The 115,343-nt window shown below is 75.0% G+C and carries 64 protein-coding genes and 1 pseudogene (1 of these 65 only partly in view); 17 read left to right on the forward strand and 48 right to left on the reverse strand.

The window, feature by feature from the left end:
* Window positions 1-458: 458 nt before the first annotated feature.
* Window positions 459-4,043, forward strand: coding sequence for a BTAD domain-containing putative transcriptional regulator (locus tag EKG83_RS31950; protein WP_037330888.1), 3,585 nt, complete (start codon window positions 459-461; stop codon window positions 4,041-4,043).
* A 296-nt stretch (window positions 4,044-4,339) separates the two neighbouring features.
* Here EKG83_RS31950 and EKG83_RS31955 read toward each other — a convergent pair whose 3' ends face one another.
* From EKG83_RS31955 to EKG83_RS32035, 18 genes and pseudogenes are all read right to left on the reverse strand, one after another.
* Window positions 4,340-4,492: a hypothetical protein gene (locus EKG83_RS31955; protein WP_153278582.1), complete on the reverse strand. Its 153-nt coding sequence runs from the start codon at window positions 4,490-4,492 to the stop codon at window positions 4,340-4,342.
* Window positions 4,493-4,582: 90 nt separating this feature from the next.
* On the reverse strand, window positions 4,583-4,753 hold the full coding sequence (locus EKG83_RS31960; RefSeq protein WP_153278583.1) for a hypothetical protein: 171 nt from the start codon (window positions 4,751-4,753) through the stop codon (window positions 4,583-4,585).
* 1 nt (window position 4,754) lies between these two features.
* The gene (locus tag EKG83_RS31965) at window positions 4,755-5,330 is read right to left on the reverse strand and encodes a helix-turn-helix transcriptional regulator (RefSeq protein WP_211269336.1); all 576 of its coding nucleotides are present in this window, start codon (window positions 5,328-5,330) and stop codon (window positions 4,755-4,757) included.
* A 267-nt stretch (window positions 5,331-5,597) separates the two neighbouring features.
* Window positions 5,598-6,665 carry an NAD-dependent epimerase/dehydratase family protein gene (locus tag EKG83_RS31970; RefSeq protein WP_033435993.1) on the reverse strand — a complete coding sequence of 356 codons (1,068 nt, stop codon included), beginning with the start codon at window positions 6,663-6,665 and terminating at the stop codon, window positions 5,598-5,600.
* A gap of 29 nt (window positions 6,666-6,694) precedes the next feature.
* Window positions 6,695-7,480, reverse strand: a complete 786-nt coding sequence (locus EKG83_RS31975; protein ID WP_194283103.1) for a zinc ribbon domain-containing protein — start codon at window positions 7,478-7,480, stop codon at window positions 6,695-6,697.
* A gap of 717 nt (window positions 7,481-8,197) precedes the next feature.
* Window positions 8,198-8,269 (reverse strand): annotated as a pseudogene (locus tag EKG83_RS31980) (zinc ribbon domain-containing protein); the annotation flags it as partial.
* On the reverse strand, window positions 8,266-8,820 hold the full coding sequence (locus EKG83_RS31985; protein WP_033435983.1) for a phage tail protein: 555 nt from the start codon (window positions 8,818-8,820) through the stop codon (window positions 8,266-8,268). The pseudogene EKG83_RS31980 and the gene EKG83_RS31985, both read right to left, overlap by 4 nt.
* The gene (locus EKG83_RS31990; RefSeq protein ID WP_033435984.1) at window positions 8,817-10,751 is read right to left on the reverse strand and encodes a putative baseplate assembly protein; all 1,935 of its coding nucleotides are present in this window, start codon (window positions 10,749-10,751) and stop codon (window positions 8,817-8,819) included. Before EKG83_RS31990 ends, EKG83_RS31985 begins: the two co-directional genes overlap by 4 nt.
* Window positions 10,751-11,161, reverse strand: coding sequence for a GPW/gp25 family protein (locus tag EKG83_RS31995; protein ID WP_033435985.1), 411 nt, complete (start codon window positions 11,159-11,161; stop codon window positions 10,751-10,753). The genes EKG83_RS31990 and EKG83_RS31995 overlap by 1 nt, the downstream gene beginning before the upstream one ends.
* Entirely contained in the window at window positions 11,158-11,472 is a 315-nt protein-coding gene (locus tag EKG83_RS32000; RefSeq protein ID WP_033435986.1) for a PAAR domain-containing protein, read from the reverse strand. Before EKG83_RS32000 ends, EKG83_RS31995 begins: the two co-directional genes overlap by 4 nt.
* 14 nt (window positions 11,473-11,486) lie before the next feature.
* Window positions 11,487-13,184 carry a VgrG-related protein gene (locus EKG83_RS32005; RefSeq protein ID WP_033435987.1) on the reverse strand — a complete coding sequence of 566 codons (1,698 nt, stop codon included), beginning with the start codon at window positions 13,182-13,184 and terminating at the stop codon, window positions 11,487-11,489.
* The gene (locus tag EKG83_RS32010; RefSeq protein ID WP_228122298.1) at window positions 13,181-13,945 is read right to left on the reverse strand and encodes a CIS tube protein; all 765 of its coding nucleotides are present in this window, start codon (window positions 13,943-13,945) and stop codon (window positions 13,181-13,183) included. Before EKG83_RS32010 ends, EKG83_RS32005 begins: the two co-directional genes overlap by 4 nt.
* A 19-nt stretch (window positions 13,946-13,964) precedes the next feature.
* Complete coding sequence (locus tag EKG83_RS32015; protein WP_033435988.1) at window positions 13,965-14,399, reverse strand: phage tail protein; 435 nt, start codon at window positions 14,397-14,399, stop codon at window positions 13,965-13,967.
* Between the two features lie 26 nt (window positions 14,400-14,425).
* Window positions 14,426-14,722 carry a hypothetical protein gene (locus tag EKG83_RS32020; protein ID WP_153278584.1) on the reverse strand — a complete coding sequence of 99 codons (297 nt, stop codon included), beginning with the start codon at window positions 14,720-14,722 and terminating at the stop codon, window positions 14,426-14,428.
* Window positions 14,723-17,075: 2,353 nt separating this feature from the next.
* Window positions 17,076-17,234: a DUF6760 family protein gene (locus EKG83_RS47180; RefSeq protein WP_170191991.1), complete on the reverse strand. Its 159-nt coding sequence runs from the start codon at window positions 17,232-17,234 to the stop codon at window positions 17,076-17,078.
* Window positions 17,231-17,692, reverse strand: coding sequence for a hypothetical protein (locus EKG83_RS32025; protein ID WP_033435974.1), 462 nt, complete (start codon window positions 17,690-17,692; stop codon window positions 17,231-17,233). Before EKG83_RS32025 ends, EKG83_RS47180 begins: the two co-directional genes overlap by 4 nt.
* Window positions 17,689-18,129 carry a phage tail protein gene (locus EKG83_RS32030; RefSeq protein ID WP_033435975.1) on the reverse strand — a complete coding sequence of 147 codons (441 nt, stop codon included), beginning with the start codon at window positions 18,127-18,129 and terminating at the stop codon, window positions 17,689-17,691. The genes EKG83_RS32025 and EKG83_RS32030 overlap by 4 nt, the downstream gene beginning before the upstream one ends.
* A 40-nt stretch (window positions 18,130-18,169) precedes the next feature.
* Window positions 18,170-19,693 (reverse strand): phage tail sheath family protein, encoded by a 1,524-nt coding sequence (locus EKG83_RS32035; protein ID WP_033435976.1) that lies wholly within the window; start codon window positions 19,691-19,693, stop codon window positions 18,170-18,172.
* A 303-nt stretch (window positions 19,694-19,996) separates the two neighbouring features.
* Here EKG83_RS32035 and EKG83_RS32040 point away from each other — a divergent pair, with 303 nt between their 5' ends.
* On the forward strand, window positions 19,997-21,715 hold the full coding sequence (locus EKG83_RS32040; RefSeq protein WP_153278585.1) for an eCIS core domain-containing protein: 1,719 nt from the start codon (window positions 19,997-19,999) through the stop codon (window positions 21,713-21,715).
* 57 nt (window positions 21,716-21,772) lie between these two features.
* On the opposite strand, the gene EKG83_RS47185 is transcribed toward EKG83_RS32040, so the two are convergent.
* The 5 genes from EKG83_RS47185 to EKG83_RS32065 all read right to left on the reverse strand — a co-directional run bounded on the left by EKG83_RS47185 (window position 21,773) and on the right by EKG83_RS32065 (window position 31,049).
* Window positions 21,773-23,761, reverse strand: a complete 1,989-nt coding sequence (locus EKG83_RS47185) for an eCIS core domain-containing protein (protein WP_063741591.1) — start codon at window positions 23,759-23,761, stop codon at window positions 21,773-21,775.
* Window positions 23,762-23,788: 27 nt separating this feature from the next.
* Window positions 23,789-26,047, reverse strand: a complete 2,259-nt coding sequence (locus tag EKG83_RS32050) for an ATP-binding protein (protein WP_407690798.1) — start codon at window positions 26,045-26,047, stop codon at window positions 23,789-23,791.
* A gap of 175 nt (window positions 26,048-26,222) precedes the next feature.
* A complete protein-coding gene (locus EKG83_RS32055) occupies window positions 26,223-26,912 on the reverse strand; it encodes a DUF4255 domain-containing protein (RefSeq protein ID WP_033435977.1) in 690 nt (229 codons plus the stop codon).
* Between the two features lie 19 nt (window positions 26,913-26,931).
* Window positions 26,932-29,967, reverse strand: a complete 3,036-nt coding sequence (locus EKG83_RS32060; protein WP_051767088.1) for a DUF11 domain-containing protein — start codon at window positions 29,965-29,967, stop codon at window positions 26,932-26,934.
* A 407-nt stretch (window positions 29,968-30,374) separates the two neighbouring features.
* On the reverse strand, window positions 30,375-31,049 hold the full coding sequence (locus EKG83_RS32065) for a helix-turn-helix transcriptional regulator (protein ID WP_051767014.1): 675 nt from the start codon (window positions 31,047-31,049) through the stop codon (window positions 30,375-30,377).
* Between the two features lie 116 nt (window positions 31,050-31,165).
* On the opposite strand from EKG83_RS32065, the gene EKG83_RS32070 reads away from it, so the two are divergent.
* Window positions 31,166-32,518, forward strand: a complete 1,353-nt coding sequence (locus EKG83_RS32070; RefSeq protein WP_033435635.1) for a COG1470 family protein — start codon at window positions 31,166-31,168, stop codon at window positions 32,516-32,518.
* A 190-nt stretch (window positions 32,519-32,708) separates the two neighbouring features.
* On the opposite strand, the gene EKG83_RS32075 is transcribed toward EKG83_RS32070, so the two are convergent.
* From EKG83_RS32075 to EKG83_RS32100, 6 genes are all read right to left on the reverse strand, one after another.
* The gene (locus EKG83_RS32075) at window positions 32,709-32,867 is read right to left on the reverse strand and encodes a hypothetical protein (RefSeq protein WP_153278586.1); all 159 of its coding nucleotides are present in this window, start codon (window positions 32,865-32,867) and stop codon (window positions 32,709-32,711) included.
* Window positions 32,868-33,171: 304 nt separating this feature from the next.
* Window positions 33,172-33,996, reverse strand: coding sequence for a carbohydrate ABC transporter permease (locus EKG83_RS32080; protein WP_033435636.1), 825 nt, complete (start codon window positions 33,994-33,996; stop codon window positions 33,172-33,174).
* A complete protein-coding gene (locus EKG83_RS32085) occupies window positions 33,993-34,886 on the reverse strand; it encodes a carbohydrate ABC transporter permease (protein ID WP_033435637.1) in 894 nt (297 codons plus the stop codon). The genes EKG83_RS32080 and EKG83_RS32085 overlap by 4 nt, the downstream gene beginning before the upstream one ends.
* 4 nt (window positions 34,887-34,890) lie before the next feature.
* Window positions 34,891-36,141 (reverse strand): ABC transporter substrate-binding protein, encoded by a 1,251-nt coding sequence (locus tag EKG83_RS32090; RefSeq protein ID WP_033435638.1) that lies wholly within the window; start codon window positions 36,139-36,141, stop codon window positions 34,891-34,893.
* A gap of 127 nt (window positions 36,142-36,268) precedes the next feature.
* Window positions 36,269-36,532, reverse strand: coding sequence for a hypothetical protein (locus EKG83_RS32095; protein ID WP_033435639.1), 264 nt, complete (start codon window positions 36,530-36,532; stop codon window positions 36,269-36,271).
* Window positions 36,529-36,903, reverse strand: a complete 375-nt coding sequence (locus EKG83_RS32100) for a hypothetical protein (protein WP_063741562.1) — start codon at window positions 36,901-36,903, stop codon at window positions 36,529-36,531. The genes EKG83_RS32095 and EKG83_RS32100 overlap by 4 nt, the downstream gene beginning before the upstream one ends.
* A gap of 275 nt (window positions 36,904-37,178) precedes the next feature.
* Here EKG83_RS32100 and EKG83_RS32105 point away from each other — a divergent pair, with 275 nt between their 5' ends.
* Complete coding sequence (locus tag EKG83_RS32105; RefSeq protein WP_037330832.1) at window positions 37,179-41,084, forward strand: BTAD domain-containing putative transcriptional regulator; 3,906 nt, start codon at window positions 37,179-37,181, stop codon at window positions 41,082-41,084.
* 132 nt (window positions 41,085-41,216) lie between these two features.
* Here the strand turns inward: EKG83_RS32105 and EKG83_RS32110 are convergent, their stop codons facing one another.
* Together EKG83_RS32110 and EKG83_RS32115 are read right to left on the reverse strand one after the other, a co-directional pair.
* Window positions 41,217-41,579 (reverse strand): DMT family transporter, encoded by a 363-nt coding sequence (locus EKG83_RS32110; protein ID WP_033435640.1) that lies wholly within the window; start codon window positions 41,577-41,579, stop codon window positions 41,217-41,219.
* On the reverse strand, window positions 41,579-41,977 hold the full coding sequence (locus tag EKG83_RS32115) for a DMT family transporter (protein WP_322746611.1): 399 nt from the start codon (window positions 41,975-41,977) through the stop codon (window positions 41,579-41,581). The genes EKG83_RS32110 and EKG83_RS32115 overlap by 1 nt, the downstream gene beginning before the upstream one ends.
* A 37-nt stretch (window positions 41,978-42,014) precedes the next feature.
* On the opposite strand from EKG83_RS32115, the gene EKG83_RS48525 reads away from it, so the two are divergent.
* Window positions 42,015-42,584: a TetR/AcrR family transcriptional regulator gene (locus tag EKG83_RS48525; protein WP_033435641.1), complete on the forward strand. Its 570-nt coding sequence runs from the start codon at window positions 42,015-42,017 to the stop codon at window positions 42,582-42,584.
* Window positions 42,585-42,888: 304 nt separating this feature from the next.
* Here the strand turns inward: EKG83_RS48525 and EKG83_RS32125 are convergent, their stop codons facing one another.
* On the reverse strand, window positions 42,889-43,569 hold the full coding sequence (locus EKG83_RS32125; protein ID WP_033435642.1) for an SDR family NAD(P)-dependent oxidoreductase: 681 nt from the start codon (window positions 43,567-43,569) through the stop codon (window positions 42,889-42,891).
* Window positions 43,566-43,982: a VOC family protein gene (locus EKG83_RS32130; protein ID WP_033435643.1), complete on the reverse strand. Its 417-nt coding sequence runs from the start codon at window positions 43,980-43,982 to the stop codon at window positions 43,566-43,568. Before EKG83_RS32130 ends, EKG83_RS32125 begins: the two co-directional genes overlap by 4 nt.
* 686 nt (window positions 43,983-44,668) lie before the next feature.
* On the opposite strand from EKG83_RS32130, the gene EKG83_RS32135 reads away from it, so the two are divergent.
* Complete coding sequence (locus EKG83_RS32135; RefSeq protein ID WP_322746612.1) at window positions 44,669-45,334, forward strand: GntR family transcriptional regulator; 666 nt, start codon at window positions 44,669-44,671, stop codon at window positions 45,332-45,334.
* Between the two features lie 120 nt (window positions 45,335-45,454).
* Here the strand turns inward: EKG83_RS32135 and EKG83_RS32140 are convergent, their stop codons facing one another.
* From EKG83_RS32140 to EKG83_RS32150, 3 genes are all read right to left on the reverse strand, one after another.
* Window positions 45,455-46,138: an energy-coupling factor ABC transporter ATP-binding protein gene (locus EKG83_RS32140; protein ID WP_051767015.1), complete on the reverse strand. Its 684-nt coding sequence runs from the start codon at window positions 46,136-46,138 to the stop codon at window positions 45,455-45,457.
* The gene (locus EKG83_RS32145; RefSeq protein ID WP_033435645.1) at window positions 46,135-46,689 is read right to left on the reverse strand and encodes a biotin transporter BioY; all 555 of its coding nucleotides are present in this window, start codon (window positions 46,687-46,689) and stop codon (window positions 46,135-46,137) included. Before EKG83_RS32145 ends, EKG83_RS32140 begins: the two co-directional genes overlap by 4 nt.
* Window positions 46,690-46,775: 86 nt before the next feature.
* Window positions 46,776-47,396 (reverse strand): energy-coupling factor transporter transmembrane component T family protein, encoded by a 621-nt coding sequence (locus EKG83_RS32150; RefSeq protein WP_033435646.1) that lies wholly within the window; start codon window positions 47,394-47,396, stop codon window positions 46,776-46,778.
* A gap of 403 nt (window positions 47,397-47,799) precedes the next feature.
* Here EKG83_RS32150 and EKG83_RS32155 point away from each other — a divergent pair, with 403 nt between their 5' ends.
* Both EKG83_RS32155 and EKG83_RS32160 read left to right on the forward strand, forming a co-directional pair.
* Entirely contained in the window at window positions 47,800-52,689 is a 4,890-nt protein-coding gene (locus EKG83_RS32155) for an RHS repeat-associated core domain-containing protein (protein WP_033435647.1), read from the forward strand.
* A 31-nt stretch (window positions 52,690-52,720) separates the two neighbouring features.
* The gene (locus tag EKG83_RS32160) at window positions 52,721-53,815 is read left to right on the forward strand and encodes a hypothetical protein (RefSeq protein WP_153278587.1); all 1,095 of its coding nucleotides are present in this window, start codon (window positions 52,721-52,723) and stop codon (window positions 53,813-53,815) included.
* 13 nt (window positions 53,816-53,828) lie between these two features.
* Here EKG83_RS32160 and EKG83_RS32165 read toward each other — a convergent pair whose 3' ends face one another.
* The 4 genes from EKG83_RS32165 to EKG83_RS32180 all read right to left on the reverse strand — a co-directional run bounded on the left by EKG83_RS32165 (window position 53,829) and on the right by EKG83_RS32180 (window position 90,294).
* Window positions 53,829-55,043 (reverse strand): MFS transporter, encoded by a 1,215-nt coding sequence (locus EKG83_RS32165; protein WP_033435649.1) that lies wholly within the window; start codon window positions 55,041-55,043, stop codon window positions 53,829-53,831.
* The gene (locus EKG83_RS32170) at window positions 55,040-74,845 is read right to left on the reverse strand and encodes a non-ribosomal peptide synthase/polyketide synthase (protein ID WP_153278588.1); all 19,806 of its coding nucleotides are present in this window, start codon (window positions 74,843-74,845) and stop codon (window positions 55,040-55,042) included. Before EKG83_RS32170 ends, EKG83_RS32165 begins: the two co-directional genes overlap by 4 nt.
* A gap of 14 nt (window positions 74,846-74,859) precedes the next feature.
* Window positions 74,860-88,878, reverse strand: coding sequence for a non-ribosomal peptide synthase/polyketide synthase (locus EKG83_RS32175; protein ID WP_153278589.1), 14,019 nt, complete (start codon window positions 88,876-88,878; stop codon window positions 74,860-74,862).
* Between the two features lie 93 nt (window positions 88,879-88,971).
* Window positions 88,972-90,294, reverse strand: a complete 1,323-nt coding sequence (locus EKG83_RS32180) for a serine hydrolase domain-containing protein (RefSeq protein ID WP_170191981.1) — start codon at window positions 90,292-90,294, stop codon at window positions 88,972-88,974.
* Window positions 90,295-90,907: 613 nt separating this feature from the next.
* On the opposite strand from EKG83_RS32180, the gene EKG83_RS32185 reads away from it, so the two are divergent.
* Entirely contained in the window at window positions 90,908-91,678 is a 771-nt protein-coding gene (locus EKG83_RS32185; protein ID WP_153278590.1) for a universal stress protein, read from the forward strand.
* Window positions 91,679-92,187: 509 nt separating this feature from the next.
* Here the strand turns inward: EKG83_RS32185 and EKG83_RS32190 are convergent.
* The 5 genes from EKG83_RS32190 to EKG83_RS32210 all read right to left on the reverse strand — a co-directional run bounded on the left by EKG83_RS32190 (window position 92,188) and on the right by EKG83_RS32210 (window position 98,244).
* On the reverse strand, window positions 92,188-93,147 hold the full coding sequence (locus EKG83_RS32190; RefSeq protein ID WP_228122300.1) for an alcohol dehydrogenase catalytic domain-containing protein: 960 nt from the start codon (window positions 93,145-93,147) through the stop codon (window positions 92,188-92,190).
* 36 nt (window positions 93,148-93,183) lie between these two features.
* Window positions 93,184-93,561 carry a MerR family transcriptional regulator gene (locus EKG83_RS32195; RefSeq protein ID WP_033435652.1) on the reverse strand — a complete coding sequence of 126 codons (378 nt, stop codon included), beginning with the start codon at window positions 93,559-93,561 and terminating at the stop codon, window positions 93,184-93,186.
* A gap of 13 nt (window positions 93,562-93,574) precedes the next feature.
* Window positions 93,575-93,793: a hypothetical protein gene (locus EKG83_RS32200; protein ID WP_170191982.1), complete on the reverse strand. Its 219-nt coding sequence runs from the start codon at window positions 93,791-93,793 to the stop codon at window positions 93,575-93,577.
* On the reverse strand, window positions 93,790-95,346 hold the full coding sequence (locus EKG83_RS32205) for a hypothetical protein (protein ID WP_033435654.1): 1,557 nt from the start codon (window positions 95,344-95,346) through the stop codon (window positions 93,790-93,792). Before EKG83_RS32205 ends, EKG83_RS32200 begins: the two co-directional genes overlap by 4 nt.
* A gap of 126 nt (window positions 95,347-95,472) precedes the next feature.
* Complete coding sequence (locus EKG83_RS32210; protein WP_033435655.1) at window positions 95,473-98,244, reverse strand: AfsR/SARP family transcriptional regulator; 2,772 nt, start codon at window positions 98,242-98,244, stop codon at window positions 95,473-95,475.
* A 110-nt stretch (window positions 98,245-98,354) separates the two neighbouring features.
* Here EKG83_RS32210 and EKG83_RS32215 point away from each other — a divergent pair, with 110 nt between their 5' ends.
* The 3 genes from EKG83_RS32215 (at window position 98,355) to EKG83_RS32225 (ending at window position 102,824) form a co-directional block, all read left to right on the forward strand.
* Complete coding sequence (locus EKG83_RS32215; protein ID WP_153278592.1) at window positions 98,355-98,681, forward strand: hypothetical protein; 327 nt, start codon at window positions 98,355-98,357, stop codon at window positions 98,679-98,681.
* A gap of 18 nt (window positions 98,682-98,699) precedes the next feature.
* Window positions 98,700-99,488: a hypothetical protein gene (locus EKG83_RS32220; RefSeq protein ID WP_033435657.1), complete on the forward strand. Its 789-nt coding sequence runs from the start codon at window positions 98,700-98,702 to the stop codon at window positions 99,486-99,488.
* 273 nt (window positions 99,489-99,761) lie between these two features.
* Complete coding sequence (locus tag EKG83_RS32225) at window positions 99,762-102,824, forward strand: discoidin domain-containing protein (RefSeq protein WP_051767017.1); 3,063 nt, start codon at window positions 99,762-99,764, stop codon at window positions 102,822-102,824.
* A 51-nt stretch (window positions 102,825-102,875) separates the two neighbouring features.
* Here EKG83_RS32225 and EKG83_RS32230 read toward each other — a convergent pair whose 3' ends face one another.
* The 3 genes from EKG83_RS32230 to EKG83_RS32240 form a co-directional block, all read right to left on the reverse strand.
* A complete protein-coding gene (locus tag EKG83_RS32230; RefSeq protein ID WP_051767018.1) occupies window positions 102,876-105,812 on the reverse strand; it encodes an AfsR/SARP family transcriptional regulator in 2,937 nt (978 codons plus the stop codon).
* A gap of 493 nt (window positions 105,813-106,305) precedes the next feature.
* A complete protein-coding gene (locus tag EKG83_RS32235) occupies window positions 106,306-107,541 on the reverse strand; it encodes a cytochrome P450 (protein WP_033435658.1) in 1,236 nt (411 codons plus the stop codon).
* A 263-nt stretch (window positions 107,542-107,804) separates the two neighbouring features.
* On the reverse strand, window positions 107,805-108,701 hold the full coding sequence (locus tag EKG83_RS32240) for a LysR family transcriptional regulator (protein ID WP_033435659.1): 897 nt from the start codon (window positions 108,699-108,701) through the stop codon (window positions 107,805-107,807).
* 71 nt (window positions 108,702-108,772) lie between these two features.
* Between EKG83_RS32240 and EKG83_RS32245 the strand changes: the two genes are divergently transcribed.
* The 5 genes from EKG83_RS32245 to EKG83_RS32265 all read left to right on the forward strand — a co-directional run.
* The gene (locus EKG83_RS32245; RefSeq protein ID WP_033435660.1) at window positions 108,773-109,648 is read left to right on the forward strand and encodes a dihydrodipicolinate synthase family protein; all 876 of its coding nucleotides are present in this window, start codon (window positions 108,773-108,775) and stop codon (window positions 109,646-109,648) included.
* A 135-nt stretch (window positions 109,649-109,783) separates the two neighbouring features.
* The gene (rhaI, locus tag EKG83_RS32250; RefSeq protein ID WP_153278593.1) at window positions 109,784-110,950 is read left to right on the forward strand and encodes an L-rhamnose isomerase; all 1,167 of its coding nucleotides are present in this window, start codon (window positions 109,784-109,786) and stop codon (window positions 110,948-110,950) included.
* Window positions 110,938-112,980 carry a bifunctional aldolase/short-chain dehydrogenase gene (locus tag EKG83_RS32255; protein WP_407690737.1) on the forward strand — a complete coding sequence of 681 codons (2,043 nt, stop codon included), beginning with the start codon at window positions 110,938-110,940 and terminating at the stop codon, window positions 112,978-112,980. Before rhaI ends, EKG83_RS32255 begins: the two co-directional genes overlap by 13 nt.
* Window positions 112,977-114,383, forward strand: coding sequence for a rhamnulokinase (locus tag EKG83_RS32260; protein WP_033436026.1), 1,407 nt, complete (start codon window positions 112,977-112,979; stop codon window positions 114,381-114,383). Before EKG83_RS32255 ends, EKG83_RS32260 begins: the two co-directional genes overlap by 4 nt.
* A gap of 537 nt (window positions 114,384-114,920) precedes the next feature.
* On the forward strand, window positions 114,921-115,343 hold the 5' portion of the coding sequence (locus tag EKG83_RS32265; RefSeq protein ID WP_033436028.1) for an NAD(P)/FAD-dependent oxidoreductase. It continues 600 nt past the right edge of the window; 423 of the gene's 1,023 nt are visible here — the first part of the coding sequence; it begins with the start codon at window positions 114,921-114,923; the stop codon falls past the right edge of the window.

The raw sequence follows: 115,343 nt of genomic DNA on the forward strand, positions 1-115,343 counted from the left end.
GTTGAGTCGGGCTGAGCCAGGCTGGGCTGGGTTTAGTTGGGCGGGGCTGGGCTGGGACTGGGTGAAGGCGAGCGGGGGTTGGGCGGGGCCAGAGCGGGCCGACCAGAGGCGGGGTCGGTGAAGGTGGTCCTGCCGGGTCGACGGCCCGGAATCCCGCATTCCTGCGGCAGGCGCAGGCCCCGGCTATTTGTTTTACATTCGCGAGCAACACTCGCACCGCGTCACCCGGTCGTCCTACCGATTCCCCTCCAGGGGGAATTAACGAAACTTTTTCGCGCCCCCTCCAACCCCCGCCGGACCTGGACCGATCAGTGTTAGCTTTTACCCGACCAGCAAAAACACCGGACCACCCGGCGTTTTATGAGCATTCTCAGGGTATGGATACCGTGATAGCGTGACCGAATACCGAGGGCCAAAGCACGCCGTTCGGATTCGGTTACCACATGAGGGGTGTCTCGATGTCGACGAGCACCGTCGCTTCGCCGGTGGTCCGGCTGCTCGGCCCGGTGCGGGTGTGGCGGGACGGCGTCGAGGTCGACATCGGCACCGCGCGCCGCCGTGCGGTGTTCACGCTCCTGGCTTTGCGCGCCAACGAGGCGGTCTCCCGGGACGAGCTGGTCGACGGCGTGTGGGGCGACGCACCGCCCGCGAGCGCCGGGGCGAGCCTCTACACCTACGTCTCCGGCCTGCGGCAGGTGCTGGAGCCGGGGCGGTCGAAGCGGGCCGCCGGGGGGCTGCTGGTCTCCACCGGGGCCGGTTACGCGCTCCGGCTGGACCCCGACTCCCTCGACGTCCACCGCTTCGACGCCCACCGCGAGCGGGCCGAGGTGTTGGCGCGGCGCGATCCGGCGCGTGCGGTGGAGGAGTTGGACGCGGCGCTGGCGCTGTGGGCCGGTGAGGCGCTGGCGGGGGTGCCGGGGCCGTTCGCCGAGGCGCAGCGGGCGCGGTTGCACGAGTTGCGGCTGGTGGCCGTGGAGCGGCGGGCCGAGCTGGCGTTGGCGCTGGGCGGGTACGCCGACGTGGTGGCCGAGCTGGCTGGGCTGGTGGTCGAGCACCCGTTGCGGGAGGGGTTGCGGGCGCTGCTGATGACCGCGCTGCACCAGGCGGGTCGGCAGGCCGAGGCGTTGGAGGTGTTCCGCGACGCCCGGCACGTGCTGGCGACCGAATTGGGCATCGAGCCCGGTCACGTGCTGCGCGAGGTCCACCGCCGGGTGCTGGCCGGGGAGCCGACCACGCCTGCCGGGTCCGCGAACGGGTCGCCCTGGGCCAACGGGGCGCCTTGGGCCAACGCGACGCCCCGGTCCGGGGGCAGGCCCGGGGTCGATGCGGCACCCGGGTTCAACGCCCGACCCCCGTCCACCGCCCGACCCGCGCCCACCAGCCAGTCCGCGCCTACCGACCGATTCGCCTCCACCGACCACCCCAGGCCCACCGACCACCCCAGGCCCACCGACCGGCTCGCACCCACCGACCACGCCGCGCCCACCGACCACCCCGCACCCAGCGACCACCTCGCACCCACCGACCAGCCGCAGTTCACCGCACCACCCGACTTCCCCACCGCCGCGATGGCCTTCGTCGGCCGGCGCGAAGAACTCGCCCTGCTGCGCGACGCCGTGCGCGAGCTGGCCGGCGGTCAGGGCGGCAGCGTGTGGCTGGAGGGCGAGCCCGGCATCGGCAAGTCGACGCTGCTGGCCGCCGGCCTCGAAGGCGCCGAGGCCGCGGGCTGCCGCGTCGCCCGGGCGTCGGCCGACGAGCTGGGCGGGCGCTTCCCCCTCCAGGTGGTGTTCGACGCCCTCGACGTGTCGCTGTCCTCGCCCGACCAGCGCCGCGTCGGCCCGGCCCGGGCGCTGGCGGTCCCCGCCGACTCCCCCACCGCCCTCGACCCCGTGCTCGCGGCCATCGACGAGCTGCTGGAGCTGGTCTTCGAGCTGTGCGCGGAGGCTCCGCTGGTCCTCGCGCTGGACGACTTCCACTGGGCCGACGAGGCGAGCGTGCTGCTGTGGCACCGCCTGCTGCGCCTGTCGCACCGCCTGCCGCTGCTGCTGGTCGCGGCGGCGTGCCCGGTGCCGCACCGGTTGGACCTGACGCGGGTGCGGCGCGCGGTCGTGGAGGCCGGGACCCTGGTGTCGCTGGGGCCGCTGGTGGAGCACGAGGTCAGCGCGCTGGTGACCGAGCTGGTGGGCGCCGTGCCGGGGGCGAGCCTGGTCAGCGTGAGCGAGTGCGCGGGCGGCAACCCGCTCTACGTCCGGGAAGTGGTCGACGCGCTGCTGCGCGAGAACGCCGTCGAGTTCCGCGACGGCGTGGCCGAGGCCGACCTGACCGACGGCGACGTGCTGCCGTCGCTGGTGACCGCGCTGAGCAGGCGGTTGGCGTTCCTGTCCGCGGAGACGCTGGACCTGCTGCGCCGGGCGGCGCTGCTGGGCGGCGGGTTCGCGCCCGGTGACGCGGCGGTGGTGGCGGGTCGCCCGGTGTCGGAGCTGGTGGTGGCCGTGGAGGAGGCGACGGCCGCCGGGGTGCTGGTCGAGGACGGCGCCGAGTTCGCCTTCCGGCACCCGCTGGTGCACCAGGCCCTCTACCACGGCATCCCGGCCGCGGTGCGGGCCGCGCTGCACCGGCAGGCCGCCCGGTCCCTGGCCGCGGCGGGGTCGCCGGTCGAGCTGGTGGCGCGGCAGCTCGCCGCCGGGCCGGCCTCGCCCGGGCCGTGGGTGGTGGACTGGCTGGTGGCCAACGCCGAGGGCGTCGCGGTGCGCGAACCCGACCTGGCGGTGGCGCTGCTGCGGACCGCGATCGGGCAGCCGGACCTGCCCGCGGACGACCGGGCGCGGCTCGCCGCCCGCCTGGCCCGCCTGGTGTTCCGGCTCGGTCGCCCGGCCGAGGCCGACGCCCGGTACGCGCTGGCCCGGGTCGACGACCCCGAACCGGTGGCGGAGCTGCGCTGGGTCCTCGCGGCCACCTACCACCAGGGGGGCCGCGCGGCCGAGGCCGCGGAGGTGCTGCGGGCGGCGGTCGCGGACGGCGGCACGCCCCCGGTGTGGCGGGCGCGGCTGGCGGCGTTGTCGGCGACCGTGCTGAGCGGGGACGAGGCCGAGGAGGCCGGGCGGGACGCGCTGCGGCGGGCGGAGGAGGTGCGCGACGACTTCGCCAGGGCGCAGGCCCGGCGCGGCCTGTGGCGGGCGGCCACCGCGCGCCGCGACCACCGCCGGGCCCTGTGGCAGGTCGAGCAGGCCCTGACCACGGCGGTCGGCCCCGAGGTGCAGGCGGACCTGGTGGGCGACCGGGTGACCACGCTCCAGCACCTCGACCGCCTGGACGAGGCCGACGGCCTGCTGCGCCTGGCGGGACCCCACCCGGCCGCCGCGGCGCAGGACTACTGGCGGGGTCGGTGGGCGGCCGTGCTCGACCGGGTGGGCGCCCACCGGGAGCAGGTGCCGTCCGCTTGGCCGCGCGACCGCGGGCCGACACCGCCCGCGCACGACGTCGCCGCGCTCGTCGCGGCCCGCCAGGACCGGGTGGAGGTGGCGCTGCGGCACGTCCGCGCCGCGACCGGGCCGTCCGACTTCCTCGCCGCGGCCGAGGCCGTGCTGGCCGAACGCGCCGGGCGGCTGCCGGAGGCGCTCGCCGCGCTGGGCCGGGTGCTCGCGCCCGACCCGGTGGTGCCCGGTCACCGGTGGCTGCCCGCGTTGACGCGGTTGGCGCTGCTGGTGGGCGACGAGGACGTGGTGGGGCGCGCGGTCGGGCTGGCCGAGGCGGAGGCGCGGCGGGAACGGGTGCCCGCCGGGGCGGGCGCGGCGGCGCTGCGGTGCCGGGGGCTGGTGGAGCGCGACCCGGGACCGGTGCTCGACGCGGCGGCGCGGTACCGGGAGGTCGGCAGGCCCGTGGAGCTGGCGGAGGCGTTGGAGGACGCCGTCGCGCTGCTGACCGGGAGGGGTGAGTGCGGCGCGGCCGACGTGGCGGCGCGGGAGGCGTTGGCGGTCTACCGGGGCCTCGGCGCGGCGTGGGACGCGCGGCGGGTCGGGACGCGGTACTGCCAGGTGGCTTGAGAGCTCGGAGTGGTCGAGCGGAGCGGCACGCGCGGTGGGGTGACCCCGGTTGTTCCGGCGGAGCGGCACGCGCGGCGGGATGACCCCGGTTGTTCCGGCGGAGCGGCACGCGCGGCGGGATGACCCCGGCTGTTCCGGCGGAGCGGCACGCGCGGCGGGATGACCCCGGCTGTTCCGGCGGAGCGGCACGCGCGGCGGGATGACCCCGGCTGTTCCGGCGGAGCGGCACGCGCGGCGGTCGAAACCCCCGCTGGTCCGAGCGAGTGGAAACCCGGGTGTTCGAAGCGGTCCGAACCTCAGGTGGCCCGAGCGGTCCGGAACGCGGGTGGCTTGAGCGGGTCGGGCGGGGTGGCCCCCCTGGCCGGCCGGTACTCGAACGCCTCGCCCACGGCCCGGCTGTCCCGGTCGCCCTCGCCGGTACCCCCAGCACCGACGACCACAGCGCCCACCGAACCCACGTTCGCCACCGACTTCACTACCGGCCCGACATCACCGCTCGCACCCCGGCCGCCGTCCCGTCCCCGGACGGCCACCGGGCACTACTCCTCGCCCGCGCCGGGCGCGCCGATCACACCGTCGGCCGACATCACCCAGCCCGACTCCGACCGGCGACCGACCGCCCCCGCCCGACCGCGCAACCCGCGCCGCGCCAGGTCGACCACGCGCCTCAACCGGGCGCGGTCCCGGGCGGCCACCGCTGTCTCGTCCACGTCAGATCATCCCCTTCCTCAGGGCGTACGCGACCGCGTGCGGCCGGTTGCGCAGGTTGAGCCGGGTGGTCAACCCGTAGAAGACGTTCTTGATCGTGCGCTCGGAGTAGCACAGCCGGCTGGCGATCTCGGCGGTGTCCAGACCGTCCGCCATCAACCGCAGCACGTCCGCCTCGCGCGGGGTCAGCTTGGGCACGCCCGCGTTCGGCGACACCAGCTCCCGCTGCAACCGCTCCACGTGCTTGAGCAGTTCCGCCACCAGGCTCGGCGGCATCACGCCACCGCCCGAGGCGGCGGCCAGGACGCTGCGCAGCACCCGTTCGCCGGTCGCCGCGGAGCGGGGCAGGATGGCCACCACCCGGCACTCCACCGCGGCCAGCACGTCCTTCTCCCCGACCTCGTCGAGCACCAGCACCACCGGTGCCCCGATCTCCCCCGCGATGCGCCGCAGGGCGTTGAGCACCTCCGGGCCGATCCGGTCGACGGCCACCACGACCACGTCCGCCCGCGCCCGCTGCTCCCAGTCCAGGAGCACCGCCTCGGCCTTCGAACTGAGGTAGCTGGTCAGGCCGGCCATGCTCAGGTGATCCGTAGCCTGGACCACGACCCGAACTCGTTCCACCACTGCCTCCCACAGATCCGGTTCCCCGAATCCGAGTCTGGGAGGGGCGACTTCACGGGCTCTCAAACCCGTCTACAAAACCTCTCCACGGCGCGTGGAGGCGTGTAGAGGTCCGGGGAGGCGGCGTCGGCCAGCACTCAACACCGAGGCAGATCGCCTGGTCAAGGGCTCCGACCGTAGTTGACCACACTTCGGCCCGCCGCGCACGCCGGAACGTCCCGATCAGGCAGCGACCTCCACGCCGCCCCAGTGGCGGTGCAGCGCCAGCAGGACGTCGTCGAGGTCGTGGGCGGGCGACCAGCCCGGGTGGTCGCGGCGGAACGCGCGGGTGTCGCTGATCCACCACCGGGGGTCGGCGAACCGCGCCCGCGGCGAGTAGTCGAACACCACCTCCCGGCCGGTCAGGTGCTCGTAGCGGGCGATCAGCTCCAGCACCGACGCGCTGCGCGCCCGCCCGCCGCCCAGGTGGTAGACCGCGCCGGGCTTCGGGGCCAGGTAGAAGTGCCACAGGGCCTCCACGAGGTCGCGCGCGTCCAGCACGTCGCGCACCTGCTTGCCGCCGTGCCCGAGGATCCGGTAGGGCGCGCCGCGCACGGCGGTGCGCACGAGGTGCGACACGAACCCGTGCGCCTGCACGCCCGCCTGCCCGGTGCCGGTGACGCTGCCGCACCGGAACACGCCGACCTTCATGCCCAACTGGCGGCCGTGCTCCTGCGCGGCCAGGTCGGCGGCCAGCTTCGACACCCCGAGGAACGTGCGGTCGGCCCGGTCCAGCCGGATCGACTCGTCCACGCCGTGCTCGTGGAACGGGTGGGCCGGGTCCAGCTCCCACCGGGTCGCGGTCTCCACCAGGGGCAGCGCGTCGGGCACGTCCCCGTAGACCTTGGCCGTGGAGACCAGCGCGAACACCGCGTCGCGGCAGTGCCGCCGGACCGAGTCCAGCACGGTGACCGCGCCCAGGGCGTTGACGCCGAAGTCGGTCAGCGGCTGCCCCTCGGCCCACACGCGGCTCGGCTGCCCGGCCGCGTGCACCACCAGTCGGACGTCCGGGCCCCAGGTGCGCAGCACCGCGTCCACCGCGCCCTGGTCGCGCACGTCCACCCGGTGGTGGCGGTAGTTGGGGACGCGCTCGGCCTCGGCCAGGCCGCGGGCCACCGACCCGGCCGGGCCGAAGAACTCCTGCCTCATCCCGTTGTCGATGCCGACGACCAGGTCGAACGACGGTGCGAACCGCCGCACGGCCGCGCCCCCGATCAGCCCGGCCGAGCCGGTCACCACTGCGATGTCCACGTGCACTCCCCTCTCGACGCCGCCACGCGTCACGGGCGGCGGAAGAACTCGACCTCTCCGAGCGCGATGTACCTGCCGGGCCCCAGCCCCGCGGCCGCCTTGACCACGAGGCGCACGCGCACGACGTCGCTGACGCCGGTGTCGGTGCGCTGGGGCCCGGGCTGGTCGGCCAAGGTGATCGGGATCGTGCGGGTGGTGCCGTCGGCGCTGGTCACCACCATGTCCAGGGCCGTCGGCCTGGCCTCGGCGGCGAACTCCTCGGGCTGCGCCGACGCGCCCGCGTGCACGATCACCGACAGCAGCCGCACCGGGGTGGCGAAGGTGAACTCCACCGCGTCGCCCACGGCCGGCGCGCCCCAGTACCGGTTCGACAACCCGTCCGCGGCCGCGGCGGCGGGGTGGTCCGGTGCCTCGGCGGTGGCCGCGGTGGTCGCGGGTGCGACGGGCGCGGGGGTGGCCAGGCGGTCGCGCAGGTCCTCGAACAGCTCCAGGGCCTTCGGGTGGAACAGGATGCCCGCGACCACCAGCGCGACGACCACGAGCAGCGCGGCCAGCCGGCGCAGCCACCGGGAGGTGTCGCCGCGGCGGCGGAACCGGTGAGGGCGCGCGGTGGCGGGGCCCGGGGTGGTGGGGGCCAGCGGGGTGGCGCAGCGGCGGCAGAACCGGCGGCCCGGCGGGTTGGTGGTGCCGCAGTTGGGGCAGGGCGGGCCGACCACGCTCAGGTCGGCGGCGGTGGTGGGCAGCGGGCGCCTGGCCTCCGGGCGGCCGGGTGGCACCGGGCCCAGCACGACCTCCGAGGCGCCCGGGGCGACCACCGCGGTCGAGCCGGCGGCGGAGCGGGCCTTTGCCGCCTCGCCGCTGCCGGTGGTCGTGGGGTGGGTGGGTGACGGGGGTGGGGTGGTCTCGGGCTTGCCGAAGCGGGACCTGACCCAGGCCCGCCACCTCGCCCACAGGCCCGGTGGGGTGGTGGCCCTTACTTGGGGGGCCGGGTCTGGGTCCGCGGCGGGGGCTGCGGTGGGGTCCGCGGCGGCGTTGGGAGCCGGGGTGGGGGCGGTGTCGAGAGCGGGGTCCGGGCCGGAGTCCGGCTCTGGCCCGAGGCCGCCGCCCGGCTCCCGGCCCGCGCTGGAGCCAAGGCCGGCGCCGGCGGCTGGGCCGGGGCCGGGGCCTTGGCTCTGACCCCGGCCCGGGCCCGGGCCGGTGCTGGGAGCCGGGCCGAGGCCGAGGGCTGGGCCAGAACTGGAGCCGCGGCTTTGGCCCGGGGTGGGGGCGGGGCTTTGGCCCAGGGCGGAGGCGGAGCCAGAACCGGAGCCAGGGCTTTGGCCCGGGGCGGAGCCGGGACTTTGACCCAGGGCGGAGGCGGAGCCAGAACCGGAGCCAGGGCTTTGGCCCGGGGCAGAGCCGGGGCTTTGCCCCAGGGCGGGGCTGGAGCCTGCGCCGGGGCTGGAGCCGGGGGTATCCGTGATCCGCGCATCGGCCGTCCGCGCACCAGCCCCCTTCCCCGCTCCCGCCGCCGCGGCCCACCCCAGGTAAGTCCCGCAGTTGCCGCAAAAGTCATCGTCATCCCGAACGGACGCACCACACTGCGGACAAGTGCGCACGGTCATCCCCCTTCACGCGCGGGCGGCCCGTCCAGCACCTCGACCACGCACCTCACGTGCACCGGGCACAACGCCTCGACCAGCAGCTCGACCCGCTCCCGCTCGACCTCCCCCGACCACACCCGCACCACGACCACGTCACCACCGCCCCCGGGCAGCGGGCTGTCGGGCGACCCAGACCAGCTCACCCCGCCCCCGTCGACCACCTCCGCCCGCACCCCCAGCGCCAGCTCCAGCCGCTCCACCAACCCCCGCACCGTCCCGCGCCGGCGGTGCAGCTCGACGGCCCGCCGCACCAGGGCCCGGCGCAGGCCCTCCGGCCACGCCGGGTCCACGTCGGCCGCCACCCACGACGACAGCCACGCCAAGAAGTCCTCCGGCGCCAGCAGCGGGTCCAGGTACGCCGGCAGGTTGTCCAAAGTGGACAACACCACCGACAGCACCGCGTCCAACCCCGAGGTGAACCGCTGCGCGAAGTCGTCCGCCGCGTACAGGGCGGGCAGCATCCCGCCCAGCGGGTGCCTGCTGGGCAGCTCCGGCACCGCCACCCGGCTCACGGGGCACCCACCGCGACCTGGTGCTGGTGCGAGAACACCAGCGCGTTGGGGGCGACCTCCAACCGGTCCACGGGCGCGCCGCGGGCCCCGGTGATGGGGTTGGCCGGGAACATCCGGATCTCGTCGACCAGCAGCACCCCGGGCACCGCCTGGAGCACCGAGAACACCTCGCCGAACTGCACCGGCCTGCCGAACCCCCAGCCGTCGCCCGCCGGGCCGCCGCGCAGCGGGTTGAGGTACCGGTACAGCGCGTCCAGCGCGTCCTCGCGCACCCGGTTGGCGTCGGCCGCGGTCAGCCTGGCCACCACGGTGATGCCCTGGTAGCGCGGCGGCTCCACGACCAGGCGGGTGCCGAGCAGGCGGCGCGCGTCCAACCTCTCGGCGACCGCGGCCAGCACCTCCTCGCCCGGCACGAGCTGCTCGAACCGCAGCCGGTCGCCCTCGTCGGCCACCGCGTCGGGCACCACCAGCACCCGCGCCGCGCCCACCTCGCCGTCCACCGGCAGGCAGCGCACCCTGGCCAGCGACGGCGCGGCCTGCCGGGCGATCAGCTCGTGGTCCTCGGCGGTGACCGCGCGGTCCTGCACGCGCAGCTGGTTGGGGGCGCGCAGCTTGGCCTCGGCCACCGTCTCCGCGTCCACGCCGCCGGTCGCGGCCTCGCGGTTCTCCACCGACGACACGTACGGCACGGAGCTGCGCAGCACCGAGATGGCGCCGCGCGCCACGTTGCCCGCCCGGCCGCCGCCGGTGCGGTAGCGCGGCACCCGCAGCACCGCGCCCTTGGGCGGCACGGCGCCGTAGCGGCGCAGCGTGCCGTCCGCCTCGCGCACCGCCGGCGGGAACAGGAACTCGCCGCTCGCGGCGTCCAGCACCACGTGCCGGTCGTCGGGGCCGGACGCGCCGAAGTCGTCGACCACGCGCCAGTCCTCCCAGCCCTCGCCCGCGGAGACCTGCACGACCACCGGGTCACCGTCGAGCAGCACCGGCGCCACGGGCACGGTGAACCGCTGGCCCGGCACCCCGGCGGACTCGCCCAGCGGCACGTCCACCTCGGTCTCGGCGTGCTCGGCGGTGGTGGTGCCGCCGATGGTGTAAGCCTCGGCCTCGCGGACGGTCGGCGACTCGGCGTAGAACGGCTGGCCGGGCACCGGCTCGGTGACCCGGCAGCGCAGCCAGCCCGCCCGGTGGCCGGCGACCACGGACGCGGTGTGCCCGCCCGGGACGTGCAGCACGACCTCGCCGGGCCGGTTGAGCCCGCCGGTGCCGTCCTCGTCGACCTCGCAGGCGACCCAGTCCGCGCCGGTCCACGCCTCCCACACCAGCGGCGGCTGCCGGGGGTCCACGCCGACGCCCTCGACGCGGCTCTCCAGCCGCAGCACGACCACGCAGTCCGGCACGGCGTTGGTCAGGCCGAACAGGGTCGCGTCACCGACCGCGGGCGTCGCCTGGAAGCACGGCACGTCCTTGCCCGACTCCAGGTCGCGGGTGCGGTCGGCGTGCTCGCCCGGTGCGGACCGGGTGACCAGCCGCGCCAGCTCGCAGGGCACGATCGGCAGCTCGCGGCTGGTCGCGAACACCGCGGGCTCGACCGACTCGGCGGCCGGCGTCGCGACCTCGGTGCCCGCGGGCAGCGGCACGGTCTCCGCCTGCGGCGCGGACAGCCAGAACGTCACCCGCGCGCGGGCCGCCGAGGGCGGGAACAGGCGCACGCCCAGCAGGTCCAGGAACGCCAGGTAGTTCTTCTCCGGCACCCGGTTCAACCGGTACACGAGCTGGTCGACCATGTGCGCGAAGGTCTCGATGAGGGTGACGCCGGGGTCGGACACGTTGTGGTCCGTCCACTCCGGGCAGCTCTGCTGGACGTAGCGCTTGGCCTCGTCCACGAACTGCTGGAAGCGCCGGTCGTCCAGGTTGGGCGCGGGTATCGCCATCAGTCGGCCTCCCCTTCCTCCGACGGGATCGTGTAGAACGGGAAGACCAGGTTGCGCTGGTCGTTGGTGGTCTTGAGGGTGTAGCGGACGTCGATGTAGAGGGTGCCGACGTCGACCGAGTCGAACGCCACGACCACGTCGGTGACCTCGATGCGCGGCTCCCACCGGTCCAGCGCGGCGCGCACCTCGCGCGCCACGTGCCCGGCGGTGGCACCGTCCGCGGAGGCGAACACCAGGTCGTGGATGCCGCAGCCGAACTCCGGGCGCATCGGCCGCTCACCGGGCGCGGTGCCCAGGATGAGCCGGATGGCCTCCTGGACCTCCCGGTCGCGGTCGACCATGCCGATGCCGCCGGTGGGGCCGGTGCGCAGCGGGAAGCCCCAGCCGCGGCCGATGAAGTCGACGCTCACACCGGCCCCCCGATGAGCACGGTGCCCGGCAGTGGCACCAGCTTGGCCTTGCAGCTGGTCTCGTCCATGACGGTGGCGGCGGGCAGGCCGCCGATGAGCACGCCCCGGCGCGCGATGGCGGGCGTGACCAGGATGATGTTGGGCACCACGTTGTGCGGCACCACCGCGCACACGTGCACGCAGTTGATCGTCGCGGCGGGTTTGCCCTGGATCAGCACGGTGGCCACCCGGGCCGCCGACAGCGGGTTCAGCGGTGGGCCGATGACGCCGCCGTGGAGCGTCTTGTCACCTTGTCGCGCAGCGGGTGGCATGTCGCGTCCTCCTGTCAGTTGAGCTTGATGAGGGTGCCCTTGAGCGTGAGCACGCCCCTGCCGGCGTCGATGGTGATGCCGGACTGGCTCAGCGACACCGAGCTGAGCACGCCCCTGCCCTGCGGCCCGCGCACGAACAGGTCGATCTTGTTGCGCTTCTCGTCGAGCACGACCTCCAGCCGCTCGTCGCCCGAGGCCAGCCGGACGCCCGAGCGGGCCGTGCCGTCCAGCAGCTCCAGCCGGTTGCCCGAGCGCGAGACCAGCGAGCGGCGGTTGACCTTGCCGCGCCTGCCGTCCACCAGCGGCAGGTCGTGCGCCGACGGCTTGTCCACGCCGTTGTAGAGGCCGCCGATCACGTAGGGGCGGTCCAGGCTGCCCTGCTCGAACCCGACCAGCACCTCGTCGTCGACCTCGGGGCTGAACACCCCTCCGCCGCCCGCGCCGCCCCACTGCACGGTGCGCACCCAGTCGGTGACGTACTTGTCGTCCAGCCACGGGAACTTCAGCCGCACCCAGCCGCGCTGGCCGCCGACCTCCTTGATGTCGGTGACGATGCCGGTGGCCAGGCCGGGCATCCGGGGGCTGCGGGCGGGCGCGCTGCCGCCGGCGACCAGGCCCGCCAGCGAGCGGTCGTAGGACGCGCTGATGGTCAGCGTGGTGTAGTAGCCGGTCTCGGGCTCCAGCACGTGGCGCGCCCCGGTCACGGTGTACTTGCCGTCGAAGTCCCGGCCGGAGTTGGTCAGCGTCACCGGGTCGCCCGCGCGCAGCGTGGGGTTGCCGTTGGCCACCGCCTCCAGCTCGCCGAAGCCCGCGCTGGTGGACGCCTCCAGCGACCGCGCCGCGCGGGTCGCCTCGGCCTGCGTGGCGTACGGCGTGTCGGTGACCAGCAGGGGCGCCTTGGTGGGGAAGGCGCCGTTGGCCCGGCTCGCGGCCAGCCCCGGCCGGACGGTCTTGCTCGGGGTGTTGGCCTGCACCGCCACCAGCGCCTTCTTGGTGGCCACGTCCCAGCTGCGCACCTCGACGCCGTTGGCCTGGTCCGCGGTGGTCAGCACGGCGCGCAGGGCGACGGTGTTCTCCCCGAACTCCAGCACGTGCGGGTCGTCCGCGGCCTTCGGGGCGGGTGCCTTGCTCGCGGGCGTGAGCTTGACGAACTCCAGCCGGCCCCGCTCGTCGACCCGGACCACGGCGTCGTGCTCCAGGGCCAGCGACTGGAGGAAGTCCCAGTCCGACACGCCCGCCTGGCTCAGGTGCCGGTAGGTGACGCCGGAGACGTCGAGCCGGCCCACGGTCAGCCCGGCGCCCGCCGCGACCTTGCGCACGACGGCGGCGGCGCCCATGTTCCGGAACGCCTGCACCTTGCGGCCCCGCATCAGCCGGTGCGCCCGGCTCGTCGCCCGGACCACGGTGTACGAGCCGGTGCCGTCGCGGTCCAGCTCCAGGGCGGTGACCTCGCCGGTGAACACCGTCTCGGTGGCGGTCACGCCCGACGCGGCCAGCGCCACCTCCACCCTGCTGCCGATCGTGGTGCCGGTGTCCTCCAGCAGCTCGTTGTACTCGTCGGAGTAGACCAGCACGGCGCTGTCGGGCAGGCCGACGTTCTCGTCCACCACGCAGCGCACGAGCTGGTCGGCCTGCTTGACCAGCTCGACGTCGTTGATCTTGATCACCGCACCGGCGGCGGTGTTGTCGCCCGTCGCGCCCACCTGGGTCATCGGTCCCCTCCCGGTTCCACCGCCACGCCCGGCACCAGCAGCTCCGTGCCGGGCACCAGGACCATGGGGTCGTCGATGTCGTTGGCCTCGGCGATGACCCGCCACGCGGTGGCGTCGCCGTACTCCCGCCACGCGAGCTGCGGCAGGCTGTCCCCGGCGACCACGCGGTGCGTGCGCCGGGCCTCGCGCGAACCGGAGGTCGGGTTCTGGCCGGGCGTGCCGACCCCCGCCTCCTCGATGGACAGCGAGCAGGTGGCGCGCAGCGGCTTGCCGTCCACGTCGAACAGCGAGTAGTCCACCGACAGGCTGGACAGCACGCCGTCGAAGGACACCGACTTGGCGGTGCCCCACTCGAAGCGCACCCACGGGCTCGCGGGCTTCTTCTTCGCCAGGCTGGCCTTCGTGGGCACGCACGCGGTCATCAGCTTCTCCACCCGCTGCTCCACGGAGTTGTCGTGCTCGGAGGTCGCGTCCAGGAACACGTCCACGCTCAGCGACCGCGGGCCGCTGCCGACGAACTCCGGCAGCGACGCCTGACCCGCCATCCGCGCCGGCTTGCGCCGCCACTCCACGCTCTTGCTCAGCGCGAGCCGGTTGGGGTTGAACTGGAACTTGACCGTGGCCAGCCGCCCGCCCGGCTTGGCGCCGCTCCTGGCGGGCGGTTCCATGATCACCAGCTGCGCCTTGACGAGGCCGGAGCCGAAGTACGACGCCGCGGCCTTGCCCGCCTTGGCCGCACCGGCCTGGAACTTCGATGCCACGGTCCTCTCCTCGGGCCGCTCAGTCGTCGTCCGACGCCTGGAGGCCCTCGTGGGCGAACTCCAGCGTCTCCACGGCGGCCTGGGACTGGTTGGGGTCGAAGCTGGGGCCCTGCCAGCGGATCGGGATGATGCCCATCACCTGCCAGCTCACGATCGGGGTCAGGTCCGGGGCAAGGGCGACGATCTCGCCGTCCTCCCGGTCGGCCTCCTTGATGACCTCGTTGAACCACTTGAGGACCTTGGCCGAGTCGCCGGTCACCGGGCGGGTCATGGTGATGTTGGACCAGGTGATGCGGGAGGGCAGGCTCCAGGTGAACCCGTTGTTGCCGCCCTCGGCGTACTGCTCGACCTCCACCTGCGCGCCGAGGCCCTCGCAGGTGTGGAACGTGCCGAGGTCGTCGTCGGCGATGGTGAGCCGGAAGAAGACGCTGCTGGCGAAGACGTCGTCGCTCATGGGTGCTCCTCGTTCGGGCCGGCCGGCTAGCGGCGGCGGTCGTGCAGTCGGCCGGTGCGCTCACGGCCCTGGCGCAGCTCGGCGCGCAGCAGCCTGCCGAGGGGGTCGAGCAGCCTGCGGGCCAGTTCTTCGAGGTCTGGCTGGGAGGTGGGGTGAGGGGTGGGCTGGGCCGGCCGGGTGGGCTGGGCGGGTTCGGCCGGTTCGGCCGGTTCGCTGGTCCGGGGTGGGGTGGGGCGGCGTGGGGGTGTGCCCCGGGAGGTGGCTGTTGCGGGGGGCTGCGGTGGGGGCGGGGTCGAACCCAGGTTCTCCCGCCTCTGGACCACTGTCGCGTCGGCCCTCCAGCGCACCACCGGGACCGGGCCGGTCGGCTGCGGCGCTCTGGTCGACCGCTGGACCCAGGTGGGGGTTTCCGGTGCGCCGTCGGGGTTCGGGTGCGCGATCGGGGGGAGCTTCGGGCCGCTGTCCAGGGGGCGTGGTGGGGTTGGCCGGACTACCGGGGTCGCGCTGGTGGCCGGGGTTGCGGGTGGGCTGTTGGTGGCTGCCGGGTTGGGTGGGGCGTCGGTGTACCGCTGGATGGGCGGGTGGGCGGGCGAGTGGACAGGCGGGTGGGCGGGCGAGTGGGCACGCGGGTGGGAGCGCTTGGGGATGCGTTTGTCGAGGCGTGCGGTCGAGGCCGGTTCGAGAGCGATCGCCCGCTGCACGGCCATCGACGACGACACCGGTACTGCTGCTGCCGCGGCCGGTGTGGTGGCTTCCGGTGCCGGGTCCGAGCGGCGGAACCACCGCGCTCTCGGGGACGCCTCGCGCGAGCGGGCCGGCTCCGGGAGGTCGTCCGCCGGCGAAGGACCGGGGGCGGTACCCGGGGTGGCGGGCTCCCGCCGGGAACCCGGCCACTGCGGGCGCACCACGGGTCGCGTCGTTGCGCGCTGTACCGGCTGGGGCAGGCTCGTGCCGGTGTTGGTGCCGGTGTTGGTGGTGAGGGGTCGTTGGGGGATCAGGGGGAGCACTCGCGGGCGAGGTGCCTCGCTCTGCGGCGCGATCCTCGCCACGGTGACGGGGGGTGTGTCGAGGGCGGGCGTTTTGAGGACAGGTTCCCCGGGGACCGCCGTTCGGGGAGCAGGCCCAGGTGTGTGAGGGGTAGCCGATCGTTGGATGGTGGCCTGTTCCGACGACGGCAGGCGGGTCACCGGAACCACCGGCAGCCGCTCTCGGGGCGGTCGGGCAGGCGCGCGGTTGGGCTTGGCCACATGGCTGGAACGTTCCGCTGTCGGTGCCGTGCCGGCCGCAGCGGGCTGCACCAGGGGGGTTGCCACTGGTGTTGTGCCGGCGGTCGGGGCTACCGGCTGCGGCGCGTCCGCGTGGACCACCGGAGTCGCCTGCCGCTGGACAGCTACATCACGCGCCGGAGTCGCCGGAGTTGTCGACTGGCGCACCTTCGCTGGGACTGCCTTCGCCGGGGCTGCTTTTGCTGAGGCTGCTTTTGCCGGGGCCGTCTTCGCCGGGGTTGCCGTCGCCGGTAGCTCCGTCAGGGGCTCACCGATCCCGGTACCTCGGCGGGGGCGAACCGTCGCCTCGGGTTTCGCCACCGCGGCGCGCTGCACCACCGGAGCCGGTCCGGCATCCTTGGGCGGAGTCGACCGCGACACCGGTGTCCCGCCCTCCGCGCCGGACGGCGCACCGGCGGTCGGCGGCATCGCCGTCAGCGGCTCCCCGAGCACCGGCGCGGACCGCTTGGCAGCCGACGCGCTCGATCCCGAGGGCCGCTCCCGGGCGATCGTCTTCGGCGGTACGGCGCCGACCACGGGCAGGGACCGGACCGGCGTCGCCGGCCGCTTGGCGACCGTCAGCGGCGGGCGGACCGGTCGGAGCTGGACAGGCGAGGGCTGGACAGGCTGAAGCCGGACCGCCTCGGTGGTCCCGGGGTCCGACGACACCGGATCGGCCACCGCGCCGCCGGCGGTCGCGCTCCTCTGCACCGCCGGCATCCCGCTGGCACCGGAGGACTTGGCCGCAGGGCTCTTCGCAGCAACAACTTCCGTCCTGGAGACCTTCGGAGAAGTCTTCGCCGCAGGAGTCTGCGCCCCGACCGCCCCGCTCCCCCCACCGGACCGCACCGGCCCCGCGTCCGGTCCAGCCTTCGGCCCCTCCTCCGCTCCCGGCCTCGCCCCTGCTCCCGGCCTCGCTCCCGCATCCGGCCTCGCTCCTGCTCCCGGCCTCGCCCCCGCTCCCGGCCTCGCCCCCGCTCCCGAACCCGCCCCTGTCCCTGTCCCCGAACCCGCCCCGGGCTTGGGCCCCGGCCCGACATCCGACTCCCCCTCCCGGCGCCAAGCCACCAGCAGCGGCCCGCCGCCCCAGTACCGGGACCGCTCCCCCACCCCCGCCCCGATCACCCCGCCGATCACCCCGGACGGTGCGCCGGCACTCACCGAGTGCCCCAGCTCACCACCCAACCGGTTGTCCTGCCACGAGGCCAGCCCGTCCCGGAACCGCAGCCCGTCGCCCACCGCCACGCCACCGCCCCGCACCACCCCGCCCAGCGGCGGCAGCGCGCGCCACCCGCCGTCCCACGCGGCACGCGCCGGGGCGGCGGCCCGTGGCGCTCCCCCCGCCGGTTCCCCCGCCTGCTTCCCCTCCACGGGCGTGCTCCGCCGCAACCGGTCCCAGAACCCCACCGGGTCACCTCCCCTCGTTCACCCTCGTGTTGATGCGCGCGATCTCGCGGACCCAGCTCTGGCGCTCGTGGTGCTCCAGCCCCAGGACCTCCTCGCGCGGCCAGTGGAAGTGGTAGGCCACGTACGCGACCTCTTCGAGCAGCCGGTCGGCCGCGTACGTCACGATTCCCCCAGGCGACCACCGGCGAGGTCGACCTCGAACGCGGTGCCGCAGGACGGGCAGGACACGCCCGCCCTGGTGTGGCCCTCGCTGTTGATCCGCCGGTAGAAGTCCTGCAAAAAGGCGATGTCCGTGGCGTACATCTGCTCGACCACCCCGGCGTGGACCTCGCGGACCGTGCCCAGCCGGGTGATGACCTGGCTGAGCAGCACCACGCTGAGGTAGCCGGGGTTCTCCTTGACCCGCAGGTCGATCTGGGGCCGCAGCTCGTCGCGCGCCGTGGCCAGGCGCATCCGGCCGTGCCGGTGCACCACGCCCTCGGGGTCCACGTAGCCCCGCGGCAGCTCGAAGTCGAACTCCGTGCGCAGGCCGCCCGTCGGGGCCGCCGCCGGGCGCTCCGGTTCCTCCCGGTGCTCGACCAGCTCGTCGAGCTGGTCGAGCGCGATCGTCCGCCGCCTCATTCGACCGTGATCTCCTCGAACACGAGGGTCACCTTCTCGGTGGCCGCGGTGGACTCGCCCGCCTTGAACGAGGGGCCCTCCCACTTGCTGGCCCACGCGCGGTAGAGCGTCATGCGGCGGACCGTGTTGCCCTCGGTGTCCTTGACCTCGATGGTGATGTCCTGCCGCGCCGCGGCGACCGCGCCCTTCTCCAGGGTCTCCTTGAGCCAGGTGGTGAACGTGACGCTCTGGTCCAGGCCCCTGGTCAGGGTCACCTCGCCGCCCTTCTGCGCGCCGGGCTGCTTGCGCAGCACCGGCTTCCCGGTCTCGGTGACCTGGGAGACCTCGACGACGTCCTCCTCCACGGTCAGCCCGCTGACCTCCTGGAGGGATTCGACGGTGTACCCGCCGAGCTGGACGCCGAAGATGTGGGTGGAAAGAGCATCGCCCTCTGCCATGGGTGCCGCCTTTCTTGTTCACGCGCCCGCGCGGGGCGGTTCATTCGCTGACGAGGCTGGTGCTGTCGGAGAACTGGGCCAGCTGGAAGATCACGAACTCGGCGGGCTTGACCGGCGCCACGCCGATCTCGCACACCACCTGGCCGAGGTCGATCGACTCCCGCGGGTTGTTCTCCCGGTCGCACTTGACGTAGAAGGCTTCCGCGGGGGTGCGGCCGAACAGCGCGCCCCGCCGCCACTGCTCGGTGAGGAACCCGGTGATGTTGCGCCGGATGCTGGCCCACAGGCGGTCGTCGTTGGGCTCGAACACCACCCACTGCGTGCCCAGCAGGATCGACTCCTCCAGGTAGTTGAACAGCCGGCGCACGTTGAGGTAGCGCCACGCCGGGTCGGAGGACAGCGTGCGGGCGCCCCAGACCCGGATGCCGCGGCCGGGGAAGGTGCGCACGCAGTTGACGCCGATCGGGTTCAGCAGGTCCTGCTCGGCCTTGCTGATGGTGATCTCCAGGTCCACCGCGCCGCGGATGACCTCGTTGGCGGGTGCCTTGTGCACGCCGCGCTCGTTGTCGTTGCGGCTCCACACGCCCGCGATGTGCCCGGAGGGCGGCACGAGGGTGTTGCGGCCGTTGGCCGGGTCGAAGACCTTGATCCACGGGTAGTACAGCACGGCGTACTTGGAGTCGTAGTTCGCCTCGTCCATGCGCCAGGTGCGGACCTTCTGCGCGTTGAGCCCGGGCGGCGCGTCGAGCAGCGCGACCCGGTCGCCCATCTGCTCGCAGTGCGCGATCATCGCGAGCTGGACGGTCTTGACGCCCTCCAGGTCGATCAGGCCGCGCCGGTAGGCGCTCATCAGGTCCGGCGCCACCACCATGGTGACCTCGTCGACGCTCTCCAGGCCGCCGACGCCGGTGCGCGCGTCCGGGTCGCCCAGGTACTCGTTGGCGTCCAGCCTGGCCGGCGCCTTCGACGGCGCGGGCGTGTCGGGCAGCGCGACCTGCTGCTTGTCCGGGCGCGCCAGGGTCCCGCCGGACCGCTCGGTGACGCGGATGAGCTTGGAGCGCTCCGACACCTGCGTCACGACGTAGTTCTTGACGTTCTTCTTCGTGGAGACGTCGTGGGTCTCCACGACCTTCCCGCCCTGCTTGACCACCAGCTTGAAGCGGTCGTCCGGCGGGTTCTCGCCGTCGGCGTCGGCCACCTCGACCGCGAGGTCCGCGCCCGCGCCGGGCAGCGCCGCGACGTGCAGGCCGCCCAGCTCGGCCGGCGCGGGCGCGGGCGGTTCGGCGTCGGCACCCGCCTGGGCGCCGCCGACGCGCACCACGTACGCCGCGCCGCCGCCGTTGGCGAAGTAGCCGTAGACGGCGTGCGGCAGGTAGGCGTCCTCGGTGAAAGCGCCGAAGATCTGCACGTACTGGTTCCAGTTCGACACGAGGGTCGGCCGGTGGAAGGGCCCCTGCTCGGCGAAGCCGACGAAGGCGGCCACCGCGGTGCCGACGCCCTCGATCGGCCGTGCCCCGGACTGGACCTCCTCCACGTAGACGCCCGGTGAGAGGTACTGCGGCATGGTCGCTCCTCCGTCTTCGGCTCTGGCTGTCTTCCCGCTCTGGCTGTCTTCCCGCTCTGGCACCTCCCAGCCTGCTGCGGCCGGCTGCCCCGGGGCAGGGCCGGCGGACCCCTGCCGGGGGCAGTGCCGCTGCCCGAAAGCGCACCCCTTGGTCGGGCACCGGACCAGCGCCGTCGCGCATCGCGGACCGCCGGGCGGGGCACGGGTCTGCCCTCGCGGTGCCCTCCGCGACCTGCCACCGCCGACCGGCCCTCGGTAGACGAGGAGTGGTCGCAATTCCCAGTGACGTGAACGGAGGTGGCGATGCGAGCACACGACGCACCGGACCGGGAGGAGCTGCCCGATCCCCGCTCGCGGCACCGGGCCGACGACGCCGGGGTCTCTTCCCCGCTGCCGCACGCGTTGTCACCGGACGCGCTGGTCCGCTTGCAGCGCAGCGCGGGCAACGCCGCCGTGGCCGACCTGGTGACCCGCCGGCAGGCGGTCCAGCGGTCGGCGCTGGACGCGGTGCTGAGCAGTCCGGGACGCCCGCTCGACGAGCACACCCGCACCGACATGGAGCACCGGCTGGACGCGGACTTCTCCGAGGTGCGGGTGCACGACGACGCCGCCGCGCGCGACTCGGCCGCCCAGTTCAGGGCGCGGGCCTACACGGCGGGCAACCACGTGGTCATCGGCGAAGACGGCGACGACCCGCACACGCTCGCCCACGAGCTGGCCCACGTGGTCCAGCAGCGCAGCGGTCCCGTCGCGGGCACCGACACCGGGCACGGCTACCAGGTCTCCGACCCGTCCGACCGCTTCGAGCGCGAGGCCGAGGCGGTCGCCACCCGCGCCATGGCCGGCCCGGCACCGGCACCCGGACCGCACCGGCACGCACCGGGGGACGGGCACGCGCACACCGGCGTCGAGGTCCAACGCGCCTCGGACGTCGAGATGGCGGACGACGACATGTTCGACCAGCTCGACGACCCGTTCAGCGGGATGAGCGGCGAGCAGATCGCGGCGGTCGAGGAGCAGGCGCGGCAGTCGCACGCGGAACGGGCGTCGAGCCAGGCGTCCGCCTCCGCGCACGCCGGTGAGACCGAGGTGCGGAACTACAACAGGTTCATCGACGCGCTCGTCCTGGAGCTGCGCCGGCAGGACCCGCCGTGGTCGGTCAACTACGGCAAGACGGACCGCAACGGCCGCAAGGAGTTCAAGGCGACGCTGCCGGTGCGGACCGAGCAGGGTGCCGTGCAGCACCGGCACGCCGCACCGCGCACGTTCGAGGAGCAGCCGGCGACGCAGGCGCTCAGGTGGATCTCCAGCGTGGTCAAGGTGTACCTCCAGAACGGCGACACCACGCGCGGGCTGCCCAGGTCCAACCCGGTCGAGGTGCAGGCGGGCGTCACCGGCGCGCGGATGGTCCTCTCCGCCAACGACCGCCCCTCGGCCGAGAACCTGAACCGCCTGGTGCGCCGCGAGGGTGGCGACATGACCGGGTTGCTCGCGGCGATGGCGAAGAAGAACCGCGACCAGGTCTGGCCCAGGACGGGCGTGCCCGCGGCCCAGGAGCCGGTCGACAACCGGCTCGAACGGCACCACCGGCAGCTCACCGAGGCGATCGCGAACGGTGTCGAGCACTACGGGCAGGTCCTGAGGGCCATCCGGAACGTGGAGGTGGCGGACAGGGGCGTGCCGGGCCTGCACGCCGAGCGCCGCATCCACATGCACCTCGACAACAGCCTGCCGGAGGTCATGGCCGGGACGAAGCGGCCGTGCGCGACCTGCTACATGCTGCTCTACCCGAACAACCCCGACATCCGCCCTGGTGTCTTCTACGGGAACTACGCCTCCAACGCCAACGTCCCGGAGTTCACGTCGAAGGACGCGGACGTCGAGGCCAGGGCCCGCGGCATGGTCGCGAAGCTGAAGGCCGCCGGCATCACGGCCACCTGGGACTCACAGCTGCTCAAGTCCGACGCGCCCGGCTTCGTCAACGTCGAAGAGGTCGGCTCCGACTCCGAGCCCGGGGGGTGAGGCCCGGCTCCCGGGCCGTTCCGGGGAACGGCCCGGGAGCCCGAGGACCGCGCCGGGCTACGAAGTCTGCTGGACGGCCCGGCTGTTCAGGTCCTCCCGCAGCTCCCTGGCGCCCCGCTGCATGTACGACAGGGCGCGCATCGCCCGCATGAGCACGCGTCGCCGTTCGTTGTCGTCCGCGGCCCGCTCGAAGTCGCCGACGAAGCTCTCGACCGCCGCCAGCGCCTCCTCGTACCTCCTGCTGAAGGCGTCGACGTCCGGGTCGTCCTCGTCGAGGCCCGCCACCAGCGCGCTCAGGTGCTCCTCCAGCTGCCCGATCCGCGCCTCCAGGTCGTCGCGGATCGAGGCGTGCTCGGCCGCCACGTCCTCGTGGTCCAGCCCCTCGTACCGGTTGAGCGGGTCGTAGGGCACCCCGAAGTTCCGGGCCATGTCCATGACCTCGTGCAGGGTGTGCGGGGCCATCGTCGACGTGTGGTCGTACAGCAGGCGCCAGAACGCGAAGATGCCGTGCGCCACCGCGGTCATCTCCTCCACCGAGGCGCCCGCCCAGCGCGCCAGGTTCAGCAGGTGGACCGTGGTGTGCGACGAGCCGGACCACACCGGGAGGTTGTGCTGCCGGGCGAACCTGGTGCTGTCCTCCTGCTCGTCCCGGGTGCTCGCGAAGCCCGCCACCCGGCCGCGGTGGGTGGTGGTGGTCCGGACCCCGCCCACGATGCCCGTGGTGGCCAGGGACGCCCCCGCTCCCGGGTCGGGCAGCAGGCCGGTGCCCGCCCCGGGCGGGTTCCAGGGCCGCTGCTCGCCGAAGTACTCCATCAGGTCGTGCAGGACCACCACCTTGTCCAGGAAGGTGTACTCCTCCGGGTTCTCCAGGACGTGGTGGACGCCCTGGTTGATGCCGGGCAGGGTGTTGAGGTAGTCGTCCCGCTCCCTGCCCCGCGAGGTGAGGTAGTACTGGTACCAGCCCCGGGGCCGCTGGGTCGGCACGCTGTAGTCGCCCCCGTGCGGTCCCGTGGTCGTGCCCTCCCGGAGTTCGGCCAGGATGGCATCCCGCTTGGCGGCCAGCCCCTCGCCGCCGCTCTCGGCCAGCTCGTCGATCTTCTGGGCGACGCGGTACAGGACGCTGTTGAGCCGCAGGTCCACCTCGGGGTCCTGGACGATGACCTCGGCGTACTCCTTCTCCTCGTGGCGCTCCGGCTTCGCGGCCACCCAGCCGTGCAGGGCGGCCTCCAGGTCCTCCACCCGCTCGTACGAGCGGCGCTGCTTCTTGTGCCCCCAGACCGACGGGCTGGGGTTCTGCCCGGGCGCGGGTTGATCGGTCACCCACTTGCGGAACTGCCGCATCATCGCGCCCTTGTCGTCATCGCTGCGGGCCTGGAACGCGGGCAGGGCGATGACCTGCTGCCACACCTGCATCGCCGACTGCGTGTTGCCGCCCTGCCCCGGGGTGAGGTCCTGCCCGCCGACCAGGAGCGTCCGCTGCACGGCCGGGGTGGCGGGCGCATCACCGGCGTGGGTCGTGGCCGCGTCGCCCCGGGTCGTGGCGGTGTCGCCGCGCATGACGCGGGTGGCGTTCTCCTCGGCCGCGCGCTCGAACCGGTCCGACGGGTCGCTGACCCGCACCCCGTCGCCGCGGTCGGTGCCCGCGACCGGGCCCTGCCGCTGCTGGAGCACGTGCGTCAGCTCGTGGATGAGCGTGTGCCGGTCCACGTCGTCCTCCCCGACCACGACGTGGTCGCCCGACGTGTAGGCGCGGGCGCCGAACTCACCGGCCGACTCCCGCGCGTCCGGCCCGGTGTGCAGCCGCACGCCGGAGAAGTCCGCGCCCAGCTCGCCCTCCACCTCCCGCCGCAGCGCCGCGTCGAGCGGTTTCCCGCCGCCCGGCACGCCGCCGACCCCCGAGCCGCGCCGGATCGCGCCGGTGACGGCGGTGTTGCCGATCAGGCGCTGCAACCTCACCACCTCGCCGGCCGCGGTCCCGACCCGCTCCTCGGTGACGGGCGGCCGGTCGCGGCGCCCGCGGTCCTCGTCGTGCTCGTGGTCGTGCATTGCTGCCTCCTGTGCGGCGACGGCCGGTCACTGCTGCGGTAGCCACGGGCCGAACTCGCTCGCCAGCACGAGCCGCCCGAGCTTGCGGTACTCCTGGTACACCGACGTCACCACGTCGGCCATCGTCACCGGGCGGTCGTCGGCGGCGGCCCGGTACGCCGCGGTCACCGCGCACGCGCGGATCGAGCCGCCCGCCAGCTCGAAGCGCTCCGCGCAGAACGCCAGGTCCACGTCCTCGGCCCGGGGCAGGGCCGGGCCGAGGCAGCGGTCCCACAGCGCCAGGCGCTGCTCGGCGTCGGGCACCGGGAAGTCCGCGATCACGTCGATCCGGCGGGTGAAAGCCTCGTCCACGTTGGACCGGAGGTTGGTGGTGAGCACCGCGATGCCGTCGAAGGACTCCATGCGCTGCAGCAGGTAGGCGGACTCGACGTTGGCGTACCGGTCGTGCGCGCTCTGCACCTCCGACCGCTTGCCGAACACGGCGTCGGCCTCGTCGAACAGCAGCACCCCGTGCACGCCGGCCGCCTCGGTGAAGATCCGCTCCAGGTTCTTCTCCGTCTCGCCGACGTACTTGTCCACCACCGTCGACAGGTCCACCACGTACAGGTCCATGCCGACCTCGGCCGCGACGACCTCCGCGGACATGGTCTTGCCGGTGCCCGACTCGCCCGCGAACAACGCCACCACACCGCGCCCGCGCCCGCCGCCGGGGCGCATCCGCCACTCGCCCAGCACCCGTTCGCGGTGCCGGGCCCGCACCACCAGCTCGGCGAGCTGGTCCCTGGTCTGCTCGGGCAGCACCACGTCGTCCCAGCCGACGGCCGGCACGATCCGCCGGGCCAGGCGGTCCAGCCCGGCCCCGTTGCGCGCCCGCACCCCGGCCCGCACGTGCGCCAGCCCCACCGGCCGCCCCTCCACCGCGGCCAGGCGGGTGGCGACGGTCACCGCCCGGTCGACCTCCTCGGCGCCCAGCCGGTAGCCGGCCAGGTCCGGCAGGAAGGCCGGTTCGCCGCCCAGGGCCCGGGTCCACCACGCGGCCCGCTCGGCGGGCAGCGGCGCGTGGACCGGCAGGGAGAGGACGGGGTGCGCGGTCCACCTCGGGTCCCAGTGCCGGGTGCCGTGCAGGATCGTCGGCAGGTCGGCGGTGAGGGCGACGAGTTCGCGCAGCAGCCGGGTGCGGGCGGGGGGCAGGGTTTCCAGCGGGCCGAGGACGACGCCCGCGCCGCGCAGGCGTGCTTCGCGCACCACCGCGGACAGGTCGGGGTGCTCCTGGTCGACCAGGGCCGCCACGTCGATCACCAGGGCGTCCCGGCCGGCGGCGGTGAGCGCGGCGAGGGCCGTCGAGGCCGCGTCGCCGCCGGTGTCGCCTCCGGTGTCGCGGAGGTGGATCGGGCCCAGGCCGGCCCGGAGGGCCGCGCCGAGGCGTTCGGGGAGGGGGAGGTCGGGGTGTCCGGGCAGGCCGGCGCCGAGGGGGTCGGGCGGTGCGGCGCCGAGGGGGGCGGGCAGGCCGGCGCCGGGTTGTTCGGGCCGACGCGCGCCGGGCTGTTCGGGCCGACGCGCGCCGGGCTGTTCGGGCCCGCGCACGTCGAGTCGTCCGGGCGGTTCCGCCACCGGGGTGCCGTTCCCGGGCACGAGGCGCGCGAATCCCCCGATCGCCGGATCGAGGGCGTCGTCGCCGAGCAGGTGCGCCACCACCCGGTCGGGCACGCGCAGCGGCCGCGACAGCGCGGGCGCCTCCGGTTCCCGCACCTCCACCAGCCCACCCGCCACCAGGGGCGCGCTCGCCGCGAACCGGAACCGCCCCGGCCCGGCCACCGGCTCACCGCACAGCCGCAGCGCCAGGCCGACCGTCGCCCGGCGGCGCGTGACGTCGTCGTTGAGGTAGCCGTAGAGCCGTTCGAAGCGCGCGTCCACGTCGGGTGCCATCGCCACGAGCAGGAACTCCAGGTCGACCGGCGCCAGGCCGAAGTCGGCGGCCAGCCGGAGGAGCCGGGGCCCGGGGTCGGGCACGAGCGCGGCCAGGGCGTCCAGCTCGGGGTCGGGTTCGGGGACCTGGAGCGGCGGTTGCCGCGGCGCGGCCAGCACGTCCCGGACCGCCTCGGGGGTGAGGTAGAGGCCGCGGTAGGGGTCCTCGGGCGACGGGTCGGCGGCTCGGCGCTCGTCGACCGCCCGCCGCACCCGCCACTCGACGGCGCTCAACCGCGCCCACAGGTAGACCAGGTCGGTGGTCCTCGGCGCGGACACGGTCTCCCGCGCCGGCCCGACGGCCACCCCGGACACCGACACCCCGGTCACCCCAGCCCCCCGGTCGTCCCGATCACCGCGACCACCCCGGACACCCCGACCAGCCCCGCCGGCCTGACCAGCTCAGCCGGCCCGGCCGGCCCGGCCCGCCGAATCAGCCCCGCCGGCCCGACCAGCCCCGCCATTCCGGCCATTCCAGCCCTCTCGACCACCCCGGTCACCGGATCGCCCCACCACGTCGTCGCCGAGGCCCCGGCGCGGGCCGGGCCCTGGGCGGCGCGAACCCGTCGCCCTCCGCGGTCGTCGGGCCCTCGTACCGCAGCCGCCGGGCGCGTTCGCCCGCCTGGCCCGCCGCCTCCAGCACCACGCCCTCGGTGACCGGCGGCCCGGCCGGCGTCCACTCGCCCGCCAGCGGCGCGATGACCTTGAGGTCGATGGACGGCTTCAGCTCACCGCCCAGCGCCGACCACATCTCCGAGGTCGCCCGCCCGTCCGGCGGCTGGGCCGAGTTCAGCACGACCCCGAGCCCCAGCTCCGCCAGCGTCCCGGTCAGCCACTCGTTGGCCATCCGCTCCACCCGCACCAGGCACGCCAGCACCTCCGCCAGCAACCGGTGCTCGTCCTGCGGCCGGTTGGTCCACGCGGTCACCAGGTAGGCCAGCTCGAACCACCGCGCCGGGCCGCGCCACCCGGTCATCACGCCCTCGTCGTCGTAGACCTCCGCGCCGCCCGCGTGGCGCCGCATCACGTCCTCGCGGATGTCGTGCAGGAACACGTTGACCGTGGGCGCGTTGCGCCGCGCGGACCAGTCCTTGGTCGGCGCCTCGAACGACAGCTCACCACCGCCGCCCGGCACGCCCGCGGCGGTCAGCATCCGCCGGATCGCCTCGTCCACCTCGTGGATCACGGCTGCCTCCTCGTCGTGGTCATCGGCGGGCCACCATGTCGGGCGGCCCGATCGAACCGGGCACCACCAGGAACGGCGTGGACACCGGGCCGAACCCGGGGCCGCTCGCGGTGATCTCGCGCGGGCCGGTCTGGTCCTTGGCCAGGATCAGCAGCTGCGCGGTGAACCGGCCGTCCGCGCGCGGGACGGTCGGCGCGGCGGCCGCGGTGATGCCGGGGTCCCAGGTCAGCACGACCGGGGCGCCGGGCGGGAAGTCCTGGCCGCGCACCGAGGTGACGAACCCGGGCTTGCCGATCGGCGGCACGGCCACGATCCTCGGCTGGAGCACGGTCATCGGCGCGGTCGCGGCGTTGTCGTTCGGGTTGGCGTCGGTGCCGGTGGTGCGCAGCGCGCCGCGCACCTCGGTCCGCACGGCCGCGTTCGGCGCGAACACCACCTGCACGACCTGCGTGGCGCCCACCGCGAGGTCGGGCAGCGCGCAGCCGGTCGCCGCGCAGCCCGCCGGCAGGCTCGTCACGGGCACCCGCGCGGGCAGCTGGAGGTCCAGGCGCAGGCCGGTGGCCAACGCGCCGCCGCCGTTGCGCACGGTGTAGGTCGCGACCGCCCGGCCGCCCACGTAGGACGGGTTGGGCTGGACCACGACGGTCAGCGCCGGGCCCGCCGACGGCGGGGCGGGTGGCGGCGGGGGTTCGGGGGTCGTGGTGGTCGGCGGCGTCGTGGTCACGGGCGGTTCGCCGACGGTGACCGCGGTGTCGTCCGCGTTGTCCGACGGCAGCGCGTCGAGCACCGCGCCGGTGACCGACCACTCCAGCCGGTGCTCACCCGGCACCACGCCCACCACGTCGGCCACCACCTCGACCGGCACGGCGGGCGGCAGCACGCCGAGGTCGCAGCGCGGCTCCCCGGCCGCGCACCCGGTGCCGCGCAGCCCGACCAGCCGCAGCCCGGCGGGCACGGCCACGGTCAGCGCGGTGCCCGGCGAGGCCGCCGGACCGCGGTTGACCACCGTGGCGGTCACCGAGGTGGTCGCGCCCTCGACGACCGACGCGGTCGGCGGCGCGGTCACCGCGAGGTCCACCGACTGCTGCCAGGCGGGTTCCTTCTGCCTGCCGGGCAGGCGGGTGGCGATCCGGGTCAGGCCCCCGCCCGCCGGGTCGAGCACGGCCAGCTCCTCCGGCGACCGGGCGTCGCCCTGCCGCCGCGTGGTCAGCACCAGCCGGCCGTCCGGGGCGAACGCGGCGTCACGGGGCTGGAACGGCCCCTGCGGCGGCGCGATGACGGGTGCCGCGCACGAACCGCCGCCCAGCAGGACCTCGCACCGCGAGTCGGGCAGGGACACGCGCAGCAGGCCGTCGTTCTCCCGGTTGAACACCAGCTCGCGCCCGTCCGGGCTGAACGCCGCGCTGTCGTCGGTCACCGCGCAGTCGAAGCCGCACACCAGCGCGCTCAGGTCGCGCTGCCGGTCGAGGCCGTCGGCCCGCGCGGTCCAGATGTGGTTGTCGCGGACCTCGCCGGTCGGCCCGTCGGTGATGATCCCGCGGGTGAACACGAGCGTGGTCCCGTCGGGCGACCAGGCCGGCTGGGTGTCCTCCTGGTCGGCGAACTCCGGCGGCGGGCGCAGCACACCGGCCACGGCGCCGGTGTCGGCCTCGATCACCACGACCCGGCTGTCGCTGCCCGCGGGCCGCACCCCGCCGGGCGAGCGGCGCGCGAAGGCGATGAACCGCCCGTCGGGCGAGAAGCCCGCGTCGAACTCCCAGTCGCCGGGCTGCCGGTCGGCCACCGGCACCAGCCGCGGGTTGCCGCCGTCGGCGTCCACCAGCCACAGCCGCTGCACCCGCAGGCCGGCCTCGTCCTCGAACCGGCTCAGCAGGATCTGCCGCCCGTCCGGCGAGTAGGACTGGCGGTGCGCCCACGGGTCGTAGCCGGGCCTGGGGTGGAACAGCAGGGTGGGGTCGTTGATCGCCTCGGGGTCCTCGCGCAGCACGGTCACGCCCAGGTCGCGCGGGTCGGACCCGTCGGGGCGGATGTCCTGGAGGGTGGCGGTGGACCGGGTGGGCGCGCTGGTGCGGGACACCAGCAGCCGCGGCCCGGTCGTCTGCCAGGTCGGCGACCCGAGCCGGCGGTCCTCGGCCAGCAGCAGGTCGGGCGCGGCGGTGACCGGCACGCCCGGCGCGGTGTCGGCCCGGTAGACCTTGTCCGCGTTCGGGTCGGCCGTGCAGCCGCAGACCTGGTCGGTGCTCAGGAACAGCAGGTTCGAGCCGTCGGGCAGCCAGGCGGGCCAGCGCCCCCGCCACCCGGCCTGGCCGCCGCCCAGCAGTGGGGTGCCGACCCCGGTGCCGGTCAGCACGCGCACCTGCGGCACGTCACCCACCCGGAGCGTGTAGGCGATGCGGCCGTCGCGCGGGTTCCACGCCGGTTCGGTCGCGGCGCCGTCCGGCTCGTCGGTCACCCGCGTCTCCGGGCCGCCCGCCACGGGCCGCCGGTAGATCTCGCGGTCCCCGCCGCGGTCGGCCGAGTAGGCGACCTCGGTGCCGTCCGGGGAGAACGTCGGCCACGACTCGTCCTCGGCGGTGTCGGTGAGCCGCCGCGGACCGGTGCCGTCGACGCCGACCACCCACAGGTCGCCGCGCGAGTCGAACACCGCGGTCCGCAGGTCCGGCGAGAGCTGAGGGTGCCCCGCGTCCTGGCCCTCGGTCAGCCTGCGCACCGCGCCGTCCGCGCCGCGCACGTACACCTGGGGGGTCGGTTCGTCGCGCAGGCTGGTGAACACCACCAGGTCGCCCCGCGCGGACGCGTCGTCGTCGAAGTGGGCCGGGCCCTCGTCGAGGGGTGCGCTCGGCACGAGGACGTCGGGTTGCGGGTCGGTGACGAAGCCGATGCCGCGGTGCTCGGTGCCCGCGTAGGCGATGCGGCCGACCGGTGGTGGTGCGCCCGGCTGACCGGCCGCCGCCGGCGGGTCGGTGAGGCCGCGCAGCACCGCGGTTCCGCCGCACGCCACCAGGACCGCGGCGAGCGCGGCCAGGGTGCGGCGGGTACGCGCCGTTCTGGACAAGGTTCCACCTCCGGTCACGGGCCTGTCGCAGGGGATCGTCGCGGCGGGCGGCGGGGGCCCGGGAGGTCCGGTGGGGCAGGGCTCGGGAAGGTTCGAGGGCTGTTCGGGCAATGGGGTTGGCCGCGCGGGGTGGACTACGCGGGTTGGTCGCGGCGGGTCTGCCCTGCCCTGCCCTGCCCTGCCCTGCTCGGGCGGGGCAGGGCAGGGCGGGATGGGGCGGGGCGGGCAGGACAGGGCGGGCAGGGCAGGGCAGGGCGGCGCAGGGCAGGGCGGCGCAGGGCGGAGCGGCAGGGCAGGGCGGGCAGGGCGGAGCGGAGCGGGACAGGGCGGAGCAGGGGCAGGGGCAGGGGCAGCGGAGCAGGGGCGAACTCAGGGCAGGGCAGGGCCGGGTGGCGCGGGCGGCGGGATCAGATCAGCCCGTGGCGCATCACGTAACCAACGGCGTGGGCGCGGTTGCGCAGTTGGAGCCGCGTGGTGACCTCGTGCAGCACGTTCTTCACGGTGCGCTCGGAGAACGACATCCTCACCGCGATCTCCGAGGTGTCGAACCCCTCCGCCACCAACCGCAGCATGTCCGCCTCGCGAACGGTCAAAGTGGACAGCGTCGGCCCGTTCGGGTCGAGCACGCTGCGCTGCAACCGGCCCACGTGGTCCAGCAGCCTGCCCAGCAGATCCCCCGGCAGCACCGCCTCCCCGCGGTCCAGCGCCACCACGGTGGCCACCAACCGGTCCTGGTCGGCCTCCCCCCGGCGCACCACGGCGGCCACCCCGCAGTCGATCGTCGTCTGCAGCGCGTCCTGGTCGAACCGGCCGACCACGACCCCGGTGCGCGTGCCCGTCGAGCGCTGCAACCGGCGCAGCAGCCGCGCCGCGGCCTGGTCGACCTCGTCCACGACCACCAGCGACACCGCGGCCCGCTCGTGCTCGCGCGGGTCCAGCACCTCCACCTCCGGGCGCGGCCGGAGCTGGTGCGTGACACCCGTGCGGAGCACCGGGTCCTCGGCGTACACGGCGACCGGAATCCTCGTCATGGCGACCTCCTCGATGCCGATCGGGCCGCCCCAGCGGTCCGGTGCCGTCATCGTGCGCCCGTGGCGGGCGCGGCGGTCGGCGCGGGGGTCGTCGGTGCACTTGTTTGCCCCCGGTGTGCCCTTTTCTCCCTGCCGCAACGCCTTCGGCCGTCCCTACCGTTCGACCGGTGACCACGACGACCGAATTCGGCCTCCGCACCGTGCTCGTCACGCCCGGCTCGGAGGCCAGTGCCATGCTGACGGTGCGCAACGACAGCGACATTGTCGAGGCGTACGAGTTCGAGGTGGTGGGCGAGTGCGCACCGTGGACCTCGGTCGAGCCCGCGCGGCTCTCGCTGTACCCCGGGACCTCCGAGGAGGTGACCGTCGTGCTGCGGCCGCCCCGGTCGGCCGCGGTGCGGGCGGGCGAGGTGCCGCTGGGGGTGCGGGTCCTGCCCGCGGAGCGGCCGGACACGGCGGTGGTGGCCGAGACGACGGTCGTCGTGGAGCCGTTCCTCCAGTCGCGCGTCGAGCTGGTGCCCGAGCGCCGGCGGGCCTGGCGCAGCGCGCGTTTCCACGTCGAGGTGGACAACGAGGGCAACGCACCGGTCGCGGTGTCCCTGGTCGCGGCGGAGGCCGACGACCAGTTGCGCACCACCGTCGCCGACGGGCCGGTGGTCGTCGAGCCCGGGGTCCGGGCCGAGGTGCCGGTGCGGGTGCGGATCGCCAAGGTGCTGTGGTTCGGCGCGCCGGTGAGCTGGCCGGTGCGGCTGACCTCGAACACCGCCATCCGCGAAGCCGCCCCGACCACCGCACCGATCACCGCCGGGACCGCCGTGGGTACCGCCGCGACCGAGGCCGTGGAGACCGAGGAGCTGGACGGGGAACTGGTCCAGCTCCCGGTGTTCCCCAAGTGGCTGCTCGCCCTGCTGGCGCTGCTGCTGGCGTTGCTGCTGCTGTGGCTGACGCTGGTGCGCCCGGCCGTGCAGAGCGCCGCGCGCGAGGCCGCCGACGAGCGGGCCGAGGAGATCGTGCAGGCGCAGGAGGGGATCACGCCCCAGGAGCCGCCTGCCCAGGAACCGGGTGGCGGTCAGCAGACCGGCGGGCAGCAGCCGGGCGGCCAGCAGCCGCAGGGGCAGCCGGGACAGGGGCAGCCGGGGCAGGGCAACGCGGTGGGCGGCGGCGAGCAGAGCTCCAGCACGATCGAGGTCCGCACCAACACCGGCGACCAGGGCACCGGCAGCTACGTCGTGCCCGCCGGGAAGGTCTTCCGCATCACCGACCTCGTGCTGGCCAACCACCAGGGGGACGAGGGCGTGCTGACCATCGCCTTCGGCGAGCGCACCATCACCACCATCGCGCTGGAGACCTTCCGCAACCAGGACTACCACTGGGTGACGCCGATCGACGTCCCCGAGAACGCCACGGTCAGCGCGACCGTCGACTGCGCCCGGCCGGGCACGCCGGCCAGCGGCAGGCAGGCACCGAACTGCCTGCAACTGCTCAACGTCAGCGGTGCGCTGGCGGACCTGCCGCGATGACCGCCTGAGGAGGGGCCCGCCCCGGCGGAACGGGCCCCCGCGCTCGTGGCGCTCGCGGCGCTCGCGGCGCTCGTGGCACCGACCGGCAGCCTGATCAGCGCCCCGGTCGGCGCCAGTGCGGCGCCCACCCCGATGACCTTCTTCGTGCGCATGGCGTTCTTCCCCTCTGCGGTGTTGCCGCGCGGCCGGATCAGCCGACGGGTTCGGGCAGCAGGTCGTCGGCCTGCGCCCGGGTGTCCCTGCCCTGAACCGCCCACAGCCCCGCGAAGACCTCGGCGTGCGCCGCCGGGCGTTCGAACCCGCCCTGCTGGATGACGTCGGCGGACAGCGGCTGTCGCACGAGCCGCACGTGGTAGGCCCCAGCGGGACATCGCGAAGTGCACCGCCGTGCTGCCCGCGCTGTCGCAGGCCGCCGGTGGGCGCCGGCCGCCGTCGCCGGCCGTGACGCCGGCCCGCGCGCGTGCCTGTGGTGCGCCGGAGGCGGAGTGGGAGCGGCGGGCGACGACGCGGCGGTGCTGTGGCGCCTGCCCGACCGCCGCCCGGACCCGCTCGCCCCCGACCTGCCCGCGGCCGGGTGTGCGAGGCGGGGCGGTGTGGGCGTCCTGCTTCCCGGGCTCGATCGCCCTGCGCCCGACCACAGCGCCCCACCACCGTCACCCCGTGACCGCGCCCCGCATGATGCCCCCCACCACCCCGCGCGCCACCACCGCGAACAGCACCACCACCGGCAACGTCCCCAGCACCGCACCGGTCAGCACCAGCGGATAATCGGTGTAATACCCCCCGGCCAGCCGGGACAACGCCACCTGCACGGTCGGCGCCTCGTTCGGGTCGAGCACCACCAGCGGCCAGAAGAAGTCGTTCCACGAAGCCACGAACGTCAGCATCGCCAGCACCGTCGCGTGGGGCCGCAGAGCCGGCAGCACCACGTGCCGGTAGACGCGCACCAGCGAGCACCCGTCCACCCGCGCGGCGTCCACCAGCGCCGCGGGCACCGCCTCGCGGCATGCCTGCCGCATCCAGAACACGCTGAACGCGCTCACCAGCCCCGGCACCACCACCGCCTCCAACCGCCCGTACCAGCCCAGCTCGCCCACCAGCACGAACAGCGGCACCACGCCCAGCTGCACCGGCACCGCGGCCGACGCCACGACCACGGCGAACAGCGCGTCACGGCCCCGGAAGCGCAGGTGGGCGAAGGCGAACCCGGCCGCGGTCGACAGCAGCACGTTGGCCGCGGTGACGGTGACCGCCACGACCGCGGAGTTGCGCAGCGCCGCGAGGAAGTCCACCGCCGCGAAGACCTCGCGCACGTGGCCGGGCAGCTCGCCGCCGGGCAGCAGGGGCGGCACGCGGCCGGCGACGTCGGCGTTGTCGTGCGAGGCCACGACCACCGACCAGTACAGCGGGAACAGCGAGGCCAGCACGACGACCAGCAGCACCGCCGTGGCCAACCCACCGCGCAGCCGCACGGTCACCCTCCCCGGACCGCACGGCGCAGCAGCGCGGCGTTGACCAGCGCGAGCACCGCGCACAGCGCGAACAGCACCCACGACACCGCGGCCGCGTAACCCGCGTCGAAGCGCTCGAACCCGGCCTCGTACAGGTACATCACCAGTGTCTGGAACTGCCGGTCGGCACCGCCGTCCGCGCCGCCGAACAGCGTCGGCTCGGTGAACAGCTGGAAGCCGCCGATGGTGGCCACCACCGCGGTGAACAGCAGCGTCGGCCGGATCGACGGCAGGGTCACCGACCGGAAGGCGCGCCACCGGGACGCGCCGTCCAGCTCGGCCGCCTCGTGCAGCTCGCGCGGCACGGCCCGCATCGCGGCCAGGTAGAGCAGCGCGTTGTACCCGGTCCACCGCCAGGCCACCATCACAGCCACGCCCAGGTGCGCCGACCAGGCGTGCGCCCGCCAGTCCACCGGGTCCGCGCCGAACCCGGACAGCACCCAGTTGACCAGGCCCTGGTCCCGGCCGAACAGCTGGGCGAACACCAGCGCGACCGCCACCACCGGCACCACGTTGGGCAGCAGCACCACCGCGCGCCACACCGCGCTGCCGCGCAGCGGCCGGTCCAGCAGCGCGGCCACGCCCAGCGCGCACAGCAGCTGCGGGACGGTGGCGGCGACGAAGATGCTCGCGGTGTTGGCCAGCGCCCGGTAGAAGCCGGGGTCGGCGAACAGCGCCGCGTAGTTGGCCCACCCGGTGAACGCGACCGGGCCGTCGAGCAGGTCCCAGTCGTACAGCGACATCCAGGCGGTGCGCGCGGCCGGGTAGAGCCCGAACGCGCCGAAGAGCACGAAGAACGGCGCGACGAGCAGGTACGGGGTGACCCGGCGGTCCAGCCGGGCGAGCAGCACGGCCACGGCGCTAGTCCACGATCCGCCGGGCCTCGTCGACCGCCTCGGCCCACGCCTGCCCGACGGTCCGCTGCCCGTTCTCCACCCGGCCCAGCGCCCGGCCGAACACCGGCCGCACGTCGGCGTCGCGCAGCCCGCGGTAGTTGGGCCGCACGGTGTCCGAGGAGGCCGCGAACAGCCGGCCGACCGGCGCGTCGGCGAAGTACGGGTTGGTGTGCCCGAGCACGGCCGGGTCCCGGTAGACCGCGGGCTGGCTGGGCAGGATGCCGCTGTCCACGAACAGCCTGCGCTGCTGCTCGGGCGCGGTCAGCCACTCCGCGAGCCGGTATGCCTCGCGCTGGTGGGCGCCCTGCGCGGGCACCACCAGGTAGGAGCCGCCCCAGTTGCCGCCGCCGCCGGGCACGGTGGTGACGTCCCACCGGCCGGCCCCGGCGGCCCCGCCGATCTCCTCGATCTGGGTGAGCATCCACGCCGGGCAGGTGATGGTGGCGAAGCTGCCCTGGTTGATCGCGGCGTTCCAGTCGGGGGTGAAGGTGGTGACCCGCGCGGTCTGCCCCTTGGCCCCGATGCGGCCCGCGATCTCGAACGCCCGCCGCACGTTCGGGTTGGTGTCGCCGATGAACGAGTCGTCGGCCTTGGCGAAGTAGTTCTCCTCCGCCTGGTTGAGCACGGCGGTGTAGATGGTGCCGGCGGAGTCGGCGAACCGCGCGTCGGCGACGTGCTCGGCGAACCGGTCGGCCACCTCGGCGTAGCGCTCCCAGGTCGGCCACAGCGCGGCCACCTCGTCGCGGTCGGTGGGCAGGCCGGCGCGCTGGAACAGGTCCCGCCGGTAGCACATGGCCAGGCCGCCCATGTCGGTGCCGAGCCCGATGACGGAGCCGTCGTCGGCGACGCCCTGCTGCCACTTCCACGGCGCCCAGCGGTCGTGCAGCCCGCCCGCGCCGAACGCGGCCAGGTCGGCGACCTTGTCCTTCGAGCGGCGGACGCGCGGCATGTACTGCTCCTCCACCGCGACCACGTCGGCGGCGCCGCGACCGGCGGCCAGCGCGGTGATCAGCCCCTTGTGGTGCGACTCGAAGTCGGTGACCCGGCCGACCACGTCGATGCCCGGGTTCAGCCGCTCGTACTCGGCGAACAGCGGCTCGTAGCCGAACTCGCCGAAGGTCGCCACGGTGATCCGCAGCTCCCCGCCCGCGCCGCCGCACGCGGTCGCGGTGAGCGCCAGCACCACCGGTAGCCAGGCCAATGAACGTCTGCGCATGCCCCACCCCTGATTGCCGTATCGGTCTCGTCACCCATCGTGTTCGACCGAGGGCGGCAGGGTGAGGAACAGAGGGGGCCCAGGACCCGTTCTTACTGACATGACTGCCCGGAATTACTCCACGGAGTCATACCAGGGGATGACGACGGTTCCACTCGTCCAGGAGGGTGTCGATCCAGGCGCCCAGCAGCTCGGCCATCTCGCCGTCGCCGCGCGCCCGGTAGTCGCGCAGCTCGGAACCCGCGACCGCCAGCTCGGAGCACAGGTCGATGCGCGCGAGGTCCACCCGCCCGAGGTCCACCCGGCCCGGCTCGGGCCCGGGGGCCGCGGCACCGGGGATGGCGGGGTCCGGGGCGGCGGGCTCGGGGACCGGGGGCTCGGGGATGGTCACCGCCGCCTCGCCGAGTTCCGCGAGGCGATCCGCATGGCCTCGATGTACTTGGGCAGCTCGACCAGGGCGCGTTCCCAGCTGTCGGAGTTGAGCTGCCCGGCGAACACCGCGTCGACCACCAGCCGGTCCACGTCGGGCGCGACGTCGTCCCCGGACGCGTCGCGCAGCCTGCGCGACAGCTCCAGCCGGCGCAGCCGCGACCGCACCTCGTCCAGGGTGTGCTCCAGCTCGATGATCACGCGGCGGGCCTGGGCGGGTTCCAGCACCAGCCACCCCCGCCGGGCCAGCTGGAGGAACAGGTCGCCCGCGAACCGCTCCGGAGGGGAGACCCGATCCGGGCCACCGGTCTCGCCGTCGGATCGCACGTCCATCGCAGCCTCCGCGCGGGACCGGGCGCACGCGGCCCCGACCCCCAGGTTCGCCCCCCGTACCGGGGATTCCTGTCGACCACACCACGGGCGCGCGTCGGGGAGAAGCCCGCACGGCGCGATTTGCCCGTCTTTACCCCGATCACTGCCCCGGAGCGACAGCCGACGCGGCGGTTCCCCTCTGCCGGACGGGTGAACCGAACCTTGAAATTTGAACCAAAACGCGTCTGCCACCGTGCAAGGGGCTGACGGTGGAGCGGGCAGGAGCGGGGATCGGGATGTCGACCTCTTCTGGTGACGGGGTGCGGGTGAGCGTGCTGGGACCGGTGCGCGCCTGGCTCGGCGAGGACGAGCGGCCGCTGGGCCCGGCCCGCCAACGGGCGGTGTTCGCCCTGCTCGCGGCCCGGGCGAACCGCGTGGTCTCCCGGCACGAGCTGATCGACGGGCTGTGGGGCGACGCGCCGCCGGCCAGCGCGGTCGGCAGCGTGCACACCTACGTGTCGGGGTTGCGGCGCGCGTTGGGACCCGCCCGGGACGCCCTGGTGTCGTCGCACACCTCCGGCTACTCGTTGCGGTTGGCCGAAGGCGCGGTGGACGCGGTGGTGTTCGACCGGGGCCGGGCCCGCGCGCGGCTGCTGCTGGACGCGGGCGACCACCGGGCCGCGCGGGACGCGCTGGACGAGGCGCTGGACCTGTGGCGGGGTGAGGCGTACTCGGGCGTGCCGGGGCCGTTCGCCGAGGTGGAGCGGCGGCGGCTGGACGAGCTGCGGCTGAGCGCCGTGGAGATGCGGGCCCGCGCGGCGCTGGAGCTGGGTGCCCACCGGGAGGTGGTGGCCGAGCTGACCGCGCTGGTGGGCGAGCACCCGTGGCACGAGTCGCTGTGGGAGGTGCTGATGCTGGCGCTGGACCGGTCCGGGCGCCACGCCGAGGCGCTGGAGGCGTTCCGGGACGCGCGCCGGGCGCTGGTGGCCGAGCAGGGGGTGGAGCCGGGGCCCGCGCTGCGGGAGCTCCACCAGCGGATCGTCAGCGGCACGTCCGAGCCCCGGCGGGCGCCTGAGGCGCGGCACGCGGTCGGTTCCCGGCAGGCGGCACGACCAGGGGCCGAGGCTCGCCGCGTGGGTGAAGAGCGGCACGCGGCCGAGCCCTCGTACGCGGCTGGAACGCGGCACGCGGCCGAGTCCCCGTACGCGGCCGGAGCACGGCACGCGGCCGGTCCCCGGCACGAGTCCTCCCCGCGAGGGGCGGCAGGAGTGGACTTGCGGGGCGCGTCCCGAGGGGTGGACGCGCCCCGCCGCCTGCTCTCGGCGCCGCCGCACGTGGCGCGGGTGCTGCGCCAGGGTGCCGCGCCGGGCTCGATCGTCGGCCGCGCCGAGGAGGTCGCGCTGCTGCGCGACCTGGTGACCGACGCGCTGGCCGGGCGGGGCGCGTCGGTGTGGGTCGAGGGCGAGGCGGGCATCGGCAAGTCCGAGCTGCTGACCGTGGCGTTCGCGGACGTGGCGGCGCGCGGCTGCCAGGTGGGCTGGGCGGTCGCCGACGAGCCGGGCAGGCGGTTCCCGCTCCAGGTGATCATGGACTGCCTGGACGTGAGCCCCGCCTCGCCGGACCGGCACCGCGCCGAACCGGCCGTGGAGCTGCGCACCGAGCCCGCGCACGGCGGGTGGGGCCCGGCCGACCCGGTCCCGGTCGCGGTCGACCGGCTGCTGGCCCTGGTGGACCGGGTCTGCGCGGCCGGGCCGCTGCTGCTGGTGATCGACGACCTGCACTGGGCCGACGAGGCGAGCGTGCTGATGTGGCACCGGCTGGCCGCGGCCACCCGCCAGCTGCCGCTGCTGCTGGTGGCCGCCACCCGGCCCGACCCGGGTCGGCGGGAGCTGGCCCAGCTGCGGCGCGGCGTGGAGGCGCGGCGCGGGCACGTGGTGGTGCTGGAGCCGCTGGCCGCGCCGGACGTGGAGGAGCTGATCGGCCGCGTGGTGGGCGCGCGGCCGGACGAGGTGCTGCGCGAGGTGGCCCGCCGCACCGCGGGGAACCCGCTCTACACCCGCGAGGTCGCGCACGCCCTGGTGCGCAACCGGGCCGTGCGCGTGGTGGACGGCGTGGCCGCGGTGGACCGGGACGCCATCGACGAGGTGCCGTCGTCGCTGCTGGCCGCGGTGGACCGCACGCTGGAGTCGGTGTCGCGGGCGACCCGGGAGGTGCTGCGGTCGGCGGCGCTGCTGGGCGTGGCGTTCGGGGTGGACGCGCTGTGCGCGGTCACCGGCCGGTCGGCGCTGGACCTGGTGGGCGCGTTGGACGAGGCGGTGCGGGCCACCGTGCTGGTCGAGGCCGGTGACGAGCTGGCGTTCCGCCACCCGTACCTGCGGCAGGCGCTGTACGAGGGGATCGCCCGGCCGGTGCGGGCCGCGCTGCACCGGCACGCGGCCGAGGCGCTGGCGGGCGTCGGCGCGCCGGTCGAGCGGGTCGCCGAGCACCTGGCGGCCGAGCCCGTGGCACCGGACGAGTGGGTCGCGGGCTGGCTGGTGCGGCACCACGCCACAGTGGCCAACCGGGCGCCGCTGATCGCCGTCGACCTGCTGCGCACCGCGGTGGACAGCCCGCTGCCCACCGGGCCGCAGCGGGCGACCCTGCTGGCCGCGCTGGTGAAGGTGCTGTTCCGGTTGGAGCGCCACCCGGAGCGCGAGGCCGAGCTGGCCGTGGCGCAGACCGCCGACCCGGAGGAGCTGGCGGAGATGCGGCACCTGCTGGCCGCCATGCGGCACCGGCGCGGCGACGCGGAGGCGGCGATCGCGGTGCTGCGCGACAGCCTCGCGCACCCGGACCTGCCCGCGATCTGGCGCACCAGGCACCTGTCCCTGCTGGCCAACTTCCGCCGGGGCGACCTGGAGGACCTGGACGCCACCGAGCGGACCGCCCGCCGGGTGCGCGCCGAGTCGGTGGCCGAGGGCGAGCCGTACCCGATCGCGCACGCGACGCAGACGCTGTGGCTGGTCGACTCGATCCGGCGCGACCACGAGGGCGCGCTGCGGCACGTCAACGAGGCGCTGGCCACCGTCGACGACCGCACCGACCTCGTCGAGCTGCGCCTGGACCTGCTGGACAACAAGGTGTTCACGCTCCAGAACCTGGACCGGCTGGACGAGGCGGGCGAGGCGTTGCGCACGGCCCGCGCGGTGGCCGCCCGCCACGGCCTGACCTCGGGCCTCCAGGTGTCCACCGCGGTGCACCACTACTGGACGGGGCACTGGGACGAGGCCCTGGTGGAGCTGGACACGGTGACCGAGGACGGGCCGGCCATCACGTTCTTCGGGATGCGCGAGCCGGGCCCGGCCGCGCTGCTGCTGCACGGCGTGGCCGCGCTGATCGCGGGCCACCGGGACGACCGGGGCGCGGCGGCCGCCCACCTGCGCGCGGGCGAGGCGCACGTGCCGTCGACCAGCGCCGAGCGGGAGAGCTGCGACTTCTACCTGGCGGCCGCCGCGCTGGCCGCCGAGCAGCGCGGCGACCCCGAGGAGGCGCTGCGGCTGCTGGCGCCGGTGCTGCGGCCGGAGTTCGCGCGGATGATGCTGCGCCACCAGTGGCTGCCCCACGTCGCCCGGCTGGCGCTGGACGTCGGTGACGGTGAGCTGGCCCGCAGGGCGCTCGCGGTGTGCGAGGAGGAGGCGGCCAGGGAGGTGCGACCGGCCCGCGCGCACGCCGCCGCCGCGCACTGCCGCGGCCTCGTGCACGGTGCCCCGGAAGGCGTCCTGACCGCGGCCGCGCACCACCGCGCGGTGGGCCGTCGGCTGGAACTGGCCACGGCGCTCGTCGACGGCGGCACCCTGCTGGCCCGCGCGGGGCGGCCGGAGCGGGCGGCGGCGGTGTTCGGCGAGGCGCTGGAGCTGTTCGACGGTTTGTCGGCGCGGTGGGACGTGCGGCGCGCGGAACGGCTCATGCGGGCGCACGGGGTGCGGGGGGACGCGCCGGCCGGTCGGCCGCGGTCGGGGTGGCAGGCGCTGTCGCCGTTGGAGGTGCGCATCGCGCGGCTGGTGGCGGAGGGGTTGTCCAACCCGGACATCGCGGGTGAGCTGGCGATGCCGCGGCGGACCGTGCAGTCGCACGTGTCCCGGGTGCTGGACAAGCTGCGGTCGCCTTCCCGCACGTCGGTCGCCGAACACGTGCGGGCGAATCGGCCGTCGATGTCTTGTTGAGGTGCCTGGTCGAGGTGGGGGTGGGGTGCCTGCGGGTGGGCGGTGCCCTGCTGCGGTCTTCCGGTGCCGTGACGTGCGCCTACGCGTAGCGCGCCGCCGGTCCCGGCCGCGCGCCGGTCCCGGCGGCCGGCGTCACCGGAGCCGTCCGGGCGCGGCAGGCGTCTTCCCGGCCGGCTCGGGTGCCTTGACGAGCTTGAGCCCCACCACGCCGGCGACGATGCCCGCGAGCAGCAGCACGCGCGCGGTGGTGACGGCCTCCTCGCCGGTGAGCATCGCCCAGGTCACGGTCAGCGCGGCGCCGGTGCCGGTCCAGACCGCGTAGGCCGTGCTGATCGGGATGTGCCGGGCGGCGTGGCCGAGGCCCAGCATGCTCAGCACCAACCCGACCGCGAACACGACGACGGGCACGGGCCGGGTGAACCCCTCGCTCTGCCCCAGCGCCGTGGCCCAGACCGCTTCCAGGACGGCGCTCACCAGCAGCACGACCCACGGCATCAGCCGACCGCCTTCAGCCCGGCGACGCACCCGACGAGGAGCAGCAGCAGCGCGGCGCGCGCGACCGTGAGCCGTTCCCGGTGGCGGGCGACCGCGAGGACCGCGGTGAGCACCGCGCCGATGCCGACCCAGACGGCGTATGCGGTGCCGGTGGGCAGTTCGGTCATGGCGTAGGCGAGGCCGACCATGCTGAGGACCATCGCGACGGCGAACACGACCGTGGGGCCTTTCCGCCGGAAGCCGTGCGAGGCGCCGAGCGCGGTGGCCCACACCGCTTCGAGCACCCCGGAGGCGATCAGCACCGCCCAGGCCATCGTCCACTCCGCCCTGTTGTAGTCGCCCTGCGGTCGTTCCGCCTTGGTCGACCCGCCGTAGTCGTACGACTGTGCGAATACCACGGTACCCGTTTTCGCACGATCGTGCGAGAATGGGGCGGTGCCCAGGAGGATGAACGCGGACGAACGCGACCGGGCAGTGGTCGAAGCGGCGTGGCGGGTCCTGGTGCGCGATGGTCTGGCCGCGCTGTCGGTGCGCAACGTCGCCGCCGAGGCCGGGTTGGCGCCCAGTTCGCTGCGCTACACCTTCCCCACGCAGGCCAGCGTGCGCGAACGCGCCGTCGAGGTCGTCCTGGACCGGTTGCGCGAACGCATCGCCGCCATCCCCGACGACCTCGACGGCAGCGCCTGGGCACGCGCCGCGCTGCGGGAGCTGCTCCCCCTGGACGCCGAGCGCCGAACCGAGATGGAGGTGACCCTGGCCCTGGGCACCGCCGCCCTCACCGACCCCGCGCTCCACCCGGCCCACCACGCCATGAACGAGACGGTCCGCGAGATCTGCGCCCGCGCCGCCACCACCCTCGGCCGAATGTCGAATGTTGACATTGACCACTTACACGCCCTGGTCGACGGCCTGGCCCTGCACATCGTCCGCCGGAACCGCGGGGAGGAGACCGAGTGGGCGGTCCGGGTGCTCGACGCGCACCTGGAGGCTTTGGCGGGCTCCTGAAGCGCCAGAAGCGCCTACCGCACGCTTGCGGCCCACTCCTGGCTCCGCAGCCTCACCGGCCCGCCCTCACCGGCCGCCCTCACCGGCCGCCCTCACCGGCCGCCCTCACCGGCCGCCCTCACCGGCCGCCCTCACCGGCCGCCCTCACCGGCCACCTTCCCCAGCCGCCCTCACCGGCCCGATCTCGCCCGCCCAACCTCGCCGGTCCATCCTCACCAGCCCACCCCTGCGCCCGTCCTCGCGTTCCCCTTGCACCTCCCCCATGCGTCCCGACCGCAAAGAACCTGCCTGCCCAGGGACGTCCCTAAGTCCGCAGGTATGAGGCGCCGTTGAGGTCGAGGACCGCGCCGGATGCCCACTCGGCGGCCGGGGAGGCCAGGTAGACCACAGCGGCGGCTACTTCTTCCGGTTTCGCGACCCTCCCGAAGGGGCTTTGCCTGCGCACGTCGTCGGTCACCATGTCGGCCACCCGGTCGGTCGCCACGAAGCCGGGGGCCACCGAGGCCACCGCGATGCCGTGCGGGGCGAGGGCCACCGCCAGCGACTGGCCCATGGAGTGCAGCGCCGCCTTGCTCGCGCCGTAGGCCGGCATGTCCGGTTCGCCGCGGAACGCGCCGCGGGAGCCGACGTTGACGATTCGGCCGCGCACGTTCCGCTCGACCATGTGCCGGGCGACGCAGTAGGTCATGTTGGCGGCACCGAAGACGTTGACGTCGAAGGTGCGGCGCCACAGCGCTTGCCAGTCCTCGTAGGACTTGTCGTCGAACGAACCGAGTTCCACCAGGCCCGCGTTGTTGACCAGGACGTCGATGGTGCCCAGGCGGGCCGCGGCCGAGTCGACCACGCGGGCGATGGCGGTGGGGTCGGCGAGGTCGACGTCCGCCGAGGACAGTGCCACCACCTCGTCACCGAGGTCGCGGAACGCGTCGGCGATCGCCGCACCGATACCGCGGTTGCCGCCGGTTACCAGGACGCCGCGGGTCACTTGGCGAACACCTGCGACTCGTCCTTGAACGCCTTGAACTCCAGCGCGTTGCCGGCCGGGTCGCGGAAAAACATTGTCCACTGCTCCCCCGGCTCGCCGGCGAACCGCAGGTACGGCTCGATCACGAACTCCGTCCCGGCCGCGCGGAGCCGGTCGGCCAGGGTGTGGAACTCCGGGATCGGCAGGATCAGGCCGAAGTGCGGCACCGGCACCTCGTGGCCGTCGACGGGGTTGCGGCCGGACTCGGCACGCGCGCCGGGCACGACGTGGGTCACGACCTGGTGGCCGTAGAAGTTCCAGTCGACCCACGCCTCGGCCGAGCGCCCCTCCTCCAGGCCGAGTACGCCGCCGTAGAACTCGCGGGCCCTGGTCAGGTCGTCTACGGGGATGGCGAGGTGGAAGCCGGGTCTCATGCCTCTACCTTCACCAGCGATGTGGGCAATGTCAACATTCGACATTGGGATGACCGGCGGTCTGACGGCGCTGCTCCCCTGCCGGCGCAAGCCCGAACGGGACGGAACAGGCCGAGCCAGGGCGGGGTGGGGCGGGGTGGGGCGGACTGGGCCGAGCTGGACTGGGCGAGGCAGGCCGGGGCGGGCCGGGGCGAGGCGAGGCGGGCCGGGCCGGGGCGAGGCGAGGCGAGGCGAGGCGAGGCGGGGCGAGGCGGGACGAAGCGAGGCAGGCCGGGCCGGAGCGAGGCAGGCCGAGGCGAGACGGCGCGGAGCAAGGCAGCGCGAGGCGGGGCAGGGCGGGATAGGGCAGGCCGGGGCGAGGCGGGGCAGGACGGCAGCGCCATCCTGACAAAGCAGGACCGAGGAAGACCGGACCGATGGCGCAGGACCGACCACACCGGGCAGGCCGCACCAGACCGGGCAGATCCCGACCGGGCAGATCCCGACCGGGCAGGTTTTGACAGCCCGTCTCCAACAGCACCGCCTCCGGGAGCGCCGAACCCTGACAGCACCGGCTCCGATGATGCCGGTTTCGGTCCGACGCTCCCGATGCTCCCGATGGTGCAGGTGTGGTGCCACCGGGTCTGGAATGTCAACATTCGACATTAAGTTGACCGCCATGTCCAGGGATGTCAACATTTGACATTGTGGAGCTGCAGAAGGCCGATCGACGTGGACTCGCCGGAGAAGCGGCCGAGTTGATCCGGGAGGCGATCCTCAGCGGTACGTTCCCGCCGGGTGCGCCGTTGCGAGAAGTCGAACTGGCCGCCTCACTGGACGTCAGCCGCGGCTCGGTCCGGGAGGGTTTGGCCGTCCTGGAGCGGGAAGGGCTGGTGCGCAGCGCCTGGCACCGCGGCACCAGGGTGATCGACCTGACTCCCCGGGACGCCGAGGAAGTCTATTCAGTGCGGGCCGTCCTGGAGGGGCTGGCCAGTCGCACCGCGGTCGGTCGCGTCGACCTCGACGCCCTCGGCCAACTCGTCGAAGCCATGACCGAAGGGGTGGCCTCAGGCGCCCCCAGCGCGGACCTGCTGGCCCTGGACATCGCCTTCCACGACACGATCTACCTGGCCTCGGACAACCGCCGCCTGATCGAGTCCTGGCACGCCCTGCGCTCCCAGGTGCACCTGTTCCAGCTCACCCGCATCCGACTCGGGCACGACGACTACCGGGCCGTCGTCGTCGACGAGCACCGGGAAATCCTCCGACTGCTCCGCGCCGGGAACCCCAAAACGGTCGCCCGCTACGCCGAGGAGCACGTCCACACCGCGCTGCGGGCACTGCTCCTCCGACTCCCGGAGGCCCCGGCCTAGAAGCCGACCCCGACGACTCGACACCCGATACCCGCAGGTCAGGAGCACAACCAAGCCCCACGCCCGCCGGCAAGTACGCGAACACCCCTCGGCAAACGCCAACACGAACCGCCACCCGGCCTAAAGCGGCGGGTGCATCGCCACATAGGTCGCGATGGTCTCCGCCGCCGGGCCGTCGGCCACCACCCGGCCACCCTCAAAGAGGATCACCCGGTCGAAGTCCGCGACCAGTTCCAGGTCGTGCGACACCACCACGACCCGCTGCGGCAAGTCCTGGATCAGCCTGGTCACCAGGCGTCGGTTGCGCAGGTCCAACAGCGTGGTCGGCTCGTCGAACACCACGTGCGCGGGCTCCAGCACCAGCACCGCCGCGATCGCCAGCAACTGCTTCTGCCCACCGCTGAGCAGGTGCGCCGGGTGGTCCCGGAACTCCTCCAAACCGTAGGCCGCGAGGGTGGCCGTCACCCTCTCCGCCACCTCGTCGCGCGCCACGCCGCGGTGCTTGAGGCCGAACGCGACGTCCTCGGCGACGGTCGGCATGATGATCTGCACGTCCGGGTCCTGGAACACGAACCCGACCCGGCGGCGGACCGCCTTGCCCTGCTCGCGGGTGTCCAGCCCGTCGACCTCCACCCGGCCCTCGGTCGGCACCAGCAAACCGTTGAGCAGGCGCGCGAAGGTGCTCTTGCCCGAGCCGTTGGAGCCGATGACCGCCACCCGGTGCTCCTCCAGGGTGAGGTCGACCCCGTTGAGCACCCGCCGGTCGCCGAAGCGGTGGCTGACGCCCGTGACCTCGATGGTCACGCCTCGACCCGGGGTTCGACGAGCGGGTACGCGCGGCGCACCGCGACGGCGGCCAGCGAGCCGATCACGACCTTGATCGCGTCGCCCGGCAGGAACACCACCGAGCCGGTGATCGCGTCGGCCAGCGGCATCCCCGACACCACCGACATCCACGGGATGCCGATGGCGTAGAGCACGAGGGCGCCGCCGATCGCGTTGCACAGCAGCGCGACGCCGAGGTTGTAGCGGCGCCAGAGCCGTTCGGTCAGCAGCCCGACCACGAACGCGCCCACCGGGTAGGCCAGCACGAACCCGCCGGTCGGCCCGAGGATCACGCCCAGGCCCCCGCGACCGCCGGGCAGCACGGGCAGGCCCACCAGCACCAGCAGGACGAACAGCAGGATCGCCAGGCCGCCCCGGCGGGCGCCGAGGATCGAGCCGGCGAGCATCACGCCGAGCGTCTGCGACGTGAACGGCGCCGGGACCAGGGGCAGCTCGATCAGCGGGAAGAAGCCGAGCACGACCATGATCGCCGCGAACAGGGCGACCAGGGCGATGTCCTTGGTGCGCACAGCCGTCCCCCTACCTCGAAGCCGTTCCGGCGCACCATCATAGGGGCGGTCCCACCGGTCGCCGGGCCGTTCCCACGTGGTGGCGGTCACCGCGAGGTCCGGTGTGGACGTTCACCCGCCTCGAAGCCGCGGGCGTCCAGCGCCTCGCCCAGGCCGTCGGCCAGGCGCAGGGTCTTGATCAGCAGCGGGGTGAGGAACGCGGAGCTCCGCTCGACGCCGCGGGCCCGCTGCGCCGCCCGGACCTGCTCGGCCTGCTCCCGGATCACCGGGATGAACCGGATGGTCAGCGCCACCAGCAGGCCGACCCGCTCCGGTCGCACGCCCAGCGGCCGCAGGGGGCGCAGCGCGGCCTCGACCGCCGCGATCATCGCCGACGTCCGGGTGGTGAGCGTCACCAGGTTGGCCAGCAGCACCAGGGCGAGGATGCGCTCGCCCACCAGCACCGCGGTCGCCCAGTCGGTCAGCACGACCTGCGCCGCGACGATCAGCGCGGTGAACGGCAGCACCGGCCGCGCCTGCCGCCACGCGGTGCGCCACGGGACCCGCGCCACGGGGTGGCAGAGCACGACCGCGGCCAGCGCGACGGCCAGGCCGGGTATCGAGCGCACGAAGAACAGCCCGGTGCCGGCGCCGAACAGCACGAGCAGCTTCGCCCCGGCGGGCAGGGCGTGCACGGGGGTGTCGGCGTCGTGGTACAGGCTGAGCATGGGCCCGTTCTACCCCACCGGCGGCACGGCGGGGCGACAGGCCCGTGAAAAACACTCGAAGTGAACAGGGCTCATAAATACTCGCCCACTATTCCGGGCATCCCCTCCGCGGGGAATGCGTTGCGCGGAACGCCCCACCCCGTCACCGGACCAGACCACGCGCACATCGGTGCGTAATCACCGCGCACGGCCGTGCTCGTATCAACGGGGACGAGGCAACTCCACTGGCGGCTTGCCGATTCCCCCGCCGGCTTGGCACCCTCGAACCAGGCGCTTGGTGAAGCCCGTCCGAAATCCCCACCGGACCGGCGGGTCGCGCAGCCCGTGAACACTTCTCCGCGCATTACCGGGTCCGCAGCAATGACCTCGTTCGCTCGAAACCGCCGGCCGGGGGGCGTCCGCCATGAATTCGTTCTTCACGCAGGCCACCAACTTCGGCAGCGCGGTGTCCGGCGGTGTCGACCCCCGCACGGGGCTGTTCAACGCCCGGCTCGCGCTGGGCGAGATCGTCGGCAACCGCAACCTCGGCCCGTCGCTGCCGCTGGTCCTGGGCTACTCGCCGCTCACCTCGGCCGACGTCGGCTTCGGGCGGGGCGTCTCACCCGGGCTGACCACCTACGACACCGACGACCGGCTGCTGGTGCTGTCCACCGGCGAGCAGTACAAGATCCAGGAGACCGCCACGAACGTGGTGCTGCGGCAGCACAAGCTGGACACCGTCCACGTCACCAAGGACCGGGACTCCTACCGGATCGCCCACAAGTCCGGCGACGTGGAGGTCCTGACCGGCCCCCGGAACGCGGTCAAGCTCAAGGTGCCGACCGCCCTGCTCACCCCCTCCGGCCACGGCCTGACCCTGACGTGGGACTTCAGCGGTCCGCAGCCGCGCCTCCAACAAATCCGGGACGAGAACGACGTCCTGCTGAGCGTGGACCACACCGCCACGAGCAAGACCACCCTGCACGTCCTGCCCGGCCAACCCGAGGGTTACGACGTCGAACTGCGATTCCGCAACGGCCTGCTCGACAGCGCGCACCACCTCGGGCTCGGCGCGGGGACACCGCTGGTGTGGAATTTCACCTACACCCCGATGGGGCAGCGCGGTGAATGGGGTTCCTGGCTCACCGGCGTGACCATGCCGGGCGGCATGTCCGAGACCGCCTACTACCGCAACGACGGTCGCGGGCACCAGTTCCCGGTTTCCGCCGGGCTGCCCGCGCTGCCGTTCGTGGAGCGGTTCACCCAGTCACCGGGCGGCGGGCAGCCGACGGTCGAAACGACCTACAGCTACACCGACAACAACTTCCTCGGCGGCCATTCCGGGGTGGGCTGGGATTCCGGCCGGGACAACCTGTACGAGGTCCTGTCCGACTATTCCTACGGCTCCACCGAATCCCTGGTCTGCGCCGGGCGGACCACGACCACCGTCCGCGAGTACGACCGGTACCACCTGCAAACGGCCGAGACGACGCGGCGGAACGGCTGCTCCCGCGGCGTCGCGATCGACTACCACGCGGTGGTCGGCCGGCCGTTCGACCAGCAGCCCGCCCAGTTCCAGCTCCCGAAGAAGCGCACGGTCACCTGGACCGACGACCGGCGGCAGACGCGCGACGAGGTCACGCTGACCGGCTTCGACGCGGCGGGCAACCCGCAGAGCAGGACCGAGCCCGACGGCACCGCGACCGCGTGGGAGTACTACCCGGCGGGCGGCAGCGGCGACGACTGCCCGCCCGAGCCCAACGGGTTCACCCGCCTGCTCGCCGCCGTCACCCGGACACCGCCGCCCACCGACTTCGACGCGCCCGTCCACCGCACGTCCTACCGCTACGCGGCGCACCGGGGCACGCCGGACTCCCGGGTGGGCACCGCCGTGCTGAAGTCCGCGGAGCTGCACCACGCCGACGACGAGCCGCTGCACCGGAAGGACTTCACCTACGGCACCTCGGGCCCGGAGTTCGGCCGCGTCACCGGCGTGGTCGAGACCGAGTACGCGGGCGACGGCACGCCCTACGCCGCGACGCACGCCTTCGGCTTCTCGGTGCGCGGGGACGCGCTGCTCCAGACCCACTCGGTGACGACGCACGACCGGCTCACCACGACCCGGTCGGAGACGCGCTCGCGGTTCACCGGGCGCCTGCGGTCCACCACCGACCCGCAGGCCAACGTCACCACCGCGACCTACGACGGCCTGGGCCGCCTGCTGACGCGCACCCTGAACCCGGACACCCCCTACCAGGCCGTGGAGAGCCGCGCCTACGCGATGGGCGGCGACGCGCCGTTCGTCGTGACGACCGCGGACGCGCTGGGCAACCAGCTGCGCGAGAGCCTCGACGGCGCCGGCCGGCCGATCCGGCGGGAGCGCCGGGACGTCGACGGCGACGGCGCCTGGTACACCGTCCAGGAACTCGGCTACGACGAGCAGGGCCGCGTGTCGTCGATCTCGGACCGGGACCACGTGCGCGGCGGCGGCGCGATCGGGCTGGTCCGGACCTTCGCCTACGACGACTGGGGCCTGCTGTCGACCACGACCGGCGACGACGGCACCGGCGAGCTCACCCGGCACGACCCGGTCCGGCGGACGACCACGACCCAGCTGCTCGGCGGCGGCACGCCGGTGTCGGGCACGGAGGTCACGACCCACGACACCCGGGGCGAGCCGGTGAGCGTGGAGCGGTTCGACCTGGCGGGGGCCTCCGCGGGCAGGCGCCTGCTGGAGCGCGACGGCTGGGGCAGGCCGCGCCGCGAGACCGACGAGCTCGGGCACGTGACGAGCCACGACTACGACGCGCGCGACCGGCTCGTCCGGACCACCCTGCCGGATGGCACGCTGATCTCCCGCGAGCACGCGCCCTTCTCCCCCGACGTGCTGATCACCGGCCTCGCCGTGGACGGGACGCCCTACGGCGCGCAGCGGTTCGACGGCCTGGGCCGGCTGACCGGCACCACCTCCGGCGGGCGGACCTGGTCGTTCGACTACGCCGCCACCGGCGACCCCGTCCCCTCGTCGGTCACCGCGCCCGACGGGCAGCTGCGCACCTACCGGTTCGTCCCGCAGCTCGACAACGCCCTGTCCCAGGTCCAGGCGGGCCCCGTCACCCAGCGGTTCACCCGCGACCCGGTCACCGGCTCGGTGACCACCGCCCTGGCCGACGGCGCCGCGATCACCCGCGACCACTACCCGTCCGGCCTGCTGCGCACCGACACCACCAGCCTCCCCGACCAACCCGACGGCACCACGCAGTACGACTACACGGTCAATGGCCTCGACCAGGGCCACACGGGCGTCGACGGCACCACCGAGCAGATCACCCGGGACGACCACGGCCGGATCTCGGCGGTCACCGACCCGGCCGTGCGGGCGTCGCTGGGCTACGACACCGCCGGCCGCCTGACCGGGTGGACGGCCCTGGACCGGCAGTCGGGCCACACCCTGACCACCGCGCTGGACCTGGACGACTTCGGCCGCGAGGTGCGGCGCACCATCACCGACGACCGGGGCGCGTCGTGGACGCTCACCCAGGCGTGGCAGGCCGACGACCTGCTGAGCAGGCGGACCTTCTCGCGGGACGGGACGGTGCTGCGGGACGAGTCCTTCGCCTACGACAGCCGCGGCCGGCTCACCGGGTACACCTGCGACGGGACCTCGCCGCCGCTCGACGAGCACGGCAACGCGGTCACCCGGCAGTCGTTCACCTACGACGGCCACGGCAACCTCACCCGCTGCGTGACCGAGTTCCCCGGCGGCTCCGACACGGCGACCCACCTGTTCGAGAACCCGGCCGACCCCTGTCAGCCGACCGGCGTCCGCCACACCCACCCGGCCTACCCCGCCCGGGTCGACCTGCGCTACGACGCGGCCGGGCGACTGGTCGCCGACGACGCCGGGCGCGCCCTCGCCTACGACGCCCTGGGCCGCCTGCGGTCGGTGGGCCCGGCGAGCCGGTACGGGTACGACCCGCTGAACCGGCTGGTGACCCAGGAGACCGGCGACGGCACCAGCGTCCTGCACTACCGGGGCGACACGCTCGCCTCGGTGGTCGAGGGCGACCGGCGGACCCGCCTGCTCCAGCTCGACCAGGCGTGCGTGGCCCAGCGCAGCGAGGGGGCACGGGCCGAGACCCGGCTGTTCGGGACGGACGGCAAGCGGACGGTGCTGGTGGCCGGCACCGGCGGGCAGCACGAGGAGTACGCCTACACCGCGTACGGCAGTCGCTCGGTGTCGAGGACCGCCGACGCTGCGGGGGCCAGCGCGCTGGGGTACGACGGCGAGCGGGTCGACCCGGCGCTCGGGTGGTCCTACCTGGGCAACGGCTACCGCGCCTACTCCCCCGCGCTGATGCGGTTCACCGCGCCCGACAGCGAGAGCCCGTTCGGGGCGGGCGGGATCAACCCGTACGCGTACTGCCTGGGCGACCCGGTGAACCGGGTCGACCCGTCCGGGCACCTGAGCTGGCAGGCGTGGCTGGCCATCGGCCTGGGCGTCGCGGGCCTGGCGCTGACCGTGGTGACCGGCGGCCTGGCGATCGCGGCGGCGGGCGGGGTGGTGGCCGCGGTGAGCGCGGCCTCGACGACCACGCTGGTGGTCGGCGCCCTCGGCGTCGCGTCGGACGTGACCGCGATCGTCGGCGGCGCGCTGGAGGAGGCGTCGCCCAAGGCGTCGTCGGTCCTGGGGTGGGTCTCCCTCGGCACCGGCCTCGCCGGGCTCGCCGAGGCCGGGGTCCGGATGGCCGGCCGGCTGTCCGGGCTGGCGCGGCGGTCCCCGGAGCTGGCCGAGGACCTGGGCCGGTCGACGAGGTCGGCGCTGCGCTCCCACGACACGGACGTGGTGTGGGCCGAGGTCGTTCCGGACGAGCGCCAGTACGACGACCTGACGAGGTTCAAGTACGTGCGCAACCGCGGTCGCCGACGCGTGTGGCTCACCAAGTACGCCATCTACGGGGACGCGATCAGGCCGTACGTCGAGAGCGCGCTGCGCCGGAGGCGACCGCTCACCATCCTGTCCGGGACGCACGGCGGGACGTTCGGGTACCGGACCACCAGGAGCGCCGCACGCGGGTTCTTCAACGACGACTGGGCCATGGTCAACAGCCTGCGGGAGCAACGCGGGTTCCCCCGCGGCCTGATCAAGGTCGTCGACACCTCCGGGCTGAGCTGGCGCGGGCTGCGGCGCATCCTGCACGGTGACCGCGAGGTCATCGCGGCGTTCTGCCACAGCCGCAACGACGTGGCCATCCGGCGGATCCTCGGCCTGGACGCCGACGTCTCGTACGTCCTGGACGAGTGGCTCCACTGAACCATCCCGCCCGAACACGAGGAGACGACCCATGTGGACATCCGTGTCGACGCTGTCGGTAGTGGTCGAGGACGGCAACCAGCAGAGCGACATCTACGGCAACTCGCTGAACATGATCGGCGTGGTGATCAGCGTCCAGCCGACCGACGACAACGGCGACCCGGTCGACGTCGACACCGACACCCTGGTCGCGAACACCTGGCTCATCGACTACGTCGACGAGTCCACGCTCAACTGGCACGGCTACTCGGACTGGTCCTACACCGACACCCCGAACGAGTTCCACACCATCCCCGGGGGCGGCTCGCGCGCCGAGGCCGAGGTCTCGGCGCTCGGCATCCCGCAGGTCAAGTTCTACGTGTACTGCTCGACCGACGCCAGGCTGCGCACCAAGTCGATCGGCGTCCAGGTCCGGACCGGGTCCGGGGACTACATCAAGAACTCGCAGAACGGCACGTTCCACGGCGCGGTCGAGCTGACCGCGCTGGAGACCTTCTCCTACCGGCGCGACGACATCAACTGGGAGCACGCGCAGGCGCACACCTACTCCGGTGACGCGTCCATGGTCTACAACTACTACCTGTCCTGCGCGAAGAGCGGGTTCTACTTCGAGAAGTTCTCGGTCAGCGGCTACTGCTCCCAGAGCGGGTACGAGGGCCTGATCGGCTGGGTGCTGCCGAACTCCTACAAGGACTTCTACGGCGCCTACGTCTGGTACCAGGACCCGCACACCACGACGACCGAGACCATCATCAACTTCCCCGGCGACTGGTGGGACACCGTGACGGTGTACGACAAGGACCGGACCACCAACGCCCGGTCCCTGTGCTTCACCTGGGCGTTCAACCGGCACGGCGGCGGCGGGAAGTGGCACATCCCGAACGGGCCGATGACGTACTGGTGGCAGTACTACGCCCCGAACGTCACGGTGTACGACCAGTACGGCAACTCGGGCGTGTTCTGGGTGGACGCGCGCAACATCAACCCCAACTACCCCGACAGCACCCCGGACGAGGCGACGGTCGAGACCGTTGGCGGCCGGTTCACCGTGCACGCGGACCCGCGCGCCACCCACACCGAACTGGACGCGTGGCCCTCGGGACCGAAGCTCGACATCCACGACTGAACCCGGAACGCCCCTACTCCGCCGGCTCGCGGTGGGCGAACGCGCGCAGCGTGGGGTTGAGGGTGGCGAAGAGGGTGAGCAGCGCGATGCCCGCGGCGCACGCCAGCACCGCCTGCGCCGGGGGCAGCAGCCCCACCAGCACACCGGCCACCGCGGGCGCGGCGACCGCCGCCGTGCCCAGGGTGACGCCCATGACGCCGCTGAGCCTGCCGCGCAGCCCGTCCGGGGTGAGCAGCAGCTGGTAGGTGGTGATGGTGGTGTTCGCGGTCGGCGCCAGGAACGCCGCCGCCGCGAACAGGGCGCCCGTCTGGTAGCCCGGTTCGACCACGAGCGCCAGCGGGACCAGGGCGGTGATCGCCCAGAACACGCCGACGATCGAGGTGTGCGGCCGCAGCGCCCGGTGCAGGCGGGGCGCCACCAGGGCGCCCAGGACGCCGCCCGCGCCGAGCATGGCCGCCATCACGCCGATCTGGCCCGAGTCGACGCCGCGCCGCTCCGCGATCGCGATCATCAGCAGGTAGAACGTCTGGAAGAACAGGTTCAGCCCGACCGCGCAGACGGCGACCACCCGCACCACCGGCTGCCCCCACACCCACCGCAGCCCCTCCCACACCTCGCGGTGCACGCGGGTCACCGGCGCGCGTTCCCGCTCGCGGCGGGGGATGCGCACGAACAGCAGCGCCAGGAACGTCGCCACGTGCGCCACCGCCTCCACCGCGAACGGCAGCCAGCGGCCCAGGCCGAACAGCACGCCGCCCAGCGCCGTGCCCGAGAGCTGCCCGACGTAGCCGCGCGCCGCGTTCATGGCCACCGCGTCCGACAGCTGCGACTCGGGCACGACGGCCGGCAGCGCGGCCTCCTCGGCCGGTTCCGACAGGGCCCGGCAGACCCCGAGCACGACGACGACCAGCGCCACCTGGAACACCGTCGCGAAGCCCCACCACAGGGCGGCGGCCAGGAAGCCCACCGCCAGCGCCTGCACCACCTCGGCGCCCAGCAGCACGGCCCGGCGGTTCCACCGGTCCACCAGCGCGCCCGCGGGCAGCCCGGCGACGAGCTGCGCGGCGGCGCCGGCGCCCAGCACGAGGCCGAACGCCGGCGCCGAATCCGTCAGCGCGAGCACCAGCAGCGGCAGCGCGATGGTGGAGGCACTGGAGCCGGCCTCGGACAGGGCCTGGCCGACCCACAGCAGCCGGTAGTCGCGGTTGCGGGAGAGCGCGATCGTCACCGGGCACCCCGGCAGTCGGCCGCGATGCCGCGCAGCGCGTCGAGGAAGTCCTCCGCGACCCGCCGCACCGTGTCCCCGTCGTGCCGGTCGGGCTGGTAGTACCAGGTGAACCTCAGCTCGCCGGCGGCCACCCCGCCCACCACCTCCAGCAGGTGCGGGCCGCGGTCGGCGGGCGCGCTGTCCTGCCCGACCGGGTCGAGCACGGCCCGGTACAGCCCGTCGTCGGCCGGTTCGGCGGCGCTGTCGGACTGGCCGAGGTAGTTGAACACCACCTGCGGTCCCGGCCCCGACAGGCGGGCCCGCGCCTCCGGCGAGCCGAGGTGGCGCAGCGCGCCGAAGCCGAACCCGTTGCCCGGGATCGCGCGCAGCTGCTTGCGCACGGCCTTGACCAGCTCGCGCCACCCCGCGTCCTCGGGCACGGTCAGCGCGACCGGGTAGAGGGTGGTGAACCAGCCGACCGTGCGGGACAGGTCCACGCCGTCCAGCACGTCCTCGCGGCCGTGGCCCTCCATGTCCAGCGACACCCTGGGCCGCCCGGTGAACCGGGACAGGGCGCGGGCCAGCGCGGCGAGCAGCACGTCGTTGACGCGCGTGCGGTACGCGGCCGGCGCCCGGTGCAGCAGCGCGTCGGTGTCCTCGGCGCCCAGCGCCACGTGCACGGTCGCCGCCGGGGTGCCGGGCACGGGCTCGGCGTGGTCGACGGGCAGGGGCGCCGCGTCGAGCGCCGCGGCCCAGTGGTCCAGCTCGTCGTCCAGGGCACCTCCGGCGACGTGCTCGACCAACCGCCGCGACCACTCCCGGAACGACGTGGTCTTGGCGCCCAGGTCGACCCGCTCGCCGCGCACGGCCTGCCGGTAGGCGGTGTCGAGGTCGTCGAGCAGGATGCGCCACGACACGGCGTCGACCACCAGGTGGTGCACGATGACCAGCAGCAGCGGCGGCTGGTCGGCGGCCCGGCACAGCACCGCCTTGAGCAGCGGCCCGCGGGCCAGGTCGAAGCCCGCGTGCGCCTCGTCGGCGATCTCGACCAGGTGGGCGTGCCGGTCGGGCGCGCCCACCGGGGTCAGGTCGTGCCGCTCCAGCACGGCCACCGGCCCGGCCGGCGCGTTGTGCTGGCGCCACTCGCCGTCAACGTGCTCGAACCGCATCCGCAGCGCGTCGTGGTGCGCCAGCACGGCGTCCAGGGCGCGTTCGAGGGCCCGCTCGTCCGCGTCCGGCCCCAGCTCCAGCATCATCGCCTGGTTGAAGTGGTGCGGCGCGACCGCGCGGGTCTCGAAGAACCACCGCTGGACCGGCGTGAGCGGCACGTCGCCGACGACCTCGGCGGTGTCGGCGGGCGTGGTGCCGACCTCGGTGACCACCGGGGCCAGCGCCTCGATGGTCTGGTGCCGGAACAGGTCCTTGGTGGTCAGGGCGAGACCGGCCTTCCGGGCCCGGGAGACGACCTGGATGATCAGGATCGAGTCGCCGCCCAGCTCGAAGAAGTTGTCGGTCACGCCGACCCGGTCCACGCCCAGCACGCCCGCCCACACCTCGGCGAGCGCGCCCTCCACCGGGGTCCGCGGCGGCACGTGGCGCGCACCGTCCTCGCGCTCGGGGGCGGGCAGCGCCTTGCGGTCCAGCTTGCCGTTGGGCGTCACCGGCAGCGCGTCGAGCAGCACGAACGCCGAGGGCACCATGTAGGCGGGCAGCGACCGGCCCAGGAACCCGCGCAGGTCGCCGGGGTCCGCCCCGGCCGCGGGCACCACGTAGGCCACCAGGCGCAGGTGCCCCTGGCCGGTGTCCCCGCCCGTCGCCACGGCCACCACCGCGGCCTCCGCCACGCCGGGGTGCGCCAGCAGCGCGGACTCGACCTCGCCCGGCTCGATCCGGTGGCCCCGGATCTTCACCTGGTCGTCGATGCGGCCCAGGTAGTCGATCGTGCCGTCGGCGCGGCGGCGCACCAGGTCGCCGGAGCGGTACATCCGCCCACCCGGCGCGCCGAACGGGCAGGCCACGAACCGGGACGCGGTCAGGCCCGGCCGGTTGAGGTAGCCGCGGGCCAGCCCGTCGCCCGCGATGCACAGCTCGCCGGGCACGCCGACCGGCACCGGCCGCAGCTCCTCGTCCACCACGTACAGGCGGGTGTTCCAGGCGGGGGTGCCGATGGACACCGGTCCGGGCGCGATCTCCTCGCCCGGCGCGATCCGGTGCTCCATGCAGCCGACCGTGGCCTCCGTCGGGCCGTACTCGTTGACCACGGTGGCGGTGGGGTGGTGCCGGCGCCACTCGTCGACCACGTCGCCCAGCAGCTGCTCGCCGCCCACCACCAGGTCGCCGGTCGGCGACAGGTCGGCCGGGACGGTGCCCAGCAGCGGCAGGTGGCTGGGCGTGGCCTTGAGGAACGTCGCCCGCTCGGCCGGCGCGGCGTCCTCGGTCAGGTCGGTGACCAGGATGCGCCCGCCGACCAGCAGCGGCCCGTACAGGGTGGTGACCGTGAGGTCGAACGACACCGGCGAGTGCAGGACCGCCGCGCCGCGCAGGCCCGGGTAGACCTCGCCCGCCCACGCCAGGTAGTTGACCACCGAGCGGTGCTCGACCACGACGCCCTTGGGGCGGCCGGTGGAGCCGGAGGTGTAGATGACGTAGGCCGGGAGGCGGTCGGACAGCGGCGCGCCCCGCTCAGCGTCGGTCAGCGCACCGCCCGGCAGGCCCTCGGCCTCGCGCACGACCGCCGGGTCGTCCAGCACCAGCGCCGGGCGCGCGTCGTCGAGCACGTGCGCGACCCGGTCGGCCGGGTGGTCCGGCTCGATCGGCACGTACGCGGCGCCCGCCTTGAACGCGCCCAGCAGCGCCACCAGCAGCTCCGCCGAGCGCGGCAGCGACACCGCCACGCACCGGCCGGGCCCGGCGCCCCGGGCCAGCAGCAGCCGGGCGAACCGGTTGGCCCGGTCGTCCAGCTCGGCGTAGGTCAGCGACACCGCGCCGTCCACCACGGCGACCGCGTCCGGCGTGCGCGCCGCCTGCGCCTCGAACAGCTCCGACACCGTGCCCGCCGGCACGGCGCGCCCGGTGTCGTTCCACCGGTGCAGCACGGCGTCGCGCTCGGCCGGGGTCATCAGCGGCAGCTCGGCCAGCGGCCGGTCCGGGTCGGCGACCACGCCCTCCAGCAGCACGGCCAGGTGGCCGGCCATCCGCTCGACGGTCGCGGCGTCGAACAGGTCGGTGCTGTAGTTGACCGCGCCGTGCAGGGCGTCCCCGCCCTCCTGGAACTCCACGGTCAGGTCGAAGTTCGCGGCCACCGACGGCAGCCCCAGCTCCTCCACCCGCAGGCCCGGCAGGTCCGGCGCGGGCTCCGGGTTGTTCTGCAGGATCACCATGGCCTGGAACAGCGGCGTGCGGCTGGTGTCCCGCTCGGGCTTCAGCTCGTCCACCACGCGCTCGAACGGCACGTCCTGGTGGGCGAACGCGTCCAGCGCGGTGCCGCGCACCTGCCCCAGGAACTCGCGGAACGTGGCCGAGCCGGACACCTCCGACCGCAGCACCAGGGTGTTGACGAAGAACCCGACCAGGCCCTCCAGCTCGGGCCGCTCGCGCCCCGACGCGACCGTGCCCACCGCGATGTCGTCCTGCCGCGACCAGCGGGCGAACAGCACCTGGCAGGCCGCGACCAGCGCCATGAACAGGGTGCCGTCCTGCTGCCGGGCCAGGGCCTTGAGCCGGTCGGCCACCCCGGCGGGCACGGTGAAGGCGTGCACCGCGCCGCGGTTGCCGCGCACCGCCGGGCGGGGCCGGTCGGTGGGCAGCTCCAGCGGCGGCACGCCGGCCAGCCGGTCGCGCCAGTGGGCGAGCTGCCGCTCCAGCTCGGGCCCGGTCAGCCGCTCCCGCTGCCACACCGCGTAGTCCGCGTACTGGACGGGCAGCTCGGGCAGGTCGGCGTCCACCCCGGACAGCGCGGCCCGGTACAGCGCGTTCAGCTCGCCGGTGAGCACGCCGTTGGACCAGCCGTCGGTGACGATGTGGTGCATCATCAGCAGCAGCACGTGGTCGTCGGCGGCCACCCGCAGCAACCGCGGGCGCAGCAGCGGCCCGGTGACCAGGTCGAACGGCCGCGCGGTCTCGCTCGCCAGCACCTCGTCCAGCCCGGCCTCGCCGCCGAAGACGTCCACCACGGGCACCTCGACCGGGTACGGCGGGTGCACCACCTGCACGCCGCGCCCGTCGACGGTGTCGAACGTGGTGCGCAGCGACTCGTGCCGCGCCACCAGCGCGGTCAGCGCGGTGTTCAGCGCCGCCACGTCCAACCCGCCGCGCAGCCGCAGGATCGTCGGCGACAGGTAGTCGGTGCCGCCGGGCTCGAACTGGTCGAGGAACCACAGCCGCTGCTGGGCGAACGACAGCGGCAGGTCGCCTCCGCGCGGGGCGCGCGGGATGACGTCGACCCCCGTGTCCCGCCCCGACCCGTTCCCCGCCGAGATCTCCGCCACCAGCCGCGCGACCGTCGGCGCGGTGAACAGCACCCGCGGCGACGCGGGCACGTCCAGCGCCGCGCGCAGCCGGGCGACCACCTTGATGCTCAGGATCGAGTCGCCGCCCAGCTCGAAGAAGTTGTCGTCGAGCCCGACCCGCGGCACGCCCAGCACGTCGGCCCAGATCCGGCAGACCAGCTCCTCGACCGGGGTGCGCGGCGCCCGGTACGCGGTGGCCTCGGCCAGCACGTCCGGCGCGGGCAGGGCGCGGCGGTCGACCTTGCCGTTGGGCGTCACCGGCACCGCGTCCAGCCCGACGAACGCGGCGGGCACCAGGTAGTCGGGCAGCCGCTCCTTGAGCCACGACCGCAGCTCCGCCGGGCTCGGCCCGGCCGGGACCACGTAGGCGACCAGGCGCTTGTGGTCACCGTCCTGCCGCGCCACGACCACGGCCTCCCGGACCTCCGGGTGCCGGGTGAGCGCCGCCTCGATCTCGCCCGGCTCGATCCGGAAGCCGCGGATCTTCACCTGCTCGTCGGTGCGCCCCAGGTACTCGATCCGACCATCGGCCTGCCACCGCACCCGGTCACCCGTGCGGTACATCCGACCACCGGGTTCACCGAACGGGTCCGCCAGGAACCGGTCGGCGGTCAACCCCGGACGGCCCAGGTAACCACGCGCGACCTGCGCGCCGGCCAGGTACAACTCCCCCGGCACACCAACGGGAACCGGTTGGAAGTTCTCGTCCAGCACGTACGCCCGCACGTTGCGCAGCGGACGACCCACCACCACCGGCGAACCCGGCTCCATCCGACACGACAACGCGTCCACAGTGGACTCGGTCGGACCGTAGAAGTTGTAGGCAGCCGTACCCGGCACACCGGCCAACCGCTCCCACAACGACTCGCCGATCGCCTCGCCACCCAGCATCAACACCTTCGGCCGGTGCTCACGCTCCAACAACCCCGCCACCACCAACTGCTGCGCGTACGACGGCGTCAAATCCATGAAGTCGATCCGCCGCGCCACGACGTAGTCGACCAGGGCCGCCGGGTCCAGGCGCACGTCGTCCTCCAGGACGTGCAGCTCGTGGCCGTCGGCCAGCAGGACGAAGCCCTCCAGCGACGTGTCGAACGAGAACACCGCCGACAACGCCACCCGCAACTGTTCGCCGCCCGCCGCCAGCACGAAGTCCTCGCGGTGGTTGACCAGCAGGTTCGCCAGGCTGCGGTGCTCGACCACCACGCCCTTCGGCCGCCCCGTCGACCCCGACGTGTAGATCACGTACGCCGCGTGGTCCGGCGTCAGCGGCGCCGACCGGTCCGCGTCGGCCAGGTCGGTGTCGGCCAGGTCGGTGTTGTCGGCGGCCACGACCTCCGGGGTCACCAGCAGCACCGGGTTGGCGTCGGCGGTCAGGAACTCCAACCGGTCGGCGGGCAGCGAGGGGTCGACCGGCAGGTAGACGCCACCGGCCTTCCAGACGGCCAGCACCGCCACCACGAACTCCACCGAGCGCGGCAGCGCCACGCCCACGACCCGCTCCGGCCCGACCCCGGCCGCCACGAACGACCGCGCCAGCCGGTTCGCCCGCGCGTTCAGCTCCTCGTAGGTCAGCGACCGGTCGCCGACCACCAGCGCCACCGTGTCGGGCGTCTCGCGCACCTGCGCCTCGAACAGCTCCACCACGGTCGTCGGCCGCAGGTCGTCGGCGGTGTCGTTCCACTCGACCAGCACCCGCCGCCGCTCCTCGTCGGTCAGCGGGGACAGCTCGGCCAGCGGCCGGTCGGGGTCGGTCGCCACGCCCTCCAGCAGCACCAGCAGGTGCGCGGCCACGCGCTCGACGGTGGCCGCGTCGAACAGCCGGGGGTCGTAGTCCAGCTCCAGGCGCAGCCGGTCGCCCAGGTTGGCGCTCAGCGCGAGCGGGAAGCTGGTGGTGTCGGCGCCCTCGACCTCCAGCACCCGCACCCCCGGTTCGGCGTTGACCAGCTCGTCCACCGGGTAGTTCTCGAACACCACCGCGCTGTCGAACAGGGTCGAGCCGGCCGGCACGTCGCTCCACGAGCGCAGGTCGGCCAGCGACACGGAGTCGAAGCCCCGCGACTCGGTCTGCGCGGCCTGGAGGTCGCGCAGCCACGGCAGCACGCCCCGCGCCGGGTCGACCCGCACGCGGGTGGGCACGGTGTTGATGAACAGGCCCACCATCGACTCCACGCCCGGCAACTCCGCCGGACGACCCGACACCGTCGTGCCGAACACCACGTCCGACTCACCGCTGTACCGCGACAACAACAACGCCCACGCACCCTGCACCACCGTGTTGGCGGTCAGCCCGGCGTCGCGGGCCACCCGGTGCAGGTCGGCCGACCGCGCCGGGTCCAGCTCCACCCGGACCGACGCGCTGGACTCGGCGCGGTGCGCCTCGACCGGCGGCCGGTCGTACGGCAGCGGCGTGGGCGACTCGACCCCGGCGAGCACCCGCCGCCAGTGCCGCTCGGCCGCCGCCGGGTCCTGCCCGGCCAGCCAGCGGAGGTAGTCGCGGAACGGCCGCCGGGGCGCCAGCCTCGGCGCGGTACCGCCGGTGAGCGCCCGGTACTGCTCGCACACCTCGGCCAGCACCTGCGCCAGGCTCCACCCGTCCATCAGCACGTGGTGCGCGGTCCAGAACAGGGTGACCTCGTCGTCGGTCAGCCGGGCCACGGCCAGCCGCAGCAGCGGCGGCCGGGTCAGGTCCAGGCCGACCGCGGCGTCCTCGGCGAGCAGCCGCTCGGTCGCGGCCCCGCGCCCGACCGGGTCGAGCCCGCGCCAGTCGTGGTGGGCGACCGGCAGGTCCACCCGCCGGTGCACGACCTGCACCGGTTCCCCGACGCCCTCCCACACCACGGCGCTGCGCAGCACGGGCGTCCGGTCGACCACCCGGCGGCACGCCTCGGCCAGCGCGTGCGGGTCGGTCACGCCGGACAGCCGCAGCCGGAACTGGTTGAAGTAGGCCGAGGAGCCGTCGTCGACCAGGGTGTGGAACAGCATGCCGGTCTGGAGCGGGGTCAGCGGGTACACGTCCTCCACCGACCGGCCGTCGCCGACCAGCCGGTCCACCGCCGCCTGGTCCAGCCGCGCCAGCGGGAAGTCCGACGGCGTCCGACCACCCGCACCCGGCTGCGCGCAGTGCTCGACGATCTCCCGCAGGGCGTCCGTGACGGCCTCGGCCACGCCGCGCACGGTCGCCTCGTCGTGCACGTGCCCGGAGTAGAACCAGGACAGCACCAGCTCGCCGTCCTCGACGCCGCCGACCACGTCGAGCAGGAACGGGCGGGTGCGGTCGGCGGGCGCCTCGGCGCCGGGGCTGTCCAGCCGCGCCCGGTACAGGCCCTCCTCCTCGACCCCGGCCACGTCCCACTGGCCGTGGTAGTTGAAGCTGATCGGCGGCAGCTCCGCCCCCTCCAGGGCGGCCGCGCCCGCCGGGCTGAGCCGCCGCAGCGCCTCGTAGCCGAACCCGCGCCGGGGCACGGCCCGCAACTGCTCCTTGACCGACTTGAGCACCCGCCCCCAGTCGGCGGTGCCCGGCACGTCCAGCGCCACCGGGTACTGGGTGGTGAACCAGCCGACCGTGCGGGACAGGTCGACGCCGTCGAGCACGTCCTCGCGGCCGTGGCCCTCCATGGTGACCAGCACCCGGTCGCGGCCGGTCCAGTCGGCCAGCGCCCGGCCCAGCGCGCTCAGCAGCACGTCGTTGACCTGCGTGCGGTACACGTCGGGCACCCGGTGCAGCAGGGCGTCGGTGTGCTCGCGGTCCAGCCGCACCGACACCGCCCGGGTCGAGCCGACGGTGTTGGGCCCGTCGGCGTCCGCGGGCAGGTCGGCGACCGCGCCGTCGAGCACGGCGGTCCAGTGCGGCAGCTCGTCGTCGAACGCGCCGCCGCGCACGTGCTCGGCCAGCCGGTGCGCCCACTGGGTGAACCGGGTGCCGACCGGGGCGAGTTCGACCCGCTCGCCGGCGGCCGCCTGCCGGTAGGCGGTCTCCAGGTCACCGAGCAGGACCCGCCAGGACACGCCGTCGACCACCAGGTGGTGGGCGGTCAGGAACAGCCGCGGCCGGTCGCCGCCGGTGAACAGCAGGGCGCGCAGCAGCGGGCCGCGGGTGATGTCCAGCTCGGCCTGCGCCGCGTCGACGGCCGCGGCCACGGCCTCCTCCCGGGCCCACTGGTCGAGCCCGGCCAGGTCGTGGTGCGCCAGGTGCCCGGCCGCGGCCGGTGCGACGTCCTGCCGCCACTCGCCGTCGGTCCGGGTGAACCGGGCGCGCAGCGCCTCGTGGTGGGCCACCACCGCGTCCACGGCCCGCGCCAGCGCCGCCGGGTCGGTGTCCCCGGCCAGCTCCAGGTGGAACGACATGGTGAAGTGGTGCGGGTCGCCCGGCTCGCGGTCGAGGTACCAGCGCTGGATCGGCGTCAGCGGCGCGGGACCGGCGATCTCGGGCCGCCGCGCGGCCTCCGGGGTCCGGGTGCGCACCACGGTGGCCAGCTCGGCGATCGTCTGGTGGGTGAACACGTCCTTGGTGGACAGCTCCAGGCCCGCCTGCCGGGACCGGGCCACCACCTGGATGCTCAGGATCGAGTCGCCGCCCAGGCCGAAGAAGTTGTCGTGCACGCCGACCCGCTCGACCCGCAGCGCCTCGGCCCACACCCGGGCCAGCTCCTCCTCCACCGGGGTGCGCGGCGGCACGTAGCCCTGCTCGACCCCGGCGCGCGCGTCGGGCGCGGGCAGGGCCCGGCGGTCGACCTTGGCGCTGTCGGTGCGGGGCAGCTCGTCGAGCACGACGAACAGCGCGGGCACCATGTAGTCGGGCAGGTCCCGCTTGAGCCAGGAGCGCAGTTCGTCGGCGGTGGGCGCGGTGCCTTCGGGCACCACGTAGCCGACCAGGCGGTGCAGGCCCGGTTCGTCCTCGCGCGCCACCACGGCGGCCTCGGCCACCCCGGGGTGGCCCGCCAGCGCGGCCTCGACCTCGCCCGGCTCGATCCGGTAGCCGCGGATCTTGACCTGGTCGTCGGTGCGGCCCTGGTACTCCAGCGCACCGTCGGCGGTCCAGCGCGCCACGTCGCCCGTGCGGTACATGCGGCTGCCGGGCGCGTCGAACGGGTTGGCCACGAACCGCTCCGCGGTCAGCCCCGGCCGGCGCAGGTAGCCGCGCGCCACCTGGTCGCCCGCCAGGTACAGCTCGCCGGGGACGCCGACCGGCACCGGGCGCAGGTCGGCGTCGAGCACGTAGGCCCGCAGGTTGCGGCCCGGCGTGCCGATCACCGGGCGGTCCCGGTCGGTGATCGGGGTCCACACCGAGTCGACCGTGCACTCCGTCGGCCCGTAGAGGTTGACGCCGGTGACGCCCTCCGCGTCGGCCAGCGCGCGCCACAGCGGTTCGCCGACGGCCTCGCCGCCCAGCGCCACCAGGCGCAGCCGGTGCCGCGCGTCGGTCAGCACGCCCTCGGGCAGCAACTGCCGGAAGTACGACGGGGTGCAGCTGAGGAAGTCGATCCGGTGCCGGGCGATGTGCTCGACCACGGCCCGCGGGTCGAGCCGGACCGCGTCGTCGACCAGGTGCAGCTCGTGGCCGGCGGCCAGCAGGAGCAGGCCCTCCCAGGACGCGTCGAAGGAGAACACCGCGGTGGCGATGCCGCGCAGCCGGGTGCCGTCGCGCGGGAGCAGGCGGGCGTGGTGGTCGGCGACGAGGTTGGCGAGGTTGCGGTGCTCGACCACCACGCCCTTGGGGCGCCCGGTGGAACCGGACGTGTAGATCACGTACGCGGGGTGCTCGGGGCGCAGCGGCGCGACCCGGTCGGCGTCGGTCGGCGCGCCGGCCGGCCGGGCGTCCACCTCGGCCCGGGTCGCCGGGTCGTCGAGCACCACGCGGGGCGGACCCGCCGGGACGTTGCCGCCGTCGCCGGTGGTGACCACCAGCGCCGGGCGGGCGTCGTCGAGCAGGAACGCGATCCGGTCGGCCGGGTGCGCCGGGTCGACCGGCAGGTACGCGCCGCCGGCCTTGAGCACGGCCAGCACGGACACCACCATCTCGGGCGACCGGGGCAGGGCCAGGGCGACCACCGACTCCGGGCCGACGCCCCGCGCGACCAGGTGGTGGGCCAGCCGGTTCGCCCACGCGTCGACCTCGGCGAAGGTCCACGACCGGTCCCCGGCCACCAGCGCGGTCGCGTCGGGCGTGCGGGCCGCCTGGGCGGCGAGGACCTCGTGGTAGGCGGGCGCCGGGTCGTCGGCGCCGGTGTCGTTCCAGTCGCGCAGCACGCCGCGCAGCTCGGCGTCGGTGAGCAGCGGCAGGTCGGCCACGGCCCGGTCGGCGTCGGCGGCGATGCCGTCGAGCAGCACGCCGACGTGCGCGGCCATCCGCTCCGCCGTGGCCGCGTCGAACAGCTCGGTGTCGTAGGTCAGCACCGCCTCCAGCCGGTCCTCGACCTCCTGGAACTGGAACGACACGTCGAAGCTCGACGCCACCGACGGCGGCGGCACCTCCTCGACCCGCAGGCCGGGCAGGCGCGGCCCGTCGTCCGGGGTGTTCTGGAGCACGACCATCGCCTGGAACAGCGGGGTGCGGCTGGGGTCGCGCACCGGGTGCAGCTCGTCCACCACGCGCTCGAACGGCACGTCCTGGTGGGCGAACGCGTCCAGCACGGTCTCGCGCACGTCGCCCAGCAGCTCGGCGAAGCCGCGGCCCGGGTCGACCTCGGTGCGCAGCACCAGGGTGTTGACGAAGAAGCCGACCAGGCCCTCCAGCTCGGCGCGGTCGCGGCCGGAGACCACCGTGCCCACGGCCACGTCGCGCTGCCCGGACCAGCGGGCGAACAGCACCTGGCAGGCGGCCAGCAGCACCATGAACAGGGTGCCGTCCCGCCGCCGGGCCAGGGCCCGGAGCCGGTCGGTGACCCCGGCGGGCACGGCGAAGTGCACCAGCGCGCCGCGCTTGCCCCGGGTCGCGGGCCGGGGCCGGTCGGTGGGCAGCTCCAGCGGTCGCACCCCGGCGAGCCGGTCGCGCCAGTGGGCCAGGTGCCCGGCCAGGGCCTCGTCGTCGAGCGCCCGCCGCTGCCACACCGCGTAGTCGGCGTACTGCACGGGCAGCTCCGCCAGCTTCGCCTCGGTGCCCAGGGTGGCCGCCTCGTAGCACGCGCCCAGCTCGCCCAGCAGCACGCCGTTGGACCAGCCGTCGGTGACGATGTGGTGCAGCACCAGGGACAGCACGTGGTCGTCCTCGGCCAGCCGCACCAGCCGCACCCGCACCAGCGGGCCGTGCCGCAGGTCGAACGGGGTGGTGGTCTCCTCGGTCAGCACCCGGGTCAGCTCGTCCCCGGGCTGTTCGCCCAGGTCCACCACGGGCACTTCGACCCGGTACGGCGGGTGCACCACCTGCACGCCGCGCCCGTCGACGGTGTCGAACGTGGTGCGCAGCGACTCGTGCCGCGCCACCAGCGCGGTCAGCGCGGTGTTCAGGGCGGTCACGTCGAGCGGGCCGCGCAGCCGCAGCACCGTCGGGGTCAGGTACTCGCTGCCGCCGGGCTCGAACTGGTCGAGGAACCACAGCCGCTGCTGCGCGAACGACAGCGGCAGCCCGCCGTCGCGCGGCACCACCGGGATCTCGGTGAGCCGGGCGTGGTCGGCCGCCGAGACCAGCGCGGCGAGGCCGGCCACGGTGGGGTGGGTGAACAGGGCGCGCGGGGACAGCTCCACGTCGAACGCGGCGCGCAGCCGGGAGATCACCCGGATGCTGAGGATGGAGTCACCGCCCAGCTCGAAGAAGTTGTCCTCGACGCCGATCCCCGGCACGCCCAGCACCTCGGACCACACGTCCGCGACGTCCCGCTCCAGGTCCGTGCGCGGCTCGACGTGGCCGGTGCGGGCCGCGGCCAGGTCCGGCGCGGGCAGGGCGCGGCGGTCGACCTTGCCGTTGGGCGTCACCGGGATCGCGCCCAGGGCCACGAACGCGGCGGGCACCATGTAGTCGGGCAGGGTGCGGCCCAGCCAGGCGCGCAGGTCGGCGGTGGTCGGCGCGCTCTGGCCGGCCGGCACGACGTAGGCGACCAGGCGCTTGACGCCGTTGTCCTCCCGGGCGACGACCACGGCCTCCCGGATGTCGGCGTGGCGGGTCAGGGCGGCCTCGATCTCGCCCGGCTCGATCCGGAAGCCGCGGATCTTCACCTGCTCGTCGGTGCGACCCAGGTACTCGATCCGACCGTCGGCCTGCCAGCGGACCCGGTCACCCGTGCGGTACATGCGGGAGCCGGGCTCACCGAACGGATCGGCCAGGAACCGGTCGGCCGTCAACCCGGGACGGCCCAGGTAACCACGGGCCACCTGCGCGCCGGCCAGGTACAACTCCCCCGGTACACCAACGGGAACCGGACTCAGGTTCTCGTCCAGCACGTACGCCCTCACGTTGCGCAGCGGACGCCCCACCACCACCGGCGAACCCGGCTCCATCCGACACGACAACGCGTCCACAGTGGACTCGGTCGGACCGTAGAAGTTGTAGGCAGCCGTACCCGGCACACCGGCCAACCGCTCCCACAACGACTCGCCAATGGCCTCGCCACCCAGCATCAACACCTTCGGCCGGTGCTCACGCTCCAGCAGACCGGCCACCACCAACTGCTGCGCGTACGACGGCGTCAGGTCGAGGAAGTCGATGCCCTGCCGCGCCACGTGGTCCACGAACGCGGCCGGGTCCAGGCGCACGTCGTCCTCCAGGAGGTGCAGCTCGTGGCCGTCGGCCAGCAGGACGAAGCCCTCCAGCGACGTGTCGAAGGAGAACACCGCCGACAGCCCGGCGCGCAGGCGCCCACCGGCGGCGGCCACGAAGTCCTCGCGGTGGTTGACCAGCAGGTTGACCAGGCTGCGGTGCTCCACCACCACGCCCTTCGGCCGCCCCGTCGACCCCGACGTGTAGATCACGTACGCCGCGTGGTCCGGCGTCAACGGCGCCAACCGGTCCGCGTCGGCCAGGTCGGTGCCGGCCAGGTCGTCGTGCGCCGGGAGCGCGCCGCGGACCACCAGCACCGGCTCGGCGTCGCGCAGCACGAAGTCGATCCGGTCCTCGGGCAGCGACGGGTCGACCGGCAGGTAGACGCCACCGGCCTTCCAGGTCGCGAGCACCGCCGCCACGAACTCCGCCGTGCGCGGCAGGGCCACCGCCACGACGCGCTCCGGTCCGACGCCGGCCGCCACGAACGCGCGGGCCAGCCGGTTCGACCACGCGTTCAGCTCCGCGAACGTCAGCGACCGGTCGCCGACCACCAGGGCCGTGGCGTCGGGCGTCTCGCGCGCCTGCGCCTCGAACACCTCCGCGAACGTCGCCGACGGCACCTCGCCGGTCGTGCCGTGCCAGCCGGCGAGCACCTGCCGCCGCTCGTCCTCCCCCATCCAGGGCAGCGCGGACAGCGGCCGGTCGGGGTCGGCGGTGATGGCCTCCACCAGCAGGCGCAGCCGGTCGGCCAGGCGCCGCGCGGTGCCGGCGTCGAACAGGTCGGGGTCGTAGGCCAGGTCGAGGTGGAGCCGGTCGTCGAGGACCGCGCTGAGGGTGAGCGGGAAGTTCGTGGTGTCGCGGGCCCGGACCTCGGTCACCCGGACGCCGCCGACCTCGGCCACGTCGTTGAGCGGGTAGTTCTCGAACACCACCGCGCTGTCGAACAGGTTCGACCCGGCCGGCACGTCGCTCCACGACCGGAGCTGGGCCAGCGACACGAAGTCGAACCGCCGCGACTCGGTCTGCGCGGCCTGGAACTCGCGCAGCCAGTCGAGCGCGGTGGCGTCCCCGCGCACGGTGGTCCGGGTGGGCACGGTGTTGATGAACAGGCCCACCATCGACTCCACGCCCGGCAGCTCCGCCGGACGACCCGACACCGTCGTGCCGAACACCACGTCCGACTCACCGCTGTACCGCGACAACAACAACGCCCACGCACCCTGCACCACCGTGTTGACGGTGAGGCCGCGGGCGCGGGCGGTGCGGCGCAGGCGCTCGGACTCCTCGGCGGTGAGCGCCACCGGCACGGTGGCGGAGGACTCGGTGGCGTGGGTGCCCGCCGGCTGCCGGTCGAGGGGCAGCGGGGTCGGCGCGGCGAAGCCGGCCAGCACCTCGCGCCAGTGCCGCTCGGCCTCCTGCCGGTCCTGCCCGGCCAGCCACCGCAGGTAGTCGCGGAACGGCCGCCGCGACACCAGCCTCGGCGCGGCGCCGCCGGTGAGCGCCCGGTACTGCTCGCACACCTCGGCGAAGACCTGGGCGAGGCTCCAGCCGTCGAGCAGCACGTGGTGGAAGGTCCAGGCGAGCAGGACCTCGTCGTCGGACAGCCGGGCCAGCGCGATCCGCACCAGCGGCGCGCGGCGCAGGTCGAGGTCGTCGGCGTCGAGCGCGGCGAGTTCGCGCTCGCGCTCGTCCTCGGTCAGGTGCCGCCAGTCGTGGTGGGCGACGGCCAGGTCGACGTGGGCCTGCACGACCAGCACCGGCTGCTCGACGCCCTCCCACACCACCGAGCCGCGCAGCACCGGCGTGCGGTCGACCACCCGCTGCCACGCCCGCGCGAGCGCCCGGTCGTCGGACACGCCCGCCAGGCGCAGCCGCACCTGGTCGAAGTAGGCCGTCGAGGTCGGGTCGACCAGGCTGTGGAACAGCATCCCCTCCTGCAGGGGGGTCAGCGGCAGCACGTCCTCCACCGACCGGCCGTCGCCGACCAGCCGGTCCACCGCCGCCTGGTCCAGCCGCGCCAGCGGGAAGTCCGACGGCGTCCGACCACCGGCGCCGGGCTGCGCGCAGTGCTCGACGATGCCGCGCAACGCCGCCAGCATCGCCTCGGCCACACCGCGCACGGTCGCCTCGTCGTGCACGCGCTCCGAGTAGAGCCAGGTCAGCTCCAGCTCGCCGGCGGTCACCACGCCGACGACGTCGAGCAGGTGGGCCCGGGGGTTGTCCGGCGCGCTGTCCCGGCCGACCGGTGCGCACCGGGCCCGGTAGAGCCCGTCGCCGCCGGGCGCCACGTCCCACTGGCCGTGGTAGTTGAAGCTGATCCGCGGGTGCGGGTCGGTGCGCAGCGCGGCGGCCGGCGAGTCGGGCCCACCCAGGTAGCGCAGCGCGCCGTAGCCCGCGCCCCGCCGCGGCAGCGCCCGGACCTGCTCCTTGACCGACTTCAGCACCTCGCCCCAGTCCGCGGTGCCCGACCCTCCGGCGGGCACGTGCAGGGCCAGCGGGTACTGGCTGGTGAACCAGCCGACCGTGCGGGAGACGTCCAGGTCGTCGGGCACGTCCTCGCGGCCGTGGCCCTCCAGGCCGACCAGCACCCGGTCCCGCCCGGTCCAGTCGGCCAGCGCCCGGCCCAGCGCGGACAGCAGCACGTCGTTGACCTGGGTGCGGTAGGTGCCCGGCACCCGGTGCAGCAGGGCGTCGGTGTCGGCGCGCCCGAGCCGCACGGTGACCGCGCGGACCGCCTCGGCCGGGTCGCCGCCCTCGTGGTCGACGGGCAGGTCGGCGGGCGCGGACGCGGCGAACCCGGTCCAGTGGTCGAGGTCGGCGTCCAGCTCGCCCGCGCGCACCCGCTCGGTCAGCCGGTGCGCCCAGGTGGTGAACGCGGTGCCCGCCGGTTGCAGCAGCACGGGTTCGCCGCGCCGCGCCTGGTGGTAGGCGGTCTCCAGGTCACCGAGCAGGATGCGCCAGGACACGCCGTCGACCACCAGGTGGTGGGCGGTGACGAACAGGCGCGGCGCGCGGTCGGCGCCAAGGCGGAACAGCAGCGCGCGGACCAGCGAGCCGGTGGCGAGGTCCAGGCCGGACTGGGCGGCGAGCGCGTCGGCCTCCACCGCCTCCGCCCGCGCCGCCTCGTCCAGGTCGGACAGGTCGCGCACGGTCAGCACGCCGGTGGGCGCGGCGGCGGGCACCTCCTGGACCCAGCGGTCCCCGGTGCGGGTGAAGCGCGTGCGCAACGCCTCGTGGTGCGCCACGACGGCGTCCACGGCGGTGCGCAACGCCTCCTCGTCGAGGTCGGGGGCCAGCTCGACGAAGGTGGACATGGTGAAGTGGTGCGGTCGGGCCGGACCGGTCTCGAAGAACCACTCCTGGATCGGCGTCAGCGGCGCGGGCCCGGCGGGCGCCTCGGCCCGCTCGACCTCGCCCGCGGTGCTCGCCGCGTCCGCGGCCAGCTCGGCGATCGTCGGGTGCAGGAAGATGTCCTTGGAGGTCAGCTTCAGCCCGGCCTGCCGGGCCCGGGCGACCACCTGGATGCTCAGGATCGAGTCGCCGCCCAGCTCGAAGAAGTTGTCCTCGACGCCCACCCGCTCGACGCGCAGCACCTCGGCCCACACGCGGGCCAGCTCGCGCTCCACCGGGGTGGTCGGCTCGACGTGCCGGTCGGCCTCGGTCCGGGCCCGCGGCGCGGGCAGCGCGCGGCGGTCGACCTTGCCGTTGGCGCTCAGCGGCAGCGCGTCCAGGGGCACGAACACCGCGGGCACCATGTAGTCGGGCAGCTCGCGCTTGAGCCAGGCCCGCAGGTCCGGGTCGGCCGGCACCGCGCCCGACGAGGGCACCACGTAGGCCACGAGCTGCTTGCGCCCGTCGTCGGCGCGGGCGACGGTGACCGCCTGGGCGACGTCGGCGTGCCGCATGAGCAGGGCGTCGATCTCGCCGGTCTCGATGCGGAAGCCGCGGATCTTGACCTGGTCGTCGGTGCGGCCGACGAACTCCAGCACCCCGCCGGGCAGCCAGCGCACCACGTCGCCGGTGCGGTACATGCGCCCACCCGGCCGGCCGAACGGGTCGGCCAGGAAGCGCTGCGCGGTCAGGCCGGGCTGGTTCAGGTAGCCCCGCACCACGCCGGCGCCCGCGATGAACAGCTCGCCGGGCACGCCGACCGGCACCGGCCGCAGCCCCTCGTCCAGCACGTAGCAGGCCATGCCGGCGAGCGGCCCGCCGATGGGCACGGTGTCCGGCACGGCGGTCACGTCGGTCATGGGGAACGACGTGGCGAAGGTGGTGGCCTCCGTCGGGCCGTAGACGTCCACCACGACCGTGCCCGGGCAGGCGTCCAGCACCCGGCGCAGGGCCGCCGCGGGCACCACGTCGCCGCCGGTCCACACCTCGCGCAGGCCGGCGAACGCGTCGGGCGCCTCCTGCGCCACCACCCGGAACAGGCCCGAGGTCAGGAACATCGCCGTCACGCCGTGCTCGGTGATCGCGCGCCGCAGCGCGTCGGCGTCCACGTCGCCGGGCGGCGCGACGACGACCTGCCCGTCGCCCAGCAGCGGTACCCACAGCTCGTAGGTGGAGGCGTCGAACGCGGTCGGCGAGTGCAGCAGCACGCGGTCGTGCGCGCCGGTGCGGAAGCGGGGTTCGAGCGCCAGCGCGACCACGTCCCGCTGCCGCACCGCCACGCCCTTGGGCACGCCCGTCGACCCGGAGGTGTGCATGACGTAGGCGAGGTTGTCCGGGTGCACGGGCACCCCGGGGTCGGTGTCCGGCTCACCGGCGAAGTCGCCGAGGACCACGGTGTGCCCGGTGTGGGCGGAGCGGGTGGTGGCCTCGTGCGCGGGGTCGGTGACCACGGTGGTGACGCCGGCGTCGGTGAGCACGCGCCGCATCCGCTCGACGGGCGCCCGCACGTCCAGCGGCACGTAGGCCGCACCTACCTTGGCGATGGCCAGCTCCGCGACCGCCAGCCCGGACGACCGCCCGACCAGCAGGCCCACCGGCTGCTCGGGGCGCACGCCGAGGCCGACCAGGTGGTGGGCGAGCCGGTTGGCCCGCGCGTCCAGCTCGGCGGCGGTCAGCACCCCGTCGCCGGCGATCACGGCCGGTTCGTGCGGCGCCCGCCGCACCCGTTCGGCGAACAGCTCGGGGATGGTGCGGGCGGGCGGTTCGCGGTGCGCGTCGTTCCAGCGCGCCAGGACCTGCTCGCGCTCCTCGTCGGACAGCCACGGCAGCTCGGCCAGCGGGCGCCGCGGGTCGGCCGCCACGCCGGCGAGCAGCCGCACCAGGTGCCCGGCGAAGCGCTCGACCGTGGCGGCGTCGAACAGGTCGGTGTTGTACTCCAGCGCGCCCGACAACCCGCCGCCGCGCTCCTGGAACTCGACGGTGAGGTCGAAGATGGCCTCGCGCCGGGACAGCCCGACCTGCTCGACGCGCAGGCCGGGCAGCTCCGGCGGGGTGCGCTCGGCGTTCTGCAGCAGCACCATGACGTCGAACAGCGGGTTGCGGCTGGGGTCGCGGTCCTTGGCGACCGCGTCGACGAGCTGCTCCAGCGGCGCCTCGTCGTGCGCGAAGGCGTCCTGCACGGTCTGCTTGACCTGGTCCAGGAAGTCGGCGAACCGCACCCGACCATCTACAGTGGACCGCAGTACCACGGTGTTGACGAAGAAGCCGACCAGCCGCTCCAGCCCGGGTCTGCCGCGCCCGGTGGTGACCGTGCCGACCGCGACGTCCTCCTGCCCGGCGTAGCGGGCCAGCAGCGCCTGGCAGGCGGCCATCAGGACGGTGAACAGGATGGTGCCGCGCTCGGCGGCGAGGTCGCGCAGCGCGGCGACCACCGGGGCGGGCACGGTGAACGGGTGGGCCGCGCCGGCGGTGGTCCGCACCGGCGGGCGGGGCCGGTCGGTGGGCAGCTCCAGCGGGGTGACGCCGGTCAGCCGCTGCCGCCAGTGGTCGAGGTGCCCGCGCAGGGCGTCGCCGGACAGCCGCTCGCGCTGCCAGGCGGCGAAGTCGGCGTACTGCACCGGCAACGGCGGCAGCGCCGCGTCCCGCCCCTCCAGCGCCGCCCGGTACAGCTCGGCCAGCTCCTCGGTCAGCACGCCCATCGACCAGCCGTCGGTGGCGATGTGGTGCGCGGTGACCAGGAGCACGTGCTCGTCGTCGCCGCACCGCACCAGCAGCGCCCGCACCAGCGGTCCCCGCCGCAGGTCGAAGGGGCGGGAGTACTCCTCGACCAGCACGGCGTCCACCGCGTCCGGCGCCACCGGCCCGACCACCGGCACGGCCAGGTCGAACGGCGGGTGCACGACCTGCGCGCCGCGGCCGTCGACCTCGTCGAACGTGGTGCGCAGCGACTCGTGCCTGGCCACCAGGCCGCGCAGCGCGGCGGTCAGCGCCGCCACGTCCAGCCGCCCGGTCAGGCGCAGCGCCAGCGCGCTGTTGTACCCGGAGCCGCCGGGCTGGAACTGGTCGAGGAACCACAGCCGCTGCTGGGGGTAGGACAGCGGTAACGGCCGGTCGCGGCCGACCGGCTTGACGGCGTCGGTCTGCTCGGCGCGGCCCGCGAGGCGGCGGCGCATCTGCTCCCGCAGGTGCGGGGGCAGCGCGGCGATGCGGTCTTCGATGGACGACGACATGGTGTGGTGTCTCCTCACAGGTCCTGGGTGGCGCCGTCACCGAAGGCGACTCGTTCGAGTTCTTGCAGGATGCGTTCCTCCACCAGCCGCGCCAGGTTCGCGACCGTGCGGGCGGTGAGGACGTCGTGCGGGGTCAGCGGCACGCCGAACGCGGCGCGGGCGCGGGAGGTGACCAGCATGCTGCGCATGGAGTCGCCGCCGAGGGCGAAGAAGTCGTCCTCGGCGCCGACGCGGGCCGCGCCCAGCGCCTCCTGCCAGATCCCGGCCAGCACCTCTTCGGTCTCCGTGCGGGGTGCCACGTACTCGGCCGCGGGCGCGGCCCCGGCCGGTGCGGGCAGCGCGGCCCGGTCGACCTTGCCGTTGGCGCTCAGCGGCAGCGCGTCGAGCACCACGAACGCCGAGGGCACCATGTAGTCGGGCAGGTGCCGCTCGGTGAACCCGGCCAGCTCGCCGGGCTCGGGGGCGTGCCGCGGGTCGGCGGGCACCACGTAGGCCACCAGCCGCTTCACGCCGGGGGTGTCCTCGCGCGCCACCACCACGGGCTGCGCCACGTCGGGGTGCCGCCCCAGCAACGCCTCGACCTCGCCCAGCTCGATGCGGAACCCGCGCAGCTTGACCTGGTCGTCGGCGCGGCCGGCGAACTCCAGCACGCCGTCGGGCAGCCACCGCACCACGTCGCCGGTGCGGTACATCCGCTCACCCGGCACGCCGAACGGGCAGGCGACGAACCGGGACGCGGTCAGGCCCGGCCGGTCGAGGTAGCCGCGCGCCAGGCCGGCGCCCGCCAGGTACAGCTCGCCGGGCACGCCGACCGGCACCGGCCGCAGCCGGTCGTCCAGCACGTAGGCGCGCATCCCGTCCAGCGGCGCGCCGATCGGCACGGTGCCCGGTACGGCCGCCGGGTCGGCCATCCGGTGGGCGGAGGCGAACGTGGTGGTCTCGGTGGGGCCGTAGCCGTCCACCACGACCAGCCCCGGGCATGCCTCCATGACCCGGCGCACCGCCGCGGCGGGCACGACGTCGCCGCCGGTCCACACCTCGGCCAGCCCGGCCAGGCAGTCGGGCGAGTCCTGCGCCAGCACCCGGAACAGGCCCGCGGTCAGCCACAGGGCGGTCACGCCGTGCGCGGTGACCTGCTCGCGCAGCAGCGCGGCGTCCAGGTCCTCCGGCGGGGCCACCACCACGCGGCCGCCGCGCAGCAGCGGCACCCACAGCTCGTAGGTGGAGGCGTCGAACGCCAGCGGCGAGTGCACCAGCACGGTGCGGTGGGCCGGGCCGTCGAAGCGGCCGTCCAGGGCGAGCGCGACCACGTCCCGGTGCCGCACGGCCACGCCCTTGGGCACGCCCGTGGAACCGGAGGTGTACTCGACGTAGGCGAGGTTGTCCGGGTGCAGCGGGACCGCCGGCCGGTCGGCGGGTCCACCGTGGACGGGACCGTCGAGCACGACGACGTGCCCGGCGTGCACCTCGCGGGCGGTGGCCTCCCAGGTCGGGTCGGTGAGCAGCACGTCCGCGCCGGCCTGGTCGAGCACGAGCCGCATCCGCTCAGCGGGCGCGCGCACGTCCAGCGGCAGGTAGGCGCCGCCCGCCTTGAGCACCGCGAGCACGGCCACGACCACGTCGGCCGACCGGCGCAGCAGCAGGCCGACCCGGTCCTCCGGCCGCACGCCCAGCGCGGTCAGCCGGTGCGCCAGCCGGTTCGCGCGGGCGTCCAGCTCGGCGTAGGTCAGGGACTCGCGGCCGGTCACCGCCACGGCGTCGGGCGTGCGGTCGGCCTGCGCGGTGAACAGGTCCACCACCGTGGCGTCCGGGGCCGGGTGGCCGGTCGGCCCGGCCAGCACGAGCCGGCGCTCGGCCTCGTCGAGGACGTCCACCTCGCCCACGGCCCGGTCCGGGTCGGCGGCCAGGCCCGCCAGGGCCCGGGTCAGGTGGCCGGCGACCCGCTCGACCGTGGCCGCGTCGAACCGGGCCGGGTCGTAGGACAGCCGCACCACCAGCTCCTCGCCGGGGCGGACGCCGACGCTGAGCGGGTAGTTGGTGGTCTCCACGGCGTGCAGGTCGCGCAGCGCGAGGCCGTGCTCGGCCGCGGCCGCCTCGTCGACCGGGTAGTTCTCGAACACCAGGATGCTGTCGAACAGGTCCACCCCGCCCGGCACGTCGCTCCAGCCCTGGAGCTCGGCCAGGGAGACGTGCTCGAACCGCCGGGACTCGGCCTGCGCCGCCTGCAACCGCCGCAGCCACGCCGCGACCGGCTCGTCCTCGGCGACCTCGGCCCGGACCGGCACGGTGTTGATGAACATGCCGGGGATGGCGTCCGCGCCGGGCAGGTCGGCCGGGCGGCCGGACACGGTGGAGCCGAAGCACACGTCGTGCTGCCCGCTGTAGCGCGACAGCAGCAGCGCCCACGCGCCCTGCACCACGGTGTTGGTGGTCAGGCCGTTGCCCTGGGCGAACTCGCGCAGCGCCGCGGTGCGGCCGGCGGGCAGCGCGAGGTCGACCCACGCCGAGGAACGGCTCGCGTGGCCGGGTTCGGCCGGGCGGTCGTACGGCAGCGGCGTCGGGGCGCGGAACCCGGCCAGCACCTGCCGCCAGTGGGCTTCGGCCCGGCTCGGGTCCTGCTCGGCCAGCCACCGCAGGTAGTCGCCGAACGGGCGGCGCGCGACGGGCCGGGGCCGGCGGCCCGCGGCGTGGGCGGCGTAGCCGGTGAACACGTCGGTCAGCACCTGGAAGGTGCTCCAGCCGTCGAGCAGGACGTGGTGGAAGCTCCACAGGACCTGCACCTCGGTGCCGGACAGCCGGACCAGCACCAGCCGCATCAGCGGCGCGGTGGCCAGGTCCAGCCCCTCGGCCGCGTCGTAGTCGAGCAGGTCGCGCAGCGCGCGCCGGCGGTCCTCGTCGGACAGGGCGCTCCAGTCCAGCTCGCGGATCGGCACGTCCACGTCGCGGCACACCACCTGCAGCGGCCGGTCCACGCCCTCCCACACCACGCGGCTGCGCAGGATCGGGGTGCGGTCGACCACCTCGCGCCAGGCGCGGGCCAGCGTGGCCGGGTCGGTGACGCCGTCGAGGACGAACGCGATCTGCTCGGAGTACAGGCCCTCGCGGCCCTGGGACAGGCTGTGGAAGACCATGCCGGCCTGCATGGGCGTGAGCGGGTAGACGTCCTCCACGTCCCGCCCGTCGCCGACCAGCCGGTCGACCCCGGCCTGGTCCAGCCCGGCCAGCGGGAAGTCCGACGGGGTCCGGCCGCCCACGCCGGGCCGGGTGCAGTGGTCCACCAGTTCCCGCAGCGCGGCCAGCATCCGGTCGGCCAGGCCGCGCACGGTCGCCTCGTCGTGCACCTCGTCGCTGAAGTACCAGGTGAACCGCAGCCGCCGGTCCTCGACCGCGCCGACCACGTCCAGCAGGTGCGGCCGGGGCGTGTCGGGTGCGGCGTCCGCGCCCAGGCCGCCGACCTGGCGGAACGCCCCGTCGCCCGCCGAGGCGGCGAACTGGCCCAGGTAGTTGAACGCCACGGCGGGCTGCGGGGTCGCGCCGGTGCCCTGGAGGTAGCGCAGGGCGCCGTGGCCGATGCCGCGCCGGGGCACGGCCCGCAGCCGCTCCTTGGTCCCCTTCACCGCCTCGCCCCAGTCGGCGGGCGCGGTCAGCTCGACCGGGAAGATCGAGGTGAACCAGCCGACCGTGCGGGACAGGTCCACGCCGTCGAGGAAGTCGCCGTCGCGGCCGTGGCCCTCCAGGTCGACCAGCACCCGGTCCCGGCCGGTCCAGTCGGCCAGCACCCGGCCCAGCGCGGCCAGCAGCACGTCGTTGACCTGCGTGCGGTACGCGCCGGGCACGTCCTGGAGCAGCGCGCGGGTCAGCTCGGCGTCCAGCTCGGCGGTGACGCCGCGCACCGAGCCGGTGGTGTTGGCGCCGTGCCGGTCGACCGGCACGCCCGGGTCGGCGGTCACCGACGCCCAGTGCGCGGCCTCGTCGTCGAACCCGCCGTTCGCGGTGTGCTCGGCCAGCCGCAGCGCCCAGTCCCGGAACGAGGTGGTCTTGGGCCCGAGGTCGACCTCCTCGCCGCGCCGCGCCTGCCGGTAGGCGGTGTTGAGGTCCTCCAGCAGGACGCGCCAGGACACGCCGTCCACGACCAGGTGGTGCGCGGCCAGCAGCAGCCGGCGGCGCCCCGGGCCGCGGTCGAGCAGCGCGGCGCGCACCAGCGGGCCGCGGGCCAGGTCGAAGCCCTGGTGGACCTCCTCGGCGACGGCCCGTTCTGCGGTGTCGCCGCCGAGGAGGTCTCGTCCGGGCAGGTCGTACCCGGACGGGTCGTGGTCGGCCGCGTTCCGGGCCGACGGGTGGGGGTCGAACGGGTCCGGCGCCGGCAGTGCGTGCACCGACAGCACGTCGACCGGCTCCACCGCCGCGTTGTGCTGCCGCCAGCCGGATTCCGCGCGCTCGAACCGCATGCGCAGCGCGTCGTGGTGCTCCAGCAGCGCGGCCAGGGCCCGCCGCAGCGCGTCGACGTCCGGGTCCTCGGTGAGGTCGAGCAGCACGGACTGGTCGAAGCGCTCGGGCCGCGGCGGCTCGGTGTCGAGGAACCAGCGCTGCACCGGGGTCAGCGGCACCTCGCCGGTGACCGGGCCGCGCGGCGCGTCCTCGACCGGGCCGCCCGCGGGCACGGCGGCGGCCAGCGCGGCGACCGTCGGGTAGGTGAACAGGTCCCGGGGCACCAGGGCGTAGCCGGCCTGCCGGGCGCGCGAGACGACCTGGATGCTGATGATCGAGTCGCCGCCCAGCTGGAAGAAGTCGTCCTCGACGCCGACCCGCTCGACGCCGAGCACCTGGGCCCAGATCTCCGCCAGCACGCGCTCGGCCTCGGTGCGCGGCGCCACGTGCGCGTCGCCGGTCGGCTCCCACTCCGGCGCGGGCAGCGCCCGGCGGTCGAGCTTGCCGTTGCCGGTCAGCGGCAGCCGGTCCAGGGCGACGAACGCGGCGGGCACCATGTGCTCGGGCAGCACCCGGCCGAGGAAGGCGCGCAGCTCCGCGGCGCCCGGCGCGGTGCGGCCCGCGGCGGGCACCACGTAGGCGACCAGGACCTTGCGGCCGGCGTGCTCGCGGACGGTGACCACCGCCTCGGCCACGTCGTCGTGCCGGTCCAGGGTGGCCTCGATCTCGCCGAGTTCGATGCGGAAGCCGCGGATCTTGACCTGCTGGTCGGCGCGGCCCAGGTAGTCGAGCCTGCCGTCCTTCCAACGCGCCAGGTCGCCGGTGCGGTACATCCGGGAGCCGGGTTCGCCGAACGGGTCGGCGACGAAGCGGGACGCGGTCAGGCCGGGCCGGTTGAGGTAGCCGCGCGCCAGGCCCGCGCCCGCCACGTACATCTCGCCGGTGACACCGGGCGGCACGGGCCGCAGGTCGTCGTCGAGCACGTACACCCGCAGGTCCGGGATCGGCTCGCCGACCGTGCCGTCCGCGGGCGTCCACGTGACGTGCACGGTGGTCTCGGTGATGCCGTACATGTTGATCAGCTCGCCGGGGCCCTCCCAGGCCGCCAGCTTGCGCACGTCCAGCGCCTCGCCGCCGAAGACCACGTAGCGCAGGGCCAGGTCGGTCGGCTGCTCCGCGATGAGCTGGTAGAACGCCGAGGGCGTCTGGTTGAGCACGGTGACCCGCTCGTCGCGCAGCAGGCAGGCAAAGTCCTTCGGGGACCGGGAGACCTCGAACGGCACGACCACGAGCCGGCCGCCGTGCAGCAGCGGTCCCCACAGCTCCCAGACGGAGAAGTCGAAGGCGTAGCTGTGGAACAGCGTCCACACGTCGTCCGGGCCGAAGCCGAACCAGTGGGCGGTGGCGGAGAACAGCCGGGCCACGTTGGCGTGCGGGATCACCACGCCCTTGGGCTTGCCGGTCGAACCGGACGTGTAGATGACGTACGCCGGGTGCGCCGGGTCCAGGTCGACCTCGGGTGCGGTGTCGGGCCGGCCGGTCAGGTCGGGCAGGGCGTCGAGGGTGACCACCGGCCGGGCGTCGTCCACCATGGCCGCGATCCGCTCGGGCGGGTAGGACGGGTCGAGCGGCAGGTAGGCCGCGCCGGACTTGAGCACGCCCAGCACCGCCACCACCAGGTCCACCGACCGGGGCAGCCGCAGCGCCACGTACCGCTCGGGCCCGGCGCCGCGGTCCCGCAGCAGGTGCGCCAGCCGGTTGGCGCGGGCGTCCAGCTCGGCGTAGGTCAGCCGTTCCTCCCCGCAGCAGACCGCGACCGCGCCGGGGGTGCGGACGGCCTGCTCGGCGAACAGCCGCGGCAGGGTCGCCACCGGGTAGTCGCGCCCGTCGGGGTTGAAGTCCACCAGCACCTGCCGGCGCTCGGCCTCGTCGAGCATCGGCAGCTCGGCGGGCGGGCGCGACGGGTCGACCAGCACGCCCTCCAGCAGCGCGCGCAGGTGCCGGGCCAGCCGCTCGACGGTCGCGGTGTCGAACAGGGCCGGGTCGTGGTCCAGCTCGACCAGCAGCTCGCGCCCGGGCGACACCACGGCGGTGAGGGCGTAGTTGGTGGGCTCGTGCGCGTGCACGTCGTGCAGCCGCAGGCCGTGCGCGGCCATGGCGTCGTCGTCGAACGGGTAGTTCTCGAACACCAGGATGCTGTCGAACAGGGCGCCGCCGCCGGGCACGTCGCTCCAGCCGCGCAGCCGGGACAGCGGGACGTGCTCGAAGCGCCGGGCCTCCGCCTGCTCGGCCTGCAGCTCGCGCAGCCACGAGAGCTGGTCGCGGTCCCGGTCGACGGTGATCCGGGTGGGCACGGTGTTGATGAACACGCCGACCATCGACTCCACCCCGGCCAGGTCGGCGGGCCGGCCGGCGACGGTGGTGCCGAACACGACGTCGGGGTTGCCGCTGTAGCGGGCCAGCAGCAGGCCCCACGCGCCCTGCACGACGGTGTTCACGGTCAGGCCGTGCCGACGGCCCGCCTCGCGCAGCCGCTCGGTCTGCTCGGCGCCCAGGGTGAACCGCACCTTCGCGCCGGACTCGGCGCGGTGGGCGTCGACCGGGCGCCGGTCGTAGGGCAGCGGGGTCGGCTCGTCGAACCCGCCGAGCACCCGGTGCCAGTGCCGCCGCGCCGCCTCCTGGTCCTGCCGGTCCAGCCAGTGCAGGTACTCGCGGAACGGCCGGCGCGGCGTCGCGGGACCCGCCGCGCCGCGGGTGAGGGCCGCGTGGTGCTCGCACACCTCGGTGAGCAGCTGGGCCGCGCTCCAGCCGTCGAGCAGCACGTGGTGGAAGGTCCACACCACCAGCACCTCGTCGGGCGACAGGGCCGCGACCGCCACCCGCATCAGCGGCGCGGTGCGCAGGTCCAGGCCCGCGGCGCGGTCGCGCGCCAGGAACCGCTCCAGCTCCTCGTCCAGCTCGGCACCTGCCAGGCCGGTCCAGTCCAGCAGGGTGACGGGCAGGTCCACGTGCCGGCGCACGAGCTGGAGCGGTTCGGGCAGGCCCTCCCAGACCACCTCGGTGCGCAGCACCGCGTTGCGGTCCACCACGCGCTGCCACGCCTCGCCCAGCGCCCGCGGGTCGGTCACCCCGGACAGCCGGAACCGCACCTGGTTGAAGTAGGCGCCGGTGCTCGCCCGGTCGACCAGGCCGTGGAAGACCATGCCGGCCTGCATGGGCGTGAGCGGGTAGACGTCCTCCACGTCCCGCCCGTCGCCGACCAGCCGGTCCACCGCGGCCTGGTCCAGCCGCGCCAGCGGGAAGTCCGACGGGGTGCGACCGCCCGCGCCCGGCCGGGCGCAGTGCTCGACGATCCCGCGCAACGCCTCGGCCATGCCCTCGGCCAGGCCGCGCACGGTCGCCTCGTCGTGCACGCCGTCGCTGAAGTACCAGGTGAGTTCGAGGCAGCCGCGCTCCACCGCGCCGACCACGTCCAGCAGGTGCGGCCGGGGTGCCCCCGGCGCGCCGGACAGCTCCAGGCTGCCGCGCACCGCGTGCACCAGGCCGCCCTCCACCGCGGACCAGTCGAGCCTGCCCAGGTAGTTGAAGCTGATCCGCGGTCCGCCGGCGCCGGGCTCGTGCAGGTTGCCGTGGCCCAGGCCCTTGCGGGGCACGGCGCGCAGCTGCTCCTTGACCGACTTGAGCACCGTGCCCCAGTCGCCGGCGGGCGCTTCCAGCGCCACCGGGAAGATGGAGGTGAACCAGCCGACCGTGCGGGACAGGTCCACGCCGTCCAGCACGTCCTCGCGGCCGTGGCCCTCCAGGTCGACCGGCACCCGGTCCCGGCCGGTCCAGTCGGCCAGCACCCGGCCCAGCGCGGCCAGCAGCACGTCGTTGACCTGCGTGCGGTACGCGCCGGGCACGTCCTGGAGCAGCGCGCGGGTGGTGTCGCGGTCCAGCCGGACGGCCACGGCGCGGGTGGAGCCCGCGGTGTTGGAGCCGTCGCGGTCGACAGGCAGGGTCGGGTCCGCCTGCGCGGTCGCGGCCCAGTGCTCGCGCTCGTCGTCGAACCCGCCGTTGGCGGTGTGCTCGGCCAGCCGGTGCGCCCACTCCTTGAACGAGGTGGTCTTGGCGCCCAGCCGGACGGGTTCGCCGCGCGCCGCCTGCTCGTAGGCGGTGTTCAGGTCCTCCAGCAGGACGCGCCAGGACACGCCGTCCACGACCAGGTGGTGCACGGCCAGGAACAGCAGCGGGCGCTGCCCGTCGCGCTCGAACAGCACGGCCCGGACCAGCGGCCCCCCGGTCAGGTCGATGCCCGCGTGCACCTGCGCCTGGACCGCGCGGACCTCCGCCTCGTCGGCCACCCGCCGCACGGACAGCACGTCGGCCCGCTCGACCGGCGCGTTGTGCTGCCGCCAGCCGGAAGCCGTGCGCTCGAAGCGCATCCGCAGCGCGTCGTGGTGCTCCAGCAGGCCGTGCAGGGCGCGCCGCAGCGCGTCCGGGTCGGCGGTGTCGGCCAGCTCGGCGGTCAGCGCCTGGTTGAAGTGGTCGGGGTGGTCGGGGTTGGTCGCGAACAGCCACCGCTGGACCGGGGTGAGCGGCACGTCGCCGACCACGCGGCCCTGGTCGGCGGTCACGTCGCCGGCGGTGGTCGCGGCGGTCGCCAGCGCGGCGACGGTGGGGTGGCGGAACAGGTCGCCGGGGGTGAGGGCGAGGCCGGCGCGGCGGGCCCGGGACACCACCTGGATGCTCAGGATGGAGTCGCCGCCCAGCTCGAAGAAGTTGTCCCGGGCGCCGACGCGCTCGACGCCCAGCAGCTCGGCCCAGATGCCCGCGAGCACGGCCTCCGGCCCCTCGGCGGGCGCCACGTACCCCGCGCCCGCGACGGCGCCCCAGTCCGGTTCGGGCAGGGCGCGCCGGTCGACCTTGCCGTTGGCGCTCAGCGGCAGCGCGTCCAGGGTGACGAACGCCGAGGGCACCAGGTAGTCGGGCAGCCTGCCGGCGAGGTGGTCGCGCAGTTCGCCGACGTCGAGCGACGCGGGCGTCACGTAGGCGACCAGGCGCTTGCGGCCGGTGTCGTCCGGGCGCGCGGTGGTCACCGCCTGGGCGACGGCCGGGTGGCCGGTCAGCGCGGCGTCGACCTCGCCGGGTTCGATGCGGAAACCGCGGATCTTGACCTGGTCGTCGGTGCGGCCGACGAACTCCACCGTCCCGTCCGGCCGCCACCGGACCACGTCGCCCGTGCGGTACATCCGCTCGCCCGGTGGGCCGAACGGGTCGGGCGCGAACCGCTGGGCGGTCAGCCCCGGCCGGCCCAGGTAGCCCCGCGCCACCCCGGCGCCGGCGATGAACAGCTCGCCCGGCACGCCGACCGGGGTGGGCGCCATGGCCTCGTCGAGCACGTAGACGCGCATGTCGTCCAGCGGGCGGCCGATCGGCACCACGTCCGGCACGGCGGCCGCGGCGGACATGCGGTGCGAGGTGGCGAAGGTGGTGGTCTCGGTGGGCCCGTAGCCGTCCACCACGACCAGGTCCGGGCACGCCGCCAGCACCCGCCGCACGGCCGCCGCGGGCACCACGTCGCCGCCGGTCCACACCTCGCGCAGCCCGGCCAGGCAGCCCGGGTCGTCCTGGGCGACCGCGCGGAACAGCCCGGCGGTCAGCCACAGCGCCGTCACGCCGTGCCGGGCGACCACCTCGCGCAGCACGTCCGCGTCCACGTCGCCGGGCGGTGCGACGACGACGCTGCCGCCGCCCAGCAGCGGCACCCAGACCTCGTAGGTGGTGGCGTCGAACGCCGGCGCCGAGTGCAGCAGGACCCGCCGGTGCGCGTCGGTGCCGAAGCGCGAGTCGCGCGCCAGGGCGACCACGTCCCGGTGCCGCACGGCCACGCCCTTGGGCACGCCGGTCGACCCGGAGGTGTGCATGACGTAGACGAGGTTGTCCGGGTGCACCGGCACGTCCGGCGCGGTGTCGGGCTCGGCGGACAGGTCGTCGCCGCCCAGCACGACCAGCGGTCCGTCGTGGACCTCCGCGGCCACGGCCTGCCAGGTCGGGTCGGTGAGCACGACCCGGGCGCCGGTGCCGGCCAGCAGCACGGCCAGCCGCTCGGCGGGCGACCTGGTGTCCAGCGGCACGTACGCACCGCCCGCCTTGGCCACCGCCAGCTCGGCCACGACCAGGTCGACCGAGCGGCCCACGAGCAGGGCCACCGGCTCCTCCACGCCGACGCCGAGGCGCAGCAGGCGGTGGGCGAGCCGGTTGGCGCACGCGTCCAGCTCGGCGTAGCCCACCTCGGTGTGGGGCGACCCCGGGCAGTCGCCCACCAGCGCGACCCGCCCGGGGTGCTCGCGGACCCGCTCGGCGAACAGCTCGACGACGGTCGACGGCGGCAGGTCGCGGGCGGTGCCGTGCCACCCGCGCAGCACCAGGTCGCGCTCGGTGTCGTCGAGCAGCGGCAGCTCGCCCAGCGGCCGGTCGGGGTCGGCGGCGACGGCCTCCAGCAGCACCCGCAGGTGCCCGGCGAGCCGCTCGGCGGTGGCCGCGTCGAACAGGTCGGTGTTGTACTCCAGGGTCAGGTCCAGCCCGCCGTCGCGCGGCCAGAACTCCACCAGCAGCTCGAACCGGGCGCGCGGCCGGGGCAGGTGGTGCTCGGCCACCCGCAGCCCGTCGACCTCGGTCGGCCGCACCATCGCCTGCTGGAGCACGACCAGCGCCTGCACCAGCGGCGTGCGGCTGGGGTCGCGGTCGGCGCGCACCTCGTCGACCAGCCGGTCGAACGGCACCTCGTCGTGGGCGAACGCGTCGAGCACGGTTCCCCGCACCCCGGCCAGGAACCGCCCGAACGGCAGGTCCGGGTCCACGTCGGACCGCAGCACGAGCGTGTTGACGAAGAAGCCGACGAGGTCGTCCAACTCGGGCCGGCCGCGCCCGGACGAGGCGGTGCCCACGGCCACGTCGCGCCGCCCGGTGTGGCGGGCCAGCAGCACCTGCACGGCGGCGGTGAGCGTGGTGAACAGGGTCGCGTCGTGCGCCCGGCCCACCTCGGCCAGCCGGTCCACCAGGTCGGCGGGCAGCGCCGCGCGGTGCACCGCGCCGGAGGTGGTGCGCCGCGCGGGCCGGGGCCGGTCGGTGGGCAGGTCCAGCGGTTCGAGGCCGGCCAGGGCGCGCCGCCAGTGGTCCAGCCCGGCGGTCAGGTCCGCCTCCGCCAGCCGGTTGCGCTGCCACACCGCGAAGTCCGCGTACCGGACGGGCAGCGGCCGCAGCTCGGCGGGCCGGCCGGTGACGGCGGCCCGGTACAGCGCCAGCAGGTCGTCGACCTGCACGCGGACCGACCAGCCGTCGGTGACGATGTGGTGCTGGTCGAGCACCAGCACGTGCTCGTCGTCGGCCAGGCGCGCCAGCACGGCCCGGACCAGGGGGCCGGTGGCCAGGTCGAACGGGGTGGTCAGCTCCTCGGCGCACAGCCGGTCCAGGGCCGCGTCGCGGTCGGCGGGCGCCAGGCCGGCCAGGTCGACCACGCGCAGCGGCACCGCGCCGTGCGGCGAGACCACCTGGACGCCCTGCCCGTCGACCTCGGGGAAGGTGGTCCGCATGGCCTCGTGCCGCTCGGCCAGCCCGTCCAGGGCGGCGCGCAGGGCGTCGAGGTCGAGCGGGCCGGACAGCCGCAGGCCGACGCCGGTGTTGTAGTCGGTGGCGGCGGGGTCGAGCCGGTGCAGGAACCACAGCCGCTGCTGCGCCGGGGACAGCGGCACCGCGCCGTCGCCGGGCGCGGGCGGGATGCGGTCCTCCGCGCCCCCGGGCCGCCGGTCGGCCACCAGCCCGGCGAGGCCGGCGACGGTCCGCGCGTCGAACAGGTCCCGGGACGACAGGGGCACGCCCAGCGCCGCGCGCAGCCGCGACACCACCCGGATGGCCTGGATCGAGTCGCCGCCCAGGTGCAGGAAGTCGTCGTCGGCGCCGACCGCGTCGCGGGTCAGGCCCAGCACCTCGGCCCAGGTGTCGGCGACGGTGCGCTCGGCCGGGGTGCGGGGCGCGACGCGCCCGGTGCGCGGCACGGCGCGCCAGTCGGGTTCGGGCAGGGCGGCCCGGTCGACCTTGCCGTTGGCGTTGAGCGGCAGGCGGTCCACGGTGACGAACGCCGAGGGCAGCATGTAGTCGGGCAGCGAGTCCAGCACCAGGGCGCGCAGCTCGTCCTCGGCGGGCGCGGCGCCGGCCGGGACGACGTAGGCGACCAGGCGCTTGGCGCCGGTGTGGTCCTGGCGCGCGGCCACCGCGACCTGGGCGGCGTCGGGGTGGCGGGCCAGGGCGGACTCGACCTCGGCGGTCTCGATGCGGAAGCCGCGGACCTTCACCTGCTCGTCGACGCGGCCGACGAAGTCCAGGTCGCCCGCGTCGGTCCGGCGGACCAGGTCGCCGGTGCGGTACATGCGCTCGCCGGGCGGGCCGTAGGGGTCGGCCACGAACCGCTCGGCGGTCAGGCCGGGGCGGCCGAGGTAGCCGCGGGCCAGGCCCGCGCCCGCGATGAACAGCTCACCGGTGGTGCCCGTCGGCACCTGTTGTAAATCCTCGTCGAGCACGTAGACGCGGGTGTCGTCGAGCGGGCGGCCGATGGGCAGCACGTCGGGGACGGCGGTGACGTCGGGCATGGGGAACGACGTGGCGTAGGTGGTGGTCTCGGTGGGGCCGTAGACGTCCACCACGACGGTGCCCGGGCAGGCTTCCAGGACGCGGCGCACGGCCGTCGCGGGCACCACGTCACCGCCGGTCCACACCTCGCGCAGGCCGCGGAACGCGTCGGGCGCGTCCTGGGCGACCACGCGGAACAGGCCCGAGGTCAGGAACAGCGCGGTGACGCCGTGCCGGGTGACCGCCTCCCGCAGCACCTGCCCGTCCACGTCGCCGGGCGGTGCGACGACGACCCGGCCGCCGTTGAGCAGCGGGACCCAGATCTCGTAGGTCGACGCGTCGAACGCCTGGGGCGAGTGCAGCAGCAGGCGGTCGTGCGCGCCGGTGCGGAAGCGGGACTCGCGGGCCAGGGCGACCACGTCCCGGTGCCGGGCCGCCACGCCCTTGGGCACGCCGGTCGACCCGGAGGTGTGCATGACGTAGGCGAGGTTGTCCGGGTGCGGCACCACGTCCGGGAGTCCGGTCCCGGATTCGGGCGTGTCGTCGGCGTCCAAGTCGTCGTCCACCGGCACCACGGCGCCCGGGTGGACCTGCTCGGCCGTGTGCCGCCAGGTGCGGTCGGTCAGCAGCAGCGGGGCGCCGACGCCGGTCAGCACCAGCCGCATGCGCTCCACCGGTGCGCGCCCGTCCACCGGCACGTACACCCCGCCCGCCTTGAGCACGGCCAGCAGGGCGACCACCAGCTCCGCCGAGCGCTCCACCAGCACCCCGACGGGCCGCTCCACCCCGACGCCGAGCGCGACCAGCCGACGGGCCAGCCGCTCGGCGCGGGCGTCCAGCCCGGCGTAGGTCAGCTCGGTCCCGCCGGCCACCACCGCCACCTCGTCGGGGGTCCGGCGCACCTGCTCGGCGAACAGTGCCGGGACGGTCGCGACCGCCGGCGGTGGCTCCTCGGCTCTCGGGGCGCGGGCCACGGGGGCGGTGTGGTGAAGCGTCATCGCTGTCCAACCTCGTATTCGGGGCGCGGCGCAGCGCCGCGGGGCACGGTGGGAGGGGGGTGTGGCGGGGCCGCGGCGGTGCGCGGCCCCGCGTCAGGCGACTTCTCGCGCGCGCTGCCGGCGGCCGGCGACCCGGCCGCCGATCTGCACCCGGTCGACCAGGCCGCTGCGCGGGTCGCGGAGGAAGCGCCCGGCGTGACCGGCCTCGCCACCGGCCAGGTCCGTGACGGAGAACACGAGGCCGTCGTAGACGGTGAGCCGGGCCGCGGGCTCGCCGTCGACGACCAGTTGGACGTCGTCGTCCCGGAGGACCACGGAGTAGGCGGTGTCACCGTTGACGTAGGTGCCCGCGCAGTCGCGCGGCGCCCGGACGCGCCGCTCCGCGCCGGTCAGCGCGGTGTGCTCGCCGATCTCCAGGCCCGCGGCGCGCAGCTCGGCGACGAGCTGCCGCCACATCGCGGCGCCGGTGTTGGCGTTCGCGGTCAGCGCGACCACCGTGCCCGAGGTCGGGTCGAAGCGGAGGTGGCAGGAGGTGCCGTCGGCGGTGCCGTCGTGGCCGAACCAGTCGCCGTGCCCGCCGCGGAACGCGGCCAGGCCCAGTCCCCAGCCGTCGGCCAGGCCGAAGGGCTCGGCGGCCGGGACGAGGCGCCGCATCTCGGCCAGGTCGTCCGCGTCGACCAGGCCGTGGTCGGTGCCGCCGTGCTCGGGGCGCAGGTGCATGCGGGCCAGCTCGACCAGGTCGGCGGCGCTCACCGCGAGCGCGCCCGCCGGCGCCTCCACCGGCTCCAGCGCCTGCTCGACCGGGCGCACGCGGCGCAGGGAGCGGTTGACGGCGTGGCCGGTGGCGATCGGCGCGGGCACCGGGTCGGCGCCCACCACGGACGCGGCGGTGACGCCCATCGGCTTGAGCAGGACGGTCTGCACGGCCTCCCACCACGTCATGCCGGTGACCACCTCGACCAGGTGGCCGGCGAGGGCGTAGCCGACGTTGGAGTAGGAGAAGCCGGCGCCCGGCCGCTGCGGGGTGTCCAGCAGGGAGGCGGCCAGCGGGAAGCGGCCCTCGGCCGGGACGACCTCGGCGGCCAGGCCCCCGGTGTGGCTGAGCAGGTGGCGCGTGGTCAGCTCCTCGGCGAGGTCCGGTCGCGCCCGCCGCAGGTCGGGCAGGTACTCGGCGACCGGCTCGTCCAGCTCGACGTCGCCGTCCGAGACCAGGAGCAGGAGCAGGGTGGCGGTGAAGGTCTTGGTGATGGAGCCGACGGGTACCTTGGCGTCCCGGCTCAACGGGCGGCCGGTACCGTGCCGTTCCTCGCCGAACTCGAACTCCCAGGTCTCGCCGCCGTGCCGCACCGCCAGCTGCGCGCCCGGCACGCCGTTGTCGAGCGCCGCTCTCTCAAAAGTCCCGCGTAAATAGTCCACGACCATCTTCCCTCGCTGTCGAACACCATTCACCCCCACCTGACCGCTTTGCACCCATGACGCGCGTCACAGCACACCGAACCGGCTGTCAGCACGTCGCAACCTGAATGATCGTCGACGTTCACCCCCTGGCCCTCAACCCGCTCACCTGCAGCCCTGGCGCGACTACCCACTTTCGCGAGCTTCTATGCACACACCTACCAGACGTCCATTCCGAAACAAGGCAGGGCCGATCGGAGACGAATCGACCGGCCCATGTTCGTCAGCGCCGTCGCACGCCGGCGACCGCCGAACGGAGCATTCTCGACAAGTGGACGGCGTAGGTCCGGGGTAATTATTCGGACATTAATGGAATTGCACCGATGGTAAACAACACCCTGTTGGATTCACCCGTTCGCCAGGTTTAAGACACAACCCGGCGCATCGCGGCCGCGTAATGTGAGTGCCATTGCGCGAACGAGGTGGTGCACGACGGGGACCGCGCCGTGAACTTGTGCCCACCGATAGGGTCGGGCCTGGGCCGGTGCCCGCCCGCGCACGTCGGACGGTGTCACCGACCACCCGTCACCCGGTCGGCGGCACCGCGAGACGCCGCACGGCATGGAGGCAGAGGATGACCGCAGGGTCCGGCGCACGCGTTCGAGTGATCACGGGGGCGTCGGCCGAGCTGGCGCACCCGGATGCCGTGCTCTGGGCGGCCGGCTACGCGGGTCGGACCGGCGGGGAGCTGGGGGTGGTGCACGCGGCGTCGGTTCGGTTGGCCGAACTCCTCGCCCGGGTCCGGGCGGAGGCACCGGGCGTCGCGGTGTCCGCCCACGTCGCGCCGGGGCCCGTGGAGCAGCGCCTGGTCGCCGAGTCCGGCACCGCGGCCGCGGTCGTCGTCGGCGGGCCGAGCCGCGAGGAGGTGGGCGCGCTCGCCACCGCCGTCAGCGCGCGGGCGCGGTGCCCGGTGGTCGCGGTGCCGCCCGGGGCGGTGTGGGACGCGGAAGCCCTCCCGGTGGTGGTCGGCACCGACGGGGACCGCCTGGCCGAGGGCGTGGTGCACACCGGTTTCGCCATCGCCGCGGCGCTGGGGACGGGGGTGCGGGTCGTCTGCTGCACGTCGAACCAGCCGGTCAACGGGCCGGTGGCCACCTCGACCGCGCAGGCGGCACTGGCGGTGGCCCAGGTGTGCGGCGCGCGGTTCCCCGGCGTGCCGCTGGACGTGCGGCTCGCGCGGTCGCAGCCGGTCACCGGGCTGGCCCGGCACGCCAGGCTCGCGTCGATGCTGGTGGTCGGTGCGGGGTCCACATCGGACAGTTCGACCTCGTACCGGTTGCTGCTGCGGAGCGAGGGGCCGGTGGTGCTGGTCGGGCCGCTGGTGAGGGAGGCGGCCGGGCGGTGAGGGGGCCGGGCACCGGCCGGTGCCCGGTTCGAGCGGTGGCCGGTTCGGCCGGTGCCTGGTTCGAGCGGTGCCCGGTTCGAGCGGAGTCGGGGCGGCTGCTCACCCGTCCCGACCGGGACGAAGGCCAACCCTCACCCCAGGCAGGAGGCGAAGGTCAACCCCGCCCTGGGCGGGGGCGAAGGCCAATCCCCGTCCCGGGCGGGGGGCGAAGGCCAATCCCCGTCCCGGGCGGGGGGCGAAGGCCAACCCCCGTCCCGGGCGGGGGGCGAAGGCCAACCCCCGTCCCGCGTGGGAGGCGAAAGCCAACCCCCGTCCCAGGCGAGGGGGCGAAAGCCAACCCCCGTCCCAGGCGAGGGGGCGAAAGCCAACCCCCGTCCCAGGCGAGGGGGCGAAAGCCAACCCCCGTCCCGGGCGAAGGGGTGGAGGGCGGCCCCGTCCCGGGCGGAGGCCGAAGGGCGACCTCGTCCCGGCGGGGGCGAAGGCCGGCATTCCCTCCTCCCGAGCGGCTTTCAGGGCTTCAGCACCTGCTTGCCCACCGTGGCCCGCGCCTCCAGCGCCGCCAGCACCCGCGGCCCGTCGGCCAGGCCGTGCACCACCGGCCGCCCCGGGGTGAGCACCCCGGCACCCCTCAGCGCCGCCAGCTCGTCCACCAGCCCGGCGAAGACCTCCGGCGCCTCCCGCGCCAGCACCCCGACGTGCAGGCCGATCACGTGCACCTGGTGCTCGAACACCAGCTGCCGGTTCGTGACCGCGGCCTCGCCACCCGCCTCGCCGTAGACCACGACCCGGCCGGTCACCGGCCTGGCCGCCCGCAGGCTCGCCGCGAAGCTGGCGCCGACGGACTCCAGCACCAGGTCCACCGGCCCGACCGCGTCGCAGTCGCCGTAGTCGAGGACCCGGTCCGCGCCCAGCGCCCGCACCACCTCGTGCTTGCCCGGCGAGGCGGTGGCGACCACGGTCGCGCCGTAGTGCTTGGCCAGCCGCACCGCCGCCTGGCCGACCCCGCCCGCGGCGGCGCGGACCAGCACGGTCTCACCGGCCGCCACCCGGCCCAGCGGCCTGAGCGCGGCGAGCGCGGTGGCCCAGTTGAGCACCAGGCCCAGCGCCTGCTCGTCGGCCCACCCCTCGGGCACGGGCATCGTCGAACCGGCCTCCAGCACCGCGTACTCGGCGAACGCCCCGCTCCCGGTGCCGACGACGTGGGCGCCGACCGCCGGCGCGGTCGTACCGGGCCCCGGTGCCACGACCTCGCCCGCGGCCTCGAACCCGGCGGTGTACGGCGGCCGCGGACCACCGCCGTACGTGCCGCGGGTCTGCATGACGTCGGCGAAGTTCACGCCCGCGGCGGTGACGCGGACCAGGACCTCGCCCGGTCCGGGGGTGGGCACGGGCACGTCGTCGACCAGTCGCAGGTCTCGCGGGCCCGCCGTCGACGTCTGCCGCAGGGCGCGCATGGTGTTCGGGTTCACGACCGGCACGCTAGAACCCTCACGCAGGCGTGAAGGTCAAGCCGGGCCGCGCTCGGCGGCCGCCCGGGCGGCCCGGAGGTAGGCGTCGAGGGCGTCGCGGTTGCGGGTCAGGCACCCGATGCGGCGGTCGAGCTGGTCCCGCTGCCGCGCCACCTCGTCGAGCATCCACGCGCACGGCACCTCGGGCATCAGGTCCGCCGGGCCGTCGAGGTGGGGCAGGACCTCGCGGATGATCCTGGTCGGCAGGCCGGCCTCGACCAGCGCGCGGATCTGCCGGACCTGCTCGACCGCGTCCGCGTCGAAGTCGCGGTAGCCGTTGTCGCGGCGCTCCGGGCTGATCAGCCCCTCCTCCTCGTAGTGGCGCAGCGCGCGGACGCTGATCCCGGTCATCCGGGACAGCTCGCCTATCCTCACGTCCCCTCCTCGATCACTTGCGCCAGACCCCCTCGGGACCGGGGCTGGTGAGCCGGGCGAAGTCGAGCCTGCCCGGTTTCGCGTGCCGGTCCAGCCGGGACAGCACGTCGTGGTGGCGGCGCGCCAGGACCTCGACCAACGCCTCCGGCGGTGTGGCGGCCTCGTCGCCGACCAGCCCGGAGTGGAGGGTGAGGTTGCGCGTGGCGTAGAGGGAGTCGACCACCGTCGTCATCCGCTCGGTCCGCTCCCGCAGCCACGCCGCGAACACCGCCGGGTCGGCCGGCCGCACCCGCCACTGCCCGACCTGCCGCCGGGCGATCGGGTGCAGCACGGGCAGCAGCGCGTCCAGCGCGGCCCGCGCCGCGACCAGCGGTTCCGGGTCGCGACCCGGCGGGCGCAGCAGGTCGGTCCACGTGTTGAGGTCCCGCAGGTGGTGCCGCTCGTCGTGGCGCGCGTGCCCGCCGAGCGCTCCGCCGGCAGGTCGAGCAGCCGGGCGCGGTGCGGGTGGTCGGGCGGGCAGCGGTCGAGCGCGCGCCGGCGGTGCCGCACCGCGCGACGCGCCACGTGCGCCCCCAGCCGGGTCTGGTCCAGGCGGGCGGCGGCGGACTGGCGCACCACCCGGTAGGCGCCGACGACCTCCTGGCGCACCGACTGCACGGCCAGGGCCGCCGCCGGCTCCGCCCGCCGCACCAGCCCGCACGCCTCCAGCGCCGACCACGCCAGCGCCGACACCACCGCGGGCGCGCCCACCGCCACGTGCGCCATCCGCAGCGCCCGCCGCACCTGCTCGGGCGGTTCCCGGCGGATCAGCGGGCGGGCGTCGGGCGTGCCGCGCCCGGCCGGCCGCCACTCCTCGGTGCCCGGCGTGCCCACGCGGTTGACCAGCACGCGCGCGTCCACGGTCGGGTGCGGCAGCCGGGTGCCCGCGGCGTACTGGTCCAGCAGCTCGGCCGGCACCCGCCGGGCGCGCCGGGCCGCCGAGGGCCGGTCCACCGCGGGCACGACCAGGCTCACTAGACACGCCTCGCCACCGGTCGGCGTGCGGGCGACGAAGGCGCGCAACCCGTTCGTCGCCGCGCCCCACCGCACCGGGTGGGCCGACAGCAGCGGCGCCTGGTCGGCGGTCGGGTCGAACAGCCCCAGGTCGGCGAGCGCGCTCGTGCCGCGCACCACCAGCGCCACCCGGTGGGGGGCGGTGGCGGGCACCAGGGTCCGCCACACCGCGTCCGCGTCCTGGGTCGGGAGCAGGGCCAGGTCCCGCTCGACGGCGACCCGGTCGCGGTCCACCCGGGCCGGCAGGCACGCCACCTCGTCGGCCACCACGTCCACCGAGCCGTCGGGCGACTCCCGGGCCCGGGCGAAGCGCTCGGCGAGGACGTCGTCGAGCGATGCCACGACCTGGCGCAGCGGCTCCAGGGCGGTGCCGGCGCGGGAGGCGTTGCCCGGCCCGTCCGCGACCGCCGCCCGCACCCCGGTCAGCACGTCCCGGACCGGCGCCGGGACCTCATCGCCCCACGCCGCCGCGGCCGGCCGGAGGCGGCCCAGGACGTTCTCGCACAGCTTGTCCACCAGGTGCTTCTGCGGCTGCCCGACCTCGTGGTGGTGGGCGAGGGCGGCGTGCGGGCGGGGCAGTTCGGTGACCGGGCAGGCTGGCGCGGAGGCGTGCAGGCTGTGGATGACGGTCGGCTCGATGCCGCGCAGGACCCGCTGCACGAGGTACGCCCGGTCGTCCGTGCAGGCGTCCAGGCGGTCGGACAGCGCCGCGTCGAACCCCCGGTACCTCACCCGCGCGACCCTAATCGCTCGTCGGGTGGGTGGTCGCCGGGTTTTGGTCATCCGGTGAGGTGGGGCTGTCGGTGGTGAAGAGGAGTTCGCGGGGCGGCCGATCGACAGCACGCGGCGGCGGGGCGTTCAGGCCCCGCCCGCCCCATCGCCCCCGTCCAGCTCCCCGAGCTGCCGCAGCACCCGCGCGGCCTCCTCCTCCCGCGCCTGCGCCCGGTACAGCTCCAACGCCTCCTCCCACAGCTCCCGGGCCTCCTCCAGCCGCCCGAGCGCCGCGCACGGGTGCCCCAGCCCGTCGAGGCTGTCGGCCACCGCGTAGCTGTGCCCCAGCTCCCGGAACAGCGCGAGCGCCTGCCGGTAGTGCCCGACCGCCTCGTCGTGCCGCCCGGTGTGGTGGTCGATGTACCCGAGGCTGTCCAGGGTCATCGCCTCGCCCTCGGGCTCCCGGTGCTCGCGGTACCGGGCGAGCGCGGCCAGGCAGTGCTCGCGGGCCCGGTCGTGCTCGCCCAGCCGCGCCGCGTACCAGCCGACCAGGTTGAGGCACAGCGCCTCGCCCAGCGGCCGGTCCAGCCCGCGGTGCAGGCGCAGGGCGTGCGTGGCGTGCTCCAGCGCCTTCCGGTCGTCCCCGCGCAGCGCCCACAGCCGGGTGAACTCCTGGTGCGCGCGGGCCTGGTCGTTGCGGTCCCCCGTCTCCTCGGCCAGCTCCAGCGCCCGCCTCAGGTGCCGCTCCGCCTCGGCGTGCCGCCCCAGGTCGGCGTGGGCGCGGCCGGCGGCCTGGTGGGCGAGGTGGTGCACCGCGGGGTCGGCCACGCGCTCCGCGGCGACCAGGCCGACCTGCCACGCGGCCAGCCGCGCGTGCAGGTGCCCCCGCCGGTGGTGGAACGTGGTCAGGCACCAGGCCAGCGCCCACGCGGCGTGGTGCCCGTCCAGGGTCGCGGCGGTCTGCTGGGCGGCGAGCAGGTTGGGGTGTTCGGCGTCGAACCACGCCAGCGCGCCGGCGTAGTCGGGCGCCGGCCGGAGCAGGGTGCCGGGTGCCGGCGGGTCGAGCGCGATGGGCGAGCGCTCCTGGTGCAGGCACCGGTCGGCGGCGAACGCGGTGTGCAGGTAGTGGTCGACCACCCGCCGCAGGGCCGCCTCCCGTTCCCGCTCGGGCAGTTCGGCGGCGGTGTCGGCGGCGTGGCGGCGGATGAGGTCGTGCATGCGGTAGCGGCCGCGGGCGTCCCGGGTGATCAGCGACGCCTGCTCCAGGCCGCGCAGCACCGACCCGGTGTCTTTCAGGGACGAGCCGGTGAGGCTGGCGGCGGCGGCCAGGCCGATGTCGGGGCCGGGTGCGATGCCGAGCAGGGCGAACGCGCGGGCCTGCCCGGGGGTCAGCGCGCGGTGGGACCAGGACAGCACCGCGGGCAGGCTGGCGGCCGGGTCGCCGTCGTCCAGGGCGTCCAGGCCCAGCTCGCGCAGTTCGGCGGCGAGCGCGGACAGCGGCAGGTCGGGGTGCATGTGGGCGTGGCCGGCGACGATGCTCAGCGCCAGGGGGAAACCCGCGCACGACCCGATGACCTCGGCCACGGCCGCCGGTTCGGCGGCCACCCGGGCCGCGCCGAGGCGGTCGGTGAGCAGGGCGCGGGCCTCGGCGTCGGTGAGCACGTCCAGGGGCACGTGGCGGGCCGCGGAGTGGGCGATCAGGCCGGGCAGGCGGTTGCGACTGGTCACCAGCACGGTGCACGACGGGCTGCCCGGCAGCAGCGGGGTGACCTGGTCGGTGTCGGCGGCGTTGTCCAGCACCACGAGCACCCGCCGGTTCGCGACCAGGCTGCGGAACAGGGCCGTCTGGGCGTGCGGGTCGACGGGGACGCGGCCGGGTTCGACGTCCAGGGCGTCGAGGAACCCGCGCACGGCCACCGCCGGGTCCATCGGCTCGCCCTCGGGGCTGAAGCCGCGCAGGTCGACGAAGAGCTGGCCGTCGGGGAACCGGTGGAGGTTGCGGTGGGCCCAGTGCAGCGCGAGCCAGGTCTTGCCGATGCCACCGGCGCCGGCGATGGCCGAGATCACCACCGCGGCCCCCGACGGCGAGGCGGTGTCCAGGCGGTCCAGCTCCCCGTCGCGGCCGACGAACGGCGCGGGCGCGGCGGGCAACTGGCGCGGCACCGCGGTCGCGGGCGTCGTCCGGTCCAGGGCCGGGTCGGCGGCCAGCACCTGCCGGTGCAGCTGCTGCAACGCCGTGCCCGGGTCGGTGCCCAGCTCGTCGGCCAACCGCTCGCGGACCCGCCGGTAGTGCGCCAACGCCTCGGCGGTCCGGCCCGCCCGGTGCAGGGCCAGCAGGTACTGGCCGGCCACCCGCTCGTCCAGCGGGCGCTCCCGGACCCGCACCGCCAGCCCGGCCACCAGCCCCTCACCGGCACCCAGCCGCAGCCGCACGTCGACCAGCTCGTCCTCGGCGGCCACCCGCTCCCCGCGCAACCGGTCCCGCTCCGCGTCCGCCCAGCCGCACTCCAGGCCGGTCAGCGCCTCACCGCGCCACAGCCCGACCGCCTCGGCCAGCAACGCCTCGGCCCGCTCGTCGTCGGCACCACGCGCCCGCGCGCACAACTCCCGGAACCGGTGCAGGTCCACCACCGAGGGTTCGACCACCAGCGCGTAGCCGCCCGACCGCCGGACGACGCCCACCTCCCCGGAGCCGGCCAGCACGTGGCGCAGGCGCGAGACGTAGGAGGACAGCGCCCCCCGCACCCGCAACGGCACCTCCGGTCCCCAGACCCGCTCGACCAGCCGGTCGACCGGCACCACCCGGCCGACCTCCACCGCCAGCGCCGCCAGCACGCACCGCTGCCGGGGCGGCCCGGGGTCCACCGGTCGGCCGCCCACGTGCGCGGTCACCTCACCCAGCAGGCAGATCTCCACCACTCCCCCCTCCCCGCCGGGCACCTGAATATCGCCGACGGGGGTGGAGCGCGAGGCCGCACGGCGAGTTCCACACGATCGGCCGCACGACGGCCGGCCGCGTGGTGGCGGGGGTGGGCGACACCGTGGCCACGGCGGTCGGCGGTGGTCGGGCGTGGCCGAGGACGAAGTGGCGTGGCGACTGGCCGGCCGGGCGGGGCGGCCGGGCGAGCGGGGCGGCACGGGCAGGCGGCGTCAGACCCGACGGAGCGCTGCGGGCAAGCGGAGCCGGCCCCGAGGACCGGCTGACCGCCCAGCAGGCCCGGATCGACCACCACATCCGCAACACCTTCGCGCACCCGGTCATCCGCAGCCGGGTCGAGCCGGTCCGGCCGGTGACACCCGCAGGCGACTTCACCGATGCGGCCCGCGCGCCGCGCCTCCGATACTCGGCCCCCTGACGAGCGCGAGGAGGCGGCGTGACCGAGCCGGCTGTGCGGATCTACGACATCATGGCGTGCGACGTGCACTGGGACTTCGCGGGTTCGGACCTGCCCCGCGAGCAGCACAAGTTCCTGGTGTCCTTCTACCCGACCGGTGACGTCCCGACCCCGGAGCTGATCGACCGGATCGTGGCGCGGGGCCCCGGCGGGCGCGAGGTCGAGATCGCCAACCAGCCCTTCACCCAGGCCAACCTCAACGGCCACATCCACGACGCGGCGCTGGGCACCTACTGGTACATGCACAACATCCCCACCGGCTACCTGCCGGAGGGCGAGTACACCATCGAGGTCACCGCCAAGGACGGCACGGTCACCAGCCGCTCCCGGTACCAGCGGGCGGCGCCCACCCGGGCCCTGGTGCCGGTGTACCGGGAGAACCGGGACAGGATCCTCGACGCCTTCACCCCGTCGCGCTCGCGCGAACCCGGTCCCGGAACCCGGCTGGACGCCTTCCGGTGCGCCTGGGCCACCCTGCGCGACTTCGCGGGACCGGCCGCCGACGCGTACTACGTCTTCCGGCTGGCCCGGGGCGGGACCCTGCGCGAGTTCGACACCCAGAAGCTGACCTGGTGGGACAACATCTACGTCGACGCGGCCCGCTCGGGCGACCGGACCAACGGCCTCAACCGCGGCGAGGTCACCGTGGGCACCCCGCTGGAGCCGGGCACCTCGTACGGCTACTTCGTGGAGATCACGGACGGCAACGTGCAGGGCGACGCCAACCTCTGCATCTTCCAACCCCACCAGTTCTTCACCACGCCCTGACCTCACGGCGGCGCGCCGGTGCCGAGCGGTCGGCACCGGCGCGCCGCCGTGCGCGCACCCGGTTGCGGGCGTACCTGTTGGGGATTGGCGGCTTCGGCCGGAACCGCGGCCGCACAGGGGGCAGAACCGGTCCGCCGAGCCCTTGACGACGACCCCGGCGTGAAGTTCCCTCAATGGGAGAGCGCTCTCCCGTCGCAACGCCACCTCGCCCTGCCCCACCCGCTCCACCCCGGCACCCCACCCACCGCGACGCACGCCCTGCCTGGAGTCGCCATGCCCGCCACCCCCACCCGACAACGCCGCCGGGTCGTCCCCCTGCTGGCCCTGCTGACCGCCCTGACCGCCGGCCAACTGGCGGCCACCCGCGCCGAGGCCGAGAGCACCCTGCTCTCCCAGGGCAAACCCACCACCGCCTCCTCCACCGAGAACGCGGGCACCCCCGCCTCCGCCGCCACCGACGGCAGCACCACCACCCGCTGGTCCAGCGCGTTCAGCGACCCCCAGTGGCTCCAGGTCGACCTCGGCGCCACCGCCGCGATCGACCGCGTCACCCTGCTCTGGGAGGCCGCGCACGCCACCGCCTTCCAGGTCCAGACCTCCGCGAACGGCACCACCTGGACCACCGTCCACACCACCGCCAACGGCACCGGCGGCACGCAGGACCTGAACGTCACCGGCACCGGCCGGTACGTGCGCGTCCTGGGCACGGCCCGCGCCACGGGCTACGGCTACTCCCTGTGGGAGTTCCGGGTCTACGGCACCACCGGTGGCCAGCCGCCCACCGGTACGCCGATCTCGCAGTACAAGCAGGTCGCCGCGTCCGGCTGGGAAGGTGGCAACGCACCCGCAGCCGCGCTGGACGGGCGTGCCGACACCCGCTGGTCCAGCCAGTTCGCCGACGACCAGTGGCTGCGGGTCGACTTCGGCGGTGTCGCGGCGGTCACCCAGGTGGTGCTCAACTGGGAGGGCGCGTACGCGCGCGGCTACCGGGTCGAGCTGTCCAACGACCTGACCACGTGGACGCCGGTGTACTCGACCACGACGGGCGCGGGTGGCGTGGAGCGGTTGGCCGTGTCCGGCACGGGCCGCTACCTGCGCCTGTTCGCCACCGCCCGGGCCACCGGCTACGGGGTGTCGCTGTGGGAGCTGCAGGTGTTCGGCACGGTGGACGTCTCCGCCTCCACGCCGCCGCTGCTGTCGCCGCCCACCAGGGCGCCCGCGAACACCGGCCGCTTCGCGCTCTCCGCGCCGGCGGACAACGCCATGGTCACCACGACCCGCCGCCCGGCGCTCTCGTGGGCGGCGGCGCCCGGTGCGGTCCGCTACCAGGTGTGGCTCAACCTCAGCCGCACCGACTACGACTTCACCGCGTCCGGCACCATGCTCGACCTCTACACGAAGGTGGCCGAAACCACCGCCACCAGCTACACGCCGTCGTGGGACATCACCGATCGGTGGACCTACAAGTGGTTCGTCGTGGCGGTGGACGGGGCCGGTGCTACCAGCGCGTCGAACATCCGCACGTTCAGCCTCTACCTGCCGACGCTGTCCACTGTGGACGACGGGGTGCGCGTGGTGAACGGCAGCCGCGACCTCAACAAGAACGGCGCGGTCGAGCCCTACGAGGACTGGCGGCAGCCCGTGGAGGCGCGGGTCAACGACCTGCTGGGCCGCATGACGCCGGAAGAGAAGGCGTACCAGCTGTTCTACAACGCGCAGGTGTTCCCGCGGTCGGGCTGGCACTTCGGGCCGGCCGAGGCGCAGGACCTGCACAACGCGCTGCTCGCCTCGTCCGGCACCCGGTTGGGCATCCCGTTCGTGTCGGCCGGTGACACGATCGCGGGATACAAGACGACCTACCCGTTGCAGAGCGCGTTGGCAGCGGCCAAAAACTACCCGCTGGACCACAGGCTGGGCGACGTGCAGCGGCGCGAGCAGTTGGAGGTCGGCGCGCGCGGCGTGCTGGGCCCGCTCGCCGAGGTCGGCACCAAGGTGCTGTACCCGCGCATCCAGGAGGGCAACGGCGAGAGCGCCGACGTCGCCTCCGCGCAGGTGCGCGCGCTGGTCACCGGCCTGCAGGGCGGGCCGGAGCTGAACCCGGCGTCCGTGCTGGCCACGGTCAAGCACTGGCCGGGCGAGGGCGCGGGCGGCGAGGCGGTCATCGTGTTCGACGAGGTGACGGTCAAGTACCACACCGCGCCGTTCCGGGCCGCGATGGAGGCGGGCGCGGTGAACATCATGCCGGGCTACGCGGGCAGCACCCTGCTCGACCCGGGCGGCCCCGGCGCGGGCGACAGCGCCAAGATCCTCGCCTACCTGCGGCAGAACCTCGGGTACACGGGCCTGATCACCACCGACTGGCTGCCGTCGGGCAGCTGGGTCGGCGCGGCCAACGCGGGCAGCGACGTGATGGGCGGCGCGGACCCGGGCGCGGCGGGCTTCAGCATGGCGCAGTTCACCGCGGCCGTCCCGGCGGCGCGCATCGACGACGCGGTGCGGCGCGTGCTGCGGATCAAGTTCAAGCTCGGCATCTTCGAGAACCCGTACGGCGACCCGGTCAACGGCCCGTACCGGTTCCACAAGCCCGAGTACGCGGCGCTGGCCAACCAGGCATCCCGGGAGGCCATGACGCTGCTGAAGAACAACGGCGTGCTGCCGCTGCGGCTCAACGCGGGCGACAACATCGTGGTGGCGGGCCCGCGGGCCGACGACACGTCGGCGTGCTGCATCTGGACCAGCTACTTCCACCAGGAGTACGGCTCGCAGACGATCTACCAGGCGATCCGCTCGCGGGCCGCGCAGGCCGGGGTCAACGTCCACAAGGACACCGGGCCGTCGCCGAAGCTGGCGGTGGTGGCGGTCGGCGAGGCGTCGTACACGCACGCGACGAACTGGGTGAAGGAGCAGCCGTACCTGCCGCCGGACCAGCTCGCGCTCATCCGGGGCTTCCGCGACCAGGGCATCCCGGTGGTGGTCGCGCTGGTCCTGCCCCGGCCGTACGTGATCACCGAGTGGCACGACCTGGCCAGTGCGGTGGTCGTCACCTACCGGGGCGGCGAGGAGATGGGCCCGGCGCTGGCGTCGCTGCTGTTCGGCGACTACTCGCCGCGCGGGAAGCTGCCGTGGCAGCTGCCGCGGGCGCTGTCGGACGTGCTGCGGCCGGGCGGGGCGGACGTGCCTGCCGACGCGGTCGAGGCGTGGGACCTGCCCTACGACCTGGGCGCCACGGCGGCCGAGCGGGCGGACATCAGGGCCAGGATCGACGCGGGCCGGCCGGTGCCGACGACGTACGGCAACCCGCTGTACCCGCACGGGGCCGGGTTGACCGGCTGGTGAGGGGTGGTGGTCCCCGCGGCGCCCACTGCCGCGGGGACCACCACCCGCGGGTCAGCTCCCGTGCGGCGCGCCGCGTTCGAGCTCGCGCAGCGCGTCGGCCAACCCCTCTCGGGCCCTGGCCTCCTCCGACCGGTACCCGGCGCGGCGGGCCAGGTCCAGGGCCCGCCGGAAGTGCCCGACCGCGGCCGCCGGCCCGTCCGCCGCGTGCACGACCCGGCCCAGCGAGTTCAGCGCGTCGACCTCCAGCGCGTACAGCACGCCGTCCCTGGCCAGGCCCAGCGCGCGGTGGTGGAGGTCGCGGGCGCGCTCCAGGTCGCCGAGGTCGTGGTGCAGCGAGCCGAGGCAGCCCAGCGCCACCGAGCCCAGGCCCCGGTCCTGCACCTCCTGGGCGATGCGGGCGGCCCGCGCCAGGCACTCGCGCGCCTCGTCGTACCGCGCGTGCTCGCGGTGGGTCGTGCCGAGGTTGACCAGCGCGATGCCCTCGCTGTGGCGGTGGCCGTTGCGGCGGGCCGCCGCGACGGCGCTCCGGTACTTCTCCAGCGCCCGGTCGTCGTGGCCGTTGCGCCGGCACCCGTGCCCTAACGTGATCAGCGCGATGCCCTCCAGGACCGGGTCGCCGGCCGAGCGGGCCAGTTCGGCGACGCGCCGGCACAGCTCGTGCGCCTCGTCGTAGCGCCCCAACCGGGACAGCGCCGACGCCTGCCAGCACAGGGCGTAGCCGTCCCGGCCGCCGGTGGCGGCGACCGCGGTCGTGTGCAGGGCCAGGGCGTCGTGGAAGTGGGCGGTGGAGTCCAGGTAGCGGAACAGGGTCCGGGACAGGTGCGCGGCGTGGTGCGGCGCACCGCGTTCGGCCACGGCCAGCAGGGTGGCGCGTTCGGCGTCCAGCCAGCCCCGCGCCTGCTCGTAGGAGTCGAACCCGACCTCGGGACCGACCGGCGGCGGCACGGGCGGGCGCCGGTGCGCCTCGGCCGGGGCGAAGGCGTGGGCGGCGACGGACGCGGCGTGGCAGTAGTGGTCGAACAGGCGCCGCAGGGCCGCTTCGACTTCGGCGCCGGCCTGCTCGGCGGCGTGCAGGCGGACCAGGTCGTGCATGCCGTGGCGGCCCGGGGTGCGCTGGTCGACCAGGTGGGCGTCCTGGAGCTCGCGCAGCGCCTGGCGGGTGCGGGCGGTGGGCAGGTCGGCCAGGGCGGCCGCGGCGCGGGCGTCGACGTCCCGGCCGGGGATGTGCCCGAGCAGGGCGAACAGGGCCGCGGCGGCGGGCGTCAGGGCGCGGGTGGAGGCGGTGAACACCGCGCGCAGGGTGGTGGGCAGCTCGCCGGTGTCCAGGGCGTCCAGGCGCGTCGAGGCGTCGTCGAGCTCGTCGACCAGCGCGGCCAGCGGGAGGTTGGGGTGCGTGCGGGCGCGGGCGGCCAGGATGCCCAGGGCCAGGGGCAGGCCCGCGCAGTGCGCCCGCAGCGCGGCGGCGGCGTCGGGTTCGGCGGCAACCCGGTCCGCGCCCAGGTGGGCGGTCAGCAGCGCCTCGGCCTGGTCGGGGGGAAGCAGGTCGAGTGGGACGGGCGTGGCCCCGTGGGCGGCGATGAGCCCGGTGAGCCGGTGGCGGCTGGTGATCAGGACGGCGCAGCGGGGGCCGCCGGGCAGCAGCGGGGTCACCTGGGCGGTGTCGCGGGCGTTGTCCAGCACGACCAGCAGCCGCCGGTCGGCGGTCAGGTCGCGGAACAGCGCCAGTTGCGCCTCCGGGTCGGCGGGTGCGGACTGCGGCGCCACGCCGAGCGCGTCGAGGAAGGAGCGGGCGGCGGCCTGCGGGGGCACCGGGTCGGCGACCGGGTCGAAGCCGCGCAGGTCCACGTGCAACTGGCCGTCGGGGAACCGGTCGAGGTGGCGGTGCGCCCAGCGCAGCGCCAACCACGACTTGCCCAGCCCGCCGCCACCGGTCAGCACCGCGATCGGGGTGTGCTCGCCACCGGTCAGGGCGGCGGTCAGCGCGGCCAGCTCCCGCTCGCGACCGGTGAAGGTGGCCGGTGCCGGTGGGAGGCGGCGCGGGATGGGGTGGGGCGGTAGCGACCCGAGCCCTGGTTGCGACTCGGGTTGCGATTGGGCCTGTAGTCGCGACCCGAGTTGCGACTGCTGCCGCAGTTGCGATTCAGGTTGCGATTGCCGCCGTAGTTGCGTTTCGGGCCGTGGGCGCGACGCGGATCGTGAACGTGGTCGTGTGGCGGGTTGGGCGGCGGAGTGGCCAGCGGGGTGAGCGGTGGAGCGGGCGTTCGCACCGGTGAGGATGTCCTGGTGGCGCTGCCGCAGCTCCGCTCCGGGCTCCACCCCCAGCTCCGCCACCAGCAGCGCCCTGGTCCGCCGGTAGTGCGCCAACGCGTCGGCCGAGCGCCCGGCCCGGTGCAGCGCGAGCATGAGCTGCCCGGCCAACCGCTCGTCCAGCGGGTGCCGGGCCGCCCGCGCCGGGAGTTCGGCCAGCAGCTCGGCGTGCCGCCCCAACCGCAGCGCCAGGTCGACCCGGTGGGCCTCGGCGGTCGCCCGCTCGGCCTCCCACACCTGCCGCACCCCGGCCGCCCACGGGCCGTCGATGCCGGCCAGTGCCTCCGGGCCCCACAGCGCCAGTGCCCGCTCGACCAGTTCCAGCGCCCGCTCGTCGTCCCCCTCGGCCCGCGCCCGACCCGCCAGCGCCCGGAACCGGTGCACGTCCACCGCCTCGACCGGCGCGTCCAGCAGGTAGCCGCCGTCCCGGTGGGTGATCGCCGTGCCCGCCGGGGTCAGCGACCGCCGCAGGCGTGACAGGTAGCTGCGCAGCACCGAGCGCACCCGCGCCGGCGGCCGGTCGTCCCACACCCGTGCCACCAGGCGTTCCGCGGGCACCACCCGGCCGGCGTCCACCAGCAGCGCCGCCAGCACGCACCGCTGGCGGGAGTGCCCCAGCTCCAGCCGCCGGCCGTTCGACTGGGCCCGCACCCCGTCGAGCAACCGGAACTCGACCTCCACCGCGCCCCCTCAAGCTGCGGATTCAACGTTCGTTCCGCGTTGGTTCGGCTCCCCGTCCCCATTGTGGTGCCCGTGGAGGGTCGGCCGTTGGTCCTTCGCGGGGAGAGGTCCAAAGGGAGGACAGTGCTGCACCACGTGAACGCCTGGACCATCGTCGCGCAACGCCGCCGCGACGCCGAGCGCGCGGCCACCGAGCACCGGTTGGCCCGCGTCGTGACGCGGCGGCGGGAGCGGCGCGCCTGAAGGGGGGCTCCCGGTCGCCGCGGCGGGTTGTCGCGGCGACCGGGGGGGCGGCGATCAGGCGATCGGGAGGTGGTGATCAGGCGGCAGGGCGGGCGGCAGGAGCGGGCGGTGGAGGGCGCCCCCAGGCAGGCCAAGCCCAGGCAGACCAAGCCCGAACAAGCCAGGCCCGAGCAAGCCAAGCGCAGGCAAACCGAGCCCCAGCAAGCCAGGCCCCAGCAAGCCAAGCCCAGGCGAACCAGGTCCCAGCAGATCAGTCCCAGGCGACCGGCAAACGCGCCGGCCCCCGCGTGGCCAGCCCGTCCTTCCACTCGATGCCGCCGATCCCACCGCTCCCACCGATCCCGCCGTTCTCGTCCTCCCCCTCCGCCAACCGCAACCCGGGCAACCGCCGCAACAACACGTCCAACGCCACCTGCAACTCCATCCGCGCCAGCGGAGCACCCAGGCAGTGGTGCGGCCCGTGCCCGAACCCGACGTGGGACGCGCCCTGCCGCCGCAGGTCCAGCCGGTCCGGGTCGGGGTACACCGAACCGTCCCGGTTGGCCGAGTTCAGCACCGGCAGCACCGGTTCACCCGCCCGCACCAGCACACCGCCCAGCTCGACGTCCTCCAGCGCGTACCGCGCGATGCCCGCGCCGAGCCCGAGCGGCACGAAGCGCATCAGCTCCTCCACCGCCCGCGGCACCAGGTCGGGGTCCGCGCGCAGCAGCTCCCACTGCTCGGGGTGGGTCAGCAGCACGTACGCGAAGTTGGGGATCTGCGACGCGGTCGTCTCGTGCCCGGCGACCAGCAGCCCCTCGGCCAGCGACAGCAACTCGTCCTCGGACAACCGGTCCTCCTCGTCGCGCGCGACGACGAGGGCGCCGATCAGGTCGTCCGTCGGCGCCTCGCGGCGGGCGGCGACCAGGCCGGCCATGTACTCCCGCAGCCGCCCGACGTGCTCCACCACCTCCGCCGGCGTGAACTTCGTGGTGGACAGGAACGCGTCCGACCACACGCGGAAGTCGACGCGGTCCTCGTAGGGCACGCCCAGCAGCTCGCAGATGACTGTGATCGGCAGCGGCAGGGCGAAGTCCTCGACGAGGTCGGCGGGCGAGCCCTTGGCCAGCATCGCGTCGACCAGACCGTCGGCGATCCGCCGGGTCCACGGGCGCAGCTGCTCGACCCGGCGCGCGGTGAACGCCTTGGTGACCAGCCGGCGCAGCCTGCTGTGCTCGGGCGGGTCCAGGCTCATGATGTTGCCGGGCGGCGCCTGGTGCAGCCGCGTGCGCGGCTCGTCGCGGCCGGTCGCGGCCGCCCGGCTGAACCTCGGGTCGCCCAGGACGACCTTCACGTCCTCGTACCGGGTGGCCAGCCAGCCGGGTTCGCCGTAGGGCAGCCGGACGCGGACCAGCGGCTGCCGCTCGCGCAGCTCGGCGAACAGCGGCTCGGGGTCCAGCCGCTCCGGCGTGCTGAACGGGTAGGGCCTGGGCTCGGTGGTGGTCATCGCCAACTCCTCGTGGCACCCTGCGGAAATAATTTAAGTCAGTCGCTTGTCTTATCACCACCGGCACACGACCGGCAACCGTGTGCAACCAATGTCCGATCAGCCCCGAACAACCGGTGTGAGCACCGGTGCCGCGGGGTCGCCGGGCGGTTCCGCACGCCCGCACACCGGGGGAACCCCCGTGGCGTCGTCGCTCCACCGGCTCGGCCGGTTCCCGTCCCGCCACCGCCAGAGCTGCCCAGCGGGAAGGCCCGGTGCGCCGATCAGCTCTCGAACAAGCCTTCCGCCGCCGCGCGGAGCGCGGCCGAGCAGGCGGCCACCGCCGGGTGCCCGGCCGCGCCGCGCCGGTAGGCGATGCGGGTGCGCCTGCGGGTCGGCAGCGGCACCAGGCGCACGCCGGCGGGCGGGTCCACGGCCGCCAACCGGGGCACCAGCGACACGCCCTGGTCGGCGGCCACCAGGGCGAGCACCGTGCTGAAGTCGTCGGCGTGGTGGCGGGCCCTGGGCCGGAACCCGGCGGCGCGGCACAGGTGCGCGGTCGCGGTGTGGCAGAGGGTGCCGGGGCTCGCCAGGACCCACGGGGCGTCCCGGACCGCCCGCAGCGGGTCGCCGCCGCCGTCCGGCGTGCCCTCGGGCACCGCGAGGAACACGGTCTCCTCCAGCAGCGGCACGCCGTCCAGCACCGGGTCCGGCGCGATCGGCACGACGTCGTAGTCGTGCAGCAGTCCGACGTCGAGCCGGTGCTCGCGCAGCGCCGCCGGCACCGCGACCGGGTCCAGCTCGGTCACCATCAGCTCCAGCCCGGGGTGCTCGCGCCCCAGCGCGACCAGCGCGGGCGGCAGCAGCGTGCGCACGGCGCTGGGGAAGGCGCCGATGCGCAGCGGGCCGGTCACGCCGCCCGCCATCTCGGCCAGCGCGGCCGACGTGCGCTCCAACGCCGCCAGCACCACCTCGGCGTGCCCCACGAGCACCCGTCCCGCCGCGGTCAGGGTGACGCGCCGCCCGGTGCGCTCCAGCAGCGGGAGCCCCGCCTCCCGCTCCAGCGCGGCCAGCTGCTGGGAGACCGCCGAGGGCGTGTAGGCGTGGGCCTGCGCCACGGCGGCGATGGTGCCCAGCCGGGACAGGTCGTGCAGCAGCCGCAGGCGGCGGGCGTCGAGCATCAGTTCAGCTTATGCTTCCGTGCAGGAATCCGAACTGGACCTGTTCCTCGGTGGTGCCGGACGCTGGTCCCATGACCCTCTCCGGTGTGCTCGTCCCGCTGATCACCCCCTTCGACGCCGCGGGCGCGGTGGCCCGCGACGCGCTGGAAGCCCTGGCCAACGAGGTGCTGGACGACGGCGCGGCGGGCCTGGTGGCCCTGGGCACCACCGCCGAACCGACGTCGCTGAACACCGTCGAGCGGCACCTCGTCCTGGACGTGCTGCTCGGCGTGTGCCGGGAGCGCTCGGCCGCGCTGCTGGTCGGCGCCTCCACCCCGGACGCGCTGGCGGAGCTGCGCGGCAGGCCCGGGGTGACCGCGGCGATGAGCACGGTGCCGCCGTTCGTGCGGCCGGGCGAGGACGGCGTCGTGGCGCACTTCGCGGCGCTCGCCGCGGCCTCCCCCGTCCCGCTCGTGGTCTACCACGTGCCCCACCGCACCGGGCAGCACCTGTCCGCCGGCACCCTCCGGCGGCTGGCCGCCGTCGACGGCGTGGTGGGCGTCAAGTACGCCGCCGGGCTCGACGCCGACGCGGTCGACCTGCTGGCGGACCCGCCGGCCGGCTTCGCCCTGCTGGGCGGCGACGACGTGGTCATCTCGCCCCTGCTGGCCCTGGGCGCGCACGGCGGCATCCTGGCCTCCGCTCACTTCGCGACCGCGCGGTTCGTCGAACTGGTGGACGCCTGGCACGCCGACGACGCCGGCCGGGGCCGCGCCCTGGGGCACCGGCTCGCACCGCTGTCGGCCGCGGTGTTCGCCGAGCCCAACCCCGTGGTGGTCAAGGCGGTGCTGCACGCGCAGGGGCGCATCCCCACGCCGGCCGTCCGGTTGCCGCTGCTGGCCGCCGGGCCCGGGAGCACGCGGGAGGCGTTGCGGCAGGTCGAGCGCGTGACCCCGGTCGCCGCGTGATCGTGCGGCGGTCACCCGACCGCCGCACACCCCGAGGAGGTGAAGCGTTTCAGAGACCTCGGGCATCCTTGACGCCGCGCGCCGGGGCCGGATAGTTTCGCTTTCTTTGAAACGTTTCATTGACTGAGGAGTGTCGTGGCGACCTTCGACGACATCGCCGACGCGCTCGCGCGGCAGGCGATCGAGCTGCCCTCGTGGGCGTTCGGCAACTCGGGCACGCGGTTCAAGGTGTTCGCGCAGCCCGGGGTGCCGCGGACGGTGGAGGAGAAGCTCGCCGACGCGGCGAAGGTGCACGCGCTGACCGGGCTGGCCCCGTCGGTGGCGCTGCACATCCCCTGGGACCGGGTGGACGACTTCGCCAAGCTGCGCGCGCACGCCGAAGACCTGGGTGTGCGGCTGGGCACGATCAACACCAACACGTTCCAGGACGACGACTACAAGTTCGGCAGCCTGACGCACGTCGACGAGCGGGTGCGCGCCAAGGCGATCGCGCACATGCACGAGTGCGTGGACATCATGGACGTGACCGGAAGCCGGGACCTGAAGGTGTGGCTGCCGGACGGCACCAACTACCCCGGCCAGGGCGACCTGCGGGACCGGCAGGACCGCCTGGCCGACTCGCTGGCGCGGGTCTACGCCCGGCTGGGCGACCACCAGCGGCTGGTGCTGGAGTACAAGTTCTTCGAGCCGGCGTTCTACGCCACCGACGTGCCGGACTGGGGCACGGCGTACGCGCACTGCGTGGCTTTGGGCGAGCGGGCGGTGGTGTGCCTGGACACCGGGCACCACGCGCCGGGCACCAACATCGAGTTCATCGTGACGCAACTGCTGCGCCTGGGGCGGTTGGGCGCGTTCGACTTCAACTCGCGCTTCTACGCCGACGACGACCTGATCGTGGGCGCCGCGGACCCGTTCCAGCTCTTCCGCATCCTGTTCGAGGTGGTGCGCGGCGGCGGGTACGACGAGGGCAGCGGGGTGGCGTTCATGCTCGACCAGTGCCACAACGTGGAGGACAAGATCCCCGGTCAGGTCCGGTCGGTGCTCAACGTGCAGGAGATGACCGCGCGGGCGCTGCTGGTGGACCGGGACGCGCTGGCCGCCGCGGAGCGGGCCGGTGACGTGCTGGGCGCGAACGAGGTGTTCATGGACGCCTTCTACACCGACGTGCGGGCGGACCTGGCCGACTGGCGTGCCAGCCGCGGCCTGCCCGCCGACCCGATGAGGGCGTACCGCGACAGCGGGTACGCGGAGCGGATCGTCGCCGAGCGGGTCGGCGGTTCCCAGGCGGGGTGGGGTGCGTGAACGAGACCGTGGCGCGGCTGCTGGCGCGTTCGAACCGGCTGGGCGCGGACCCGGCCAACACCAACTACGCGGGCGGCAACACCTCGGCCAAGGGCGTGGGCACCGACCCGGTGACGGGGCGCGAGGTCGAGCTGGTGTGGGTCAAGGGCTCCGGCGGCGACCTCGGCACGCTGACCGAGGCGGGCCTGGCCGTGCTGCGGCTGGACCGGGTGCGGGCCCTGGTGGACGTCTACCCCGGGGTGGGGCGCGAGGACGGGATGGTCGCCGCGTTCGACCACTGCCTGCACGGCCGGGGCGGTGCGGCGCCGTCGATCGACACCGCCATGCACGCCCTGGTGGACGCCGCGCACGTGGACCACCTGCACCCCGACAGCGGCATCGCCATCGCCACCGCGGCCGACGGCGAGGAGCTGACCGGGAAGATCTTCGGCGAGCGCGTGGTGTGGGTGCCGTGGCGGCGGCCGGGTTTCCAGCTCGGCCTGGACGTCGCCGCGATCAAGGCGGCCAACCCGCGGGCCGTCGGCACGGTCCTCGGCGGGCACGGCATCACCGCGTGGGGCGCGACCAGCGACGAGGCCGAGGCCAACTCGCGCTGGATCATCGAGACTGCGCGGGCATACCTGGACGCCCACGGCAAGGCCGACCCGTTCGGCGCGGTCGTGCCCGGTCACGAGCCGCTGCCCGAGGCGGAGCGGCGCGCCCGGGCCGCCGCGCTCGCGCCGCACCTGCGCGCGGTCGCCGCGCGGGACAGGCCGGTGGTCGGGCACTTCACCGACTCGCCCGCGGTGCTGGAGTTCCTGGCGTCGGAGAAGCTGGTGCCGCTGGCGGAGCTGGGCACCTCGTGCCCGGACCACTTCCTGCGCACCAAGGTCAAGCCGCTGGTGCTCGACGTGCCGCCGGCCGCTTCGGTGGAGGAGTGCGTGGCGCGGCTGGCCGGGCTGCACGAGGCGTACCGGGCGGACTACCGCGCCTACTACGAGCGGCACGCCACGCCCGGCTCGCCGCCGATGCGCGGCGCGGACCCGGCGGTCGTCCTGGTGCCCGGGGTCGGCATGTTCAGCTACGGCAAGGACAAGCAGACCGCGCGCGTGGCGGGCGAGTTCTACGTCAACGCGATCAACGTGATGCGCGGCGCGGAGTCCGTGTCGCGCTACTCCCCCATTTCCGAAGCGGAGAAGTTCCGCATCGAGTACTGGGAGCTGGAGGAGGCCAAGCTCCGGCGGATGCCCGCGCCGCGCTCGCACGCCGGCCGCGTCGCCCTGGTCACCGGTGCGGCGAGCGGCATCGGCAGGGCCGTGGCGCGCCGGCTCGCCGCCGAGGGCGCGTGCGTGGTCATCGCCGACCTGGACGCGGACGAGGCGCGGGCGGCGGCCGAGGAGATCGGGTCGACCGACGTGGCCGTGGGCGTGCGCGCCGACGTGACCGACGCCGGGCAGGTGCGGGCGGCCGTGGACGCGGCCCTGCTGGCGTTCGGCGGCCTCGACCTGGTGGTCAACAACGCGGGCCTGTCGATCTCCAAGCCGCTGCTGGAGACCACCGAGGCGGACTGGGACGTGCAGCACGACGTGATGGCGCGCGGGTCGTTCCTGGTCTCGCAGGCCGCGGCGCGCGTCATGATCGCGCAGGGGCTGGGCGGGGACATCGTCTACGTGTCGTCGAAGAACTCGGTGTTCGCCGGGCCCGACAACATCGCCTACAGCGCGGCCAAGGCCGACCAGGCCCACCAGGTCCGGCTGCTCGCGGCCGAGCTGGGCGGGCACGGCATCCGGGTCAACGGCGTCAACCCCGACGGCGTGGTGCGCGGCTCGGGCATCTTCGCCGGCGGCTGGGGCGCGCAGCGCGCGGCCGTCTACGGGGTGCCCGAGGAGGAGCTGGGGAGGTTCTACGCCCAGCGCACCCTGCTCAAGCGGGAGGTGCTGCCCGAGCACGTCGCCAACGCGGTCACCGCGCTGACCTCGGCGGAGTTCAGCCACACCACCGGGCTGCACGTGCCGGTGGACGCGGGCGTGGCAGCGGCGTTCCTGCGATGAGGGTGTTCGGCGCGGTCGACCTCGGCGCGTCCGGCGGCCGGGTCGTCGCGGGCCTGGTCGACGGCGGGCGGGTGGACCTGGAGGTCGTGCACCGCTTCCCCAACGGCGCCCGGCCCGCGGCCGGCCGGCTGCGCTGGGACCTGACCGGCCTGCACCGGGAGGTGCTGGCCGGCCTGCGGGCGCTCGCCGCGGCGTTCCCGGGGGTCGAGTCGATCGGCGTCGACACCTGGGCGGTCGACTACGGCCTGCTCGACGTCGACGGGCGCCTGCTGGCCGAACCGGTCTGCCACCGCGACGACCGCACCGCCGACGCGGTGGCGCGGGTGCACGCCCTGGTGCCGCCGGAGGAGCTGTACGCGGTCAACGGGTTGCAGTTCCTGCCGTTCAACACGGTGTACCAGCTGGAGGCGGAGAAGGGGTCGCCGCTGTGGGCGCGGGCCGCGCGCGCCGTGCTGCTGCCCGACCTGATCGCGTACTGGCTGACCGGGGAGCTGCGCACCGAGGTGACCAACGCCTCCACCACCGGGCTGCTCGACGCGCGCACCGGCACGTGGTCGCGGTCCCTGCACGAGCGCCTGGGCATCCCGGTCGGCCTGTTCCCGCCGCTGCAACGCCCCGGCGAGGTGCGCGGTCCCCTGCTCCCGGAGGTGGTCGCGGCCACCGGGCTGCCGCCGGGCGCGGTGGTGACCGCCGTCGGCTCGCACGACACCGCGTCGGCCGTGGTCGCCCTGCCCGCGAGCGGGCCGCGGTTCGCCTACGTGTCCAGCGGCACGTGGTCGCTGGCCGGCGTCGAACTGCCCGCCCCGGTGCTGACGGGGGAAGCGCGGCTGGCCAACGTCACCAACGAGGGCGGGGTCGACGGGCGGACGAGGTTCCTGCGCAACGTCGGCGGGCTGTGGCTGCTCCAGGAGTGCTCGCGCGCGTGGGGGTTCGGGCTGGACGCGGTGCTCGCCGAGGCCGAGGCGCTGCCCGCGGGCGGGCCGGTGGTCGACGTGGACGACCCGGCGTTCATCCCGCCGGGCGACATGCCGGACCGGATCGCCGCGGCGGCGGTGGCCGCGGGGCACCGGGCGCCGGCGAGCCCGGCGGAGACCGTGCGCTGCGTGCTGGACTCCCTGGCGGCGGCTTATGCCCGGACGGTGGAGCGGGTGGGCGGGCTGGCCGGGGTGGAGGTCGAGACGATCCACGTGGTGGGGGGTGGGTCGCGCAACGCGCTGCTGTGCCGGCTGACCGCCGAGCTGTCCGGGCGGGTGGTGGTGGCCGGGCCGGTGGAGGCCACGGCGTTGGGGAACGTGCTGGTGCAGGCGCGGGCGCACGGGGCCGTGCCGGGGTCGCTGGAGGAGGTGCGGGCGGGGTTGGCGCGGACCTGCCCGACCCGCCGGTTCACGCCGGGGGGCGGGTGAGCGGGTGGGGGACCACCTCCCAGGCCGCCCGGGTTGGCGCCGGCAGTACCCGTCCCCTCGTCGCACCGCCCGTCAACCGCAGGGCCACAACTCGACAGCAGCCAACAACGGCGGCTACGCGCGCTCGTGGAGCAGGGAGCCGGTGGTGATCGCGCTGATCCCCGGCAGGGTGGTGGGCGCGGTCCCGGTTGACCTGTAGGGACGGCTCCGCGGGAGCGGTCGTCGCGGCAGCGCCGATCGGCGTCCCGGTCACCGGGTTGACGTCACCCCCACATCATCGCGCGACGGGGCTGCCCGGTGGTGTGCGGCTCCACGTCGTACCGCTTCGTGCCCGGGGGGTGAGCGGGACGCGGGAGCCGCAGCGGGTGGACCAGTGGCCGGTCACCGAGCGACGCGCACCCCCACGGTGCGGAAGCCGGCCGCGTGGCGCCCCCCACCCGGATGACGCTCCACCACAGCCGAAAAAGTTGCCGAATCGGCAACCGGCTTTGCCTCTCCGGCATCCAACCCGCATCGTGGCCGCAGGAGGTGGTCACGATGACCGATCAGCTGGTGGACGAGTGCGACGTGGTGGTGGTCGGCGGTGGCGCCGCCGGGTTGAACGGGGCGCTGGTGCTGGCCCGGGCCCGGCGGTCCGTGGTGGTGGTCGACTCGGGCGCACCGCGCAACGCCCCGGCCGAGGGGGTGCACGGCCTGCTGGCCCGCGAGGGCGTGCCGCCGACCGAGCTGCTGGAGCGCGGTCGGGCCGAGGTCCGCGGCTACGGCGGCCGGGTGGTGGGCGGCGAGGTGGGCTCGGTGACCCGCGAGGGCGACCGGTTCGCCGTGACCCTGGTCGACGGCCGGTCGGTGCGCGCCCGGCGGCTGCTGGTGGCCACCGGGCTGGTCGACGAGCTGCCGGACGTCGCGGGGCTGCGCGAGCGCTGGGGCCGGGACGTGCTGCACTGCCCGTACTGCCACGGC

This window comes from Saccharothrix syringae, from assembly GCF_009498035.1.
GTDB classification, from domain to species: domain Bacteria; phylum Actinomycetota; class Actinomycetes; order Mycobacteriales; family Pseudonocardiaceae; genus Actinosynnema; species Actinosynnema syringae.

Coding starts and splice junctions, on each gene's coding strand:
- EKG83_RS31950 (WP_037330888.1), top strand. CDS start 459: ATGTCGACGAGCACCGTCGCTTCGCCGGTGGTCCGGCTGCTCGGCCCG.
- EKG83_RS31965 (WP_211269336.1), bottom strand. CDS start 5,330: ATGGCCGGCCTGACCAGCTACCTCAGTTCGAAGGCCGAGGCGGTGCTC.
- EKG83_RS31990 (WP_033435984.1), bottom strand. CDS start 10,751: ATGGCGATACCCGCGCCCAACCTGGACGACCGGCGCTTCCAGCAGTTC.
- EKG83_RS32000 (WP_033435986.1), bottom strand. CDS start 11,472: ATGCCACCCGCTGCGCGACAAGGTGACAAGACGCTCCACGGCGGCGTC.
- EKG83_RS32005 (WP_033435987.1), bottom strand. CDS start 13,184: ATGACCCAGGTGGGCGCGACGGGCGACAACACCGCCGCCGGTGCGGTG.
- EKG83_RS32015 (WP_033435988.1), bottom strand. CDS start 14,399: ATGAGCGACGACGTCTTCGCCAGCAGCGTCTTCTTCCGGCTCACCATC.
- EKG83_RS32025 (WP_033435974.1), bottom strand. CDS start 17,692: ATGAGGCGGCGGACGATCGCGCTCGACCAGCTCGACGAGCTGGTCGAG.
- EKG83_RS32030 (WP_033435975.1), bottom strand. CDS start 18,129: ATGGCAGAGGGCGATGCTCTTTCCACCCACATCTTCGGCGTCCAGCTC.
- EKG83_RS32035 (WP_033435976.1), bottom strand. CDS start 19,693: ATGCCGCAGTACCTCTCACCGGGCGTCTACGTGGAGGAGGTCCAGTCC.
- EKG83_RS32040 (WP_153278585.1), top strand. CDS start 19,997: ATGCGAGCACACGACGCACCGGACCGGGAGGAGCTGCCCGATCCCCGC.
- EKG83_RS47185 (WP_063741591.1), bottom strand. CDS start 23,761: ATGCACGACCACGAGCACGACGAGGACCGCGGGCGCCGCGACCGGCCG.
- EKG83_RS32065 (WP_051767014.1), bottom strand. CDS start 31,049: ATGACGGCACCGGACCGCTGGGGCGGCCCGATCGGCATCGAGGAGGTC.
- EKG83_RS32090 (WP_033435638.1), bottom strand. CDS start 36,141: ATGCGCAGACGTTCATTGGCCTGGCTACCGGTGGTGCTGGCGCTCACC.
- EKG83_RS32100 (WP_063741562.1), bottom strand. CDS start 36,903: ATGGACGTGCGATCCGACGGCGAGACCGGTGGCCCGGATCGGGTCTCC.
- EKG83_RS32105 (WP_037330832.1), top strand. CDS start 37,179: ATGTCGACCTCTTCTGGTGACGGGGTGCGGGTGAGCGTGCTGGGACCG.
- EKG83_RS32110 (WP_033435640.1), bottom strand. CDS start 41,579: ATGCCGTGGGTCGTGCTGCTGGTGAGCGCCGTCCTGGAAGCGGTCTGG.
- EKG83_RS32130 (WP_033435643.1), bottom strand. CDS start 43,982: ATGAGACCCGGCTTCCACCTCGCCATCCCCGTAGACGACCTGACCAGG.
- EKG83_RS32150 (WP_033435646.1), bottom strand. CDS start 47,396: ATGCTCAGCCTGTACCACGACGCCGACACCCCCGTGCACGCCCTGCCC.
- EKG83_RS32155 (WP_033435647.1), top strand. CDS start 47,800: ATGAATTCGTTCTTCACGCAGGCCACCAACTTCGGCAGCGCGGTGTCC.
- EKG83_RS32160 (WP_153278587.1), top strand. CDS start 52,721: ATGTGGACATCCGTGTCGACGCTGTCGGTAGTGGTCGAGGACGGCAAC.
- EKG83_RS32170 (WP_153278588.1), bottom strand. CDS start 74,845: ATGTCGTCGTCCATCGAAGACCGCATCGCCGCGCTGCCCCCGCACCTG.
- EKG83_RS32175 (WP_153278589.1), bottom strand. CDS start 88,878: ATGACGCTTCACCACACCGCCCCCGTGGCCCGCGCCCCGAGAGCCGAG.
- EKG83_RS32185 (WP_153278590.1), top strand. CDS start 90,908: ATGACCGCAGGGTCCGGCGCACGCGTTCGAGTGATCACGGGGGCGTCG.
- EKG83_RS32200 (WP_170191982.1), bottom strand. CDS start 93,793: ATGACGACGGTGGTCGACTCCCTCTACGCCACGCGCAACCTCACCCTC.
- EKG83_RS32225 (WP_051767017.1), top strand. CDS start 99,762: ATGCCCGCCACCCCCACCCGACAACGCCGCCGGGTCGTCCCCCTGCTG.
- EKG83_RS32235 (WP_033435658.1), bottom strand. CDS start 107,541: ATGACCACCACCGAGCCCAGGCCCTACCCGTTCAGCACGCCGGAGCGG.
- EKG83_RS32240 (WP_033435659.1), bottom strand. CDS start 108,701: ATGCTCGACGCCCGCCGCCTGCGGCTGCTGCACGACCTGTCCCGGCTG.
- EKG83_RS32245 (WP_033435660.1), top strand. CDS start 108,773: ATGACCCTCTCCGGTGTGCTCGTCCCGCTGATCACCCCCTTCGACGCC.
- EKG83_RS32260 (WP_033436026.1), top strand. CDS start 112,977: ATGAGGGTGTTCGGCGCGGTCGACCTCGGCGCGTCCGGCGGCCGGGTC.